This is a genomic window from Armatimonadota bacterium (genome assembly GCA_016125185.1).
Classification (GTDB): domain Bacteria; phylum Armatimonadota; class Fimbriimonadia; order Fimbriimonadales; family Fimbriimonadaceae; genus Fimbriimonas.
Genome location: WGMG01000002.1, coordinates 172,879 through 288,221, shown reverse-complemented (window position 1 = coordinate 288,221; position 115,343 = coordinate 172,879). Strand labels below are relative to the sequence as shown.

At 56.3% G+C, this 115,343-nt stretch carries 101 protein-coding genes and 1 tRNA gene (2 of these 102 only partly in view); 51 read left to right on the top strand and 51 right to left on the bottom strand.

Annotated elements, in window-relative coordinates:
• Positions 1-1,217 carry the 3' portion of a glycosyl hydrolase gene (locus tag GC165_04510; GenBank protein MBI1332125.1) on the top strand. 1,132 nt of this gene lie to the left of the window's left edge, so the window shows 1,217 of its 2,349 coding nt (coding positions 1,133-2,349); its start codon lies beyond the left edge, outside the window; the stop codon is at positions 1,215-1,217.
• Between the two features lie 39 nt (positions 1,218-1,256).
• On the opposite strand, the gene GC165_04505 is transcribed toward GC165_04510, so the two are convergent.
• Complete coding sequence (locus GC165_04505; protein MBI1332124.1) at positions 1,257-2,396, bottom strand: hypothetical protein; 1,140 nt, start codon at positions 2,394-2,396, stop codon at positions 1,257-1,259.
• Between the two features lie 150 nt (positions 2,397-2,546).
• Between GC165_04505 and GC165_04500 the strand changes: the two genes are divergently transcribed.
• Together GC165_04500 and GC165_04495 are read left to right on the top strand one after the other, a co-directional pair.
• Positions 2,547-3,017: an SRPBCC domain-containing protein gene (locus tag GC165_04500; protein MBI1332123.1), complete on the top strand. Its 471-nt coding sequence runs from the start codon at positions 2,547-2,549 to the stop codon at positions 3,015-3,017.
• Positions 3,018-3,051: 34 nt separating this feature from the next.
• Positions 3,052-4,128, top strand: coding sequence for a DUF4185 domain-containing protein (locus tag GC165_04495; GenBank protein MBI1332122.1), 1,077 nt, complete (start codon positions 3,052-3,054; stop codon positions 4,126-4,128).
• 49 nt (positions 4,129-4,177) lie between these two features.
• On the opposite strand, the gene GC165_04490 is transcribed toward GC165_04495, so the two are convergent.
• Positions 4,178-5,542 (bottom strand): redoxin domain-containing protein, encoded by a 1,365-nt coding sequence (locus GC165_04490; GenBank protein MBI1332121.1) that lies wholly within the window; start codon positions 5,540-5,542, stop codon positions 4,178-4,180.
• A gap of 99 nt (positions 5,543-5,641) precedes the next feature.
• Between GC165_04490 and GC165_04485 the strand changes: the two genes are divergently transcribed.
• From GC165_04485 to GC165_04465, 5 genes are read left to right on the top strand one after another with little or no spacing between them, the layout of a single operon-like run.
• On the top strand, positions 5,642-5,956 hold the full coding sequence (locus tag GC165_04485) for a metalloregulator ArsR/SmtB family transcription factor (GenBank protein MBI1332120.1): 315 nt from the start codon (positions 5,642-5,644) through the stop codon (positions 5,954-5,956).
• Positions 5,953-6,540, top strand: coding sequence for a hypothetical protein (locus GC165_04480; protein MBI1332119.1), 588 nt, complete (start codon positions 5,953-5,955; stop codon positions 6,538-6,540). Before GC165_04485 ends, GC165_04480 begins: the two co-directional genes overlap by 4 nt.
• Positions 6,541-6,589: 49 nt before the next feature.
• On the top strand, positions 6,590-7,144 hold the full coding sequence (locus GC165_04475) for a polyketide cyclase (GenBank protein ID MBI1332118.1): 555 nt from the start codon (positions 6,590-6,592) through the stop codon (positions 7,142-7,144).
• A gap of 4 nt (positions 7,145-7,148) precedes the next feature.
• On the top strand, positions 7,149-7,559 hold the full coding sequence (locus tag GC165_04470; GenBank protein MBI1332117.1) for a hypothetical protein: 411 nt from the start codon (positions 7,149-7,151) through the stop codon (positions 7,557-7,559).
• A 36-nt stretch (positions 7,560-7,595) separates the two neighbouring features.
• The gene (locus tag GC165_04465) at positions 7,596-8,561 is read left to right on the top strand and encodes a hypothetical protein (protein MBI1332116.1); all 966 of its coding nucleotides are present in this window, start codon (positions 7,596-7,598) and stop codon (positions 8,559-8,561) included.
• A 7-nt stretch (positions 8,562-8,568) separates the two neighbouring features.
• Here GC165_04465 and GC165_04460 read toward each other — a convergent pair whose 3' ends face one another.
• On the bottom strand, positions 8,569-9,321 hold the full coding sequence (locus tag GC165_04460; GenBank protein MBI1332115.1) for a hypothetical protein: 753 nt from the start codon (positions 9,319-9,321) through the stop codon (positions 8,569-8,571).
• Positions 9,322-9,409: 88 nt separating this feature from the next.
• Positions 9,410-11,074, bottom strand: a complete 1,665-nt coding sequence (locus GC165_04455) for a hypothetical protein (GenBank protein ID MBI1332114.1) — start codon at positions 11,072-11,074, stop codon at positions 9,410-9,412.
• 172 nt (positions 11,075-11,246) lie between these two features.
• On the opposite strand from GC165_04455, the gene GC165_04450 reads away from it, so the two are divergent.
• From GC165_04450 to GC165_04440, 3 genes are read left to right on the top strand one after another with little or no spacing between them, the layout of a single operon-like run.
• Positions 11,247-11,600, top strand: a complete 354-nt coding sequence (locus tag GC165_04450; GenBank protein ID MBI1332113.1) for a hypothetical protein — start codon at positions 11,247-11,249, stop codon at positions 11,598-11,600.
• Between the two features lie 29 nt (positions 11,601-11,629).
• On the top strand, positions 11,630-12,067 hold the full coding sequence (locus GC165_04445) for a VOC family protein (GenBank protein ID MBI1332112.1): 438 nt from the start codon (positions 11,630-11,632) through the stop codon (positions 12,065-12,067).
• A 30-nt stretch (positions 12,068-12,097) separates the two neighbouring features.
• Complete coding sequence (locus tag GC165_04440; GenBank protein ID MBI1332111.1) at positions 12,098-12,817, top strand: SDR family NAD(P)-dependent oxidoreductase; 720 nt, start codon at positions 12,098-12,100, stop codon at positions 12,815-12,817.
• Between the two features lie 1,211 nt (positions 12,818-14,028).
• Here GC165_04440 and GC165_04435 read toward each other — a convergent pair.
• From GC165_04435 to GC165_04385, 11 genes are all read right to left on the bottom strand, one after another.
• Positions 14,029-14,229: a hypothetical protein gene (locus tag GC165_04435; GenBank protein MBI1332110.1), complete on the bottom strand. Its 201-nt coding sequence runs from the start codon at positions 14,227-14,229 to the stop codon at positions 14,029-14,031.
• Positions 14,230-16,270: 2,041 nt separating this feature from the next.
• A complete protein-coding gene (locus tag GC165_04430; protein MBI1332109.1) occupies positions 16,271-17,245 on the bottom strand; it encodes a Cj0069 family protein in 975 nt (324 codons plus the stop codon).
• 527 nt (positions 17,246-17,772) lie between these two features.
• Positions 17,773-18,918 carry a hypothetical protein gene (locus GC165_04425; protein ID MBI1332108.1) on the bottom strand — a complete coding sequence of 382 codons (1,146 nt, stop codon included), beginning with the start codon at positions 18,916-18,918 and terminating at the stop codon, positions 17,773-17,775.
• A gap of 9 nt (positions 18,919-18,927) precedes the next feature.
• Positions 18,928-20,061 carry a hypothetical protein gene (locus GC165_04420; GenBank protein ID MBI1332107.1) on the bottom strand — a complete coding sequence of 378 codons (1,134 nt, stop codon included), beginning with the start codon at positions 20,059-20,061 and terminating at the stop codon, positions 18,928-18,930.
• A gap of 102 nt (positions 20,062-20,163) precedes the next feature.
• Entirely contained in the window at positions 20,164-21,423 is a 1,260-nt protein-coding gene (locus GC165_04415; GenBank protein MBI1332106.1) for a multicopper oxidase domain-containing protein, read from the bottom strand.
• 6 nt (positions 21,424-21,429) lie between these two features.
• The gene (locus tag GC165_04410; protein MBI1332105.1) at positions 21,430-21,981 is read right to left on the bottom strand and encodes a hypothetical protein; all 552 of its coding nucleotides are present in this window, start codon (positions 21,979-21,981) and stop codon (positions 21,430-21,432) included.
• Positions 21,978-22,592, bottom strand: a complete 615-nt coding sequence (locus tag GC165_04405) for a hypothetical protein (protein MBI1332104.1) — start codon at positions 22,590-22,592, stop codon at positions 21,978-21,980. Before GC165_04405 ends, GC165_04410 begins: the two co-directional genes overlap by 4 nt.
• A gap of 1,087 nt (positions 22,593-23,679) precedes the next feature.
• On the bottom strand, positions 23,680-26,121 hold the full coding sequence (locus tag GC165_04400; protein ID MBI1332103.1) for a Bacterial alpha-L-rhamnosidase: 2,442 nt from the start codon (positions 26,119-26,121) through the stop codon (positions 23,680-23,682).
• Positions 26,108-28,486: a glycoside hydrolase family 95 protein gene (locus GC165_04395; protein ID MBI1332102.1), complete on the bottom strand. Its 2,379-nt coding sequence runs from the start codon at positions 28,484-28,486 to the stop codon at positions 26,108-26,110. The genes GC165_04400 and GC165_04395 overlap by 14 nt, the downstream gene beginning before the upstream one ends.
• Before the next feature lie 191 nt (positions 28,487-28,677).
• Positions 28,678-29,619: a sialidase gene (locus GC165_04390; protein ID MBI1332101.1), complete on the bottom strand. Its 942-nt coding sequence runs from the start codon at positions 29,617-29,619 to the stop codon at positions 28,678-28,680.
• Positions 29,620-29,669: 50 nt separating this feature from the next.
• A complete protein-coding gene (locus GC165_04385; GenBank protein ID MBI1332100.1) occupies positions 29,670-30,452 on the bottom strand; it encodes a DUF1559 domain-containing protein in 783 nt (260 codons plus the stop codon).
• A 349-nt stretch (positions 30,453-30,801) separates the two neighbouring features.
• On the opposite strand from GC165_04385, the gene GC165_04380 reads away from it, so the two are divergent.
• Positions 30,802-31,608, top strand: a complete 807-nt coding sequence (locus GC165_04380; protein ID MBI1332099.1) for a helix-turn-helix domain-containing protein — start codon at positions 30,802-30,804, stop codon at positions 31,606-31,608.
• 223 nt (positions 31,609-31,831) lie between these two features.
• On the opposite strand, the gene GC165_04375 is transcribed toward GC165_04380, so the two are convergent.
• Together GC165_04375 and GC165_04370 are read right to left on the bottom strand one after the other, a co-directional pair.
• The gene (locus GC165_04375; protein MBI1332098.1) at positions 31,832-32,200 is read right to left on the bottom strand and encodes a hypothetical protein; all 369 of its coding nucleotides are present in this window, start codon (positions 32,198-32,200) and stop codon (positions 31,832-31,834) included.
• Between the two features lie 35 nt (positions 32,201-32,235).
• A tRNA-Val gene (locus GC165_04370) sits at positions 32,236-32,310 on the bottom strand.
• Between the two features lie 44 nt (positions 32,311-32,354).
• Between GC165_04370 and GC165_04365 the strand changes: the two genes are divergently transcribed.
• Entirely contained in the window at positions 32,355-33,401 is a 1,047-nt protein-coding gene (locus GC165_04365) for a hypothetical protein (GenBank protein MBI1332097.1), read from the top strand.
• A 70-nt stretch (positions 33,402-33,471) separates the two neighbouring features.
• Here the strand turns inward: GC165_04365 and GC165_04360 are convergent, their stop codons facing one another.
• Positions 33,472-34,230 (bottom strand): esterase family protein, encoded by a 759-nt coding sequence (locus GC165_04360; GenBank protein MBI1332096.1) that lies wholly within the window; start codon positions 34,228-34,230, stop codon positions 33,472-33,474.
• A gap of 45 nt (positions 34,231-34,275) precedes the next feature.
• Between GC165_04360 and GC165_04355 the strand changes: the two genes are divergently transcribed.
• Complete coding sequence (locus GC165_04355; GenBank protein MBI1332095.1) at positions 34,276-34,689, top strand: hypothetical protein; 414 nt, start codon at positions 34,276-34,278, stop codon at positions 34,687-34,689.
• 28 nt (positions 34,690-34,717) lie between these two features.
• On the opposite strand, the gene GC165_04350 is transcribed toward GC165_04355, so the two are convergent.
• Positions 34,718-35,050, bottom strand: coding sequence for a hypothetical protein (locus GC165_04350; protein MBI1332094.1), 333 nt, complete (start codon positions 35,048-35,050; stop codon positions 34,718-34,720).
• Between the two features lie 64 nt (positions 35,051-35,114).
• Positions 35,115-35,393 carry a metal-sensing transcriptional repressor gene (locus tag GC165_04345; protein MBI1332093.1) on the bottom strand — a complete coding sequence of 93 codons (279 nt, stop codon included), beginning with the start codon at positions 35,391-35,393 and terminating at the stop codon, positions 35,115-35,117.
• A gap of 138 nt (positions 35,394-35,531) precedes the next feature.
• Between GC165_04345 and GC165_04340 the strand changes: the two genes are divergently transcribed.
• A complete protein-coding gene (locus GC165_04340) occupies positions 35,532-37,019 on the top strand; it encodes a cysteine--tRNA ligase (GenBank protein MBI1332092.1) in 1,488 nt (495 codons plus the stop codon).
• A 2-nt stretch (positions 37,020-37,021) separates the two neighbouring features.
• On the opposite strand, the gene GC165_04335 is transcribed toward GC165_04340, so the two are convergent.
• Positions 37,022-37,414: a DUF559 domain-containing protein gene (locus GC165_04335; GenBank protein MBI1332091.1), complete on the bottom strand. Its 393-nt coding sequence runs from the start codon at positions 37,412-37,414 to the stop codon at positions 37,022-37,024.
• A 233-nt stretch (positions 37,415-37,647) separates the two neighbouring features.
• Entirely contained in the window at positions 37,648-38,016 is a 369-nt protein-coding gene (locus tag GC165_04330; GenBank protein MBI1332090.1) for a hypothetical protein, read from the bottom strand.
• A gap of 84 nt (positions 38,017-38,100) precedes the next feature.
• Here GC165_04330 and GC165_04325 point away from each other — a divergent pair, with 84 nt between their 5' ends.
• On the top strand, positions 38,101-38,649 hold the full coding sequence (locus GC165_04325; GenBank protein MBI1332089.1) for a redoxin domain-containing protein: 549 nt from the start codon (positions 38,101-38,103) through the stop codon (positions 38,647-38,649).
• A gap of 41 nt (positions 38,650-38,690) precedes the next feature.
• Here GC165_04325 and lexA read toward each other — a convergent pair whose 3' ends face one another.
• A complete protein-coding gene (gene lexA / locus GC165_04320) occupies positions 38,691-39,323 on the bottom strand; it encodes a transcriptional repressor LexA (protein MBI1332088.1) in 633 nt (210 codons plus the stop codon).
• 118 nt (positions 39,324-39,441) lie between these two features.
• On the opposite strand from lexA, the gene GC165_04315 reads away from it, so the two are divergent.
• The 6 genes from GC165_04315 (at position 39,442) to GC165_04290 (ending at position 46,981) form a co-directional block, all read left to right on the top strand.
• A complete protein-coding gene (locus GC165_04315) occupies positions 39,442-41,181 on the top strand; it encodes a hypothetical protein (GenBank protein ID MBI1332087.1) in 1,740 nt (579 codons plus the stop codon).
• Positions 41,028-41,882: a 16S rRNA (cytidine(1402)-2'-O)-methyltransferase gene (gene rsmI, locus GC165_04310; protein MBI1332086.1), complete on the top strand. Its 855-nt coding sequence runs from the start codon at positions 41,028-41,030 to the stop codon at positions 41,880-41,882. Before GC165_04315 ends, rsmI begins: the two co-directional genes overlap by 154 nt.
• Positions 41,791-42,846 (top strand): hypothetical protein, encoded by a 1,056-nt coding sequence (locus tag GC165_04305; protein MBI1332085.1) that lies wholly within the window; start codon positions 41,791-41,793, stop codon positions 42,844-42,846. Before rsmI ends, GC165_04305 begins: the two co-directional genes overlap by 92 nt.
• Positions 42,847-43,043: 197 nt before the next feature.
• Positions 43,044-44,246: an AAA family ATPase gene (locus GC165_04300; GenBank protein ID MBI1332084.1), complete on the top strand. Its 1,203-nt coding sequence runs from the start codon at positions 43,044-43,046 to the stop codon at positions 44,244-44,246.
• Positions 44,247-44,372: 126 nt separating this feature from the next.
• Positions 44,373-46,169, top strand: coding sequence for an elongation factor 4 (gene lepA / locus GC165_04295; protein MBI1332083.1), 1,797 nt, complete (start codon positions 44,373-44,375; stop codon positions 46,167-46,169).
• A gap of 200 nt (positions 46,170-46,369) precedes the next feature.
• A complete protein-coding gene (locus GC165_04290; GenBank protein MBI1332082.1) occupies positions 46,370-46,981 on the top strand; it encodes an anthranilate/aminodeoxychorismate synthase component II in 612 nt (203 codons plus the stop codon).
• Here GC165_04290 and GC165_04285 read toward each other — a convergent pair.
• The 3 genes from GC165_04285 to GC165_04275 are packed head-to-tail and all read right to left on the bottom strand — an operon-like array spanning position 46,950 to position 49,705.
• The gene (locus GC165_04285; protein MBI1332081.1) at positions 46,950-47,429 is read right to left on the bottom strand and encodes a hypothetical protein; all 480 of its coding nucleotides are present in this window, start codon (positions 47,427-47,429) and stop codon (positions 46,950-46,952) included. The two genes, GC165_04290 and GC165_04285, sit on opposite strands and share 32 nt — an antisense overlap.
• 40 nt (positions 47,430-47,469) lie before the next feature.
• The gene (locus GC165_04280; GenBank protein MBI1332080.1) at positions 47,470-47,985 is read right to left on the bottom strand and encodes a hypothetical protein; all 516 of its coding nucleotides are present in this window, start codon (positions 47,983-47,985) and stop codon (positions 47,470-47,472) included.
• A gap of 22 nt (positions 47,986-48,007) precedes the next feature.
• Positions 48,008-49,705 carry a GAF domain-containing protein gene (locus GC165_04275; protein MBI1332079.1) on the bottom strand — a complete coding sequence of 566 codons (1,698 nt, stop codon included), beginning with the start codon at positions 49,703-49,705 and terminating at the stop codon, positions 48,008-48,010.
• Between the two features lie 94 nt (positions 49,706-49,799).
• On the opposite strand from GC165_04275, the gene GC165_04270 reads away from it, so the two are divergent.
• Both GC165_04270 and GC165_04265 read left to right on the top strand, forming a co-directional pair.
• On the top strand, positions 49,800-50,465 hold the full coding sequence (locus tag GC165_04270) for a hypothetical protein (protein MBI1332078.1): 666 nt from the start codon (positions 49,800-49,802) through the stop codon (positions 50,463-50,465).
• Positions 50,466-50,876: 411 nt separating this feature from the next.
• A complete protein-coding gene (locus GC165_04265) occupies positions 50,877-52,070 on the top strand; it encodes an aminotransferase class I/II-fold pyridoxal phosphate-dependent enzyme (GenBank protein ID MBI1332077.1) in 1,194 nt (397 codons plus the stop codon).
• A gap of 344 nt (positions 52,071-52,414) precedes the next feature.
• On the opposite strand, the gene GC165_04260 is transcribed toward GC165_04265, so the two are convergent.
• Positions 52,415-53,260 (bottom strand): hypothetical protein, encoded by an 846-nt coding sequence (locus GC165_04260; protein ID MBI1332076.1) that lies wholly within the window; start codon positions 53,258-53,260, stop codon positions 52,415-52,417.
• A 50-nt stretch (positions 53,261-53,310) separates the two neighbouring features.
• Positions 53,311-54,180, bottom strand: coding sequence for a deoxyribonuclease IV (locus GC165_04255; GenBank protein MBI1332075.1), 870 nt, complete (start codon positions 54,178-54,180; stop codon positions 53,311-53,313).
• Positions 54,181-54,226: 46 nt separating this feature from the next.
• Here GC165_04255 and GC165_04250 point away from each other — a divergent pair, with 46 nt between their 5' ends.
• The 5 genes from GC165_04250 to GC165_04230 all read left to right on the top strand — a co-directional run bounded on the left by GC165_04250 (position 54,227) and on the right by GC165_04230 (position 61,529).
• A complete protein-coding gene (locus GC165_04250; GenBank protein MBI1332074.1) occupies positions 54,227-55,573 on the top strand; it encodes a phosphomannomutase in 1,347 nt (448 codons plus the stop codon).
• 166 nt (positions 55,574-55,739) lie between these two features.
• Complete coding sequence (locus GC165_04245) at positions 55,740-56,552, top strand: PEP-CTERM sorting domain-containing protein (GenBank protein ID MBI1332073.1); 813 nt, start codon at positions 55,740-55,742, stop codon at positions 56,550-56,552.
• A gap of 210 nt (positions 56,553-56,762) precedes the next feature.
• Positions 56,763-57,506, top strand: coding sequence for a PEP-CTERM sorting domain-containing protein (locus tag GC165_04240; protein ID MBI1332072.1), 744 nt, complete (start codon positions 56,763-56,765; stop codon positions 57,504-57,506).
• Between the two features lie 110 nt (positions 57,507-57,616).
• Entirely contained in the window at positions 57,617-58,774 is a 1,158-nt protein-coding gene (locus tag GC165_04235) for a DnaJ domain-containing protein (GenBank protein MBI1332071.1), read from the top strand.
• 91 nt (positions 58,775-58,865) lie between these two features.
• Positions 58,866-61,529, top strand: a complete 2,664-nt coding sequence (locus GC165_04230; protein MBI1332070.1) for a hypothetical protein — start codon at positions 58,866-58,868, stop codon at positions 61,527-61,529.
• Between the two features lie 46 nt (positions 61,530-61,575).
• On the opposite strand, the gene GC165_04225 is transcribed toward GC165_04230, so the two are convergent.
• A complete protein-coding gene (locus GC165_04225) occupies positions 61,576-62,085 on the bottom strand; it encodes a hypothetical protein (GenBank protein MBI1332069.1) in 510 nt (169 codons plus the stop codon).
• A gap of 165 nt (positions 62,086-62,250) precedes the next feature.
• Here GC165_04225 and GC165_04220 point away from each other — a divergent pair, with 165 nt between their 5' ends.
• A complete protein-coding gene (locus tag GC165_04220) occupies positions 62,251-63,426 on the top strand; it encodes a DUF3472 domain-containing protein (GenBank protein ID MBI1332068.1) in 1,176 nt (391 codons plus the stop codon).
• Between the two features lie 207 nt (positions 63,427-63,633).
• Here GC165_04220 and GC165_04215 read toward each other — a convergent pair whose 3' ends face one another.
• From GC165_04215 to GC165_04195, 5 genes are all read right to left on the bottom strand, one after another.
• The gene (locus GC165_04215; protein ID MBI1332067.1) at positions 63,634-65,001 is read right to left on the bottom strand and encodes a hypothetical protein; all 1,368 of its coding nucleotides are present in this window, start codon (positions 64,999-65,001) and stop codon (positions 63,634-63,636) included.
• A gap of 1 nt (position 65,002) precedes the next feature.
• The gene (locus tag GC165_04210) at positions 65,003-65,836 is read right to left on the bottom strand and encodes an ABC transporter permease subunit (protein MBI1332066.1); all 834 of its coding nucleotides are present in this window, start codon (positions 65,834-65,836) and stop codon (positions 65,003-65,005) included.
• Positions 65,833-66,633 carry an ABC transporter permease subunit gene (locus GC165_04205; protein MBI1332065.1) on the bottom strand — a complete coding sequence of 267 codons (801 nt, stop codon included), beginning with the start codon at positions 66,631-66,633 and terminating at the stop codon, positions 65,833-65,835. The genes GC165_04210 and GC165_04205 overlap by 4 nt, the downstream gene beginning before the upstream one ends.
• Positions 66,634-66,731: 98 nt before the next feature.
• The gene (locus GC165_04200) at positions 66,732-68,024 is read right to left on the bottom strand and encodes an extracellular solute-binding protein (GenBank protein MBI1332064.1); all 1,293 of its coding nucleotides are present in this window, start codon (positions 68,022-68,024) and stop codon (positions 66,732-66,734) included.
• 50 nt (positions 68,025-68,074) lie between these two features.
• Positions 68,075-69,316, bottom strand: coding sequence for a gfo/Idh/MocA family oxidoreductase (locus GC165_04195; GenBank protein MBI1332063.1), 1,242 nt, complete (start codon positions 69,314-69,316; stop codon positions 68,075-68,077).
• Between the two features lie 109 nt (positions 69,317-69,425).
• On the opposite strand from GC165_04195, the gene GC165_04190 reads away from it, so the two are divergent.
• Together GC165_04190 and GC165_04185 are read left to right on the top strand one after the other, a co-directional pair.
• Positions 69,426-70,310 carry a hypothetical protein gene (locus GC165_04190; GenBank protein MBI1332062.1) on the top strand — a complete coding sequence of 295 codons (885 nt, stop codon included), beginning with the start codon at positions 69,426-69,428 and terminating at the stop codon, positions 70,308-70,310.
• Between the two features lie 280 nt (positions 70,311-70,590).
• Positions 70,591-71,028, top strand: a complete 438-nt coding sequence (locus GC165_04185) for a hypothetical protein (protein MBI1332061.1) — start codon at positions 70,591-70,593, stop codon at positions 71,026-71,028.
• Here GC165_04185 and GC165_04180 read toward each other — a convergent pair.
• Both GC165_04180 and GC165_04175 read right to left on the bottom strand, forming a co-directional pair.
• Positions 71,025-71,621, bottom strand: coding sequence for an isopentenyl-diphosphate Delta-isomerase (locus tag GC165_04180; GenBank protein MBI1332060.1), 597 nt, complete (start codon positions 71,619-71,621; stop codon positions 71,025-71,027). The two genes, GC165_04185 and GC165_04180, sit on opposite strands and share 4 nt — an antisense overlap.
• Before the next feature lie 30 nt (positions 71,622-71,651).
• A complete protein-coding gene (locus GC165_04175; protein MBI1332059.1) occupies positions 71,652-72,650 on the bottom strand; it encodes a substrate-binding domain-containing protein in 999 nt (332 codons plus the stop codon).
• 197 nt (positions 72,651-72,847) lie between these two features.
• Here GC165_04175 and GC165_04170 point away from each other — a divergent pair, with 197 nt between their 5' ends.
• Together GC165_04170 and GC165_04165 are read left to right on the top strand one after the other, a co-directional pair.
• Complete coding sequence (locus GC165_04170) at positions 72,848-73,195, top strand: hypothetical protein (GenBank protein MBI1332058.1); 348 nt, start codon at positions 72,848-72,850, stop codon at positions 73,193-73,195.
• Positions 73,196-73,337: 142 nt separating this feature from the next.
• Positions 73,338-74,102, top strand: a complete 765-nt coding sequence (locus tag GC165_04165; GenBank protein ID MBI1332057.1) for a hypothetical protein — start codon at positions 73,338-73,340, stop codon at positions 74,100-74,102.
• A gap of 349 nt (positions 74,103-74,451) precedes the next feature.
• Here GC165_04165 and GC165_04160 read toward each other — a convergent pair whose 3' ends face one another.
• The 4 genes from GC165_04160 to GC165_04145 all read right to left on the bottom strand — a co-directional run bounded on the left by GC165_04160 (position 74,452) and on the right by GC165_04145 (position 78,237).
• Positions 74,452-75,309 carry an ABC transporter permease subunit gene (locus GC165_04160; protein ID MBI1332056.1) on the bottom strand — a complete coding sequence of 286 codons (858 nt, stop codon included), beginning with the start codon at positions 75,307-75,309 and terminating at the stop codon, positions 74,452-74,454.
• Positions 75,310-75,312: 3 nt separating this feature from the next.
• Entirely contained in the window at positions 75,313-76,191 is an 879-nt protein-coding gene (locus GC165_04155) for an ABC transporter permease subunit (GenBank protein ID MBI1332055.1), read from the bottom strand.
• Complete coding sequence (locus GC165_04150) at positions 76,188-77,507, bottom strand: extracellular solute-binding protein (GenBank protein ID MBI1332054.1); 1,320 nt, start codon at positions 77,505-77,507, stop codon at positions 76,188-76,190. The genes GC165_04155 and GC165_04150 overlap by 4 nt, the downstream gene beginning before the upstream one ends.
• A gap of 127 nt (positions 77,508-77,634) precedes the next feature.
• Positions 77,635-78,237, bottom strand: a complete 603-nt coding sequence (locus GC165_04145; protein ID MBI1332053.1) for a hypothetical protein — start codon at positions 78,235-78,237, stop codon at positions 77,635-77,637.
• A gap of 1,044 nt (positions 78,238-79,281) precedes the next feature.
• On the opposite strand from GC165_04145, the gene GC165_04140 reads away from it, so the two are divergent.
• From GC165_04140 to GC165_04130, 3 genes are all read left to right on the top strand, one after another.
• Positions 79,282-80,748 (top strand): hypothetical protein, encoded by a 1,467-nt coding sequence (locus GC165_04140; protein MBI1332052.1) that lies wholly within the window; start codon positions 79,282-79,284, stop codon positions 80,746-80,748.
• A 126-nt stretch (positions 80,749-80,874) separates the two neighbouring features.
• Positions 80,875-81,801: a L,D-transpeptidase family protein gene (locus GC165_04135; protein ID MBI1332051.1), complete on the top strand. Its 927-nt coding sequence runs from the start codon at positions 80,875-80,877 to the stop codon at positions 81,799-81,801.
• Positions 81,802-81,831: 30 nt separating this feature from the next.
• Entirely contained in the window at positions 81,832-83,082 is a 1,251-nt protein-coding gene (locus GC165_04130) for a hypothetical protein (protein MBI1332050.1), read from the top strand.
• Between the two features lie 56 nt (positions 83,083-83,138).
• Here the strand turns inward: GC165_04130 and GC165_04125 are convergent, their stop codons facing one another.
• A complete protein-coding gene (locus GC165_04125) occupies positions 83,139-85,040 on the bottom strand; it encodes a hypothetical protein (protein MBI1332049.1) in 1,902 nt (633 codons plus the stop codon).
• A gap of 379 nt (positions 85,041-85,419) precedes the next feature.
• Here GC165_04125 and GC165_04120 point away from each other — a divergent pair, with 379 nt between their 5' ends.
• The 3 genes from GC165_04120 to GC165_04110 all read left to right on the top strand — a co-directional run bounded on the left by GC165_04120 (position 85,420) and on the right by GC165_04110 (position 89,534).
• A complete protein-coding gene (locus GC165_04120) occupies positions 85,420-86,634 on the top strand; it encodes a glucose sorbosone dehydrogenase (GenBank protein ID MBI1332048.1) in 1,215 nt (404 codons plus the stop codon).
• Positions 86,635-87,102: 468 nt separating this feature from the next.
• Positions 87,103-88,557, top strand: coding sequence for an ATP-binding cassette domain-containing protein (locus tag GC165_04115; GenBank protein ID MBI1332047.1), 1,455 nt, complete (start codon positions 87,103-87,105; stop codon positions 88,555-88,557).
• A complete protein-coding gene (locus GC165_04110) occupies positions 88,554-89,534 on the top strand; it encodes an ABC transporter permease (GenBank protein MBI1332046.1) in 981 nt (326 codons plus the stop codon). Before GC165_04115 ends, GC165_04110 begins: the two co-directional genes overlap by 4 nt.
• 737 nt (positions 89,535-90,271) lie before the next feature.
• On the opposite strand, the gene GC165_04105 is transcribed toward GC165_04110, so the two are convergent.
• Positions 90,272-92,056 carry an ATP-binding cassette domain-containing protein gene (locus tag GC165_04105; GenBank protein MBI1332045.1) on the bottom strand — a complete coding sequence of 595 codons (1,785 nt, stop codon included), beginning with the start codon at positions 92,054-92,056 and terminating at the stop codon, positions 90,272-90,274.
• Between the two features lie 29 nt (positions 92,057-92,085).
• Between GC165_04105 and GC165_04100 the strand changes: the two genes are divergently transcribed.
• Positions 92,086-92,793, top strand: a complete 708-nt coding sequence (locus GC165_04100) for a methyltransferase domain-containing protein (GenBank protein ID MBI1332044.1) — start codon at positions 92,086-92,088, stop codon at positions 92,791-92,793.
• Positions 92,794-93,297: 504 nt separating this feature from the next.
• Here the strand turns inward: GC165_04100 and GC165_04095 are convergent.
• From GC165_04095 to GC165_04085, 3 genes are read right to left on the bottom strand one after another with little or no spacing between them, the layout of a single operon-like run.
• Complete coding sequence (locus GC165_04095) at positions 93,298-93,948, bottom strand: nitroreductase family protein (GenBank protein MBI1332043.1); 651 nt, start codon at positions 93,946-93,948, stop codon at positions 93,298-93,300.
• 21 nt (positions 93,949-93,969) lie between these two features.
• A complete protein-coding gene (locus tag GC165_04090) occupies positions 93,970-94,962 on the bottom strand; it encodes a hypothetical protein (GenBank protein ID MBI1332042.1) in 993 nt (330 codons plus the stop codon).
• 43 nt (positions 94,963-95,005) lie between these two features.
• The gene (locus GC165_04085) at positions 95,006-95,968 is read right to left on the bottom strand and encodes a hypothetical protein (protein MBI1332041.1); all 963 of its coding nucleotides are present in this window, start codon (positions 95,966-95,968) and stop codon (positions 95,006-95,008) included.
• Positions 95,969-96,063: 95 nt separating this feature from the next.
• Here GC165_04085 and GC165_04080 point away from each other — a divergent pair, with 95 nt between their 5' ends.
• Positions 96,064-97,767 carry a DUF1957 domain-containing protein gene (locus tag GC165_04080; GenBank protein MBI1332040.1) on the top strand — a complete coding sequence of 568 codons (1,704 nt, stop codon included), beginning with the start codon at positions 96,064-96,066 and terminating at the stop codon, positions 97,765-97,767.
• 5 nt (positions 97,768-97,772) lie between these two features.
• Positions 97,773-98,873: a hypothetical protein gene (locus GC165_04075; protein ID MBI1332039.1), complete on the top strand. Its 1,101-nt coding sequence runs from the start codon at positions 97,773-97,775 to the stop codon at positions 98,871-98,873.
• On the opposite strand, the gene GC165_04070 is transcribed toward GC165_04075, so the two are convergent.
• From GC165_04070 to GC165_04055, 4 genes are all read right to left on the bottom strand, one after another.
• The gene (locus GC165_04070; protein MBI1332038.1) at positions 98,870-100,837 is read right to left on the bottom strand and encodes a hypothetical protein; all 1,968 of its coding nucleotides are present in this window, start codon (positions 100,835-100,837) and stop codon (positions 98,870-98,872) included. The two genes, GC165_04075 and GC165_04070, sit on opposite strands and share 4 nt — an antisense overlap.
• Positions 100,838-100,878: 41 nt before the next feature.
• Positions 100,879-101,148, bottom strand: a complete 270-nt coding sequence (locus tag GC165_04065) for a hypothetical protein (protein ID MBI1332037.1) — start codon at positions 101,146-101,148, stop codon at positions 100,879-100,881.
• 274 nt (positions 101,149-101,422) lie between these two features.
• Positions 101,423-101,821: a hypothetical protein gene (locus GC165_04060; protein MBI1332036.1), complete on the bottom strand. Its 399-nt coding sequence runs from the start codon at positions 101,819-101,821 to the stop codon at positions 101,423-101,425.
• A 173-nt stretch (positions 101,822-101,994) separates the two neighbouring features.
• Complete coding sequence (locus tag GC165_04055; protein MBI1332035.1) at positions 101,995-102,879, bottom strand: uridine kinase; 885 nt, start codon at positions 102,877-102,879, stop codon at positions 101,995-101,997.
• Positions 102,880-102,963: 84 nt separating this feature from the next.
• Between GC165_04055 and GC165_04050 the strand changes: the two genes are divergently transcribed.
• The 6 genes from GC165_04050 to GC165_04025 are packed head-to-tail and all read left to right on the top strand — an operon-like array spanning position 102,964 to position 111,874.
• Positions 102,964-103,956, top strand: coding sequence for a hypothetical protein (locus GC165_04050; GenBank protein ID MBI1332034.1), 993 nt, complete (start codon positions 102,964-102,966; stop codon positions 103,954-103,956).
• Between the two features lie 28 nt (positions 103,957-103,984).
• Positions 103,985-105,262, top strand: a complete 1,278-nt coding sequence (locus GC165_04045; GenBank protein ID MBI1332033.1) for an alpha-L-fucosidase — start codon at positions 103,985-103,987, stop codon at positions 105,260-105,262.
• A 51-nt stretch (positions 105,263-105,313) separates the two neighbouring features.
• Positions 105,314-105,949 carry a hypothetical protein gene (locus GC165_04040; protein MBI1332032.1) on the top strand — a complete coding sequence of 212 codons (636 nt, stop codon included), beginning with the start codon at positions 105,314-105,316 and terminating at the stop codon, positions 105,947-105,949.
• Positions 105,950-106,000: 51 nt separating this feature from the next.
• Complete coding sequence (locus tag GC165_04035) at positions 106,001-107,701, top strand: hypothetical protein (GenBank protein ID MBI1332031.1); 1,701 nt, start codon at positions 106,001-106,003, stop codon at positions 107,699-107,701.
• 57 nt (positions 107,702-107,758) lie between these two features.
• Positions 107,759-108,928, top strand: coding sequence for a cystathionine beta-lyase (locus tag GC165_04030; GenBank protein ID MBI1332030.1), 1,170 nt, complete (start codon positions 107,759-107,761; stop codon positions 108,926-108,928).
• Positions 108,929-108,979: 51 nt separating this feature from the next.
• Positions 108,980-111,874, top strand: coding sequence for a glycosyl hydrolase (locus GC165_04025; GenBank protein MBI1332029.1), 2,895 nt, complete (start codon positions 108,980-108,982; stop codon positions 111,872-111,874).
• 13 nt (positions 111,875-111,887) lie between these two features.
• On the opposite strand, the gene GC165_04020 is transcribed toward GC165_04025, so the two are convergent.
• A complete protein-coding gene (locus tag GC165_04020; protein ID MBI1332028.1) occupies positions 111,888-112,373 on the bottom strand; it encodes a hypothetical protein in 486 nt (161 codons plus the stop codon).
• Positions 112,370-112,828 carry a hypothetical protein gene (locus GC165_04015; protein ID MBI1332027.1) on the bottom strand — a complete coding sequence of 153 codons (459 nt, stop codon included), beginning with the start codon at positions 112,826-112,828 and terminating at the stop codon, positions 112,370-112,372. Before GC165_04015 ends, GC165_04020 begins: the two co-directional genes overlap by 4 nt.
• A gap of 115 nt (positions 112,829-112,943) precedes the next feature.
• Between GC165_04015 and GC165_04010 the strand changes: the two genes are divergently transcribed.
• Together GC165_04010 and GC165_04005 are read left to right on the top strand one after the other, a co-directional pair.
• On the top strand, positions 112,944-114,845 hold the full coding sequence (locus GC165_04010; protein MBI1332026.1) for a hypothetical protein: 1,902 nt from the start codon (positions 112,944-112,946) through the stop codon (positions 114,843-114,845).
• A gap of 112 nt (positions 114,846-114,957) precedes the next feature.
• On the top strand, positions 114,958-115,343 hold the 5' portion of the coding sequence (locus GC165_04005) for a hypothetical protein (GenBank protein ID MBI1332025.1). It continues 2,347 nt past the right edge of the window; the window shows 386 of its 2,733 coding nt (coding positions 1-386); its start codon is at positions 114,958-114,960; the stop codon falls past the right edge of the window.

Sequence of the window (115,343 nt, the reverse complement as noted above, 5' to 3'; positions counted from 1 at the left end):
CGGAGCACTACCGCGTGTATTCGACGCCGGGTGAGTCGTTCTGGTGTTGCGTTGGGACCGGAATGGAGAACCCGGGCCGGTATGGGCAGTTCATCTATGCAAAAGCGAAAGACGGCCTCTACGTGAACCTCTTCATTCCATCGGAACTGAAAGTGCCCGGTACTGATTTGGTGGTGCGCCAGGAGACGAAGTTCCCGGATGAAGAGCGTACGACGCTAACCCTGCACATGAAAAAGCCAATGGAGTACTCGCTGATTCTGCGACATCCTGGCTGGGTTTCGGACGAGGGGTTTGTCATCAAGGTTAACGGCAAGAAGGTGGACGCGCCGTCGAAATCTTCGTCCTACATTGGGGTGCGTCGGCAGTGGCACGATGGCGACAAGGTCGAACTGAGCCTGCCGATGCGGACGACGGTCGAAGAACTGCCCGATCAGTCGGATTGGTACGCGATCCTGCACGGGCCAATCGTGTTGGTGCATCCATCGGGGACGGAAGACCAGACCGGTCTGCACGCTGGAGCGGGACGAGGTGACCATATTGCGCAGGGACCGGTAGTGCCGCTGGACAAAGCGCCGGTGCTGATCACATGGCAAAAGGCCTTGCCGACGCATGTTGTGCCCGATCCGAGCGGGGGTCCGCTCCATTTTCGGTTGACCGACGTCGTTGAGCCGACTTCGAAAGCGGGGCTATCGCTCGTGCCGTTTTTCCGCCTGCAGGAGAGCCGCTATCAAATGTATTGGGAAGTGATGACCTCGGAGGGATTCGCCGAGCGGCAGAAGCGGCTGGCGGAAGAGGAAAAGGCGAAGTTGGCGCGCGAGGCGGCGACCCTGGATTCGGTGGCCGTCGGCGAGCAGCAGCCAGAAGTCGACCACCAGATGAAGGGCGAGGGCCTGGAGACTGGGTTCTTCAACGGTCGGCGCTGGCGGCATGGCAAGGTCGTGCAGTACACCTTGAACCCGAAGGGGTTCGACAAGGTCGATCTGGCGGTGACCTACTCGGGTGGCGACAATGGTCGGACGTTCGACATCTTCGTCAACGACCATCTGATTTCGACGCAGGCGCTGGTGGGTGATAAGCCTGGGAAGTTTTTCGAGGTTCGCTATCCGATCCCGGCTGAGGCATTGGCGGCACGGAAGGACGGCCTGGTGACCGTCCGATTCGTGGCCAAAGTGTGGCTAGCGGGTGGGTTTTACGATGTGCGGCTGTTGAAGCGCTGAGGATAGAGCACAGTTCGCAGGGCGCAGTGAACAGGGAGACTATTCGCCCTGTTCGAACTGGATGTTGCCGAAGGTACGGACAAACATGTCGAGCGGCATCGAGAAGACCCCATCGTCAATCTTGTAGCCATTCGTCGGACCTTCGGGGCCTTTTGGCGTGAAGTCGTTTCCGTGCGGATTCCAAAGGGTGATCCGGTCAGTTTTTGCATCGTAGCCGAACACAGCGTATGCGTGGTTAGGTGAAATGCTCTTCGGCATATCCTTCTTCGGGGTGCCTGCCGTCATCAGCCTGTGCTCCGCGGCGGCTTTGGGAATGTCGGTTCTCAGTTCAGCCATTTTGGCGTCGAGCGTTTGGGTCGAAACCTCCTTTTGGAAGTCGCCAATCAGCTTGATTCCCTTGAATTTGTGCCCCGTAAACGCCTTTCCGGCGACACCGCTGTTGCCACCGTGCATGCTATCGGTGGCGACTTTGGTCTCGCCGTCGGCGATCTTGCGGGTGCCGTAGGCTTTCTCCATCACGCGAATCCAGAGCCCTTCCTTGATCGACGACCCGACCATCGCGAGTTCGGTATCGGTGAGCAGGCTAACCTGGACGGTCTGGCCGTCGGCGAACTTGACGGTGTAACCGTTGCTATTCGGGACGATCATGTTCTTGACGTCGCTGGGATTACGGTGGACGAGCGCGCCAAGAGGAGCGAGCATGTAGCAGTCGCTGAGGCCGCCCTGTCGAATGTCGGACAGCTCGGGGCTGTCAGCGAAAAGCGGGGTCTGGGTCATGCGCGACAGCTTTCGATAACCGGCGACGAAGGTGCCTTGGAGCGAGCCGGGATTAGAGGTGAATGCCTTGCGCTGCTCCTTCTTTTCCTGTGCAGTCGAGCCTTTGGTAGCGCGAAACACGACCGGCTTGTAGTTCTGGAACCAATCTTTCGTGAGCGTCGGTGCGGGCCCATCGACCGCGATCAGCCACCTATGTAGGGCGGCCAGGGCAGCGGCGTCTGCGCCGTGAAACTTGGGATCGAGAGCGGCTTTGTCAACCTCGGCTTGCGTCAACGTTCCGTCGTGGTCGGCATCCCAGGTTTGGAAGTCCTGAAGGACGGTTTGGGAGAATGAGGGAACCTGAACCGGAGTTTGGACTGGAGTTTGGGCCAGGGCGACGGCGGCGATCAACGAGCTGAGCACGAGAAGGTTTTACGTTCGTGTTCCGAATTGGTTCATTTTGGGTCCCAAGACACTTTTTTGAGAAAATGCAACAGAAAAGTTGCATAAAGATGGAATCTATCCTATAATGCAACTAATCGGTTGCTTATTCGGCAACCGCAGGGAAAGAAGATGAACACTTTGACAGACTCTAAACTCGACATTCAGGCCTCGATCGAAGCGCCGGTTTCGGCCAGCGAGGCCCAGGAGAAGATCGCGTGCGTTTCCGGCTGGTGGTGCTCCAGCACGGTGGGTAGCGCGGACAAGGTTGGCGACACCTTCCGCGTGATGTTCGATGCAACCTTCGCCGACTTCCGGGTCACCGAGATCGCTCCGTCGCGGCGCACGGTCTGGGAGGTTACGGACTGCAGTCTGCCGTTCCTTCAAAACCAGACCGAATGGACGGGTACGAAGGTCGTATTCGACCTCGAATCGACCGGCTCAGGAACGCGAGTGACGCTGACGCACGAGGGACTGACGCCTTCGTGCGAATGCTACGAGCGATGCGTGCAGGGATGGAGCTTCTTCGTGCAGGACAGCCTGGCGAAGTTCCTGACACATGGCGTGGGTGACCCGCAGGGCTCGTGCGCTTCGCATAACTAGGCGTTGATCGGCAGAGTGCGGATAGTATAGAGAAATGCTGTCCGCACTCTGCCTTTTTGGTTTTGGGACCGTCCAGCCGCCGACGGCGCTGTCGGCGAAACCCGCGCCCGAGCTAGACGCACTCTTTCGGCGGGAGGACGGCTGGGTCGGGGCAGATGGCGACTACTCGGTGACCATCGGCAAGGGCAAGGTGCTCTGGCTGTTCAGCGATACATGGGTCGGCAAAGTTCGTGACGGACACCGCGTCGAGGCGTCGATGGTGAACAACACGATCGGGGTGCAGGCATCGGCCAAGTCTCCGGCCGAATTCTATTTGCGGAAGACCGAGGAAGGGAAGGCGGCTTCGCAAATCGTGCCGAGTGAGGGGCACGGGTGGTTCTGGCTCCAGTCTGGCTGCTACGCCGGCGGGACGCTCTTTCAGTTCCTCAACGAGGTGGAGCACACCGACGACAAGGGCGTATTCAGTTTCCGCTCGACCGGCCTGTGGCTGGGCGTGACGCCCAATCCGAGTGATGATCCGAACACGTGGCAGACCAAGCAGATCCGACTCACGAACACGTTGTTTCAGCCGGACCGGACGTTGGTTTGGGGAGCCTCGTCGATGATCGACGGGAACTGGGCCTACATCTATGGCACCGACGAACACCGCAAAGACGGGCAGATCGCCCGCTCGATGACTCTTGCCCGGGTGCCAAAAACGATGGTCGACGACGTGAGTCGGTGGGAGTATTTCGACGGCAAAGGCTGGGCGAAGTCGTTTGCGGCGGCGGCTCCGCTGTCCGATCAGATTGCCACCGAGTACTCGGTTACGCGGTTCGGCCGTGGGTACTTGGAGGTCACGACGGAGAATGGGCTGTCGCCGAAGATCGTTGGGCGATACGCCGAGCACCCGTGGGGACCTTGGTCCACTGCGGCGACCTTGTACACCTGTCCAGAAATGGGAACGATGAAGAACGTTTTCACCTACGCGGCGAAGGCTCACCCGAGCCTGTCGGCGGGCGACGAGGTAGTAGTCACGTACGCCGTCAATTCGTTCGATTTTTGGGAAGTGGCGCGAAATGCCGATCTCTATTGGCCAAAGTTCGTCCGAATTCGGCTTGCGAAGCCATAAAAAAAGCTCGGCACCGAAAGATCGACGCCGAGCTTTTGAGCGATGAAGACTACTCCTTCAGGAGGTCTTCGATTTCCTTCTTGATGGCCGCTTCCTGGGCTGGGTCGTAGCCAACTTTGATGTCGCGGACGATGCCTTGCTTGTCGATGATGACGGTCTCAGGAATGCCCCAGACGCCGTACGCCTGGCTGTTGTCTTTCGGCCCGACGACGATCGGCCAGGTCATCTTCTTGTCAGTGATCAGGCCTTGGAGCTTCGTGAATTCGTCTTCTGGTGTGATGCCTCGGTCCTTGCCGAAGAAGCCGTAGTATTGAGTGACGCCGACGATCTCGAGTCCCTTGTCGTGGAGCTCACTGTACATGTCGACCATACTGGGCACGGAGGCCATGCACGGGCCGCACCAGTGGGCGAAGAAGTCGAGAACGACGACCTTACCTTTCAGCGCGCCGATACCGCTGAAGGAACCGATGGTCTTTTCCGCCTGGAGGTCGGTTGCGGGTGTCATGGTCAGGCCGATCTGCTTGGACGACATTTCGAGCTGGTTCTTGGCCGAAGGCGAAAGGCTGGGGTGGCCCTTGATGAAGTCGGAAATGCTGGCGACGGCCTGGTCTTTCTTTTTCATCTGCTGGAAGAGGCTAGCCTTCTTCATCACGAGTTCGGAGAGAACCGAGTCGTTCTGAGCTTGGGCCTGCTTCTCGTACTGAGCCAGCTTTTCGTCATCCGTGAGCGGCTTTTGGCCGTTCGTGCCGCCGATCCGAGTGGCGGGGATGCTGTTCCCGTTGCCTTTCGGCGGATTCTTTTCAGCTTCCAGTCGCTTCTTGGCGGTCTCCTTCGGGTCGGCCAGCTTAAGGTGGCTCTGAACCTGGTCCAGGACCTTCATGCCTTCGTCATTGCCCTTCTTGGAGGCGATCGTGTCGACGAAGTCGCCGACCTGGTAGGCCAGGCTCATGCTGTCGTTCGAGGAGGTTGGGGTGACTTCGGTGAGCGTGCTCTCCAGCATGTCGGCCTCGCCGAGGGCGTTGCAGCTTCGCATCATGAGAAGCTGATCTTGGAACTTCTGCTCGGGCGTCGGGTTTGTGGTGAGGAATTTGTGGGCCAGGTCGCATACCGTCTTGTGCTCGTCGATCATCGAGTAGAGCTCAGCCCAGTCGTACGAATCCTTCGCATCGACCTTGGCGGGGTCGACATCCTTGAGCGAGTCGCGGATCATCTGCTTCACCTGCACTTGAATCTTGTCGAATGCTTCTTGGGTGAATGGCTTCGGGGCGCTGTCGTACGCCTTGGTCTGGAATTCTCGGACCTGTTGGAGAATGGCCTTGGGGTCTTGGCCTTGGGACGCGAACCCGCTAAAGATGGCCGCAGCGAGCGCGAGAGCGAAGAGTTGCTTCATGGGGGATACCTTCCTATCGAACATTTTAACTGAATCGAAGTTGTTCGGGTTCCAATTGGGCACAGGTCCTGGATTTTCTTATATGTATTGACATGTATATACGTATAAACGTATAATAACGACATGCAATCGGTCTTTGAAGTAATCGTCGAGCCAAATCGCCGAGCGATTCTGAGCCTATTGGCGGCTTCGGAGCAGTCGGTTGGCGAGATCGAGAAGCAGTTGGGGATGTCTCAACCAAAGGTCTCGAAGCACTTGCGGGTGCTGCGCGACGCGGGGCTTGTGCAGGCCCAGATCGACGCCCAGCGACGGGTGTACCGGGTGCGGGCGGAGTCTTTGCGCGAAGTCGAGGATTGGCTGACGCCCTTCCGCCGATTCTGGACGGCGCATGTGGACGCCCTAGAACGTCATTTGGATCAGATGGAGGACCAAGAATGAGCGAGCCGAATCCGAAGGTGGATTGGTTTTTCAACCGTCCGGTGGAATGGAAGAGCGAGTATGCAAGGTTGCGAGAGATCGCCCTCGACAGCGGCCTCACGGAGGAGTTGAAATGGGGCTGCCCATGCTACACGCACGACAAGAAAAATATCGTCCTGATCCATGGATTTAACGAGTACTGCGCCCTGCTGTTCTTCAAGGGTGCGATCCTGAAGGACCCTCACAATGTGCTGATCCAGCAAACGGAAAACGTGCAGTCCAGCCGCCAAATTCGGGTTGCGAGCGTGGACGAGATCAACCGTCTGGAGCCGATCATTTTGGCTTACATCCGCGAGGCGATCGTGGTGGAGGACGCGGGATTAAGGGTGGCTCTGAAGCCGACGAGCGAATTTACGGTCGTCGAAGAGTTCCAGCAGCGACTGGACCAGGACGCCGAGTATCGAGCCGCTTTTGAGGCCTTGACGCCGGGCCGACAGCGAGGCTATCTGCTGTATTTTGCTGGAGCCAAGCAAGCCAAAACGCGAGAGGCGAGGATCGAGAAATCGAAACCTATGATCATGGAAGGCAAAGGCTTGCAGGACTAGCGAGCACAAAGATTTTTTCAAATGAACTTAAGTAGCTGAGAGAAGACAAATGAGTAATCGAGAACTATACAGTCCGGGCGCGGCGAACGTCGCACATGTAGAGAAAGACGGGGACCATTGGACCCTAGTGGTTGAGAAGAGCTTGCGGCATTCGCCCGAGAAGGTCTGGGCTGCCCTGACGGAGCCGGAGCAGTTGTCGCAGTGGTCGCCATTTGATGCCGATGGCAATCTGGGGAAGGTCGGCGTGACCGCCAAACTGACGACGGTCGGCGCTCCGCCCGAGTACGCCTCGGAGACGACCGTGACGCGAGCCGAGGCTCCGCACGTGCTGGAATACAAATGGGGCACATTCAACATGCTGTGGCAGTTGGAACCGACCGACGAGGGCACAAAGCTGACCCTTTGGACGAACATCGCCCGCGGTTACATCGGCATGGGCGCGGCTGGATGGCATGTCTGCTTCGACGTGCTGGACTTCCTGCTGGCGGGCGAGCCGATCGGTCGATTGGTCGCTCACGACGCCCTTCACCTGGAGGGTTGGCAGAGGCTGAACCGGGAGTATTCCGAGCAGTTCGGCATCGAGGTCAAGGTGCCAAATTGGTGAGGCGATGAGCGAAGGACTGAGTAAAGAAGAGAAAGCCGCCCTGCGCGATACGATGCGCGAACGGAAGCGGGCCAAAGACGTTGACGGCGGCCAGCTCCTGAAGGAAGCGTTGGAGGCGCTACCGGAGGCGGATCGAGCCCTGGGTGAGGTGGTGTGCGCCGTGATTCGAGAGGCGGCACCGGAGCTAACGCCGAGAACCTTCTACGGAATGCCGGCCTACGCTGGCGCGGGCGGCAAGGTCGTGGTGTTCTTCCAAGGCGGCACCAAGTTTAAAACGCGATACTCGACGGTCGGATTCTCGGACATGGCGAAGCTGGACGACGGGCCGATGTGGCCCACCGGCTTTGCCCTGAAGGAGTGGACGCCGGAGGTTGAGGCGAGGCTGAGAGAGTTGGTGAAGAGAGCGGCGGGATAACGCAACCGCACGGTACTTTGGTTACATACTCGATATATGATTGGCGTTTGGCTTCTTTTCGGCCTTGCGGCAGGCTCTCAGCAGAGCCCACCCTTGCACTTGGCTGAGGTGATCAATCTTCCGGGTCGGACGACGCGATTTGACTACCAGTCTTTCGACGAAAAGTCGCGTCGTCTCTTCCTTTCCCACATGGGTGACGGACACCTGGTGGTCATCGATGTCGACAAAAAAGCGGTTGTTGCCGATCTGCCGGGTTACGGAACCGTGACCGGAGTCTTGGCCGTCCCGAACGAGGAAAAGGTCTACGCGTCGGCAACGGAAACCCACGAGGTCGTCGTGACAGACATGAATACTCTGAAAGTCATCACCAGGCTGAAGGGTGTGCGTTTTCCCGACGGCATCGCGTATGTTCCGGGCGTGAGGCGGGTGTTTGTTTCCGATGAGTCGGGCGGAATCGATTTGGTCATCGATGCGGTGACGAATAAGGTCCTTTCTAGGATTGATCTGGGAGGGGAGGCGGGCAACACTCAATACGACGCGAAGAACAATCGCATCCTGGTTGCGGTTCAAAGCCGGAATGAGATGGCCGCGATCGATCCGAAAACGCTAACGGTCAAGAAATATCCGATATCCGGCGGCGATCAGCCCCACGGCTTCTACGTCGACGCTGCTCGCAACTTGGCCTACGTGTCGTGCGAAGGCAGCGATTCGTTGTTGGTTGTGGATTTGGCTACCATGAAGACCCTTCAGAAATTTCCGGTCACAAGTGGTCCCGATGTGCTGGCCTTCGATAAGGGTTTGAAGCGGCTCTATGTCGGGTGCGAGGGTGGCGCGGTCGATGTTTTCGAGGTCGTGGGGCGGGGGCTGAAGTCGCTAGGCTCGTACAACGCGGCAAACGCTCACACATTGTCTGTGGACCAGAAAACCCACCATGTGTTCGTGGCCCTGAAGGACGACGGGGGGAAACCGCGCCTACGTGTTCTTGAGCCCGTGCTCAAGTAATTTCGGCTCATCGGCGAAGACTCGTAAAGTAGGCGAGGGCCTCGCTCATCAGCCAAACGTGGCCCTTACCCGGGACGGATTGCGTTGAAATCTTGGTGAATCCGTGGCTTTTAGCGGCGGCTTCGGCGGCTTGCCATTGGGCGAAAAACGGTTTGCCCGGTGCGCAGAATGGGTCGTCGCTTCCGTGGATTTCGTGGATGGGAAGGTCAGCTTTGGCGCTCGACTTCGAAAAGCTTCCTTCGGTGATGCCTCGGCCCTGATAGTTGGGCGAATTCGGCGCGGATGCGTTCAGCCAATCCGGGTGGCGGAAGGTCAGCGCGAAGAGTGTGTGGCATCCGGCCTCAAACGCCGAAGCATACGCCTTCGGTTCGCCGGAATAGGTGGCTTTGACGTCGGCGAGGACGGCACTAATGCCGTCGAGGTCGAAATTGTATTCTCCGACCTGATCGACCCTTTTCCAATCTTCAGCGGAATACTTGTAGGTCGGCACGCTCCGATAGCTTGGCCCTCCGTTGGTGACGACCATCGGCACCACTACGATGAAGGGCTGGTGACCTCGGGCCTTGGCGAATCGTTCGGCGGCTCCGGCGAAGTCTCTCTCGGCATCTTCGATCGCCAAAACAACGGGCCATTTCTTGCCTGCGTTCCATCCTTCGGGCAACGAAAGGTAGTACTTCATAGGATGCCGCGTGGCCGTCTTGAACTCAACCGCGGGAAGCGGATAAGGGGCCATCGCGACGGCAAGAATGCTGGCGATCATTGGTCACTAATACTTTGCGCCAAAAGGTTTTGTTCCGCCAAATTGGACAGTGAGAGGCGGCCTGCTTCCGCCTCCTTCGTTCGTGCTCTTACAGCAGACTCGACGGAACGTGCCAGACGATCACTCGTCGGCCATAGGTTTCGCCTTCTTTGGACTTTGCCCACCCCACAACCTGGTACCCGCCAAGCTCCGGCGAAACGCTGAGCGCCTGGCTTCCGGTGATGTATGACGATCCCAACGCCGCGTTGAGGTCGACGAAGTGGCTAGAGGTGCCGTTCCAGATACAGGCTCGATAGATTTGGTCGTTGTTGGGCAACACGTACCACCCCACCGCGACATCGTTGGAAAGACCCAGTACTTGCGAGCCGCCCGCGAACGATGGGTTGAGGTCTACGACGCTGTCGGCGGAGCCGTGCCATAGGCAGGCGTGGATGCTCTTGCTGGCATCGTTTTGCGTAAAGGTTCCGCCCTCCGTATTGCCCGATACAGCATACGCCGCCGAGCCGCTGTAGCCGGTTGGGTCGAGGTAGGCCAGAGTGTGATCGGTACCCGTCCACATAACCGCCTTGCTTCCGGGAATTGTGGGGGTGCTCGTGACCCATCCGACGATATTTGAACCCGAAATCGCGGTTGCATAGGACTCGCGCCATTCGGAGGGGTGGAGATCGACGTAGCTAGCGGCAGAGCCCATCCAAAGGCAAGCTTTCCTTATTTTATGTCCGACCTCGGTGGAACCGCTGATGCCCAATGCCTCCGAGAAGTCGGTCGGGCAAAGGTTCACGTAGCCGCCGTGGGTGATGATGGCGGCCGAGAAGGAACTGCCATTCGGGCTTATGGTTCCCGCGCCGACGTCGCCATCCATCGCGTTGATGATGGAGCTATACATCCCGGTCGGGTGGCAGTCTTGCCTTTCGCCGTTGGACCAAATGGCGGCTCGGTCGTGTTCAGGGGCGAATTCGTAGGAGAAGTAGCCGCCGATCGTTCCTGAGCCGGGGGAAGCCGTACCCGCCGCGACGGCGGCGTCCGCGCTAGAAAGGTCTTCGAAGGTCACCTGTCCGATGCTTCCCTCGGTCGCCGTGATGGTCGTGTTTTGACTGGCGATGCCATCGACCGTCACCTTGACGGTTAGGGTTCCTGCCACCGTCGCTGTCAGTAGACCGTCCGGTGTCAGGGTTGCGCCGCTTCCAGAAACAAGCGTCCATTTGGCCGATCCAGGCGAGACCGCAACGACCGTGCTTTGGTCACCATCGGCTTCGAAAAGGAGCTGGGTCGCGGTCGAGCCGACGCTGACGGTGGTTGGTGGGATGACTTTGCAGGATTTGACGGTGTTGGTCAAGCTGAAATTGATCAGGTTGAAATTGTTGCCCGTCGCATTCACGTCGCCGGTCGCGACGCCGACGATGTCGCCGGTTTGGTTGGGGCCCGAGAAGAAGGTCGAGGTGATGCGAGCCGGTTCGTGGGTCCAGGGCTGGCCGATCGGGTACCTCCCGGTGTGCAGGCTGGTGTTGTCATCGCGCGTGATGTACACATCGCAGTTGGCGCCGGTATTCACGCCTTCGATATAAACATGAGCGGAGAGGGCCGAGCCGGGGGCAGGAATCGCCCCGTCGTCGCGGGTTCGCGCCGGCCAAGTGATGCTTACGGTCGGATTTTCGATCGTGGGTCCGACGGTTTCGCCTCCTCCGCCGCAGGCGAGCAGGGTCAATAATGCGGCGTATCCGAGCAGACGAGGAGGCAGTTTACGATTGATCATAGAGTGTTCCTATCAGGACACTCTTGCACTGGTCACCGTTACGAGAGCGTTACGGCGTTTGCCAAGCCAAACTCAAAGGGACTTTTCTTTTAGTAGGCTCGTCCCATTTCCGTTTGGTCGTTCGTTATGATGATGAAGGCAAGGTCGGGACCTTGTCCAACGGAAAAGTACGATGAAGTTTTTAGTTGCCGTTCACCATGCTGATGACCATGATGGTTCCGGCGAAGACAAAGCGAGGATTCAAGCCATCGACGACCTGAACGACGAAATGGTTGCGGCGGGCGTTCGGGTATTCGTTGGCGGCCTGCACCGGGCCGAAACCGCGAAGTCGCTCGTGGCTAAGCCGGGTGGCGAGGTGGTCGTTTCGGATGGGGCTTATTTACCCGGCGGTGAGCATGTTGCCGGACTTTGGGTTCTGGAAGTCGCCGACATGGAAGAGGCCTTGGAGTGGGGCCGAAAGGCGGCCCTTTCCTGCCGGGCGCCCGTTGAGGTTCGTCAGTTCCATGGAAGCCGGGACGAGACGTAGAACCGCCCGAGTCGAGCAATAATGACCTTATGGCCGCATTGCGAATGGACAACATCGGGATCGTCGTCGAGAACCTCGAGGTAGCGATCGAATTCTTTCTGGAGCTTGGGCTCGAACTCGAAGGTCGGGCGAAGGTCGAGGGAGAATGGGCGGGGCGGATCACAGGCTTGGGTGATCAAGAGGTTGAGATTGCGATGATGCGGATGCCGGACGGGCATGGGCGACTAGAGCTTTCGCGCTTTATTCGTCCTGCCGTGGTGGCGGACCATCGCAAGGCTCCTGTCAATGCGCTTGGGTATTTGCGCGTGATGTTTGCGGTGGAAAATCTCGACGAGGTGCTGGCGAAGTTATTGAAGATCGGGGCGACGCTCGAGGGGGAAGTTGTGCAGTACGAGGACATCTATCGGCTGTGCTACATCCGCGGGCCCGAAGGGATTTTGATTGGGCTCGCTGAAGAGCTAAAGTGACCGTCTCAGACTTCCGATGCCGGATGTACAATGGCGAAAATGAAGTTTGAGAACCAGGTTGCGCTCGTAACTGGCGGAGGGGCTGGACTTGGCTTGGCCTTTGCCCGTGGACTTGTGGCGGAAGGGGCGTCGGTGGTGCTTTGTGGTCGTCGGATGGACGTGCTGGAAAGCGCCGCCGCTCAGCTTGGGCCAGAACATCTCGCGCTTCGGTGCGACGTCACCCAAGAGACCGATATCGCGTCGGTCGTTGCGTCCACTATTGCGCATTACGGGAAGCTCGATATCTTGGTCAATAACGCGGGAATCGGAGACTGGATTCCCTTCGAGGAGACCTCTACCGAGTACTTCGACGCGGTCATCGCCACCAATCTTCGTGGGCCATTTCTGTGTTCGCGTCACGCGTGGCCGCACCTGAAGGAATCGAAGGGCCAGATTCTGAACATTAGCTCGATCGCCGGCGACAACGCCTACACCGACATGAGCGCTTACTGCTCCAGCAAGTGGGGTCTTAACGGACTTACGCAGGTTCTGGCGTTGGAGGGCGCACCCTTCGGAATCCGGGCGATGAGCGTTGGTCCGGGCGCGGCGGACACGGACATTTGGGGAGACCACGCGACGCCCGAACAGCGTGGACGAATGATGACGATCGACCAAGTCGCCGATCTGGGATTGTGGATGTTGGCCTCGCCTCGCAACGTTCACGTGAAGACGGTGATCATCGAGAACTTTGTGAGCGCTTTTGCCGAGTAGATGGCCGTGGGAATTTCATGCTCAAGAATTGAAGTCCGTGCCCTTTTTACCCACGGCTAAGCCCCATACCGCTGATGCGTTTTGGTTCTTAAGGGAAGAAAATGGTGGCGGTATCCCGATCGGGATGACCCCTATAGTGTCGTGGGAGTTCTCGTACATTGAATCTTCGGGCATGTCTAGAAATCTCCAGACGTCTCCTCCAATTGAGAGACATTTGAGAGACTAGAACATATCTCCAAGCAAATCAAAGGCACACCAATGTCGTCCGAGAAAACTTCACTTATTGAAGCTTTTCGAGGTCCTCGCTTCAATCTCCCGCACAAGCCTCTTATATCGCGGCAAAGATGCACTGAACATTATTGACTGATTTTCCTTACCATAAACGACGAAAGTACGAACGGACTTATTAAGGAAAGTCTCCAAGTCTTCAACATCGTCCCATAATATAGAATTCTTCTTTGTGCCAAATCTGAACTCAGCTAGGCCGTCTTTGAGTATGACTAAATCGGTTTTACAAACGACAAAGAAAAGGTAGCTAACTACAGATACAACTATGCTAGTAAGAACTATAGCGATGGATCCCAGCAACACTTGATCCAAACGGTTATTCAGAAGCATTCGGACACTCACAACGATGAACACCGCGTCCACGCCCGATGAGATCAAGAATCCAAGGATTAGAACAAATCTAGCATAATTGCCATATCCAAAACGACTATCGTCACTTGCACTTTTCACGCTTTCCACCAACCTTTATTCCAATGGATGGGGTAGCTGAGGTCCACTCGAATGTGAACGTTGGATCAACCCACCCAACCTCGCCTGGGGGTTCCTTACAGGTGCCGCATCCTTCAATTTTGGTCAGAAATGCCGACAGCCCAATGCAAACCTCAGCTTCTAGTACTACCTCGGGCGAGCCACTTTCATGGGCGGGACAAATGTCAGCTTCAGGAGCGGCCTGCATATCCGAAAATCTGTCGATGGATCCCGCCAAAGGGAAATGAGTGAAGCGAATCGGGACGATGTTGAGAGGATATGCTGGAATCCTGGTAGCGGATTGAAATTCACCAACCCTCATAAGCGCCATTGTAACACCAAGTGCGAGAAGGTGTTGGACACCGTCCGGTGCTTTCAATCCAACCCCAAAGCCGAGGACCATGAGTCTGGCCGCAAAAGACCCTGCGTATCCTTCGGGTACGCAGGCCACTCCATTAACCCAACTCACGCCGTGACTGGTCCAGTCCAACGAACCAGCGAGAGCTCGCGTTCATCGTAATCTGCTCGCACAAAGCCCGCTCGCTCCTGATGCTGTACAGAGCCATCAAAAGCCACGCCCGAAGAAGAACCGGAGTCGGAACGCTCGGATTGCCAACCTGGCCGTAGCTCGTCTCGAACGCAGACGCTAAACGCACATATCAGACATTGAAATCTGAGCGAATCTTGCGCAAAGGATGGTCCTCTGCCAGCAAAGACTCCTAAGGAGTCGAACCGAATAGCGACGATTGAGGCTTCTCGCGTCCTTGCATCAACGATATAGAAGATAGCCGGTAACAAACTGAAGAGGGTTCGTCAACACCTTTCCAGTGGCTTGCCAATAGTGAACAAAAACTATTTCATGCTAGGGCTAGCAATAAACAGGACTTTCACCGCAATACTTAGGAAACACAGTGAACCATATATTAAAGTGGCCACAAATGACGGAGGCGGAACTAAAACGCGGGATGAAAAGCACTTTTCTCGCCTAACCGCACAGATCGTAATAAAGACCGTTCTGCCGAGAACCAAAGTAATCAGTGCAGCAGCAATCATTGACCAAACCTGTGGGACCACATCACCTGTCAAATATTCGTGCATTGGATGGGCAAACATAACAAAAAGTGCAACAATTCCAAAAGATATTCGAGCGAAATACCAAGACATCTCCATTGACTGCCTGAGAATTGATCCGGAGTTGCCCCTATTTGAAAGATAATTCACCTTACTCATTTTGCACCTCTGGAGAGCCACTTTCGTGGGCGGGACAAATGTCAACTTCAGGTGTGGCCTGCATACCCGAAAATCTGTCGACGGATCCCGCCAAAGGAAAATGTCGAAGATTCCGAGAGGCTGAGCCGAATCGGAAAGCGATATGAATCCGGACGAAGCTGAGAGGATATGCAGGCACTCCGGTAGCCGAGCGAGTTTGAAATTCGCCGACCTTCATAAGTTTGATTGTAACACCAAGCGCGAGAAGGTGTTGGACATCGTTCGAACTCCAAATCCAACACGAAACCCGAGGACCATGAGTCTGGCCGCAAAAGACCCTACGTATCCTTCGGGTATGCGGGCCACTCGGTTAACCCATCTCACATAGTGACTGGTCAGTTCACGAAATGCTCGTCAACTCTAACCTGGTCAGGAAATGGGGACTGATCAGCCCTAACTCATACACTTGGTCATTTTAAGCGACAACGAGCGTCTGTCGGCTTTTCTACTAGGTTTGTCTTTCACTAATCTCTATGTTGTAGAAGGTAAATCTCAAACTTAATCTTGGTCCAAATTGTCTCATCCAAGGAACGAGCATACGTAACGGTACAATTTGGTAGTCGATTTATCGACGCCGTTTTAGGCTGGTTGGAAAATTCAATATAGCTTGAGTCTCCCATATTTGCATATATTGTTGACTTTTCGTCTTTTGAATATAATGCAAATCCTCGGGTATTTAATTCGTCTCTGCTCGATAACAAGAGTGCCGTACAATCGATGGGCACTACATATTCATCGAATTCCGATACAGTACCAGTCGGGTTTGTTGAGAATCGACCCATATCCACTCTCTTAAGATAGCCTGACCGCAGAAAGCTAAATGGTTCACGTCTCGTGCCCAAAAGTAATATTGCCACTGATGCAGCTATAGCGGTTACCAGCAGTGTGCGGGTAAATCGCCTGAATCTAATAACCCTTAGTCTCATGTCAAACTAGGCAACGGTCGCTATTGCCAGAACGGCGAGCCACTTTCGTGAGCGGGACAAATGTCGGCTTCAGGAGTGCTCTGCATACCCGAAAATCTGTCGATGGATCCCGCCAAAGGGAAATGAGCGAAGATTCCGAGAGGCTGAGCCGAATCGGAAAGCGAAGCGAATCGGGACGATGTTGAGAGGATATGTTGGAACCCTGGTAGCGGATTGAAATTCACCAACCCTCATAAGAGCGATTGTATCACCACGCAAAAAATGGAATAGGAAATAGTGGGCGGTATAGTTCCGATTCCATTCCCCCTCGCTTCGCCCCAAACCTGAACTCTGCGACTCAGAGGATGTCACAGGTCAAACCGATCGTCAGAAATGATTTTGGCCCCAAGCGGAGACCAAGGCCCAAATGGTCCTACGTGTCATCGATGTCTTCACCGAATCAGACGGGCAAAATAGACTCTTTGGGAAGTCTTAGACGGTCTCTGCCAGATGAAAGAGCAAACTAGCTCGAGATCCGATTTTTGAAGGCCCTTGCGAGGGGTTGCATCGCGCTTTCCGGGTAGGGATAGACCGAGCTCACGTTGATCTCGCAGAGCATATAGCCACGATCGGCAAACATCAAATCGATGTCCCAGAGCATCGGAAGTTCGTCGAACGTAACGCCGACCTTCTCCATCAGTTGGGGCAGCCACTCCGATTCGGCCTGCCGCCTAAGGTCTTGGAAGCGTTCATCGGTCGGCGGAGAATAGAGACGAGGGCCGGAATCGGTCCCCGGCACAAGCGCGTTCACTTCTTGGTGGCCAAATCCTTCGATTCGGTCTTGCACAAAATAGCACCGGATCGTGCCTTCCCCGATTCGGAGGTTGTATTCCTGATCGTACATGGGGCCGGTGGCGAAATAGGGGGCGCAGTTCTCGATCCACTGCTCGAGGGGAAGTTCTTCCTCCTGGCTGCCCCTCGGGGCGTGTCGTGCAAGGACTCGTTCCGGGTCGCTGGTGGGAGTCAGTTTCCAGATGCCCTGGCCGCTATGTCCGCGAAACTGCTTCAGCACTCGCGGTCCGGTAGAGAGCGAACCGACGAGCCCGTGACGCATTTCGTCCATCGTCGAGTAGCGGCGAACGTCCGAGCCCCAACTCATTTCGCGTGTCGTGAATAGCACTTCCTTCGTGCCCATCTTCTGGATGGTCGCAGGATGGGTTCGGACCAGCACTCCCGAATCGGCTATCTCGGCAAGCAAAGCGTCGAGCTTGGCGCGCGTCCGTCCTTCATCGGTGATCGGATTGACCCAAACCTGGACGGCGTCCACGTGCCTAAGCTGCGCCCGAACTTCATCGGCAAAGTTGTCATTGTAGACACATGGCTCGACTTCGAATCCTTCTGTCCGGAATGCGGCGGCGGTTGGGGCCAAGCGGTGCTCGTCCAGGTTGACGGCATCTCTGGTCTCCCGACTTCCGTGCCACATCAAAGCGATTTTCATGTTGATGAGTCTACGCCTAGTCTTGAATTTTTTTCCTCTCTGATAGGTGACGCTTCGTTCCACAGGACAAAAGAAGAAGACTTAACACGCCGCTGGTTGTCAGTAGAGAATCGGTCACTCTAAACTTCGCCATCGGCTATTCATTCTCGAAAAAGATCGCCACTCTTCCGCCGCCTGATTTCTCATTCTCGTTTCATCGGCTCATCGCGAGTCTCGAACGGCTCTGATGGGGCGATGCCGAGTAATGGCGAAAATCCAAGCGTTGGATTGAGTGATCTGTATGGCAGACGTAGAATCACCTTGGGGGATGTACGTGATTGGCACCTGACGAAGTTGGCGGGGTGTCCCGATGAATCGGGATGACCCCCTACAGTGTCATCCAAGTTTCTTGAGGTTCAAAGAGAAGGTTTCGAATCCACAGAGATGCCCAGAAGTCTCTCAATTTCTCCTCAAATTGAGAGACTGAATCACCTCGCAGCATGAGTCTCCTCTGGTTTGTTCTTCAAACGCGCTCCATTTCGATTCATCTACTTCGCCTGAAAATCAAAGGTATAAGTCAGTGGCTGCATTCCGGTTGCCGAAACGATGAGTGTAAGTCGCCAAGGTCCCCTCATGCTGAAGGTGGCCTTTACAGCGTACTTGCCTTTGCCGAGGTCCTTAACCGCCGGGTGAGTCGTGCCCATATCCATGTTCGTCATCGCGACGGCGGTCGTGATCTTCGCACCGGTCACGGCCTTACCATCCGGTGTGTTGATTGTGATGGAGACGTTATTGTCACCGATACCAGCCTTCTCAATCTTGGCCTCGACCTTCAAGGCTTTTGAGTTTGCCATGGGCATGTCTTTCATCGGGGAATCACCACCTTCGCTAAAGTTTTCGGCATTGAACACCATATCCATGGGGAGCATTTTCATCCCTTCCATGCCGGAACCGGACACCATCATGAGAATCATCATTTTGACCATCGGCTCAAGCTTGCCAAATCCAGTTCGAGTATCCCAGTCTTCGTTGCCTGTCCACTCATAGGAGGACTTTTCCTTCAGTTGGGGCATCGACACTGCAACGTGTCCCATGCTTGTCATGTCATAGCCTTGCTCCGGTTTTGTCGGCTCCTTTTTCGGGTCTTGGTTTACGGGCTCGGTGGTGGAAGGTTCAGTCTTCGCGGGGTCCTTTTTGGGAGAATCCGTCCCCTTCGGATCAGTTTTCGGCGGCTCAGTCTTATCCTTGGGCTGAACTGCGGGAGTTCCCGATTCGCCGATCTTTATCGTTTGTTTGGTTGGTTTCCACGGTCCCTTTGCCCCCGAAGTCATGTCAAAGTTGACGGTGAATTTGGGGTCTTTGCTGATGAGGGTTACCCGCCACGGACCGTCCATCAGAAACATGGGCTTCAAGGTGTAGTGTCCAGGTGCGGTTTCTCTTACCGCGGGATGGGCCGTCCCCATATCCATGTTTGTCATGCCCACGTTTGAGACAAGCTTCAAGCCGGCGACCGGCTTTGAGCCTTCCATGAAGGTGATCTCAAGGACGTTCTCGCCCGTTTTAGGTGCGGCAGGCTTAATGACGGCCGAAGCTTCAAGAGTTCTGCCGCCAGCGGGAGGGTTCTGTTGAAAAGCAGGCAGAGAAGCCGAGAATGTCGAAACGAAGAGAAGTGAGTACAGTTGTTTTCTTAACATGGTGACTCCTTAATTTGGAATGTATTGGTGGAGCAGGTTCGTCGGCGACCTGCGCGGTCCGATGCTCTGATTGAAGGTTGAGCCAAAGTTGAACGAAAGTCCAAACTGTAAGACCAGGGCGTCACTGTGACCGCCAAAAGCCATAGTCATCCCGCTGCTTCGACGCTCGTAGCCAAGCTGAGAAACAAAGTCGAAGCCTTGGCCCAAGTTCTTCCCGTAACTCAAGGCGACACCATAGGAGTTCGCATTGGGCACCTTTGAATAACGCTTCATTCCGGCGGTCATGGCGATTTGCGACGCCGGTTTTCCGAACGGGCTGTAGAGTTTGCGCAGCGATAGCGCAATCGACTCCTGATCGGCCCGGTACGTGTCATTGAGCGTGGTTAGCGTGTTGGTATCGTTGCCAAACGACACTTGGCCCAAAAGGCGTAAATCCAGCTTATCCACGAGGCCCGGCTGCAAATTGAGGACTCCACCGCCATAGAAGACATTCGATGTCCCGCCGAAGCTTTTGTTGATGGCTCGACTTTCGAGACCGAAGCCATAGGACGGAAAGCGATCGATGGTGCTTAGAGCTGGGTTGCCTTCATACTGGAAACTGATTCCCACCGAGTTAAGCCCGCTGTCGCTTTGTCCAACCCCGGCACTGTCGATCTGGTGCTGCGCATGAACATTGAGGAAGTGGTGAAGATCGCCGTTAAACACGATGCCCGCAACATTGCTATAGCGGTGTTCTTCGGGGTTAGCTCCGTTCGAGAAGGGATTCAGAACCGACGTATAGTCCACCAGGTCGTCCTCCCGGATCGTCGGAAACTCAACGATTTGAGCGGTCGGCGTATTGGTCCGTCCGATATATCCTTCGAAGCGCAATTCTTGGAAATCTGCGAACGCCTGATGCATGAAGACCTGCTTTCCGTGCCCGCTGTTTGCTTCGTCGATTGCAACGCCGCCAAGGGTAAAACTGCCGATGGCCCCTCGATACATTCGCTGGGCAACACCGAAGCTCAACGACGAGTCCGAAAAGTTGATCTGGCTTCGGCTTCCTATGCCTCTACCGCCAAACATGCCTTCGCGGCCGAAATCCAGCGTTGCAAGCCCCGAGCCGGCGATTTCAATTTGCGGTTGCAGACTAATTTGCTGCACAGGGGATTGTTGAGTCTGTGCTCCAGACGCAGCAGTAAGAGCGCTTGTGGCCAAGATTCCGATGTATTTAATTTGTGTTTTCATTTGCCTTTACTCCTGTTTCTATGAGCTGATCGCGATGACCTCTTCCCACTTGATGCCCGCCTCACGAGCATCTTCGTACATTAGCATGGTCATCATCCCGCCCGGATGTTGGCCGTTATTGGTCGTACACAGATCGCTATGGTCGTGGAAATGCCAGAATCCCGGGTTCGTACCTTGGATTACAATGTCGCTGGTTGTGCCAGGATAGATTGGAATTGTGTTCATCCGCACCGGCGCCGCCAGGGGCGATCCGTCTTGGCAGACGTGCCAGAAGTCATGCCCATGAAGGTGGATGAAGTGCGGCATGAAGCCTCCGGCAATGAGCCGGACCCGAATGTTCTCGTCGCGCCGAATCATGAGGGGATCGGTCATCGGATACGACTTTCCGTTGATCATGAAGTAGTTCGGCGTGATGGGCATTGCCGTTCCGGTTCTCGCCGCCAGATACGGCGGGATGTACCCGTTCTTGACCGCCTTCACGAACTCCTCTTTCGATTTGAACCAACCCATCATCTTGCCGTTCATTTCTCGCATCATCTTTGCGCTGTGGTTCATTCGCTCCATTTGGACGCCCATCTCAACCATCTCGGACATCATGTTGCGAACGAAATTGGTGTCAAGTTCGCTCAAGATCATGGTGTATTCGCGCTTGTACGGGAACGTCTTCTGCACGATATCGGGCTCCTTGGGCTCGACGATCAGAGATCCGACAAGACCCGCCTGTTGGTGGAGCGTTGTCATAACGTGGCAATGATAGAAGTGCGTGCCGGCCGGCTGCGCCTTCCACAGATATCGGAACTCCTGGTTAGGACCAACTGGCCACTGAGTTCCCAGGGGCACGCCGTCCATTTCCATGGGGACCATGATGCCGTGCCAATGAATGGTATGGAATTCGGGACTGCTGTTTTTAAGATTGATCTGCACCCAGTCGCCTTCCTTGACCCTAATTTCCGGGCCGGGATACGACTTGTTGAACATGAACATGTGGGTCTGGACGCCCGGCACGATTTCGTGAACCTCAATCGTTACCTCGATGTCGTGAACATGAATCTTTTCGCCCGGTTTCGGGCGGTCGCGCGGCGGGTACGGCGGATGGGTTTCTAGCGGATCGAAGGCCGAGGGCCACTGCGACACCTGTTGCTGCGCAGTAGCCCTGTGCCCTTGTTGCCCGAAAGCATTGCCCATGAGTCCGGTTCCGAGTCCGATACCTCCTAGCTTGAGGAGTTCTCGCCGACCGAGAGTTTCCTCGTTGTTTTCACTTGGTTTGTCTTTGCTCATGATGTCTCAGCGGACGGTAATGGTCCCGTACATACCTGCGGCGGCGTGTCCTGCAGTCGTACATATATAGCTATAAGAACCCTTCTTGACCGGCACCTTAATCGCAAATTCCTGCCCGAAGAAAGACTTGCCCGACATGGGTTTTAGTTCGGCTGAGCCAACCGAGCCTTTCGTTCCGATCTTGGCGTCAAACGGAGCGGCTTCCGAAGTGAATCGAAGGCTGTGGAGCATATCGTCGTCGGTGTTGACGAAGAGGATATGAAGCGTTGCGCCTGGCTTCACGACAAGGCAAGGATTGCGCAAACTCTGGATTCGATACGACATCATATCGTTCTTCGGTCCGGTCTCAACGACAAGCTGGGCAGAGGCCGAGCTGAACGTGATCGACTTCTTGTCCGAGCTTACACTTCCAGCCGTCGCTTTCCTTCTCGCTTTTGCCAGACTACTTGCGCTCACGGTCAGTTTCTTCGTTCCGCTGACGGCGAATCCGTCGGCGGAACTAATAGCGGCGGCGCTGATCGTAATGGCCAAAGCCGGAAATAGCGTGAAGGCTCTCATTGGTTGTCGCCTCCACCGCTCTTTTGTGCTGGCTTCTCAGCGGCAATTGGAGCAGGGGTCTTAACATGTCCCTTCGCGACTTCGGCAAACTTTGCCGGCTCTTTACCAAACGGTCCTTCACACCCTCCGCAGCAGAAGTAGTAACGGGTGCCGTTAAAGTCTCCGTATCCGCTTGCCTTGGTATAGGACGTGACGACTTCTTTGCTCACAGGGCAGTACAGAGCTTCCTTCTTTGGTAGGACCCCGAATTTTGCGGGTTCCTTGTCAAATGCCGCTTTGTCGGCTTCTGACTCGAAGTAGAAGCGGAGGCCTTTGTAATCGGTGAAGCCGCCTTTGGCCTTGTCCGCTTCGAGACGCTTCATGCTGACCGGATCGAAAAGGAATACGCCGATCGTCTTGCCGGTCTTCGCGGCTTTGTCGAGGGCAGCCTTGGGATCTTTTTCGAATTGCGTATCGCAACCCGCGCAGCAGTACGTGAAGCGAGCACCGTTATATTCGGTGACTTTCATGCCCTTAACGATCGGTTCGCCGGTGATGGGGCAAGAGATGGCCGGGGCTTGTTGGGTGACGAGTGACATCGCGGTTGTCGCGACAAGGGTAGTAAAGATCATTTTTGTATCCAGTTGAAATTGGTAGTCAAAGACGCCGAAAAACCCTGCTGCGCCACTTTTCAGCGCACAAGGTTGGGAGCTTTACACAACTGGAGGAGCCCGACCGTGATCAGGCGCATACTCACCAAGAACGGGTGGGCTAGAGTCGTTGCCAAAATATCCCGGCTCGGGAACACGAACGACGCTAAACTTCAAGTCACGGGTATCTGGCAAGGTGGCAGGCAGGTCGACATTGGGAGCCTGAACCCCGATATCCTGTTTCTGCACCGAAAACGCAGAGGCGCAGCTTGCAATTGACGGACATCCGCAAGAATCCTTGTGCTCAGAACCGATTTGAGCCAAACCACTGTGGTCGTGAACCGAGGGCTCGTCCTTTTCATGATCGCAGCAACTACCACCCCGATCTTCATCGTGGTCATGATGAAGGGTTGAGATTTGCTTTGAACTGCAGACACCGAGAAGGCAACCGATCGTGCAGGCGCTACATGCCGATGTTTGCAATATAAGAGCAAACAGCATGAATAGCGTAGCCAGTACCCGTGGTAGCCGTACCATCGACTTACTGAGTATGACGCATGAGAAGAAATCTTCGTTCCCGAAACTTCAAGAACCCCAAATCCGCGGGCATGGCAGAATGCAGAGGCGATTTGAAGACTTAGAACTTCGCTGCAAGAGTCCGAAAGGGCACGACCGCGTTGTACGCTTTAATATTTCAGAGACACGGCAGATTATTACTTGAAATTTAGTTTGGTTTCCAAACTAAAAGAGCGAAATTTGAATCTGAGGAGTGCAGTCCCGATTCGCTTCACTTTCCGATTCGGCTCAGCCTCTCGGAATCTTCGACATTTCCCTACGGCTGGAAAAACTTCTGGTCCTTCCCGAGGGAATCATTTTCTGGAGAGAAAGCTGGTGCGCGGGAAAGGACTCGAACCTTCACGCCTCGTGAACACGACCACCTCAAGGGAGTTTTCTTAGGTTCAAAGTATTGATTTTGATTCTACGGACGAGCCTGGAAGTCTCCGAAAATCTCCTCCTACTGAGAGACAATTGAGAGACCGCAGATTGGCGATTCGCCCGAATCAGATGATTATCGCCATGTTCCCTCCGATAGCCCTTCCTTCAGAGATATTTCCAGCCAGCGACCATGTTTCCTGAATCTGGCGCTGAGCTCGCCTGTTAGGGTTGCTTGACCTGCGGGGAGGCGAAGGATCGCTTTTGTGCCCCGAGGAATGGTCAGTTTGAATGATCCTCCAGACTTACCCAATTTCCACTCAACATCGACCGGGCCGAATTCCGTCGCCACCACTCCAGAGGCATGGGTCAGATCGGCGAGTCGGGGCTCAATCAACAACCCGTTACCCTCTCGCCGCACACCCAGAACGTACGAACTGAGGAAGTACGCAGGGAACATACCGTATCCGTGCGCTTGCGAACCCCACGAATGAAGGCCTTCGAAGGTGGCTTCGAAGGGGCTCTCCGCCATGTCCTTCCACTCCCTCCGCATCATATCCAGAACCTGAAGATCGGCGTCCGGTGTATCCAACCGGTAACACTGCTTCCAAAAGTAGTAGTACTGCATGATGTCGTTTTCGTGGGGCGGATGGGACGTGAGATAGGCGGTCGTCCTTGCAATCCGATCGGCAGGCACAACTCCTTGGTCGAGCATGAACAGGGCGGCATGGCGGGTTGGCTCGATCAACCCATTTGTGACTTGGAGCTTTAGCGGACGATAGTCCGGCGCGGCTTTGGCAATGTCGAGGTCGTAAAAACCAGCAAAGTACGTTCCCGCGTCCTCATCCCACAGAACCTTATTGATCGTATTGGATAGTTCCTTGGCTGCCGCCTCGAACCGAAGGGCCTCTTTATTCTCGCCGATCTTTCGACCCAAGGAAGCGGCATCGAACAAGGCTCGACAAACGAACGCGTTGAGTGTGGTGCCTTCACAGGTTTGGTAGCCGACGGGGTTGCCCCAGACGGTCCACTCACGACCCAATACGAGACCGCGCTTGGTTTTGTGCGATAGGAAATAGTCCATCTGACGCACCATCGCAGGCCAAATCTCCCGCACGACCTTCGTCTGGCCGGTTGACTCCACATACCTTCGAGCGCCTTCTACCCAGTCGCAGGCTCTGTCTTCCATCTTGGCGTGAATGTCAAACCGGTCCGAGCAAGTGTGGGCTTTGACCCATCCCTCGGGTTGGAGAGTCAGCGCGGTTCGGCGGAGCATTGACTCCAAAAGCCTTGGGTCGGAGTAGGTCGGCTTCCCGTTGATAGGCGGTCCGGCCATGGCTACCCGAGTGACATCGAAAGCGGGAGGATCGGTATCCATCCACTCCACCCGCTCCCGATCCGTGCAATCGACGTAGGCATCCTCGCTGGTGACTTCGAGCCCGCGAACACACGTCTTCCAAAGGCGATCGAGGAGCGGATCGCTACTCCGAAAACTGCCGACCATCGCAAACGGGTAGAGGCGTTCGGAAAACTCAATCTTCTTGAATGTGACTCGACCTCGAATGACTTCAATGGAACCTTCGAAGATAGCGTGGCTGTCCGTTGTGACGAAGGACTGAGTTCCGCCCTTGCAGATGTAGCTCGTCTGAGGAAGGTAGCTGAAGCGAATCTCGCATCCTTCTTCAGCGTCGGCCTCAAAACCCGTGGTTGCCAGCACCAAGTGTGCAAAGCGGAAGGTGGCTTTTTCGCCGGCGCGAAGCGTTACCGGGAGCAATGATGTCCAGGCTGGTTCGACTTTCGTCTCTCGCAGGAGCGGTGTCCGCCTCCTCGAGAGCGGTCCCCACCACGAGCCACCGATCGGTTTGACGTCGAGTCTGGCGTCCTCCTGCCAATCGACGCGCGTTGTCACTTTCAGGAGAGTCGGGTTTGGAGCGACTCGGACAGCCGGTTTCCAGCGAGAGTCGTCATACTCCGGGTTTGTCCAGTCGCCGTCTTCGGCTCTGGCATCGACAACATCATAGAGATTGGCCCAATCGACTAGGACTTTTCGATAGCGAGTGGCCTCGCTCCACCGCCAAGTCGAGTCGGTCTGAATCAGGCTCCGGTTTCCGACCATCAGGTTCGCGGTCATTCCGAGGGGACGCCAGCGAGTTTTGCCGTTGCTCACCCGACCGATCACCAGAATGGCAATCTGGTTCTTTCCTCCTTTCAGATATTGGGCGACCGGAATCGGATCGTACTCTGGACCCGAAGGCTCGAAGCGGGCTGGACCGCGCGAACAGTAGCGGCCATTGATCCAAAGCACGTAGCGTGCATCGGCAAAGAGATTGAAAGTGGCGCTTGTGGGCACGCTGGATAACTCAAAGGCTTTGCGAAAGGCGACGCATGCTCCCGAAGTTGTCTCTCGTGGTGACCCCTCGGTCGAGACAAACAATGAGTCCAGTTGCGCGCCAATCCTGTCGGGATTCATCGGCCTGGTTTCCATAGGCCTTGCCGCGCTGACACCTGTAATCCCAAGCAGCAAAATCGCAAGCCAGAAACGGCCGGCCAATGACCGGGCGTGTTCATAGAAAGTCATGGGCTTCCACTCGATAGGATCCGCCCGTCTTGACCTGCATTTCTTTTCGTTTGTCTCCGTAGCGAACCACACACTTGCCGCTGTGCGATGCCCTGATCAAAGCCCTCGACAGTTGGCCCTTCTTCCATTCCACATCCACCACGTAGCCGCCTCTCGCTCGAAGACCTCGGACGGACCCATTCGGCCAGGCGTCGGGCCGGGCAGGAAGGAGATGAATCTCTCCAAGATGGCTCTGCATCAGCATTTCGACGATACCGGCGGCAAAGCCGAAGTTCCCATCGATCTGAAACGGCGGATGAGAATCGAATAGATTCGGATAGACTCCCCCTCCCTCATCGTATCGAGTCGAAGTCGCGTCGGCTGGCTTGAGCGCTTCGGAGACCAACTTGAAAGCATGATTTCCGTCCAATAGTCGAGCCCAGAAAGCGATCTTCCAGGCCAAGCTCCATCCCACTCCTTCGTCTCCACGAATCTCGAGCGTTCGTTTGGCGGCGGCGAACAGGTCGGGGGTGCTTGGCGTGATCTGGTGGCTGGGATAGAGGCCGTACAGATGCGATACGTGCCGATGCTTTTGGTCAGGCGCATCAGCATCCCAGTCCTCCGCCCACTCTTGAAGCTGGCCCTGGGCACCGACTTGCATGGGAGCCAATCTGGCCTGGGCATCCTGGACTTCTCTGCGGAAGTCGGCGTCGGTCTCCAATATTTCGGACGCTTTAGCACAGGCACCGAAGAGGTCTCGGAGAATCTGCATGTCCATTGTCGGCCCGGCGCAGAGAGTCGCCCGTTCGTGATGCTCATGCTCGGGCGATAGCGAAGGGCACGTCACGAGCCACTTGTGCTTTGGTTCTTCGATGAGCGTATCCAAGAAGAACTGCGCCGCACCCTTCATCAACGGGTAGTGCTTGGCTAACGCCTGCTTGTCGAGTCCGTACAGGTAGTGCTCCCAGAGGTGCATGCAGAGCCACGCGCCGCCAAGAGGCCACATGCCCGAGCCGTACCAATCGACCGGAGCCGTACCTCGCCATACATCAGTATTGTGATGGCAAACCCATCCCCGAGCACCATACGAGTCTTGGGCGGTTTTGGCTCCGGTTTCTGCGATCTCGGAAATAAGTTGGAAAAGCGGTTCGTGGCACTCGCTGAGGGCGCAGGACTCAGCGGGCCAGTAGTTCATTTCGGCATTGATATTGACGGTGTACTTTGAATCCCAGGCCGGTTCCAGTGAGTTGTTCCAAATTCCCTGAAGAGTCGCTGGCTGTCCACCAGGTCTTGAGGATGAAATCAGGAGGTAGCGCGCATATTGAAAGTGCAGAGCGACAAGTTCGGGGTCCTGCCCCTTAGGAAAGGCCAGAATTCGTTGGTCGGTCGGCAGTTGGCTTGGCTTCGCGCCGAAATCGAGATGGACGCGGTCGAAAAGACTTCGGTAGTCGGCTTCGTGACTACTCTTCAGGTTTCCGAAGGTCCTGGATTTCGCCTGAGCCAGCCAACGGTTCGCCTTCTCGATCGGATCGTCGGTGATGTCTCGGTAGTTGTGATAGCTTGTCGCGAGGGAAACCAGAAGGGTGACCGCGTTCGCGCCCTTTACCGTCAATTGGGAATCGTTCGACTGAATTTGCACTCCGTCGGCGATCACGCGCAAAATTCCATAGCCTCGCACACCACCATCAAGACCTTTTGCCGCTCCGCCTTCGACTTCCAGAATGAGGTCGTTTCCGTTAGCGGATGTTTGCTTCTTCACGTGTGGCGTCTCGAACTCGGCAGTGAAGCCAATTTGTCCGAGATTATCGGCCGTAATCCGCATGATGAAGACTTGGTCCGGATAGCTTATGAATGCTTCTCTGCGGAATTTCGTGCCTTTTAGTTGGTAGGTGGTGGTTGTGATGGCAGAGTCAAGATCGAGTTCGCGTCGATAGTGGGTCGGTTCAGTGGCGGAGTGGTCGAACGCCAGCTTGAGGCTCCCGAAGGGTTGGTAGGGCATCTGGGCCCAAGGCCGCCCAATCCAATGTTTGCCCACGAGGTCCTGGGCAAGCTTGTAGTCCCCAGCAAGAATTGCTTCTCGAATAGGCTCTAAGAATGCCTTGGCCTCAGGATTGTTGTAGCAGTGTGGTTGTCCGGCCCAAAGCGTCAATTCGTTAAGCTGTACGGTCTCCGTTGCCAGACCACCGTAAACCATTGCCCCAATTCGGCCATTTCCGAGAGGCAAGGCTTCCAGCCAGTTGTTTGCTGGTCGGTCGTACCAGAGCTTTAGGTTTGAAGCAATCCCTTCCGTAAGCTCGTCTGGCGTGCCGTTGACTACGTCGATCGAACCGACTAACGGCGTAAATGCCGTGGCGGCAAATGCCTTCAAAATGTCTCTGCGGTTCATCGACCCAAGTCCTACGCCGCCGTTGATCGTAGAGATCGTGGCTTCAACTTCAGGATACTGCGGGGTCGATAGGCTGCCATTGATCCGGACTTTTCGTTCAGTTTTGGGACACTTATTCCGGAAATCTGCCAACTGTTGAAGTCTCTTAGTCCGAGCCTCGTTCCCAGCTCATGAGGGCTCGGACCAGATCACTATTTCACAGCGACGACGGCGTGCTTGATGCGCTTCCTCTGCCAGGTATAGACAATGTGAACCAATCCATCCTTTGTTTGAATCAGCGAAGGATAGGAGTATTCGCCTGGGTCGCTTTCCAGAGTCAGAACCGGGGTCCAGGTTTTGGCATCGCTCGAAATAGCGACACACAGCGGTGTACGTCCGCTTGGAGTGTTGTTGTAAACCATGAGATGGCGACCATCCTTGAGTGTGATAGCGTCACAACCGGAGTTGGGGTTTGGAACGTCGGTGAGCGACATCGGTCCCCACGTCTTGCCTTTGTCGTTGGAATCAATAGAGAAGACCCGCCCTTGTTGGGTTCGGCCGACGGCGCGGAGCTTTCCTCCCGGGAGTTTTAGCAAAGAGGGTTGAATGGCTCCTATTGACTTGCCGTCGTTGACGGGATCGGTCTTGGTCCATGTCTTGCCGAAGTCCTTGGTGAATTCAAAGTGAACTCGCCAGCCGCCCTCCTCTGTGCTCGACGGACAAATCAGCGTGTGGTCGGGCAGTTCCATCGGCTTATTCTTGATCGGACCGAGAATGCCGTCGGGAAGCCGAACCGGCTTGTCCCACGTTCGTCCATCGTCGGTGGACTTCGTCAGCATTCCCCACCAACCTTGAGGTCCCGTACCAACCTTGTAGAACAACAGAATCGGGCCGCCGGAGGGCTGAAACAGCACCGGATTGTAGCAGGGGCGTCGTTCGCCGTTTGGGGCGTATCCGACCGCTACCTCTTTGGGAACGGTCCAGTTATCGCCCTGGAGTTCGGAGACATAAACTCCCACGTCGGGATTGCTTTCGGCTTTGCCCCCAAACCAAGCGGCCAGAATTTTGCCCGTTCGCGTTTGAACAATCGTTGATGCATGACACGAAGGAAACGGAGCCGATACGTATATGAACTCGGAACGGACTAGGTTAATGCCATCGCTCTTCTCCGTCAGGAGAAGAGCGAAAGAAGTCAGCAAGGCTCCTACCACGGAGACCAGCTTGGCATGTTGCCATTCTGAGAGACCGTCCACTGAATGTTACACGACGTCGAGTTGTCTTCTGGGGCGAGCGGAATCTGCGACAGCTTGAGCCACTTTGCGTGAGTGTCAGCCATAAGATAAGCGCTCCCACCAGTATGTCGAACCGTTGGATAGTTGTATCGGATGCCGTTCGGTTTAGCTGGGCAATAGGTAGGAGGGGCGAAAAATGCATCGTCAGTGCCGCCGCCCAACGTCGTGCCTTCTTCGACGAGAAGGATGGTGCTCGCGACGTAGACGAACTGAGTGACGCTCATGCCGGGCCGAATCGTGTATCCGCTCGGAGCTCCCGGAATCTGAATGGCCTTGTTGTCGGGCCAAAGCATCGCGTTGACGGCGTAGCTGTTTTTCTGTTTCGACGTATCCGAAGGGCATACATAGACCTGGGCGTTCTTCACATACGGATACAGCGATCCCAGTTCAGGGCGAAACGCCGTGTTCTGTGTATTGGATGTTGCCGAAGCTCCATCCCAGGTCATCCATCCGCCGAGGCGTGTGTTGTCTCCCGACAAACCCTTCATGGCGCAAGGAAAGTAGTCGTCATAGTCGTTGGAGTAAATGGCGAAGGACAGTCCCAACTGTTTGTTGTTGCTGATGCAGGACGCCTTCTTAGCCGCCTCTTTAGCTTGGGCAAAGACGGGGAAGAGAATAGCCGCCAGGATGGCGATAATAGCAATAACGACAAGAAGCTCGATGAGCGTAAATGCCGATGTTCTTAGTTTTTTCATGATTTCAATGGAGGGGCGCCGTCTGTCTTCGGCGCAGAGATATGGCTCGCCTGGCAGGCTGAAGCATGCCGGGCGATGCCGAACGGCGAGGTTGGAGCCAAGGAAAATATGAATGTGAATCCCCTGTGCGGGGTCCTCGAAGACGGATGGATGGACGGCGACGTACTGTTGGCACGCCGAGGGCCATTCTCGTCGAACACCCAAAACATATTCCTGCGATTCATAGCGCTGAGCCCTTTCCTATCTTCAGCGGCGAAGGCAAGAATTTTAGGAATAGGATATAGTGAATGCAAATCTAAGCCAAGAGATTTCTTGAGTTGTCCAAATTTGGGATAGTAAGTTTGAAGATATGGCAAACATACACATTTCTAATGCATGCCGGATCACTCTGGATTGCCCCCCAGAGTTAGTCGTCTGTGGTGTCGGACGGCATGGAGGTATTCAGCTTGTCGATGAGTTTTTCCTGCCCGATCTCTGGTGCTTTCACATCTACAGCTACGAGGGATCATTAGAACTGGATGGGGTGCCCTATCCTATCCGTCCCGGAGCTGTCAGCATTATCCCGGCGAGTACACAGATCGTTTACCGTTATCTGGGACATAGCGAGCACGTCTACTTCCATTTTCGCCCCGACGCTCAAGGCACGGCGATGGCGGTGCCGTTTGTATATGACCTGCACGAACGGTACATGCCGATTTACGAAAGGGTTAGAAAGACGGCGATGAGTCCCCTCCAAAACCCGGCGTCCCAACTGGCCATTCTTTGGTCGCTGCTGTGGGAGTCCGCCGAGATGATGCGCGACGTTCCCGGGAGCGACTACCCACAGAATCATCCAGCGGTCGAACTGGCTCTTAGGCTCATTGAGGAACGGATGAGCGGCCCACTTAGCATCCAGGGAATATCGAATGAGGTCGGAGTCTCGGAGGGCTATCTTTCCCGACTCTTCCAGGTAGCTTGCGGCCGGAGCGTCGTGAGCCACATCCGCACCCGCCGGGCCGATCTCGCCGAACACCTCCTTGCCTCTACCACTATGCCCATCAAAACCATTGCGAGAACGGTTGGCGTCCCCGACCTTCATCAGTTCAACCGACTGTTGCATCAGATGAAAGGGCAATCGCCTCGTGAGGTTCGAAAAAGGTCTTTAAGGTTGCCCTGAACATGCGGCTTGCCTGAATTCAATTCGGTGGAGAGGTGCGTTCATGGCAAACCGCCGTACACGTGAAGGCTCCTTTATGGTCACTAAGGAAGCCCCAGTATCAAAAGGATTCGTAAGGGGGTGAACTTGAATCTGGAAAGAATGATCCTCCTTGGCTAGAAGTTGCTGCGATGGGCATTCCGCGTTGAGGAGTGGTGAGCGTTACGCGATGAATCGGGATGCTCTAAACTTCGCTATCCGCGATGAGCCTTCGAATCAGGGCCGCGCTCTTCCACTTCTTGATTTCGGCTTCCCGCTTCATCGCTTCGCTGCAAGTTTCGAATGGCTCTGAGTAGATGAGCTTCCATGGACCTCTTCTTGCCGTGTAATGCGATTGTCCCGTGTTGTGGAATTCCAGATGTTGGTCGAGATCGTCGGTATGACCGACGTAGAATCGTCCGCTTGATTCGCTTTGGAGGATGTACATGAAGTACACGAGAAGAAAATGGTGGGCGGTACAGTCCCGATTCGCTACGCTCATTTCCCCTTGGCGGGATATCGCTTCGCTCCAGACTTGAATTCTGTAACCCAAGGGCTCACAGTCAAGCCCCATATCGCTCGCGCGTTTAATTCTTATGGGAAAGAAAATGGTGGGCGGTACAGGACTTGAACCTGTGACCCCTACAGTGTCATTGTAGTGCTCTACCACTGAGCTAACCGCCCGAAGGGAACCTGTATTAAACCCCATCGTGCCTTGGCGATTCAAGATGCCGACTACAAAACCGTTGGGCACATTCTCATCTGCCGGGAAGGCAAAAGACCTCCTGTCGGTGGCAAGCGCACGATACAATGACGCTATGGTCACCGCCGCCCTCGCCCTCATGTTCGCCGCCAAGCCGCAGGTCACCGCGTGGGTGGTCGGCTACAATCCGGCTAGCGTTCAGCGTTTGGCTGAGCATGCCGACCAGCTAAGCACGATCTTCATGGAGTCGTACATGGTCAACGCCGACGGAATGCCCGCCCGCCGAGAAGCCAACCGCGATGCCACCAACCGGGCTCGGTCCATCGCCAAGGACCACCACATCGAGTACTACGCGATGATCAACAACTACCAAGAGGGCGCGGGTAGCGACGGATTCGACCCCATGCGGATGACCAAGGCGGTGGCGACCGAACAGACCCGATTCTCTTTGGCGATGAGCCTGATGCTCCTCGCCAAAGAGGACAAAGCCGATGGCGTGGACCTCGATATCGAGTCGATGAAGGCCGACGACCGCGACCGTTACAGCGCCTTCGTCAAAACCCTCGCCCGACTTCTGCATGGGCAAAAGATGAAACTATCCGTGACGGTCCACCCGAAGCAGGAAGCCAGGGGAACTTGGGACGGCAACCAGGCGCAGGACTACAAAGCCATTGGCGAGTGGGCGGATCGCGTCAACATCATGACTTACGATTTCAGTTGGAGCAGTTCACCCGAAGGTCCGATCGCTCCAAACGATTGGGTCGAGCGCGTGATCAGCTTTGCCAAGACGCAGATCGATCCCAAGAAGATTGGAATGGGGATCGCCTGCTACGGCTACGACTGGAGCACGAGCCCGGGCCGCTCGGTTGGTTGGGATGATCTGGCCACCAAGCCGACCGCCATCGACCCGAAGAGTGGGGAAGTCGTCGATGGCAAGCTGCACTTTGGTGGGGCCGAGTCGTTCCGGCAAAAGCTCGATTTGGCGACGAAGTTTGGAGTCGGTTCCGTGGCGTTCTGGTATTGCGGATCGGAAGATCCGGCCATTTGGAAGCTGATTCCGAATAGAGAGTAGAGGGTCCGACCCGGTAGTTCTTGCTCCTACCGGGTCGACCGGACTCCTTCACGGGTGAAGGAGAATTACCCTAGTTGTTCAGGTTACGCATGTTGAACTCGACCGCCTCGCGAATATGCTCGTCCCAGTAGGCCCAATTGTGGTCGCCGGGAAACTCCTCATATTCGTGGGCGATCCCAAGCTCGGTCAGGTCTGCGTGGAAGGACCGGTTGGCTGGCAAGAGGAAGTCTTCCGTCCCACAATCGAAACGGATCGCCGGGCGTGGCGAGGCTTTCTGCGCAAGAGCGACCAGGTCGTTCTTGCCGCCCGGTGTCACGGGTCCGAACACGGGCAGAAACTCGCGAATGAACGGTTCCTCGCGCTCGTGGCCCGAAGTCGGGACTTCGGTCGGATAGTGACGTCCGATGGTGACCGCGCCTGAGTGAGAGACGGCGGATCGAAACATGTCGGGGCGCTCCAGCGCCACACGAAGCGCGCCGTACCCACCCATCGACAATCCGGCTGTACACCATGACCCGTCAACGGTGTAGTGATGGCCGATCAGTTCAGGCAGTTCGTAAGCAATAGCTTGCAGATATTGGTACCCCTGGAGGGCGTCGACATAAAAGCCTCGGCCGCCGTCGGGCATCACGACAATGAGAGGCTTGTCGGCCACATATCGTTCGATCGACGTGCGCCTTTGCCAGATAGTGTAGTCATCGCTCAGACCATGCAAAAGGACCATACAATGGTACGGTCGTTGGACGTTTTGATCAGGGTGAATGACGAACGTACCAGTGGCTTTTTGCAATGCCTGAGAATAGTAACGGACCTCGCTCAGAGACATCATTTTCTTTTACCCGAACGGCTATTTCTTAGTCGTATAATGGGATTTGTGAACGTTCATTACAGCATCCGATCGCAGTGGGTTTCTGCGTTGCGGTTTTGCGTTTTTGCCATCATGCCGATGGGAGGATTGGTTCACTATCTCGCCCTTCGGGTTTGGCTCGCGTTCGCGTTTTCTCCGATCGTTCTTTTCTCGGCCAGCCTTTCACTTTCGCAGTTGGGGGCGTCGCTGACGGAGTATCAGTTTTCCGAGACCAAGATCAAGAAAATCGTGCTTGGCCGCACGGTTGGTGTGATCCGCTACGACGACATCGAGAAGGTCAAGCTTCGCACCGACAAGTGGTGCTACGTAAAGGGCAATCACCAGACGTTTTTCCTGCTGCCGAAGATGAACGGTTACGACGAGTGCATTCGCCTATTGGGCGAGAAGCTGGGCGTCGAAGATCAGACGAAGAACGCTTAAGTTACGCTGGTTCTTTCTGAAGCCTTACTTAGTGATGCCCGGCCGACTTGTGCGACTGCGGATCGTACCACTCGTTGATCAAATCTTCTTCAACCTGCTTCTTATAGCGGAACCAGATGTGATAGTTGATGGCGCCGGCGATTGCCAGGCCGATCAAAGCGCCAATACCACCCGGGACCAGGTCCGACGTCATGTAGTCGAAAAACCAGATTTTGCCGTCGACCGGATTGGTCTTCCCGAACACCGTGCCGTAATAGAATCCGAAGATCGGAACGATGACGAACAGGACCACGCCGAAGATCCGCGCAAGTTTTGCATCCTCTTCAATGACTGGCTTGGGTTCCTGTGGCATTTCTGACATATCGTCATTATGACGGCTCACAGGCTCTAACTGCATCCCTCCAACCGGGAAATGCACTGAGTTTCTACTTCAAAAAGCGGTTGAGTGTAGTGCGGAGTTCCTTCACCTTCTCTTCCTGAGACTCGTAGTGGTGGTGCTCTTCGCCATACACGCAGTCCTCGATGTGATGCGTGAGCAGGAGCAGCCCGAGTTGGTCCAGGGCCGCGCGAAGGGCTGAGACCTGAGTGAGAATATCCACACAGTAGCGTTCTTCGTCGAGCATCTTGTGGATGCCATTGACCTGCCCGGTGATGCGGTTCAGACGCCGCTTTGCGTCCTCGTAGGTCGTATTGGCTTTGCTCATCAAATATCCTTCCCTATTCTTTATATTAGAAAAACGATTCACTTTGCTTAAATACGATGGGTGGGTACTGTATGTGGCTGCGGTTGGCACGACAAGGTCGCAAGTTTGAAACTACCGTTGATGTCCACGAGTAGACTTATGGAGTCTATGAGTGAAAAGCAGTTCCGGCTTTACGATTCTTTGTCGCGAAAAGTCATGCCCCTCGAAACCATCGAGCCGGGGCACCTCCGCTTTTACACCTGTGGACCCACGGTCTACTCCTACGCGCACATCGGCAACTTTCGGTCCTTTCTGACCGCCGATCTGATCGTTCGCACCGCCCGTGCCATCGGTTGGAAGGTCACCTGGGTGTCCAACATCACCGATGTCGGGCACCTAACGGACGACGACATTGCCGACGCGACCGGCGAAGACAAGATGGAGAAGGCGCTTCGGTCAAAAGAAGGGGAACAGTTCCACAACATTTGGGAACTGGCCGAATACTACGAGAACGCCTATCGAGCTGACTGGAAACTGCTCAATTTGGTCGAGCCCGAAGTTCGACCGCGGGCGACCCAGCACGTGCGGGAGCAGATTTTGGCTGCCGAGGATCTCATCGAAAAGGGGATCGCCTACGAGACGCCGACGGGCGTGTACTTCAGTGTCGAGAAGTTTCCGCAGTACGGCAAGTTGAGCGGAAACACGCAAGAGAGTCTGCGAAAGGGCGTTCGCGATGTCGTGATGGACGAGAACAAGCGCGACCAGTCCGACTTTGCGGTTTGGAAGAAGGACAACAAGCACCTGATGCAGTGGTTTTCGCCTTACGGCTGGGGCTTTCCGGGCTGGCATATCGAGTGCTCGGTCATGGCCCGCGCCTACCTTGGCGACACCATCGACCTGCACAGCGGCGGCGAAGACAACAAATTTCCGCACCACGAATGCGAAATTGCGCAAAGCGAATCTCTCACTGGCAAGCCGTTCTGCAACCACTGGACGCATACTGCCTTCCTGCAGGTCAATGGCCAGAAGATGTCCAAGAGCCTGGGAAATTTCTATTACGTGCGGGGCTTGGTAGACAACGGAGCCGACCCGCTGGCAATCCGCTATGCGCTGATCTCGGGCAAGTATGGCAAGAATCTGAACTTTACCGACCAGGGCTTGGAAGATGCCAAGACGAACATCGACCGCTTCCGTCGAGCGGAAGCCTCGGCGCTGGAAGCCATTGAGGCAGGCACACCGGGGGACGACGCCATCGGCGGCGAGCTTTCATCACTGTATGGTCAGACGCTGGATGCGATGCTCGACGACGTGAATACGCCGGAGGCCTTGGCTGCGGCTCTGCAAGGCGCGCGTGCCATCAACCGTGAGCCGTTGACGGCGGCATCGGCGCGGTCAGCCATGGAGTTCCTGGACAAAATCAACGACCTACTCGGAATCGTGCGGCACATCGAGCCCTTGCACGCGGTCGCTGCCACAAAGGAGCCGGCGGTCGACGAATCTCTGATCTTGGAGAAGATCGAAGCTCGCAAGGCGGCGAAGACGGCCAAGGATTGGGGCCAAGCGGACGCGATTCGAAAGGAATTGGCGGAGCAAGGAATCCTCCTGACTGACAATCCGGACGGCTCGGTTACCTGGTCTTTGGCGTAGGGTCAGAGGAACATTGTGTCCAGCTCTTCAAGTTGGACTTCTCCTCGACAGACGCTCAAAACTAATTCTGCAGCTTTGTCGGGCGTACGGAGAACGAAACGGGCAGGGAGGCCAAGGAATTCAATGCCAATTGCCTCGACTTCTTGCTGTCGAAGAATGTCCTCCTCCGTCCTGTCATCGTGGAACGCATTTCCATCGACTTCGATGGCTAACTGCAAGTCTTCGTAGAAGAAGTCGAGGATGTATTTTCCAAGGACTGGGAACTGACGGCGAATCGGAATTTCATTTTGGGCCGACGTCTTTAGGCGCGCCCAAAGTAGCTTTTCGGGCAAGGAGAGATTGGCCCGATTTTTCCGAGCTAATTGAATGAGAAAGTCAGGTTGCTGATCCTTCAAATGCGAAGATTAGGCTACCGTATTGAGGGCTGTCCACTCCCCTCCGGTTCGCAAGCTCACCGACTTCCCGCTGGGGCGTAGCCTAGTCGCAACTATACAATCGTCTTAAGGTTTCGAATGCTCTGTAAGGATGTTAGAGCTTCTGACCTGTAACAGAATGGCTACGCCCCAGCGGGGAGTCGGTGAACGAGGTACGAGTGAACCGGAGGGGAGTGGGTGCCCTAAAACCGCGCCTATTGCGTCCGGTTGAATTTCAGATTCTGTCCGCCCAGCTCTAGTTCGATCGTCTTGTCGTCAATCCAGTTGATCGACATCTCCGTCTGGCGGTCCTTGTCGCTCGGCTTGCCATTCGCGCCGATCGTGCCTGCGGGGGTGATCCAGACCAGCGTATCGCCGTCGATGGTGTACTTGCCCTTGTCGTCAACGTAGTTGGCTCCGCCGTCGGAGACCGTGTGATAGGTGCCATCGGGGTTGAAGGTCACGGTGGTCTTCGGGTTGTCCCGCTCGGCAGTCCAAGTACCGACGAGGTCCTTAGCGCCGTGCTGCTGGCATCCCGCCAAGGTCAGGGCGGTGAGCAAAACGAGGAGGTTTGTTGCTTTCAAAGGCTTAAAGGTCATTGCATCACAAAGTGGGCCACTTTGAGGATACTCGCCCAAAAACGGCGAGTCTCCAACTACAATAAAACCATGAGACGTATGCTCTTGGTTCCACTTCTGGCTGTACCGGCCCTAATTGCGTGGAAGGCACCAGCCGATTTTCCTCCGTACGTGAAGGACAAGACGCTCTACGCCGACAACGATCTTCGCGGCAAGGTTTTCAAGAATCTGGTGTTTGGCAAGGCGGTCCACGGCAAGGTTCCGACTGCAGCAGACCTCAAGGGTAAGGTCCTGTTGATCGACTTTTGGGCGACTTGGTGCGGCCCATGCCGTGCGGTCATCCCCGAACTGAACGAGTGGAAGAAGAAATTCGCGAAGGATTTGGTAGTGGTCGGCGTGAGCGACGAAACGACTGGCACCGTGAAGGAATTTATGGAGAGTACGCCAATGGAATATAACGTCACCATCGACCCCGACAAGACCATGTCCAAGAGGGTTGGAGTGAAGGGCATTCCACACGTCCTCGTTATCTCCAAGGACGGAATTGTCCGCTATCAGGGTTTCCCTTCGCAACCGGAAGACCCGCTTACGACCGAAAAACTCAGCCAAATCATCCAGGCAAACCGTAAGCTCAAATAAAAAAAGGGATGGCCCCCAAAGGCCATCCCTTCAAAGCTGAGCTAGAAGCTCATGCCTTCGTAGTCGCGGAACAGGCCCACGACCTTGCCGATTACTTCCGTTTCGGTCGGATCAACCTCGATCGGCGCATAATCGGGATTGCTAGACAGCAACTGGACGCCCTTCGGCGTCTTATGGATACGTTTGACGGTCGCCTCTTCGCCAACGCGAACGGCCATCACGTCATTTCCGTGGAAGGTCTTCTGCGGGCGGATCACGACGAGGTCGCGTGGCATGATGCCGTCGCCAATCATCGAATCGCCTTTGACGCGGAGCAGGAACGCGCCATCGACGTTGCGGACCATTTCCGAAGGAACCGGAATCATTCCTTCGATTTCTTCTTGAGCGAGAACTGGGGTGCCGGCGGCAATCGTACCGACGAGCGGAAGCATCGTCACACGGGAATTGCCGGGGGTGAATTTGGGGTGCGTTAGCTTAATCGAACGCGGCGTGTTGGACCGGGAAATGTAGCTTTTCCGCTCCAAGGCGTCGAGGTGAACGGTCACCCCTCGCAGGGAGCCGATCTCAAATTTCTGACCGATTTCTCGAATCGAGGGAGGATATCCCTCCGATTCAACGTACTGTAGGATGAAATCCAGAATTTCCTCTTGTCGCTTTGTGAGTCCTTTCGCCATTTTGCACGTCTACCTGTAACGGTAGACGCATTATACGCTTCTTTTGTCTACCTGTCAAGAGTGCCTGGAAAAAAATCCGTCATAATACACGGAGCAGAAACAACGTAGGTGATTTTGGTTGTCGATTAACAAATTTCAAGAAAAGTTCATCAAGGGCGGCTGTGGCCAAGCTTTGGTGCTCGTATTTGGTGCAGTTCTAGTTTTCGGTATGGTGTTTTCGAACTGCGGTCGCGCGCAGTCGCTGAAAGCGCATGACCTCCAAGGCAACGAGGTGGCAAATTTTGCCCAGGTTGGCGATGTCTACCTTCCGAACGATATGGTCGACAAGGCAGTTGACGATCAACTATCGAAGCTGCCGCCGGGAATCCTCGATGCAATGCCGGACTACCGGCTCCAAATCGTGGCCGGAGCCATTACTCAGGCAATATCCTCGGCCGATCTTTACATGATCGCCCAGCGAGAAGGCTACAGCGGCGACGAACAGACGATCAAGAAGGCGCTCCATATCGAAAGCGAAAAGGCCTTCCGGGACTACGTCACCAAATCGCTGAGAGAGGCCGGACAGCTAAAGCCGGATTCCACCGACAAGGACCTTGACGACCTCATCGCCAAACAGGCTCCAGGAAAGAGCATCTCCAGCTTCTACAAGGATCAAACCGATCAGATCGACAAGTTGCTGAAGGACGGCCAAAAGAAAATTCTCTTGGCGCTGCAGGCTTCGGGCGCATACCTTCAGGATAAATGGAAGGCGAGCATCAACCCCACCGACGACCAGATTAAGTCGACCTTCGAGACCTCCTACGTGAAGGAAGTCCTGGTTCGCATGGACGCCAAGGTAACCGACGCTCAGGCGAAGGAAAAGATCGACAAAGCGTACGCCGACCTAAAGGCGGGTAAGAGCTTCGAAGACGTGATGGAAACGTATTCGGAGGCCACGCCGGACCCGGGCAAGAAGAAGAAGAGCGAGAACCTTCTTCAACTCAAGCAAACCGACATCGATAGCATGCCCGACTACAAAGTCATCCCCACCCTCACGACCGGCACCTATACGGAGCCGACGAAGGTTGTGGGCGGATACGCCATCTTCAAGCTGATCGATAAGAAGATTGCGCTCCCGGCCGACTTCGACAAGAAGAAAGACGAAATCAAGCAGCAGTACATCGCCGCGCAGGTCCAGAAGATGTACAAGGAAAAGCTGGACGCGATTCAGAAAGAGCTGAAGCCGAAGTTTGAGATCAAAGCCTACGAAGCGGCCTATCGCTATTCGAAGGCTATGGGCTCGCCGTCGGGGCCAGACCAAGAGAAGGAATTCCGCGATATTTACGACCTCGCCAAGCAGATCGGCCAGTCCGATCCGAAGGCCGATATTGGCGCTCTCGTCGAAGTGGCGGTCGTTCAGCACCTCTACGACTTGCCGTCCACGGACAAAACCAAGATGAAGGACGAGCGCATTCAATCCTATGAGCGCTATCTGGGCTTCTACGACAACTGGGCCTACCGCAAGGACGTCATTGAATACTACAAGGACAACAAGAACGGCGCTAAGGCTTTCGATCAACTGACGACGGCGATGGACCGCAATACCAAGTACGACGAAACCGGACAGCGAACCTTCTCGGATTGCTCCGCTGAATATCTCGTGTTGAAAGCTGCCAAGCTCCTCACCCCCGATCAAGAATCGGAATTTGAATCCAAGCAGAAGCAATGGAAGGACGAAAAGAAGAAGTTCGACGACGACATGGCCGAGCAGAAAAAGCAGGAAGAGGCAGCCAAAAAGGCGGAGGACGCAGCCAAGAAGAAGGAAGGCTCCACCAGCAAGAAGGACGACTCGAAGAGCTCGCTAGCTCCGAAGCCCTGACGCCACGGCTGACCCTTGTCGCCACGCCCATCGGAAATCTCGGGGACATCTCCCCGAGATGCTCCGAGGCGCTTTCGGAAGCTGATTTCTGGATCGTCGAAGACACGCGCATCAGCGCCAAGCTCGCCTTTCACCTTGGCGTGAAAAAGCCGATGAAGGTCGCCCACGACCACTCGCAGGATGCCCAACTAGACCGCCTGCTGGACGAAGTCGAAGCCGGTAAACGGGCCGTTGTACTCACCGATGGGGGCGCACCCGGCATCAGCGATCCCGGCGCCCGGCTGGTTGATTTAGCCCACGACCGCGGCATCGAAGTCGACGCCATTCCGGGCCCCAGCGCGGTGATCGATGCCCTCATGCTCTCCGGCTTCTTTGCCCAGCGGTTTGCCTTCCTCGGGTTCTTAGGAAGGACGCCGGGCGATATTCGCAAGGAATTGATGCCGTTTACGGAATCTCCTTATACATTAGTGTTATTCGAGTCGCCGCATCGGTTCCGTAAACTCCTCGAAGTTGCGGCTGAGGTGTTGGGGGACCGACGCTACGCTATTTGCCGCGAGGTCACGAAAAGAAACCAGCAAGTTTTCCGGGAAAACTTACCGACAATCCCTAATGAGGGACAAGTTCCTGCCAAAGGCGAGTTTACGATTGTTATCGAAGGTCGAAGGAAAACACTTGGTAAGCAGAAATATGTTAAAATCTAACTTCAGGGGCAAAGTGAGTATTCAAGGATTTGGAAAGCTCTTTTCAGGGATAGCGATACTGAGCGCACTGGTGTGTTCGATTCAGGCTCAGAGCGCCTTTGATGAGAAAGCCTACAAGCTGAAGCCGGAAGACGTCATCCGCATTCAAGTCTTCAATCAGCAGCAGATCGGCGCCGACATTCCCGTTGGTATCGATGGTTACGTAGGTGCGCCTTTTGTTGGCAACATCAAGGTCGAAGGAAAGACCGTTTCCGAGGTGGAAGCCGAGCTGTACAAGCTTTATGTTTCCAAGCTCAAGCTCCGCGATCCGATTGTTTCCGTTTCGATCATTTCCTACCGAAAGCTGAAAGCGAACGTGACCGGTTCGGTTCAGCGCTCCACCGAATTTTATTTCCGACCGGGCGACACCATCATGACGCTTTACAGCGCCAGCGGCGGTGAAGTCGTCGATCAGTCCGACCTTCGGAAGGCGACCCTGCGCCGACAAGGTTCGAAGGAACTGATTCCGATCGATCTTTATGCGATGACCGTCCTTGGCGACAACTCGCAAAACTTCGAACTGGAAGACGGCGACATCCTCGATATTCCTCGTGAACAGAAGAACCGAATCCTGGTTCTCGGCGCGATCCGCAACCCGGGTCTGTATCCGTACCGCGAATCCATGCGACTGCAGGATGCGATCGGTATCGCCGGTGGCGAAATCCGCTACCTGTCGCGATTCTCCAAGACGTTCATTCTTCGCGAACTGCCGGGCCGACCGGGCGAATACATGCGCATCAACGCCGACTTCGTCAAGTACGTGAAGGGCGGCCAGTACTCACAGAACGTGAAGCTCATGCCGGGAGATATGATCTATATCCCCGAAACCAATACCCCGGATGCGAACCAGCTCCAGTCGATCGTCAACTCGGCGTTCGTCATCAATACCTTCGGTTCGTTCTTCGGAATCAAACTCTTCAAGTAAGCCTGTTGGGATGGGATGAAGGGGCGGTAGGGAAACCTGCCGCCCTTCTTGTTTTTGCCCGCCGTAGTTTTCGGCGAATTCTTTGTGCCATACTCTTTCTCGCAATGCTTGTACTGCTGCGTCGACAATCCCATTCGTAAGGCCTCCCTGAGCGCCTCGGATTCGTCGTAGCAACCCATTTCAAAACAAGCAGATTTATGAAGATCCCTTCAACCCTTTTTTCGGCGTCATTGTGCCTGCCGGACAACGCGATGGCCTTCGAGCTTTCGAAGGAGATTCGCGCGGCGGCGCCCGACCAGGCTGTCCTCGAGACTGAGGACTATTCATTCGATCCCATCGGCTTTGCCGATGCTGGAGGCTGTGAACTCGTCGTTCGCGACGAGGCGTACGGTCACTGGAAGGCCGAATGGACCGATAATCAAATAGAGACCAGCCCACGGAACGCGGTCTTCGACGTCCTTTGGCAGGGTCGGCGCTTGACGCTGATCGTGGCTCAGAACCAGGAATGCGGTCGGAACTGGATCATCGTCGGTCCTCGCATCGTCGACTGCGAAAAGTTCTTTGCCGCCGTCTGTCGGTGGAACACCTGCGGCGACGCGGCGATCACCGTGTTCGACGAAGGCTATTTCGAGCGCGATGAGGAGCTTCTCGAGGAGATTCGGCAGAGCTCGCTCTCCGACCTTGCTCTGGAGCCTGACATTCGGCGTGCGTTGAAGGAGGATGTCTTAGCGTTCTTCGACCAGCGGGAAATGTACGCATCGAGCGGCCTTTCTTGGAAGCGCGGAGTGATCTTCTACGGTCCGCCCGGCAACGGAAAGACGCAGACGATCCGTGCGATCGTGAGTCAGGCTCGGGCGTCGTGCATCTACGTTCGGTCGCTGTGGGGCTATCGCCTGCCGCCGGAGGGCGCCATCAAGCGCATCTACCAGCGAGCCCGCGAGACCGCGCCGTGCATCGTCGTGTTGGAAGATATCGACACGCTCGTTCGCGAGAATTCGCGTTCGTACTTCCTCAACGAGCTCGACGGGGTTCGGAGCCTCGATGGCGTCATGACCATCGCGACCACGAACCACTTGGACAAGCTGGACATCGCTTTGAAGGAACGGCCGAGCCGGTTCGACCTCAAAATTGAGTTTCCGAACCCGGACGCTGAGATGCGGGCCGCGTACTTGGGCGAGCCGCTTTGCCTCACAAAGCTGTCGTCCGAGCTGGCAACCGACGTCGTGCGACGGACCGACGGAATGTCGTTCGCGGGACTGCAAGAGTTCGTGCGAGCGACCACGGCGAAGCACCTTCGCGTATTCGACCTCGGGCGAGCGCTCGAGGAAACTCTGACGGCGATGGGCCGCCCCAAAGCGAAGAAACCCAAAAAGAAAAAGAAGAAGTCAGGCTCGAAATGAGCCTGACTTCTGATGGCGAAATGTCTCCCCTCTCAATACGAGGACGAAGGGAACAATTTGACTCTAAACCGGCCATTTCGCCGTATCGGGCCACCCCCCTCCAAACGGTACAATAGAGCGTTCTCAATGGATCAGTCGCGCATTCGCAACTTCTGCATCATCGCGCATATCGACCACGGCAAAAGCACGCTCGCCGACCGCCTCATCGAGCGGTGCGGAGCCATTCGCGGCACCGCCCAGGAGCAGATGCTCGACTCGATGGACATCGAGCGTGAGCGCGGCATCACCATCAAGATGGCCGCGGTCCGACTTCAATACAAAGCCAAAGACGGAATCGAATACGAACTGAACTTGATCGACACGCCCGGCCACGTCGATTTCACCTACGAAGTTTCGCGTGCTCTGGCTGCCTGCGAGGGCGCCTTGCTCGTCGTCGATGCCAGCCAGGGCGTCGAGGCGCAAACCATCGCCAACGCCAGCATGGCGATGAACCAGAACCTCGAAATCGTTCCCGTCATCAACAAGATCGACTTGCCGCACGCCGACATTGAGCACGCCAAGCAAGAGATTGAGAACGCGGTCGCCATCGACGCCAGCGATGCGATCCCTGCCTCGGCCAAGGCCGGCATCGGTATCGACGAAATCCTCGAAGCGATCGTCCAACGGATTCCCCCTCCCAACGGAGACCCCAGCAAGCCGCTCCGAGCCCTCATCTACGACAGCCACTTCGATGCCTATCAGGGCGCGGTGGCGTATATTCGCGTCATGGATGGCTCGGTCAAGAAGGACGACCGGATCATGATGATGGCCTCTGGTCGCGACTACGTCATCGACGCGACTGGTCACTTTGGCCCGGGCCTGACCGTCAACAATGGACTCGAATGCGGCGAAGTCGGCTTCATCGCCGCCGCCATGAAGTCTATCGGCGACGCGCAAGTCGGCGATACCGTCACCACCAAGGCGAACCCCGCCACCGCCGCCCTGCCCGGCTACCGAAAGGCCCTCAGCATGGTGTTCTGCGGCCTGTACCCGACCGATGGCGACCAGTATGAAGACCTTCGCGACGCCATCGAAAAGTTGAAGCTGAACGACGCTTCGCTCCAGTTCGAGCCGGAGACATCCGCCGCGCTCGGCTTTGGGTTTCGGTGCGGCTTCCTTGGCCTTTTGCACATGGAGATCGCCCGCGAGCGGTTGGAGCGCGAGTTCAATCTCGACCTCATCCTCACCGCCCCGAGCGTGGACTACATCGTCCATAAGAAGAACGGCGACGCCATGCACATCTCCAACCCGAGCGAGTTTCCCGACGCCAACGACATTCTTCGGGTGGATGAGCCGACGGTGAAGGCGACGATCATGGTGCCGGTCGAATATGTCGGCGCCGTGATGACGCTTTGCCAGGAGCGACGCGGCTTGTACCTCAAGACCGAGTACCCGACCCAGCAACGCGTGATTCTGTATTACCAGCTTCCGCTCGGCGAAATCCTGATGGACTTCTTCGACAAACTGAAATCCGGCACGCGTGGCTACGCGTCGTTCGACTACGACCTCGACGAGTACCAACCATCCGACCTTGTCAAGCTCGACATCCTCCTTAATGGCGACATCGTCGACGCTCTTAGCTTCATCGTCCACCGCTCGTTCTCGTACAATCGGGGCCGCGCGGTCGTCGAACAGCTTCGAAAAGTCGTCCCTCGTCAGCAATACGAGGTCCGCGTTCAGGCGGCCATCGGCGCGAAAGTCATCGCGGCGGATACCATCAAGCCGTTCCGTAAGAATGTCATCGCCAAGTGCTACGGTGGTGACATCACGCGAAAACGCAAACTGCTCGAAAAGCAGAAAGAAGGTAAGAAGCGCATGAAGCAGATCGGCTCGGTCGAACTGCCGCAAGAAGCCTTCCTCAGCGTGCTCAAGGTCGCCGAATAGGATCCGTGATCCGAGAACCCAGAGTGGCGACCCGGCAGGGTCGAAGATGGTAGCCAGGGTGTCGAAGCGCAGCGAAGACCCCTGGAAGCACGGTCGCCTGCACTTGCCACGGAGCGAAGCGACCCCAGACTTGCAGTTAGTCAGACCAGCTTTCTTGCCGCAGTCCTTCTCGGATTGCAAAAATCAGTCACACTAATACAGTGATTCTCGTCATCGACAACTACGACTCGTTCACCTATAACCTGGTTCAGTACCTCGGCCAGTGTGGGGCCGAGGTCGTGGTCAAGCGAAACGACGAGATCGATCTGGACGGCATCGCCGCCCTAAGGCCCGACGGCATCATGCTCTCGCCGGGGCCCTGCACGCCGAAAGAATCCGGCGTCTGCCTCACGATTCTCAGCGCCGCCCTCGCCCAGCGTCCCGGGTTCGATGTTCCGCTTTTCGGAGTCTGCCTTGGCCACCAGGCCATCGGTGAGGTCACCGGCTCCCAGGTCGTGGTCGCCAACAAGATCATGCACGGCAAGGCGTCGTTGGTCGAGCACGACGGCAAAGGTGTCTTCGCGAACATGCCAAACCCTTTCAGCGCCATCCGCTACCACTCCCTGGTCATCGCAAAGAAGCAACCACCGGCAGGCTTTATCGTCACCGCACGGTCGCTCGATGACGACGAGATCATGGGCGTCCGACACGAGACTTTGCCCATCGAGGGAGTCCAGTTCCACCCCGAGTCGGTCCTTACCGAACAGGGCTTCACCATCGTCGAGAATTTTTACAAGATGACTAAGGCAAGTGCGACCGCAGGCGCCTCTTAAAGTCATCGTGGGGAAGAACCCCGTCCGCGGATTCCAGCCAGATCACCTGCTGGTTGAGGTCGTCGTTCTTCACTCTGAAAATGAACGTTACATAACCCTTCTCGAACTGGGCAGGTAGGTTGTAGCTCAACTCGGCTCCGTTGCTGAATAGGTCGGCAAAACTCGGAATCGTGTCCGGTGTGCCGACGGATACGAACTTGCCCATCTTCTTCTCCACCTCGGAAAAAACGTTGTGGACCTGGTTCCGCGAGTTATCGAGAATCTGATCGTCGATCGACTTATGGGCATAATTGTCTGCCACCATGTTGTCGATCAGGGTCTTGTTACGCCCTACCCGGGCCCGCATGTCGTTCACGGCACCCTTGCCAACAAAGGCGAGTGGGATCGACAGGAACAGAAAGATGCCCAGAATCCAAAGCAGAATGTGTTTTCTTTTTCGAGACTTCACGCGCCTAGTACAACATACCCGGCAGGAAAATTGGTTCCAATTACTGGGCGGGCACGTTGTTGCCAGCTTCGATTGAGTCTGCCGTCGCCGCATCGGGATTTAGCGCGATCGAATAGATCACGTGCTTGTCCTTGTTGTTCTTCACGGTCACGTCGAATACACCATCTCGTTTTTCGAACGTCGCCGAAGCGCGGAACGTGATGTAGAAACCTCGGTCGGTGCCCGAGTCGTTGGTGCGGAAGCCGCCACGCCTAAGCACAGTGATGTCGCCTAAGGTCTTGATCGAACCCAGCTTGTCCTTGAGCTCGGTGAACAGCTTCTGGGTCTTCTCTTTGTTCTCCGGCTTATTGAACGAGTCGTCCGCGTACAGGGCAAAGTCCTTTTCGTCCCAGTTCTTGGCAGTGGCGGTCAAGGCCGTCTTCACGAACTCCTTGTCCGTCTTCACCGTCTCTTGGATCTGGTTGAACATCGACCGGATCATGAACGCGCCACCGGCACAACAAAGGATGAGGATTCCCGCCACGATGGCAAGGACAACGCCGGTTTTCTTGTTCATTCGCAGTCCAGTTTACGACAAATTAGTCGTTCGCCTTCTTCGCTTCTTCGATGTTGATGTTCGTCGGAATTCGGAAAATGAAGTCCGATCCCTTACCGAGTTCAGATTCGACCCAAATCTTGCCGAAGTGAACCTGATCCACGAGGTGCTTGACCAAGAAGAGGCCGAGACCCGTACCGTAAATCTTTCGGTTGTCTTCGTTGTTAACGCGGTGGAACCGCTCGAAGACCTTCGTCAGGTGATCCTTCGGAATTCCAAGACCCTGGTCCTTGACGCCAATCTCCAGCGTGTCGCCGTCAGCCTTGGCATGGATCGTGACATCGCCGCCGTTCGGCGCGTACTTGATCGCGTTATTCAGAAGGTTGGTCAGAATCTGGTCCAGCTTGTCCTCGTCGCCGACGATGAGGTCGGGCAACGGAGTCTGGATATCGAGCTTGATCGCGTGCTTGGTTGTCGCTTGCTGCTGAACCTTCTGCACCTTGTCGAGCAGGGTTTTGATATCGACGTGCGTGTAGTTCGGCTTCAGCGATTCGCCGGCCTCGATTCGGCTGGTGTTGAGCAGGTCATCGATCAGACGGCGCAGTCGGTCGCATTCGCCAACCACGATGCCGAGGAATTCTCGCTGGTCTTCCTTGCCGTAAAGCTCGTCGTCCAAGCCCTCAAGCAGGGTGCTGGAGAAGCCCTTGATCGCCGTCAGCGGGGTTCGAAGCTCGTGTGAAGCCATCGCGACAAAGCTCGACTTCATGCGGTCGATGTTTCGAATTTCGGTCACGTCGGCGAGGATTGCAACCACGCCGATGCCCTTGCCGTCTTGACCAAGAACCGAAGCAAATTGTGATTCGTAGATTCGCTCGGTACCACCGATCGTAATGTGCGTTTCAACCTTGCCGGCTTCCGCTCCGCCGATAGCCTTGTCGATGGCGGCTACAAACGCGGCGTCGTGGACGATCTCGTCGATAGCTTTGCCGAGGCTGTCCTGCGGCGCCTGGAAGATGGCGCGAGCCGTGGCGTTGATTTGGAGCAGTCGTCGGTCGGTAGAGACCAGCATGAGACCAGCGGTCAAGGATTCGAAGGTCTGAGCGAGTTCTTCCTTCTCTTCGACGATCTCGCGGTACATCTGGAGGTTGGCGATGATGGAGCCGACGTTGCGGGCCATTCGCTCCAGAAGTCGGACGTCTTCTTCGTTGAACGTCTCGCCGTGCTTCTTGTTGAAGGCATGCAGAACGCCGATGGTGTTCTTCTCCACCACGCGGTTTTCATCGTCGCGCTTCTCGATAACGAGCGGAACGCAAACGCCGTTGGTGACGTGCATGAGGCCGAACGGTTCTTCGCGAGCTTCCACAACCGTCTCGATGTCGTCGTAAATCATCGCGTCGCCGTCTCGGAAGACTTTGCCGGAAATGCCGTGGGTGGCGCGAACCTTAAAGGAGTTGAGATGTGCTTCGTCGACGCCAAAGGCGGGTGGGATACCCTTCAGGTCGCCCATTTCTCGATCGTGGAACATAATCACGATCTTTTCGGCCTGAAGAATCATAGCAATTCGCTGAACGAGCCGTCGGAGGGTAACGTCCGCTTGGTCGATTGGCGTAATTTCTACTGGTTGTTCGATCTTTGCCGCTGATGGAAGGTTCTTGTCCGTTTCGAGTTCGCGGATCCTGGATTTGAGCCGCTCGACCTCTTCCAGGAGTTCTTTGTTGTCTCGTTGAAAATCTTCCGACATTTCGACTTTTCCTCTAAACACAGATCAATGAACGTGGTTCAATGAATAACCCTATAAGTATGACCTTTTCTTGCGCTGAAATGCGTGACCCGCAATGACGACTGGACGCGAACTTTTACCGTTATTCCCGCTGAACAGTGTTCTGTTCCCCTTTTCGCGCATGCAGTTGCACGTATTCGAGCAACGATACCGCCAAATGATCGCCCATTGCCTCGCCCACAGCATCCCGTTTGGCGTGGTACTCATCCGGGCGGGCGAGGAGGTCGGGGACACCGCCGAGCCGTACCTGATCGGCACCAAAGTGCGCATTCTCGACACGTTCCATTACGAAGATGGACGCTACGACCTGACCGTCGAAGGCGTCGAACGGTTCCGAATCCGTGACCTCGATTTGCAGGAGCCATACCTTCGCGGCCACATCGAGCCGCTTGATGAACTCGCCGAAATCGACGAGGGCTACCTTGGTCAACTTTGCGAGGAGGCCCGCTCACTCGGCGAAACGTTGGTGAAGGAGCATATCGACAATCGTGAGTTCGCCATCCGGGTGCTCTTCCCCGAGGAACCGGTGCAACTATCGTTCGCGCTGGCTAACATGCTCGACTTCCCGCCTCTGCGGAAACAGTATCTGCTGGAGTTGGTCGAGACCTCGATCCGCCTGGAATCGCTCATCGAAGTGCTACGGGAATTGGTTGCGAGTATCGACAAGCCGATGAAGAAGCTCACCTCGCAGGACCTGCGCGACTGGGTAACGCCGAATTAGCCCTTATGAGCCTAAAGCCACAAGCCCCTAGCCGCGAGCAAGGGACATGGTGCGGTGTGGAGTGCGAAAACCTGTTTTCGCTTTATCCTGCGAAGCCTGCTTCGCTGAACTTACTGACTAGGAAGGTGGCGTTACGAAGATTCCGCCAATGAGAAATGAGCGACGCGAATAGGAATCGCTCACAACTGAAGTTAGGGTGGCACGGGTAACGACGTCTGAGTAGCTGGGAGTTACCCGTGTTGAACCAATTGAACGCTCCAAACCCGCTCAAACGTAGGAAAGAAGCGGACTGGCAAATATTCATCGGCCATTAACTAAGAAAATTAGTCAATACAGCAATTCTGCATTCCTGAAATTTCAAAGAATTGGAAGAATGACTAATAACTGCGATAATAAATCGTCGGAGAGACTATGAATCGTAACTTTCAAGATTTCGGACTGGGCCACGTCAACCCCCCGATCTCAGATTCGGCCATGTACGAGTTTGAGACCGGTGCCGAGATGACGGAAATGTTCGAAACCGGCATTCCCGGACGGTTCCTTTACGGCCGCCATCTCAGCCCATCAAACCAACTTCTCGCCGAGGCCCTCGCCGAAATGGAGGGCACCGAAGCTGCCTGCGTCACTGCCACCGGCATGAGCGCCATTGCTTGCATCCTCATGCACCTTTGCGAAGCGGGCGACGAGGTCGTCGCCAGTCGAACCGTTTACGGTGGAACCTATGCCCTGATGGGCAATCTTCTGCCCAAGTTCGGAGTCAAAACCCATTTCGTCAACATGAACGACCTGAACGAAGTGGCGCGAACGGTATCGGCCGCCACCAAGGTTTTGTATTGCGAGACGCTCAGCAATCCCTTGCTGGCAGCTCCCGATATTCGCGGGCTGGCCAAGATCGCCAACCTACACGGTATCACGCTCATCGTGGACAATACGTTTGCCCCGATGATCGTCCGTCCCGGCGCCCTGGGGGCGCATGTGGTGGTTCATAGTCTCACGAAATATGTGAATGGTATGGGGGACCACCTGGGTGGAGCGGTCTGCGCTTCGAATGAGATCATCGCCGGGATGCTCGATGTCAATAACGGAACCTCGATGCTTCTGGGACCGACGATGGATGCCCAAGTATCGGCGTCGATTCGCAAGAATATGCAGACCTTGCCGATCCGGATGATTCAGCACTCGGCCAACGCGCTGGCCGTCACAACGGCTCTGCAGGATCGAGGCTACGCAGCCGTCTATCCCGGTCTGGAATCCCATCCCGACCATCGACGCTTTGCCTCGATGGCCGAAAGCAAATACGGATTCGGGGGTGTATTCACCCTCGATTGCGGCTCGCGTGAAGCCGCCGACCGGTTCATGCAGGAGATGAAGCGGCAGGACATCGGCCATCTCGCCGTGTCGCTCGGCTTCGTTCAAACGCTCTTCTCGATGCCCGCTTGTAGCACTTCCTCAGAAATACCCGAAGAGGAGCGCGACCGTATGGGCCTCAGCACCGGCTTCGTCCGATTCTCGATCGGCGTCGAGCCGGATAGCGTCGCGCTGGCCAACAAGATTGTGGAGATAGCGGAGCGGATCATCCCACAAGCTCAGCGAAAAGCGGGCTAAATCGGAAACATCTGGTTGTACGACTGGAAGTGGTGATCCAACCAGAATTCACTTGCCGCGCTCTCAATCTCGGCGATGTATGATGGGAAAAGATGCACGTGGTGGGCGTGAGTCCGGGCATAATTCTTGGCGCGATAGGAATTGTCGCTTGCCTTGCGATGGGTGCCGAGCTACTGACGCACCCGAACAAGCGGACTACGAAAAGCTTGACCATTCTCTGCGTGATGTTCCTCAGCTCCCTGGTTCTCATCGTAGCCGACCGGACCACATCTCAAACATCTGGTCGACCCCCGACCTTCATAAATCTTAATTCGGTTGGCGTCGAAAGAGCATGAGCCATAGGTCTATGCAATCTCGATCGAATCGCGGACCTTCCTACACAAATCTCGAAACACGCCGTCTTTGTACTCCAGAACATAAGGCAAGATGTAGATTCCCGGCGAATCCTGGCTCATCTTGGTTACCATCCGCAAGAGGCTCAAAAGACTCTCGCGACTAGGGTTGGTTGGCTTTAACAGCAGAAGCGAGTCGCGATTGGGTGCAGCCACCCAATATGTTTCGCCTGCTTCGGTGTAGCGATCCAGTAAGACGATCTGCGCGGCTCCAAAGAACTGAGCCAGGATGAGAGTCGATGGTCCGAGCGGCGAATTCTGCCGTTCGATCATCGGGCTCGTTTGCTTCCACAGATTTTCCTTCGCGATGTCAAAGTAGTCTTGGGCGGGCCGCGAAGCCTTCTCCAAAAGGGATTTTGATACCGACTTCAGAGACTGGTCGCTATTGATGACGAGGGCGGCGACGAGGTTCTGTCCGACGGAAATGCACTGCATGCCGCCGACATTTGGCATGGCCTCTCGATCGTAAAGGCGAAGCATCAGTTGGTCTAGTTGCTCGTCGATGGGCTTGCTGAGGTCCTGAAGCTGCTTAAAGATATTGCCGAGAAAGCCTTGCAAAACCGCCTTCCGATCCTTCGGCGGAGCCTCTCGCCAGAAGCGGATGAGATTATGGAAACCGTACTGATAGCCGGTGGCCGGGTCTGTCGCCCCTCCCTGATCCCACTCGAAGCGAACGCGAATTCTGTGCGCCGCAAAGTACTCGTGAACTTGGCCCTGGAACTCCTGGTAGAGGGCCATACTGATCGGCTGAGCCCAATCAGGGGCCTTTTCGCCGAGCAGCTTTTGCAAGAATCCCATGCCTTAACCCTACCAGCCTCGGAAGGGAAATGGCGACACCTGGCAGCCGACTAAAAACTCTTCAGTTTCGCCAAATCCCGCTCGTGCCCATGATCCTCGATTGGTGTCTCCAGCAGGATCGGAATATTCTCGAACCGCGGATCGTTGACCAACAGCCGGAACCCTTCCTCGCCAATCTCCCCCTCGCCGATGTGAGCATGGCGGTCCTTCTTGCTCCCTAGCGCGCCGACCGAATCATTGCAGTGCACCGCCTTCAGTCGGTCGAACCCGACGACATCCTCAAACTTGGCGAACGTCGCCTCGAACGTCTCTCGCGTGCGAATGTCGTAACCCGCGGCAAAGATGTGGCACGTATCGACGCAGACCGCTACTCTCTTGTCGCCATGCAGTCCGTCCAGTACCGCACGCAACTGCTCGAATGTCGCACCGAGCGACGAGCCAGTTGCCGCTGTCGTCTCCATGAGGAGCATCACCGACGGATCCGAGTCGGCCAAAGCCTGCTTGGCCCCCTCGATCAACAGCCGAATCCCTTCCTCCACGCCCTGCCCCACGTGCGCGCCCATGTGCGAATTCAAATAGCGAATCCCGTACTGCGCGCACCGGTTCATCTCGTCCGTCAGCCCCTGCACCGACTTCGCCCGCAGTTCCTCGCCCGCCGCCGCCATGTTGATCAGGTACGAATCGTGGCACACCACCTCGTTAATTCCCGTTTCCTCGCACGCAGCTCGGTAATCGGCCACCATGTCGTCCTCGATCGGCTTCGCCTTCCAAAGCTGAGGGCTCTTCGTGAAAACCTGGATGGCTGTACAGCCGATAGCCTTGCCTTCGCGAACAGCGTTCCCGAGGCCTTTCTTGATTGGCATGTGCGCGCCGACGAGTTTTGCGATCATTCCCCCATTATGAAGGTTCGGCAGACCCATTCCGAGGGAATCCGGCCCCGGCGATGCGGTAAAACGTTAGGCAATTATGGGCAAGTATTTTCCCGCATTCAAGGCGTACGATGTTCGAGGCATCGTCCCCTCCGAGTTAAACCCGGATTTGGCCTACAAAGTCGGCCGAGCCTATGCGGATGAGCTTGACTCCAAAAAAGTCTGCATCGGATACGATATTCGGCTTTCTGGCCCTGACCTTTACGACGCCTTCGCTCGTGGCCTCAACGATGCCGGTGTGGACGTCGTCCACCTTGGTATGGTCGGAACCGAAATGGTCTACTTTGCAACCGCGTTCTATGGCTACGATGGCGGATGTATGATCACTGCCAGCCACAATCCGCCCGAGTACAACGGCCTCAAGATGGTGCGGCAGGAGAGCCGACCGGTCTCCTCCGACACGGGTCTGAACGACATCGAGCGCCGCGCCCACGAAGAAAAATGGGAGCGCACCGGCACCGGCACGCGGGAGGACAAGGACGTTTACGATGACTTCGTCCAGCACTTGCTGAACATCGTCCCGGGCTCCGCGCTGAAGCCGTTGAAGGTTCTGTGCGACGTGGGCAACGGCGCCGCTGGCGTCGCCCTCGAAAAGCTATTGCCCCACCTTCCCCTCGACGTCACGCGGCGGCTGTTCGAGCCTGATGGCAACTTCCCGAACGGCGTTCCGAACCCGATCCTCGAAGAGTCTCGCGCCGATACCGAGAAAGAGCTGAAGAAGGGCGGATTCGATTTCGGCGTTGCCTGGGATGGTGACTACGACCGGTGCTTCTTCTTCGATGAGAAGGGCAATTTCATCGAGGGTTACTACATCGTTGGCCTCCTTGCCCAGTCGATCCTACAGAGCGACCCCAACCACACGATCGTGTACGATCCGCGCCTCATGTGGAACACGCTCGACATCGTCGAAAAGCTGGGTGGCCGCGCCGTCATCTGCAAGAGCGGTCACGCCTTCATTAAAGAGAAGATGCGTGCCGAGGACGCCACTTACGGCGGTGAGATGAGCGCCCACCACTATTTCAAGCAGCACTGGTACTGCGACAGCGGCATGATCCCGTTCTTGCACATCGCCAAGCTCGTGTCCGAAACCGGACGCTCGCTGGGTGACCTTGTGGGCGAGATGGTTCGTAACTATCCTTGCTCCGGCGAAGTGAACTCCAAGGTCGCTGACGTACCCGCAGTTCTCAAGAAGGTCGAGGAACTTTACGCCGAGGGCGGAGAGATCGACCGCATCGACGGCCTGTCGATTTCCTATCCCGAATGGCGCTTCAATCTGCGCGGCTCGAATACCGAACCAGTGATCCGGCTCAATGTAGAAACCCGTGGCGACGAAGCCCTCATGAAGGCAAAAACTGCCGAGTTGTTGGCCATTATTCGCGGCTAAGTAACGGTTTTGGAAGGCGAAATATATCGAAAAGTAACCCAGTAAAATTGCCTGAAGATCAGTTTCTTATAATATTTTAATATTAAGGTGTTAAGAAACATCGTACAGTACCTCTATCTTCGGCTCACCTAGGGCCGTTGGATTTCTGTTTGAAGGGCAATTCAAAATGAAGAAAACACTTGCATTATTGGCGCTTAGCGCCGCATCGGCAGGGGCGTTCGCGCAGTTCGGCACTGCCACCAGCATCTGGGCGGGTCAGGTTGGGCAAAAGGCAACCGTCCCCAACTCCAACCCCACCGAGTCGGTTACGGCCTACTCGAACGTCACTAACTTCACGGGATACGGTCTCGCTTGGGGCGCCGCTGACATTGGAACGGCCGGTATTCCCTCCACATGGATGGATGCAGACGATCTTACGGTTCTCGGCTCCGAAGCCGGACGAGATGTCATGGGCTTCACGTTCAGTTCGGTGAACTTCAATTCGACGGATTCAACGGCGTCGCCGACGGTCGCATTCTGGGATGGTAGCTCTGGCGCACCCGGTACTCTTCTTGGCGCCGTTCGTTTTGTACCACTGACACTGAGTGCAGGGTTTGTAAATCTGTGGAGCTACGACAGTGCCACGCCGCTGTTCACAATTCCTACCTCTGGCAAAGTGTACATGGGCGTGAGTTGGGACGACTTTTCCGATGTTGCCGCTACTGGTATCAGTACGGCTGATCTCGGCAATCTTGGTCAAGGCCTTTTTGACCCTCCTACGGTCGGCTCCAGCCCAGACAGCTTCTTCAGCTCCGATAACTTTGGAAGCAACTTGGTCGACAATCCTGCCGGCGCGACAGACTACAACTTCAATGGCACCCCGATTGCCAACTTTGGCGACGAACTGCGAACCGCTGATCCGGTTCCGGAACCCGCTTCGTTGGCCGTGATCGGCCTTGGCCTCGCGGGCCTCGCGGCTCGAAAGCGACGTAAGGCTTAGTCCGCTCGCAAAGACGATGAAAATGGGTAACCGGTCGGTTACCCATTTTTGCGTTAGGTTGTCCCCTAATGTAGTGGAAATACGGCAAGCAAAATTGCTAGAAACAACATTCAAATAAGCAAACTTAAAGAAGTTTGTTATACTTACCATTGTCTTTTTAGTCTGGGGGTTCATGGGCTATCCCCTAAAGCTAATTGGAGGGCTAAACAATTGAAAAAACTGATTATTTCGCTGACTGCGTTGGCGGTCACTGCGGCATTTGCGAACGCGACGGTCATCTATGACTGTATGTCGGGAGTCGCAAGCTACACAACGAGCACTTCTAACCCCGGGTATCTGATGGGTGATGGCGCTACCGCCATCGCTCCAACGGCAAACCCCACCGATCACTTCGAAATCACGAGCATCGACTTCGGCCTGTTTGTCCTCGGCGCTCAGTCGTTCGCCAGCGGCCAACTGGTCGCCAAGATCGACGTCTTTTCGAGCTACAATCCGAGCGCAGTCGCTCCGACCAGTGTCAATGGTACGCTGGCTGGCACGGCTTTTTACGCGTTTGGTGCCATCACCACCACCGGTAATGCGGCCTATGCGATCACCGGTGGCGCTCTGGGCACACCGATCGCACTTCCGGCTGGCGCATCCACGATGGGCTGGACGATGGGCTTCTACGATGGCTTCACCGGCGCTCGCATCAGCACTGTCCGCGCTGCCTTCACGACCACGGTTCTGCCGACGGTCGGTACGAGCCCGGCTGGCTTCTACCGCGACAACGACGACAACGGCATCATCGATTCGACTGACGCTCGGTTCTTCAGCTCGAGTAACCCATCCGACAACATGGTCATCCGCTTCAACGGCAACGACGTCTCGGCTCCGGTTCCGGAACCGGCATCGCTCGCCGTCCTCGGACTTGGCGCGCTCGGAATGCTCCGACGCCGCCGATCCAGCAAGTAAAAGTACTGGATTTCGACCCAAGTGCAGAGCCCGGGCCATAGGCCCGGGCTTTCTTTTTGGACTCAATTTTTGCCATAATCGAGCCTTAGATCTGAATTGATCGGTTTACTTTGACCACCAGTGCGCCAACCCATTACGAAGTTCTAGGTGTTGGGTCCTCTGCCGATTCGGAAACGATTCGCAAGGCCTATCGTCGGCTTGCCCAAAAGCACCACCCCGATGTGAGCGATTCCCCCGACGCTCATGAAGACATGGCGCGCATCAATGAGGCGTTCGAAACCCTCATCGACCAAGCTCGGAGGGAAGAGTACGACGCCATCCTCGCCGGCGCGGTCCGCGAAACCGTCCAAAAGCACTCGCCAAAGAATCCGGTTCGCATCAAACTGATGCGCCGCCTGTATGGCCACAAGACGCCGGTCTACGCCGTATCCTTCGCGCCGGACTCCGGCGCACTCATCTCGGTTGGTTTCGATAACGAGGTCATTTGGTGGAACGACGGCGGCCAGCGATCCCGCCAGACCAAGCTCGAATCGGGCAACATTTCCACCCTCAAAGCCTTCGCCGAAGACCGCGTGGTCGCTGCCGGAAGCAGCGACAGTCAGGTCAACGTTTGGTGCCTCGAAAACGATCAAGTAACGACTTGGAAAGGCGTCCACGAGGAGTGGGTGAGCTGTCTGGCCATCTCTGGCGACGGGAACGCCGTCGCTTCTGGCTCCATTCACCACCATCTTCGCGTGTGCGATTCCACCACTGGCTCCGCGCGATTCTCGCTCCGCACCGAGGACGCCAGCGTGACTGCGGTTGCCTTCAGCCCCGATGGCCGATTTCTCGCTTCCGGCACCGCCAACGCCAAAGTCGCCATCCGCGAAGCCCGTAGCGGCAAGTGGCTTAGAAGCATCGATAAGATTCGCTCGGTGGTCACCGCTATCGCCTTCAGCACCGACAATCGATACCTCGCGGTTGCCGGTGTCGACCTCAGCATCCGCGTGTTCAACCTTGACACTGGCGAATTGGTCAAGATGCTATATGGCCACGGCCGCCCCATCGAATCCATCGCCTTCCACCCCAATGGCTGGCTTTTCGCTTCCGCCTCCCGCGACGGCACCATTGGTCTGTGGAATGCGGCGAAAGGTATCGGAAACGTCCGATTGGAAGTGTCCAGCCGACCGATTAGTTGCGTCGCGTTCAGCGCCGATGGAACGAAGCTCGCGGTCAGCGGCCAAGATCGCATCGTCCGCCTTTTCGAAGTCACCGCCAAAGCTAGTTAGGGAAGTAGCGCTGTAAACGGCTTGCGGTTCTCGGTTCACTGTTACCGGTTCACGAAACTCCCCAAGTACCAAATTCCGTAAACTAGGAGATATGTCCTTACTGGCCACTGCCGCCTTGTATTCGATCCTCGCCACCGGAGGGGATACGGCCATCAAAGTCCCGTACGAAAAGTACGTCCTTCCCAACGGCATGAAGGTCATCCTCACCGTCGACAAGACTCTCCCGGTCGCGACGATCAACACCTGGTTTTATGTCGGATCGAAGGACGAGCCAGATCGCCGAAGCGGCTTCGCCCACCTGTTCGAGCACCTGATGTTCATGGGCACGAACCGGGTTCCCACCGGCCAATTCGACCAAATCATGGAGCAGGCGGGAGGACAGAACAACGCCTCCACCGCCGAGGATCGCACCAACTACTATTCGTTCGGCCCGTCGAACCTTCTTCCCACCCTCATCTGGCTCGACGCCGACCGTCTAGAGGACCTCGGTAAGGCGATGACCCAAAAGAAGCTCGACCTCCAGCGCGATGTCGTCAAGAATGAGCGCCGCCAAAACACCGAAAACACGCCGTACGGCAAGGCGTACGAGGCCATCAATGGCCTCATGTTCCCCAAAGGCCATCCGTATTCGACGTCAGTCATCGGCTCCCACGAGGACCTGTCTGCCGCGTCGGTGCAGGATGTCCAGAACTTCTTCTCCACCTTCTACGTACCCAACAATGCCTCGCTGGTGGTAGCTGGTGACTTCGATCCCGCGAAGATCAAGCCGCTCATCAATCAGCTTTTCGGCACCCTCCCTCGCGCCAACGACGTCCCCCGCAAGTTGGTCCAGCCGTTCACCTTCCCCAGCGAAAAGCTGACGATGGTCGACCAGGTTTCCGCTGCGAAGTCGATCCTCGTGTGGCACACTCCTCCCGAGACCAAACCGGGTGACGTGGAAATGAATATCGCCGCCAGTGTGCTCGGCGATGGCCTCGCCAGCCGCCTTCAGGATGAGCTTGTGAACAAGCTCGGCCTCGCCAGCGACGTCTCGGCCTTTGTCGAGGACCGGTACCTCGGCTCGCTCTTCTACATCGACGCCACCCTCGCCAACGGCAAGAGCCAGGACGACCTGGAAAAAGCCATCGAAAAGGTTATCGACGACCTGGCCAAAACTGGACCAACCGCCAATGAACTGAAGCGAATCGTGGCCAAAGAGGAGTCGTCCGTCGCCAACACGCTCCAAAGCATCGACCAAAAGGCGGACAAGATGAACGAGTACGAGTTCTACTATGGCGACCCGGACTCCTTCCAGCGCGAGATCGACGCCTTCCGCGCCGCAACGCCCGCCTCAGTGAAAGCCGCCGTTCAGAAATACCTGAAGGCCAACCGCCTTACCCTTCGCGTCGTGCCCGAAACGGCCGAGCAGGCAAAGAACCCTCGAGATGAGCGACCGACTATCGACGCCCCCGAAGCCTTCTCTACGCCGAAGCCGCACAACCTCAAGATTGGCTCGCAGGCCGTGGCTTATTGGAGCCGCCCAGGTGTACCGATGTTCTCGGTTCGCGCTCACTACGATCTCGGAACGATCGGCGAACCCAAGCTCGGCCTGATCGCAATGACGACCGAACTGATGAGTCGCGGCGCGATGAAGATGCAGAGCGCGGCTTTCGCGGCCCAACTCGACCTCCTCGGAGCATCGATCAACGCCAGCACTGGTTACCGAGACACCACCTTCAGCCTCCAATCGCCGACATCCAATGCGGGCAAGGCCCTCGAATTGTTCGGCGGCGTGCTCACCGCTCCGACCATCTCCAAGGACGACTTCGAGCAATACAAGGACGAACTGACTGCCCAACTGGAGCAGGAAAACGATAATCCCCGCGTCGTCATGGACAAGGTTGGCCGCCGGGAATTCCTCGGCAAGGACCACCCCTACGCGAAGCCGATCGATGGCACCCTTGAAAGCGTCAAGTCGATTACGTACGAAGACGTCCTTGCCATGGCGAAAAAGGTGGAAGGAATCAAGCCAACTCTCTTCGCCGCTGCTGGCTGGGACGACCAAGCCGCCGTCTCGGCTCTAGCGCCGCTCGGTCAATTGAAGCTGGGAACATCGACCGGTGAAACCTCCTTCACCATCCCGCCAATCCCGACCCAAAAGAGCCGCCTGATCATCGTTGACCGCCCCAACGCCGTTCAGACCGTCATCAACTTCCTATTCCCAGCCGTCACCGACAAGGACCCGGACTTCCTCGATCTCGATGCCGTCCGCGTGGTCAGCGGCGGAAGCTTCACCAGCCGCCTGAACCAGAATCTGCGCGAGGATAAGGGCTATACGTACGGCGCAGGCTCCCGCCTCGGCGTCGATCCGTACCTCAGTTGGTTCACGATGGTGTCTTCGGTTCGTGCCGATGTCACCGGCGCGTCGCTCAAGGAATTTCTGAAGGAAATCGGCCGGTTGGAGAAGGGCGACATCGACGCCGTCGAAGCCAAAAAAGCGGGCGAGATCATGCGCACCGATGTCATCACCGACTTCTCGACCCTTGGAAGCATCACGGGTGTGGGAACGTCGGGCCTCAGCACCGGAATCACGCTTCAGGATATCGACGGAAAGATCGCCAAGCTTTCGAACCTGTCCGACAGCCGCTTGAATGAAATTGCGCGCAAGTACATTCAACGCTCGAAGGCGATGATTGTCTTGGTAGGAGACAAAGCAGAAATTCTTAAGCAGATCGAAGGTTTGGGCTTTCCCGAACCGGAAATCGTCACGCCATAAGCTCAAGACTTGGACTCCGAGTAGCAGCCTCGGAGTCCAAGCTAGGCTATCTTCGAGCCTGAATTCGTTTGCGTGTCCTGGCCGCTTTCCTCGCCGATTCCGACCGTTCTTCAGGCGTGCGGCTGGCTGCAGCTCGCTTGGCGATCTCGGACCGTTCCTTAGCTGTGCGTTTCTTTGCTACTGACTTTGCGTGGCGAGAGAGCGCGCGATGTGAGACGGACTGCTGTCCCTCATTTTTCAGAGCTTCCGTGACAGCGCGACTGCGGGTCGAAGATGGTTTCGCGTCTGGATCTTTCTTGCCTTTAGCAAGATCTCTTTGGGCTTTTTCGCGGACATCTTCCGAATACTTGCCTTTCTTGGGTGCCGGTAGCTCAACTCCCGCGCGTCGAGCTCTCGACAGGCCGATCGCGATTGCTTGCTTGGCCGATCGCGTACCATGCTTGCCGTTTCGAATCCTTTCGATCTCTTCTTTCACAAATTCGCTGGCTTGAGTGGATGGCGATTTACCTTCCCGTTTGAGTTGACGGGCTTTCTTGATGGTCTTTTTTTCGGGCATCTGAAACTCCTTACAAACCTGGGAGACGCCTGCACAAGCGACGACCATTCGGTCCTGGGTCACGTGGCCCAGGACCGCGCCTAAGGGTTTCCGACCAAGAGATGACTCGGTCACAGCGAATCCGAACTAGCAAAATTATCGAAGGAGTCAAAGTAAACTTAAGTCATGGTCTTATTTGCGTTGGCTTTGGCTGCCCCGCTCGTCGTACCCGCTTACACCGCATATTCCTCTCCCAACGACGAAGGCATTCCGATCAGCCAAAACGGCGCCGGGCCCTGGAAGGATTCCAAGCAAAGCCTCGTTTGGATCGGCGACCTCAAACCAGGCACGCTCGATATCAAGATCGATGGCAACTCCGTCGATGCCCAGTTCGTTCTGCAAATCGACGGCGTCACCAAACCCATCAATCTCGATCGCCACGCAACGTTCCAAATCAAGGACGCTGGTTATCGTACCATCACGCTCAAGCCTGCGCTCGCCCTTGGCACGGAGGACTACGGCACCATCACCGGTCTCACTCTCACCGGAACCGCCACCGAGGGCGCGCGATTCAACCTTAAGGAGCGCCGAAACTGCGCCAGCGTCCACCTCAAATATCCCACCGAGAAAGACCAGCCGGTGGAGTGGTTCTACAATGAGGTTCGACCCAAGACCGACCCGAAATACACCTATTACGAGGCCTGCGGCTGGCACCGCGGCTACTTCGGCATGCAGGTCAACTCTCCGACCGAACGCCGTATCATCTTCTCGGTTTGGGACTCGGGTAATGAAGCCGTCGATCGCAACAAGGTCGGCTCCGATGACCGCGTCCGACTCCTCGCCAAGGGTGACGGCGTCGTGGCCGGCGACTTTGGCAACGAAGGCACGGGCGGGCACAGCCACCTCGTCTACAACTGGAAGACCAACGAGGTCCACCGCTTCCTCGTCCACGCCGAACCCCAGGGCGACGCCACTATCTACACCGGTTATTACTACTTCAACGACAAAAAGAAGTGGGGCCTCATCGCCAAGTTCCGCGCCCCGAAAGACGGCTCCTACATGCACGGCCTTTACTCGTTCAACGAGAACTTCGGTGGTTCCAATGGAAACCTCCAACGCAAAGCCGAGTTCGGCCCGGTCTTCCTCGCCGGACCCGACAAGAAATGGCATGAACAGCTTCAGGCTCAGTTCTCTTGCGACGGCACTGGCAAAAATGACCGATTCGACTACGCTTCGGGAGCCGTGGGCGACCACTGGTTCCTCAGCAATGGTGGCGCGGTTTCAAATGGCGTCAAGTTCGGCGACCTATTCACCCGCAAACCCTCGCGAACCAAGCCGCCCCGCGACTTCCCGAAAGGCTGACGCCTGAGAACAGGAATGGAGAACACGAGTCACACGATCCATTCGATTGTGCCCTGTGTTATCCATCGAATCCGTTACACCTTAACCCTTTGCTAACCGACCAGATCAAGCTACCCCTTTGATTTCAGAGGGGGTGGTGCGGTCGAAAGACCGAACATGGGAACTCCTGACCGGCAACAAACAGGTCTAGCGAACTCTTCTTGTGGCTCAGACCAATCTCCGATGGACAAATTCAAACCCATCGCCCTTCGGCAGGATCGACACAAACTCGTCCTGCGTCACAAAGCTGAAGACGGAATCCGGCACGATCGCCGCTCCGACAAAGCCCGGAGCCGAGATGCGCGAGGCGCTTAGCGCCATGTCCACGTCCAGCGCCCGCTCAACTTTCCGGGCAAATCCGCCGTCGAACAGCCGCACCACGACCTTCGTCGATGGATTCAGGCCCTTTGCCATCAGGCATGTCGAAAGGTTGATGGCATCGTCGTGCGTCGCCGAGATCACCGACGTGGCCGTCTCGATTCCCGCCCGTCGAAGCGTCTCGTCGTCGCGCCCGTCGCCCGCTACAAACACGATGCTGGGAGGAAGCAAAGTCCGATACTTCGCATTGGCATTGTTATCGATCGCCACCACCGAATAGCCCATCTTGTCCAGCGCTTCCGCAATGCGAAAGCCGACGTTGCCAAGCCCGACGACGATGATGTGCTCGCTTTCCGAGACCTGCTGGCGGCCGAAAATCTCATCGAACCGTGCCGACACCAGGTAGTCGGTGATGATCGAATAAAGCGTGGCCACTGCTGCCGAGCCCAACAACATCATCGCGCAGGCATATAACTTCAGCCAAACCGCGTGGTCCTTCACCGAGATGTCGCCGTACCCGGTCGTGGTCAACGTCGTGATCACAAAGTACAGCGCATCGATCACTGAAAGGTGCATCGCCGCCGCGAAAACCGTCGTGCTGATCACGATTAGGACGAAGATCGCCAACAGCAAGCGCGTTAGCAGAGGTGGGATGTTCTGCACAAGCGAACGCATACGAAATCGCTTACGGGGTTTGGTGCTTTGCCGAACCCGAACGTCGAGCGACGGTCGAACGTCGACCTTCCCGTCATCGCTCAAATGCACGGAATAGGTTCGGCCACCATGGTCGAACGCTCCAATCACGTCCGACCCGATGCCTGTCGCCGCAAAGCTCGGCGCGGCCAGCACCGACATGGCTAGCGCTCGGTGGATACCCACCGATTCCTCCAGCCTCCGCGCCAATGTTTGGTCGAAGAGCCGGGCGATGACGCGTAGGTTAGGATTCGAACCCTGAGCGTCGAGCGAAATCTCGATATTTGTCAAGTCCGAGTCCGTACAGGCAATCAGCGACTCTGCGGACCCGATGTCGCACTCCTCCAACACCACGCGGTCGCGAGCATCGCCCACCACCACGCGAGCCCCAAGCTCGGCCACCTCGCGCTCAAATTCGGACCGCGCCGCCAGCGCGACCACCGTCACCGGTTTGCCCATCCGAAGCAGGAGCGTTGTCACTCGGTATCCGACCTGCCCAAGACCGCATACGATGACGTGACCCAAGCTACTTTCCTCCCATACCGCTGAGCGTAATGCCCTTCAAGAAGTATCGCTGACAAAGGAAGAAGAGCAGAATAGTGGGCAAAATATGCACCAGCGAGGCGGCCATGACCTGCTCAAAATTCGTTCCGAACGTGTCCTGAAACATGCGTAATCCGATACTCACGGTGTACTTCTCCGGCGAGTTCAGATAGATCAGCGGACTCTCGAACGAGTCCCATTGACCGAGGAACGAGAACAGCGCCACCGACGCGATGGCCGGACCTGACAGCGGGAGCAGAATCCTCCACCAGATGCGAACGAACCCCGCGCCGTCGATCATCGCCGCCTCATCAAGTTCCCTCGGCACGGTCAAAAAGAACTGCCGCAAAAGGAAGATGTTGAACGCGCCGCCACCAAAGAACGCGGGTACGATCAGCGGCCAAAACGTGTCGATAGCGTGAAGCTTTCGCCACACCAGGAACACCGGAATCTGCGTCACCTGACCCGGCAACATCATCGTCGCGAGCATGGTGAGAAAGAGGAAGTTGCGAAGCGGAAACTTGAACCGGGAAAAGCCGTAGGCCACCAGCGACCCGGTCAAAACTTGCGCGACGGTACAGATGACAGTGATCAGGATTGTGTTCCACACAAAGGTCGGAAAGGGAAGCGCCGTCCACGCCTTGGCAAAGTTCGAAAAGTCGGGATGGGCGGGAATGAACCGCGCCGGGTCCTTGGCGTACTCCTCGCTCGACTTCAGCGCCGTCGAAATCGTCCACAGGAAAGGAATCGAGAAGATCGACGCCCCCGTGATGAGCATGAAATAGACGAAGAAGCGCTTGCCGTAAAGCTGGATCATCGCTGTTCTCCTTCGTAGTGGACCCACCGTTTCGATAGCGCCATCTGAATCAACGTAAAGGTCAGCAGGATCACGAATAGCACCCACGCCATCGCGCTCGCCTTGCCCATCTTGAAGTACTCAAACGCGTTGCGAAAGATGTATAGCGAATAGAACAGCGACGCGTTATTTGGCCCGCCGCTTGTCATGATGTACGCACTCGTAAAGACCTGAAACGCTCCCACCAAGCCTAAGACCAGGTTGAAGAACATCACCGGCGAAAGCGACGGCAGGGTGATGTGCCGAAACTGCTTGAACGTCCCCGCCCCGTCGAGCTTCGCCGCCTCGTAATAGCTCTCCGGGATGCCCTGCAAACCCGCCAAAAAGATGATCATGCGTTGCCCGCCGATGCCCCACAGCGACATCAGCACGAACGCCCACAGCGTGAACTTTTCGTTCTGGAGCCACTCGATGTTCGGCAGTCCGAACCAACCCAAAACCTGGTTCAAAATCCCATTGTCGGCGTTAAACACCCACTGCCATAGCAACGCCGATGCCACCGCCGGAACCATCGACGGCAGGTAAAAAAGGGTCCGAAAAATCCGTAGCCCCTTCACCTGCTGGTTCAACAGCAGGGCGATCAATAGCGACCCCAATACCCCGAGCGGAACCGTGAAGAACGTGTACAGGAACGTGTTCTTCAGCGCCTTCCAAAACAGCGGATCTTGCACAAACAGCCGCCGATAATTCTCAAACCCAACATACTTCGCATCGGCCAAATCGTACTTGTACAGCGATAGCGCGAGCGACGACAGCATCGGCCCGGCCGTGAAGATCAAAAAACCGATCAGCCACGGCGAAATGAACAGGAACCCCCAAAACTCCTGGCGGTCCACCAACCGCTTCTTGGGTCGTTTCACCAACCCGGCTCCTCCGAAAGCACCTTGTTCACTGCATCCGCCGCCCGCTTGCCTGCAACCTTGGCGTCGCGCTCGGTACCGTTCCACAGACGATCTAACTGATCGTTCATTGCCTGTGTCCACTCGGCCCACCGGTCATCGATCGGCAGTTGTCGGCCATCTTCCACCGCGTCGATGAAGATGTGAATTTGGCTCGGCGGCAACGATCCGTCCGAAAACTCTTTGCTATAGGCCACCGCCTTGCGAGTCGGGAAGCACCGGCGATTCTTCACATACAGCAGATTCTCGACCTCAGGACCAGTCAAAAAACGCATGAACCGCCAGGCAATCTCGGGGTGGGCGCAGTTGGCAGGAACCACGATCTGGTTGCCCTTCACCGTGGTCTGGTGCGACTTCGGCCCGGAGGGAATCGGAACCACGTCCCATTCAAACGATTTCACCACGTTTCGAAATCGGGGCGTCATGCCCATCCAGTCGAAGTACATGCCCATCTTGCCGCTCTCGAAAGAAAATGCCGAGTTGGCCGCTTGCGCCGGGGTTGGGGCGCACATGTACTTGTATCGCAGGTCGGCCACGAACTGCAGTCCCGCCTCCGCCTCCGGTTGATCGAGCAAGCTATGCTTGTGTGCATCGTCGATCATCCGACCTCCGAAGCCCCACACCATCGGCACCCATTGCGGGAACGGCGGCATCGTCGTCCCAAACTGCACGTATCGTCCGCTCGCGTCCTTTTTGGTCAGTGCCTGGGCGTACTGTACAAAGGCGTCATACGTCCACCGGTGCTCCTGCCACAGCTTGTACGGGTCCTCCAAACCCGCCTCGCGCATCAGCGTCTTGTTGTAGTAAACGACATTCCCGCCGAAGAGCACATTCAGGCCATACAGTCGCCCGTTGACCGTGCATTCGTCGATAGTCTGCGGAAAGAAGTCCTTTCGGTTGAAGGTTGGGTCCTTGTCGGCAAACGGCGTCAGGTCGAGAAAAAATCGCTTATTCTGCAGGTTCGCAAAGTTGTAATGATCGACCCGAAGCACGTCCGGCGCGGTGTCGCTGGCCAGCATCACCACCGACTTGTTCCCGTATGCCGATCCTGGCACTTTTAGAAAGTCGACGTGGACGTCCGGGTTTTCCTCGTTGAACTTATCGCAGAGCTTCTGCTCCAGAGCCAACTGCTCGGGGTTACCCCAAGCCATGTACCGAATTTTGATCTTGCCCGCGTACGGGTCCGGCCCGCAACTGAGGAGGGGAAGGGCGGCGACGAAGGGAAGGAGCAGAGAGGTAAGTCGCGTCATGGGTTGCTTCCGCCGATAGCATTCTAGCCGACTTCCGCCGACCGGGCAAGCTAATCCAGTTCGCTGAGGTTAACCACGCGCCCTTCGCGCCGCGCACGCTCGGCCGCAAACACGATCTTATGGCTCTTAAGCGAGTTCTCCGTATTCGTCGTCACCAACGAAGGATCACCGCTCTCGATGGCCCGAATCAGCGTGCCGATCACCAACGGGTCGGCCCCACCGTGGCCGCCTTCCCGAACCGGAATCTCGATCTCCTCGCTCACCTTCTCGCCCCAAAATTCCTGAACGGAAATCTTCCGCGTTTCCGTTGCTGCCTCCAGGTACCCCTTGGTGCCGTGGATGCGCAATCGACGCCCGCCAAAGTGCGTAAACGCTGTCATCGTGAAGGTCACCGTCTGGCCCTTGGCAAACTCCATCGTCACCACCTGGTGGTCCACCACGTCGTTATCCGTCTGGAACACGCACTTACCGTACGGCCCTTCCATCAGAATTGGCCGCAAAAGCTCGGGCTCGCGCGGCAGACCGATGTATCGACCCCAGCCCTTCTCGGCCCCATAGACCTTCATCGCATGGTATGGACACTCGTCCTCGGCCGGACAGCCGTCCAAACACCGGAGAGGAGCCCCCTCGGGTGCATACGCCTTGGTGAAGAACTTCAGCGACCCGAACGATCCCACCCTCACGCAGTCGTCGTGAACCAGGTCGAAAAGGATGTCGATGTCGTGGCAACTCTTGGCCAACAACATGAACGCACTGCGCGACTCGTTGCCCCAATTCCCTCGCACAAACGAATGCGACTGGTGGATATGCTCGACCGCCTCCAACTGGTCCACCGACACAATATCGCCGATCCGTCCGCTGGCAAGAATGTCCCGCACCGCCGAATACACATCGTTGTAGCGCAGGCTGTGGCAGATACTCACGATCCGCCCCGACTTTCGCGCCGCGTCGGCGATCGCTACGCAGTCAGCGAGCGTGCTCGCCATCGGCTTCTCCAAAAGCATGTGGTAGCCGAGCCCCAGCGCAAGCAGGGAAGACTCGACGTGGTGTCGGTCCATGGTCGTATTGATCGCCACATCCGCCAGTTTTGGCTCCGCCAAAAGCGCTTCCCACGTCTCGTATTGCCGCTCGGCAGGAATGCCGTGCATCTCGGCGATCTTGGCCCGTCGCTCGGGATTGGGTTCAGCCACGGCCACCAAGGTCCCTGGGGCGTAGTCGTTGGCAAGGATTTCGGCGAACATGGTTCCTCTGGCTCCGGCGCCGAGAAGAACGAAAGTCAACTTCGTCTGCATGGACGGTTTATCGTAGCATATGGACTTCCGTACTCATTCATCTGTAAACTGGTGGGACCCTGTAAACATATGGGGATCACACACGTCAGAAACTCAAGGTTGAACCGACATGAAATCCATTCTTCTTACTTCCCTTGCCGCATTGCTGGGGGTTGCGCTTGTACCGCAGGCCGACGCTCCTTCTGCAGTGAAAGATAGCGTCGCCACTCTCCACGATGCAAAGACCCTCAAGGCCGAACTCACCGTCCGAAAAATTGCCGGTGGCAGTGTCGAAAAGGAGACTCTGGAGTATGGCAAGGACGGCATGTTCAAGATCGAAACACCGTCTTCCCTCGCCGTCTCCGATGGCAAAACCGTTTGGGTTCTCGACAAAGCCAAGAACACCTACACCGAAGGACCGGCCAACCTCGATCGAACTAAGAACGTCGACGTATGGGCCTACGCGTCCTTCTTCAATGCCGAAGCCCTGAAGGGCGTGAAAGGTTACGTCGACAAGAGTGTGAAAACCATTCGCGGCGTCAGCGTTCACGAATTCCAACTGACTCTCGAAAACGACAAACAGGCCACGATTTACCTCGACACCAAGACCAACCTGCCGCGCGGATACGTGAACGACGAGTACCTGATCCTCGCACCGACGGTCACGTCGAGCAAGGACGCCGCCGATACGAAGGACTTCGCCTTCACCGCACCCGAGGGTGCAAAGAAAGAAGCGGCTCCTGCCGCCGGTAGCGCCAGCTTCGCCGACGTTAAGAAAATTCTTGTCGATGCCTGCGTTTCTTGCCACAGCGACCGGGGTGCAAAGGCCGGTCTTTCGGTCGAGTCGTACGACAGCATCATGAAGAAGGTCACCCCTGGCAACGCCGAGGGAAGCTCGCTCTACCGCTCGGTCTCGGGTGCCCGACCCAAGATGCCCCGAGGCGGCGACCCGCTGACCAAGGACCAACTCGCCACCATCGCCGCGTGGATCAACGCCGGCGCAAAGAACGAGTAGGATCAACCAATCGGCTTCCCTTTAATACGAAGGGAAGCCGACTTGCCGAAGCCTCAAGCCTAATCAAGCTATCCCTTGGCGAAGGAGGGTCCACAACATTTCTGCTACAAAGGCAGAAATGTTGTGGAGAGTGAGAGAGGCACGAATGAATAGGCGGATAGAAGCCAAGACTCAAATAGAATTCCTCAAACCACAAGTCTCCGCCGAGCTAGGTACGAACGAACCGAGGGATTGACGACCCAACCCACCTGAACCCTAAATCCTGAAGCCTAAAATCCCCATGCGCCCCCTCCTAACCATCGCTCTCCTCACAAGCCTCCTCGTCGGTTGCGGAAAACCCACCCCGCCCGAGCCGAAGGTCGGCGATACTCGAGTGCCCGAATCAACCAAACCCTTGCCTCCTTCGAAAACGGCCGAAGCCGCCAAGAGTCTGCCCGGTCTGATGAAGGCGGGCAAGCTGGAGACCAAGGTGCAGCCCCGAGGCGAAACCGAGGTCATCGCGACCTTGGAGGAAAAGGACCTCGATAAGGCCCTCCACTACCTGGAAACCCGAGGCATCAAAGCCACGACCAAGAAGGAAGGCTCCTACGTTGACATCATTGTTGACCAAAAGGACGCCGACAAGGCCGGACAGCTTCTGCTAACCGACGCCGAGGAGAGCGGCTACAACATCCACGCCAACGCCTCGTCGCCGATCAAGCCAGACTTCCATCCCTAAGCCCAAAAGCGGACTAAAGGGTTGTCACCGCCCTTGACCAGCACGTCGTGCAGAATGATGGACAGCCACGGAGCAAACCGTCCCGGATGCTTTTCCAAATCGTCCCGTAGGTCGCTCGCTGTGACCCAGCGAATCCCATTGACCTCCAATGGATTCGGCTTAACCCGCCCGCTCCATTGTCCGGCGAAGATATGGTCGTACTCTTGCTCCGTTAGGTCAGACATCGGGTCGTGAGCAGAATAGATCACAGTCCCGATTTCCGATAGCGATGGTTCGATCCGTAGCTCGTTTCGGGTCGCCCGCCTGGCCGCCGCCATCGGGGTTTCGTTGACGAGCGGGTGGGAACAGCAACTATTAGCCCACATTTCGGCGAAGTGGTATTTGGTGGCCGCTCGGCGTTGCAGGAGTAACTTGTCCGCCTCGTCAAACACGAAAACCGACACCGCACGATGAAGGATTCCGCCGGATTGGTGGGCAGCAGTTTTGCCGATCGTTCCGACCGTCTGACCTGCTTCGTTAACGACTTGTAGACTTTCCACCGGCTCCCTTCCTGCCGATTGTAACACAGCAAAACAAAAAGCCCCCCAGCAAATAAGCTGGAGGGCAGAAAGAAAAAGCGCAGTCTACTGGCTCTTCGGCAGAATCTTTTTGACGTCGTCGCTGTCGATGTTCGTCTTGTCGACCATCGTTGCGCCCGTGTCGATGCGAGCTTCAGGGGTTCCACCCTTGAGCTTCTTAACCATGTTCTCGATGGCCAACTTGCCCATCAGCGCCGGGTTCTGCAGAACCAAACCGTCGAGCTGTCCGACCCGAATCGCGTCCAGCAGTTCCTTCGACGAGTCGAAGCCGACGAACTTCACCTTACCGGCAAGCTTGGCGTTCTGAAGCGCGCGGAGCATGCCAAAGGTGGTCGATTCGTTCGGGCAGAAGATGCCTTGAATATTCAGGCCGTCGCCCTTCTTAAACTGAGCAAGCAGGTTCTCGCTAGCCGACTGCGCCGACTCTCGCGTCGCGCCGCCGTACTGGTTCTCGCTGACGACGTTCAGACCGCCAGCTTTCGCCGCGTCCAAAAAGCCCTTTTCGCGGGCCATCGTGCTGGCCGAGCCAACCGCGTAACGAAGCATAATGACGTCGCCCTTACCGCCCAGTTCCTTGGCGAGCTGTTGGCCGCCCATGTAGCCAGCCTTCTCGTTGTCGGTGGCGATGAAGCTCTCCGTCTTCACGTCCTTCAGGCCGCTATCCACGATGATGACTGGGATGCCCGCGTCGATCGCGTCCTGCGTCGGACTTCGAAGCGCCTCGTCGTCCAGTGGTGCGAGGATCATTCCGTCCACCTTTTCCGCCGTGAAGTTCTCGACGACTTTCACCTGCTCGGCCTTATCGTCTTCCTTCAGAGGAGCCTTCCACAGCAGTTCGACGTTGTTAGCCGCGGCCGCTTCTTCGGCGCCCGCCTGCATCGTCTTCCAGAACTCGTGGGTCGATCCCTTGGGAATAAACGCGATCTTGTACTTCTTGCCGGAGTCGGTCGAACCGTTGGAAGAAGTCGCTGTCGAAGATGACGAAGTCGAGTCCGTCGACCCGCCGTTGTTACAGCCGATGAGCGACAGTGCGAGGACCGCTATAAGAAGTAAGCTACGTTGCACTCTCTGGTTTTACCACTCTGAGCCGAAAGCGGGATACTTTAGTCCACGAAATTGGACCTAGCCGTAAAGATCGAACCAGAATCGCCGTCAATGGAAGGTAGGAGATTGTCGGTGCCCGAATGAATTCCCCCATCCATACGGAACCATCCGAAAGGGAGCGAGTCAAAAGAAAGCGAATGTTAAGAAGAGAGGTCTTCGCGGTCTGGATTCTCCTTTCCACGCCTATCGTTGGGTTCGTGGCCTACCTCCTGATCGCACTCGGACTCCATCTCGGCCCCGGCCAGACGCCGCTCTTCGGCGCGATGGCGGTGGCCGTCGTCAGCCTCTTCTTCCTCTCCTGGACCTTCCTTTCCCACTCGGATTGGGACTGGCGCGCCAGCGCACGCTTCATGGCCGTTGCGTTCATTTTTGAGGGTATCGTCCTCGCGCTAACCCGTAATTCCGGCGGGACCGGCTCGCTCTACTTTGGCGTGGGAACGATGATAGCCGGAATCATTATGCTCCTCGGTTCCCGCAAGCACTGAACCCAGCTAACAAGCATCCTTTAGAAGCTAGAAGCTAGAAGCTAGAAGCTAGAAGCTGGTGGCTTGCGGCTGTTAGCTAACCCAATCCCCGTACACTTGCCAACTCCGCGCGACTTGGCAGCCCGGAATACCGTAGCTATAGATGAGAATGGCCCTGCTGGACACAATAACCGGAACCATCGCGCGGAGAATCCTGCTCAATTACAGGATCGATCCGATCGTGGCCCAGGAGATATTGCCCAAAGGATTTCGCCCCCTCCTCTATCACCGGTACGCCATCGGAGGTGTCTGCCTCATCCGTTTCGAGGGGCTCAGACCAAACTTCTTGCCGTTTTGGCTGGGCGCGACATCCGAGAACGCCGCCTTCCGGTACGCGGTCGAATGGGAGCATGACGGCGAGCCAAAGACCGGCGTCTACATCCCTCGCCGCGAAAGCAACTCGGCCCTGAACCGAGCCCTTGGTGGGCGTGTTTTTCCCGGCCTCTTCCACCGAAGTCGCTTCGATGTCGAAGAATCCGACACCGCAATTCGCATCCAAGTGGAAAGCCAAGACGACGAACACGAAATCGACCTCACTGTTGCTTACGACACTGACTTTTGCTCGACCAGCGTCTTTCCCGACCTCCAGTCGGCGTCAGAATTCTTCCTTCAGGGGGCGGTTGGCTACTCGGCCACTAATGACGACCAACGCTTCCAGGGCATCGAACTCGAATCTCACGAATGGGTGGTCGAGCCGCTTCGCATCGAACACGCACATTCGACCTACTTCGACGACCCGGTCCGGTTTCCCCCTGGCTCCATCGAACTCGATTGTGCCCTCCTCATGCGCAACATCCGCCACTCGTGGCACACCCTCCCCGACCTCTGCGCAACCCAAAGCGAATCCGGCTCCATCCAACTGATGTAGCCAAAACTGAGCCCTGGATATTCTCCGTGCGAACACACGACCCGTGAGGGTCGAAGCTGGTAGCCAGGGTGTCGAAGCGAAGCGAAGACCCTGGAAAGCTTGTCAATCAATAAAAATCCGAGGAGCGAAGCGACCCCAAAATGACTGTCGAAGATGTGCAAACTGAATCCCGCAGAATGCGGGACCCCTCGGCTGTGCCAAAGCGGGTGATTCCGACTTGCTCTCTGCAACCGGCGAGGCTGATTCGCGTTCCGCAAGACTAGCGAAAGAGCCTATTAGCCACGCTACCTCCAATGAGGGGGACGGTGAGCAAAGCGAACCGGAGTGGGGAACAGAAAAGCGGCTCCCCCTACTTAATCCCGCTCGTCGCAATCCCCTGAATAAACACTTTCTGCGCAAAGAAGAACACGATCACCAACGGCAGAATCACCAACAACGTCGCCGCCATCAGCAGGTTCCACGGCGTCCCGCCGTGCTGAGTCTGATACGCCTGCAAACCAAGCGACAGCGTAAACGTCTTCTGGTCCACCAGATAGATAAGCGGACCAAGAAAATCGTTCCATGTCCCCATGAACGTGAAGATCGCCACGACCGTCAGGGCGGGCCGCGCCAAAGGCACGACCACGCTCGTAAACGTCCGTATTTCGCTCGCCCCGTCGATCTTCGCTGCCTCGCTCAACTCCGACGGAATCGTCTTAAAGAATTGCCGCAATAGGAAAATGTTGAAAGCCCCTCCGAAGAACGCCGGAACCCACAACGGGCGGAAGGTTCCTACCCAGCCCAAGGCCTTGAAGAGCGAAAACGTCGGCACCATCAAAACCGGAAAAGGAATCATCATCGTCGCCAGCGTGATCGCAAAGAACGTGTCCCGCCCTCGCCACTTCAGCCGCGCAAACGAGTACGCCACGATCGCGTTCGATGCCACCGCCCCGCACACGCACAGAATCGTGACCACGATTGTATTTCGTGCATACACCAAAAGCGGAATATAGCCCAGCTCCTTGCTGTTGTAAGTGATCGCATCCGGAAAGTTCGACAGCTTGATCTCCGACGGAATCCACTTCGGCGGGCTCGTCATTGTCTCCCCGATCGGCTTGACCGCCGTCGAGATCACCCACAGGAACGGCGCGGCGAAGATCAGCCCCAACACGATCAAAACGAAGTGCGTTAGGATCGTCTGCAAGGTGCGGCGTTGCGTATTCGTCATCGGTTAGCTCCTCTCATAATGCACGTGGCGGTCGGAAACCTTCAGCGAGATCAGGGTCAAAGTCAAGGTAATGACGAACATCACCCAGCCGATGGCGCTGGCGTAGCCCATACGCTGATACTGAAAGGCGTTGTCGTAAAGATAGCTGGTGAAGAAGTAGGTCGAGCGCGCCGGAGCTCCGCCGGGGAACATCACGTACGGCACCGCAAAAACCTGCAAAGCCCCAATCATTCCCATCAGAACATTGAACAAAATGACCGGCGAAATCATCGGCAGAGTCACGTTCCGCGTCTTTTGCCAAAGCCGCGCGCCGTCCAATTCCGCGGCTTCATACAATGAAACCGGCACGTCCTGAAGCGCCGCTAGGTAAATCACCATTGCCTGACCGCACCCCCAGGTCGAAATCATGATCAGCGTCCACTTCGCCCACGAAGGATCGCCCATCCAGTTCGGCGGACTGATGTGCATCTCGCGCAAAACGCTGTTCAGCAAACCGTAGTCGCCGTTGAACACCCACATGAACAGCGTCCCGAGCGCCACCATCGGCACCAGCGAAGGCAAATAGAACAGTGTGCGGTAGAAAGCGATGCCCTTTACCTTCGTGTTCAAAAGCATGGCGAGGCCAATCGCCCCTACCGAGCCCAGCGGCACCGCCCCGATTAGGTAGTACAGCGTGTTCCCCATGCTTTGAATGAAGACCTTGTCCCCGACTAACTCCTGATAATTCGAGACACCAATCCATTTCGGAGCCCGCAAAATCGAGTAGTTGGTGAACGAGTAGTACAGCGAAGCCAGAATCGGATAGAGCAGGAAGATCCCAAACCCGAGGATCCACGGTAGGGCGAAGAGGATGCCGACCCGCGCCTCGCGCCGACGGTTCATTTGTTCAGCACCTGCTCTTGGTAGGTCTTCCAAAGCGCATTCAAACGCGTCTCCGCATCATCCAGAGCCTGCTTTGGTGTCTTATCGCCGTTATTGACTTCCTGGAATGCCACTGTCATTTCGTTGGAAATCTGCTGGTTGATGCCGATCTTCGGTGGGCTAAACGACTTCGGCGAGCGAGCGAGCGCGTCGAAAAGTCGAATGTATTTGTTCTTGTGGTTTTGGAAAAAGTGCTCGCTCACCTGCGCCAGCGGCGAGTTCTTGCCGTGGCCGTTGCACAGCCCCTCCATGATGTCCTGCCGCTGCACGAACCGCATAAACTCGAATGCTTCCTTGGGGTGCTTCGCCCCGCGCGGAATTGTCAGCACGTCCTGCGAGAGGTTGGAGTGGCCCGCTAAATCGGGCCGATCCGATGGATACGGAAAGGGAACCGCAAACCACTTTGTGTCCGGCTTGTACACATTGATGTAACCACCCTTCCAAACGCCATTCAACTCGGTTGCAACTTTGCCCGACATAAAGGGGTCCTGCGGTGACGAGAAGTTTCCAAAACCGCTCTGGAAGCTCTGCATCTCTTTCGGGCCAAACATTTTTGCGTACTTCGCCACCCATTCAAACGCTCGAATATTCTCCGGCGAGTTCACCGTAATCTTATCGCCATCGATCAACTGTCCGCCGAAATATGGTCCCCAGGCCCAGTTCCACCAGCCGGGATTGCTCGGTAGAAAGCCCGCCAATTCGATTGTGCCGTCCTTACTGATTTTCGAGACCTCCTTGTTCATTTCGTCCAATCCCTCGATGGTCTTGGGAAAAGTCTCAGGCGAGGCATACTTCGCTGGCACTAGGTCGGTGCGTACGTGCAGAGCGATCGACGCGGGAGTGCTTGGCAACGCCCAAAGCCCGCCGCGATAATTGAGTGGGTCCCAATAGCCCTTGATGTAGTAGTCCGGTCCCAAACCGCTTTCTTTCGCCATTTGGGTCAAGTCGGTCAAGGCTCCGGCGTCCGAAAATTGATAAATCTGGTCGAGCCAAATACCCGCCACGTCTGGAGGGTTGCCACCGGCGGTAGCCAGCATCGTCTTCTGGTCCACACCCGAAATGCTGAGGTACTGCACAAAGATGCGATCCTGCGACCGGTTAAAGGCATCGACCACCTTGCGCATCTCTTCGCCCTCTGCGCCGGTCCACTTCTCCCAGTACACAACCGTGACACGGTCCTGCCGGGCACTGCGCGAAACCGACGTTTCGCCAATGTACAAGGCCCCCGCCATTGCAGCGAAGGTTAAGGTGAGTCCGGCGATGGTCTTCGGCGACACGTCCTCTTAGCATAGTGCATGAGTGCCGACTTCGCTAGTGATTGCATTTGATTGTCTGCGAAATATGTTCAAGAACATAAAACAAAACCCCACTTTCCGACGCAAACCGGAAAGTGGGGAGGCGAAATCAGAGGTTCTTGACGATCTGAATTTCCGAGATGGAACCGTTATTCTTTAGGTCCTTTCCGTACGAAAGGACCGCTTTCAATTTGATCTCCGGATGGCCAGCAATGGTCACCGTCGGAACCGAATTGTAGCCGGACCCGCCTTTGTCGATCTTGATCGACGTCAAAGCCCCTTTCTGCAGGATGGCCACGGCGGTAGCTTCTGCCGTCGGCCACATTTCGCCTTGCTCACGGCGGTAACGGTAGTAATTGGAAACCGTATCCAACTGCTCGTTCGTGATGCCGTACGGCTGTAGCGCAGAGAGCAAGGCCTGCTTGTTCATGTGGACGCGCTGCTCGTCGGGGCGCTGCCCCGCCGGGGCTGGGCGAACATGGCTGAATGCTTCCCGAAACACCTCTGGCTTGACGCCCAGACCACCGGCCACCAAATTCACTGGTCGCCCTCGATCGACCCCTTCGGTTTCGTGTCCACCGCTGATCGAAATCGTCCAGTCGGGCGATGCGCCGTGGGCGCTTTCCTGCGATCCGCGTACCTGTCCGGCCACGGCAAACGCGGCGATGGCGGCTAACGACGAAATGGCGAGTGTTGCGTGTGATTTCTTCATCCCATCCTCACTTTCGGCTAAGTCTAGGGAAGAGTTGTTTGGATTCTGTTTGGGAGCTATTGAACGCGAAAGTTTGGCGATTTATCAGGGCCTCCGGTAAGGATCACGCAACGATTCTCCAATAGTTTTAGTAATGAACCTCGTACTTTTGTGGGGTGTTTTATGAGATCAAAGCTCACTCTGATCGCATTAATCGCCGCCGTTCCACTTGTCTTTTTCGGACTGCTAGCCAAGTACAACGACGACATCGAGATCGCTAAACGCGAGTATGTGGACGACCAAGCGCACGCGGCCCGCGTCAAGGCCGACAAACTCGAAGGCGATTTCGCCCAGTTCTATCAGGGTCTACGAACTATCGCCCGCCTTCCCGGGGTTCGCGACATCGACCGCTACGCCAAGAATTTCAACACGGACGCAAAGGGCGCGGTCCAGGAAATCTACAACAACCTTGCCAGCAACGTCGCTCTCTCTGAAGTCTATATCGTTCCCCTCGATCTCGACCCCGACAAGATCGACCCCGTAACCAAGCAGGGGCAGATTCCGATCACGACATTTGACGAACTGATCCTTGGTCAAACCAAGAATACGGAAGAGGGAGAAGCCGTACCCGAAGGCGAGAAGGTAGAGGAGATCGAAATCTACGAGTACCGACTGATGAAGAAGCAGTTGGCGTACCTCAAACAGCATTATCCTAACCAGACGTACATCAAGGACCTGAACTTTCCCGCCATCTGTGGCCCCGAAGTCATCACGTGCGACAACTCGCGATATGACGTCAAACATCCAAACGATAAGGATCGCTCGGGCATCGTTTACTCCGTTCCGTTTTTCGGACCGGACGGCAAGCTTAAGGGGTGTATCAGCGGAGTCATGCTCACTCACGCGATCGAGGACTCTCTCGGTTCAGGTGACTATGGCATTGTCAACACCGCCGAAAACTATTACACGGCTGGAAACGGCAAGGGGATCGCGACCGACAACGCTAGCGCAAAAGCAGGACGCGCCGACTCGAAGCTCCTCTTCAGCCAAACCATCGACTTCGACATGAAGGATGTAAACGGCAAGTGGCTCCTTTGGGCCGGAAAGTCGAACAGCGCATTCTGGTCGGGGCATGCAGTCCGTGCGGCTCGCCAACTCTTCATCTTTGGCATGATCATCTCGGCGATGGTTATTGCGTTCCTTTTCTATGTCCGACGCTCAGCCGAAAAGCACGCGAAATCAATCAAGAAGCTTTGGGATGCCGTTCCCGCCTTCGCCAAGGGAGACATTGAGGCCGCTTCGCTCCATGCCGGAGACCCGAACGAGTGTGAAGTCGCCGCCGCCATCCAAGAGATCGTCGACTACCAGCGCGAACTTGCTCAGGCTGCTGAGCGACTTTCCGGTGGTGATCTCGGTGCCCGATTTATCGTCCGCTGCGGCGAGGACAAGCTTGGCCACGCCTTCAACGACATGGCCGAGAACCTCAAGTCGATCATTGCATCGATGATCACCGAAGCCGAATCGGTCCACAAAAGTACCAATGCCCTCGTGGCCGCTATCCAAGCTTCCGTCGAATCGATTCAAGACATTAGTGATACGAGTTCGATGGTCGCCGAAGCCGCCAAACAGTCGTCGAACGCCTCAACCTGCGTGGCCGAAGGCAGCCAAAGGCTCGCCAAAGCCGCAACGGAAGCGTCGGGCTCAATGGTTCAGTTCTCCGGAGCGATCGAAGTCGTCCAAGACAGCGCCGGCCAACAGTCAACCGCCGTTGGGCAGGCTGTAGGTGTTGTAAGCGAGGGCAAAGAGTCCGTCCTTCGTGCCATCTCGAGCATGAAGCGGGTCCGAGACCAAGTCGAAGATTCGAGCCAAAAGGTCGAAGACCTTGGCGTCCGAAGCGACGAAATTGGCAGCATTGTGTCGGCCATCACCGACATTGCCGCCCAAACTAACCTTCTCGCCCTCAACGCGGCCATCGAGGTCGCCCGAGCCGGTGAGCACGGTGCCGGATTTGCCGTCGTCGCCAGCGAGGTTCGTAACCTCGCCGAAAAAGCCGCGGGCTCCACGCAGAGCATTTCGGATTTGATCACTCTCATCCAAACCGACGTCGCCGAAATCATGGCCGCAATGCACCGCAGCAAAGAAGAGGTCGCCGTTGCCACGTCCGCTGGCGAAGGTGCCGAAGGGTCTCTCAGCAAGATTCTCGAGTCGTTCAAAATTGTTGGCGATACGGCCAAGGCAAACGATGCCGCAGTCAGCCGACTCGTCGAAGTGACCGGCACACTGTCGGAAAGCGTTTCAACCGTCGAATCCAGTAGCGAAGAGTCTGCTTCCGCTGCCGAAGAACTGACCGCCACCTCCCAGGAGGTCGCGAGCCACGTCGACCAAATTTCGAGCGCGCTCAAATCGCAGAACGAAAGCCTGAGAGAAATGGACCTCGTCGTCAAGTTGCTGAACCAGTCCGCAAAGAACTTGGAGCAAATTACGAGCAAGTTCTTGGGCTCGCTCAATATCTCCATCGATAAGGTCGCCTAACCGCAAACCAACCGACGCCCTCCGCAGAGAGTGGAGGGCGTCGGATTTACTGACCACAATTTGTAACTTTCTCAATTCAAATTGGGACATTGGTGCTTGACTTCGCTTCTCAGATGCGATAAATTCATGCTTTCCCGTTGGAGATTTCTGCTCCGTTCGGATGGGTTTATGGGTGATGTAGCTCTATCGAGTTCGAACTCCGCTTGGTGTCGGAGCATTCCGTGGTGCGTCGGGTTCACCATGTTCGTTGGTACCGGCGCTTTTACCCTCGCCTACGCGGGTGGCGATATCAAATTCCAATCCGGCGCCCCTGCCCAACAAGGCATTCCCGCCACTACTGTCCCTGCCACACCGCCCGCTCCAACTCGAAAGTTGCTCGACCCTCTCACGGCGATCACCTTTGCCGATGAATCCGGCACGACATACGTAATAGCCCGCAAGGCTGCCGACTACCTCGGACTCAACATCGCCGTCTCGGATGATGGCAAAACGCTGACCATCGGCGATCAATTGCTCACCCAGTTTCGCCGCACCTACAACGGTCAAACTCTGCTCGCCGTCCGCGACCTCGCCAAACTCGGCGGAACCCTCTACCCCAACCCTGAAACCCATGAACTCACCGTCGTGACCGACGAATCCGAATTCAAAGTGGTGGTCGGCAAAAAGCGCGTCGAAGTCGACCAAGGCGAGCAGGAGTTGGTTGGCTATCAAGGCGATATTGTCGTCATCCGCACCAACGTCAGCACCGGCCGTCCGGGGCATCATACGCCGAACGGCGAATTCGTGACCGGACCCAAAGAGCGGATGCACTACTCGCACAAGTACGAAAACGCCCCCATGCCCTACGCCATTCAGGTCAACGGCGACGTCTTCTTCCACGGCTACTCGTCGGTACCTCCTTATCCTGCCTCGCACGGCTGCGTTCGCATTCCTCTGAGCCACAAAAACCCGGCTCGCTACCTCTACCATTGGCTTGAGAGCGGTGTCGATGCCAAGATATCGGGCACCTACTCTTGGGAAAACCGCAGCCGAAAACGAAAGGGCGGCGATTAGGCTGACAGGGAAAGCCGACCCTAGTACAATATCCGGGTGTCTACCCTTACAAGAAACCTAGCTTTGGCCGCACTTATCGGCGTTTGCTTGGCATGTGGCGGCTCCTCGACGACTGCCGAATTTGATCCGGCGAAAGCAAACCTCGAAGCCAAGGTGATTGCCACTGGGCTAACCCAGCCTCTGTACTATATTGCCGATCCGGTCCATCCGTCTCGCGCCTATGTACTCGAAAAAGGCGGAAAGGTAAAGCTTTTGGTGAATGATGTCCTTCAGTCAAGTCCCGTTCTGGACGTATCCGCCGACATCATCACCGCAAACGAAAGCGGACTGCTTGGCATGGCCTTTGACCCCAATTTCTCGTCGAACAACTACGTTTACCTACACTACGACGTCAATACGACGCCCGAGCAAACCCGGGTCTACCGCTACACAATGAGCGCCGACGGCACGGTCCTCACCGATCCCTACGAGATCATCGGCATCGACCAGCCGACCGCCAGCCACAAAGGCGGCTCAATCAACTTCGGCAAAGACGGCATGCTCTACATGGCTCTCGGCGATGGCTCTACCCCCGAGGATGACGCCAATAATGGCCAGAGTGGTACGAGCCTCCTCGGAAAAGTCCTTCGGATCGACGTCGCTCACGACGGCTTCCCCTCGGACCCGGAAAAGAACTACGCGATCCCTTCCGACAATCCATTCGCCAACTCCAGCACCATCCTCCCCGAAATCTGGGCCGTTGGCTTCCGCAATCCCTACCGTTGGTCGGTGGACCCAAACTCTGGAGCATTGCTCCTCGTCGATGTTGGGCAAGACAAGTGGGAAGAGATTGACTATATTCCGGCTGGCAAAGGTGGTCTGAACTTCGGATGGCGCTGGATGGAAGGTAATGAGAGTTTCTTCCAGGACCAGCCAGCGTTCTCGCAGGACTTCACGCCTCCCGTGGTCGCCCTTTCGCACCCGTCTTATCGCGCAACCGTAGGAGGCTTCATTTATCGAGGCAAGGGGCTCGACCCGCAATTCCGAGGCCGATACATCTTCGCCGACGCCTTCGCTCCGACCATCGACTCAATCGCATTCAATGTCTCCGGCGACCAGCCGCCCGCGATGCTGGAAAGCGATGTCTACAACCACACATCCACGATCAATGCGAGCCTGTCTGGGCAGGGAAGCGTCATCAACGCCCCGGTCTGTGTAGCGCCCGATGCAAACGGCGAACCTATTCTCGTCCAACTCTATCGAGGCGAAATTCTCCGCATCGTTCAGAATCCCCAATCCTAGTCGCCGAACAAAAAAAGCCCCGGAGAAATTCTCCGGGGCTTTTTTATGGATGAGGTCTAGCTGGAAACCAGCGAAACCTTGTCGACTCGCAGCTTGATGACGGGAGCGATACGGTTCGATCGAGTTGGGCTGATCGCACGAAGCAGGATCTTCACCTTGCCTTGGCTGCTCACGTAGTTCCCGTTCGTGTTCTGGATCGTGAACTCGGTCGTCGAATCCGTCGCGGTCTGCGGCGCATTACCGAACGAATCATAAGTACCGGTGCTCCAGTTGTACACGAAGTAGATGAGCTGTACCGGGGTCGTTACGCTCGTCTCGAAGTCGAACGTCAACGCGGACGGTGTGCCTGTGACCGGGAACTGAGACCAAGCCGAAGCGACCTGACCAAGACCTCGCAGAGATGTCGAAGCCACCACAAAGTACGAGTCATCCGAGTTGATGACGCTGGTGACCGTACCGGAGCTGGCCGCGCCTTCGTACATACCGACGGCTTCCGGCTTAATCGCATCCTTCGAAACCGTGATATCGACCTTGTCCGAAGCGATACCGTTCGTCACGACCTCAAGCGTCGCGTTACCCAACGTCGCCGTAAGCGGCACGTCGAACTGAGTCGAAACGACCGTGCTGCCCGTGGCGACCGCCATCGTGCTGTGGTCGTGCGTCTTCAGGTACACCACCTTTCCGTTGCTCTTGTACGTCAATCGCACAAGCGGATAGTTGGTAGCGTTCGAGCTGTCGTCGCCGTAGTTGCTGCACTGGCTGAGGCCGTTAAGCTGTTTGCCTTTCAGGGTCAGCGTTTTGCCGATCGTCAAAACGGTCGGGTAAGACGTGATGACCGGCTTCCAAGCCGTTTGGGCCGTGCCCGTCGGCGTGAAGATTTCCACATCCGAACTGAAGTCCGTGTACATCACCTGGCCGCTCGGCAGCATCAACATGTTGCCCTGGTAGCAGGAGTTGAACTGCGAATTCGGCGTCGCCGCAATCTGCGTAAAGCTCGTTCCGTCGTAGTCGAAGAAGAAGGTGCTGCTGGCGAAAACGCCCGGGCTGGCACCAAAGATCACGTGACCGTTCGGGAGCAAACAGGCCGGAGCGTCGGCGAGGCCGAGCTGACCGCCACCCAGAACCGGAAGGTCAGGAGCGGAAGTCCACGTACCGAGGTCGCCAATGTTCGTTCCTGGAGTGTAAACCGCGTTGTGTCCGGTTGCACCGAGGGCGATGACTTTGCCGTTCGGCATCAGGATCTGCGGACCCATTTCTTCGGAACCAGCGTCCACCAAAGTCTGCGGGGTCTGACCCGCGCTGACCCACTTGCCTTGGCTCGGAATGTATTGTTGCGTTTCTGGTGCGGCCACACAGTCGACCGACAGAAGCGTGCCATTGGGCATCAGCGTCCATCCCTCTTCATTGAAAACGCCCAGTTTGCCGGTCGTCGGAAGAGTTGTCCAAGACATAGTCGAGGGATCCAGCGAAGCCATTCGGGTGTCGAGCGAAGCCAAGAAGAATCGGCCGTCCGGCATGACCGCGCATTGCACGTCGCCGATGTTGTTCCAGCCCGACGGAGCCGAAAGCGCCGTCCACTTGTCTTTAGCCGGGTCGTACCAAGCGCCTAAGTTCGTCCAGGCGCTGGCGCCAAAGTTGTATTCGCCACCGATAACCACCACCCGGCCGTCCTTCAGAACTGCCGACGCGAAGTAGAGCGGAGCGTAGTTCGACGGCATGCTGGCGATTTGCTTCCAGGTGCCATTGATATAGCTGCCGGTGCTGTCCGGAGTCAGGGTCCACCATTGGTTGGAGCTAATGCTGTGGACCATGACGCGTCCGTCGGTCAGGAGGAGCGGACAACCGGCGTTAGGGGGGCCGTTCGATCCTACTCGCGTCCAACTCTGGGCGGACGCCATAGCCGACAGCCCAACGCCAAGCATGGTTGCAAGCGCAAAGCCAAAAAGTCTTTTTCTCATTCGATATCTGCCTTATCAGTACTTTGCCATGACTTGGGCCACGCGCGATTACCCCAACCCTATACTCGATGGCAAACCCACCATACCTAATGGTATCAAAGCACAGCAATACATGCAAGCAGTGATTTTATAAGAGTTATCTTGACTTTTTAGTCGATATTAAAGATTAGAATCTTGACCTAATTGTATACATTAGTCATCAGTATTGCTACCGGGGCCAACAGAACCAGCCGTGGCAGGCTCGGCCGAGGTTACGAGTCGGAGCATGTTTCGGGCAGAGGCTTCTAGCCATCGCAAAGACTAGGAGACCGCGAGCGTCCCGCTCACGAATCAGGCGCAAATCGCAAGGAATACCGAGGTCCCCCAGTATAATTGCCGAATGCTCGCAAGGGTTCGTTGGGTATTCGCCGCTCTCTTTTTCGCCGTGCTTCTCGCCTGCGGAGGATCGTCCACCAGCGCCCCCGTCCCCGCCATCCACGGTCAACTCGTCGCCTCTGGCTTCAACCAGCCGATGCTGTACCTGGTCAACCCCGCTAGCCCCACTCTCGCCTACGTTATCGAGCGCCCTGGCCACGTACGCCTCCTCACCAACGACGTCCTTCAATCCGCCGATGTCCTCGATATCAGCGGGACCGTCGTTACCGACGGCGAATGTGGTCTTCTCGGCATGGCCTTCGACCCCAATTTCTCCTCAAACCACTACGTCTATCTGCACTACAATGCCGGTTCGCCTATTGAAACCCGGATCGTCCGCTACACCATGAGCGGCGATGGGCTCACCATGAGCAATCCCTTCCCGATCTTCTCCTTCCAGCAACCGGTCACCGCCAACCACAAAGGCGGCTCCATCAACTTCGGCTCCGACGGAATGCTCTATCTAATGACTGGCGACGGTGGCAGTGGCAACGACCCCAACAATTACGCCCAAACTCCCACATCCTTCCTAGGCAAAATCCTCCGCATCGACGTAACGTCCGACGATTTTGCTGGCGACCCCGAACAGAACTACCACGTCCCGACCGACAATCCTTGGTTCAATACGGCCGGTGTCAACCCCGAAATCTGGGCGTTCGGGCTCCGAAATCCGTTCCGATGGACTTTCGATTCCACTTCCAACGGATTCCTCATCGCCGATGTCGGTCAGGACGCTTACGAAGAGGTCGATTATGTGCCAATCTCGGGTGGAGGACGCAACTTTGGTTGGAGCCTCCGCGAAGGTCTCCACGGCACCGGAAACCCTGGCCCTGCGTTCTCAACTCCGTTTAGCGACCCGTTCTTCGAGTACGGCCATGGCTTCGGTGAATCGATCATCGGCGGATTCGTTTACCATGGCACCGCCCTCGATGCCAGCCTTCAAGGTCGGTACTTCTTCGGTGACTACATCACCTCGAAGATCGTCTCGATCCCGTTCGCTCGTTCTGGTGGTGAAGCCGTCTCGACTTCGCTCGGGGCATCCATGGATCACACCAGCGACATCAATTCATCCCTCAACGGAACGGATATTTCCGGCCCAGTCTCTTTCAACCCCGATCGTAACGGCGAAATCATGGTCGTGAACCTCAACAACGGCACCCTTGTCCGCCTCGTTCCTTAGAACGAGGTCGGAGTCTCACTTTTTGAACTTGAATGCGGAGGTTCTGAGGGTTCAAGAGAGCCAAAACTGCGCGCACATTAACTCTATATTTCGACCGCCACAATTTGAAAGGGAACAGCGATGCTACTGGGAGGGTGGGCATCTTGCCCACCAAAAGTGAATTGCCCCTTGGGGGCAAAGACGCCCGTCCTGTGGTAAGCCGCAGAGTCTCGGAGTAGAAATCCGATTCTTCCTTGCCAGAACATGGAGATCGACCGGGAAGGTGGGCATCACGAGGTTCCCGCCGAGCCTCACGAGGTGAATGAGCGAATCGAATCGGGACTGCCACTCCACATATTGACCAAGACTCAAGACCAGAGAGCCTGACACCCCTCCCTAACTATCCTTATCGCCAACCGTGAATCAAGTATTCACGGCACATTCAGCCGCGCCTCAAACAGGTACAACATATAGCCGGAAACGTTTGCGATGCTGGAAGCCAAAGGAATTCATAAGAGCTATGGCCAGACCCGGGCGCTCATCAACGTTTCCCTCCAGGTGCGTCCCGGCGAAGTGCTCGCCCTCGCTGGCGAAAACGGAAGCGGCAAAAGCACGATGATGCGCATCATCTCCGGCGAGGAACGGCCAGATACCGGTGAACTTACGCTCAGCGAAAAGCCGTACGTCCCGCGAAGCCCCCAAGATGCCCTTGCCCACGGAGTCTCGCTCGTCCACCAGGAACTCGCGCTCTGCCCCCATATGACCGTCGCCGAGAACATCTTCCTCGGTCAAATGGGCCTCGGCGGTTTTTCGCCCAAAGACGCCGAAGCCAAAGCCAAACCTATCCTCGAGATGTTGGGCTACCCCAACCTCGACCCCCGCACCGAAATTCGAAGCCTCTCGATTTCGCTCCAGCAGGTCGTCGAGATCGCTCGCACCCAGGCCATCAACGCCGAATACGTCCTCCTCGACGAGCCCACCAGCAGCCTTACCAAAGCCGACATCCATAAGCTGTTCGACCTCGTCCTGAGGCTGAAGGATCAAGGCAAGGGCATCGTGTACATTTCCCACTTCCTGGATGAACTCCGCGAAATCGCCGACCGCATCGCCATCCTCCGCGATGGCTCGATGGTCTACGGTTCGCACATGAAGGACATCACCGAGCCGGAAATCATCCGCCACATGGTTGGCCGCGAGATGAATGAACTGTTCCCCCGATCCACACGTGTCCCTGGCGAACCGCTTCTCACCGTCGAAAACCTCACCGGCGCGGGCCAAAAACCAAACGACGCAAGCTTCACCCTCCATCGCGGCGAGGTCTGCGGCATCGCCGGACTAAACGGTGCTGGGCGAACCGAACTCCTTCGCGCCATCTTCCACCTCGACTCCGTCAAGGTCGGTCAAATCACCATCGGCTCAAACCACCCCAAGTCGATCCAGTCGTCGTGGCTTGCCGGGGCCGGCTTCCTCAGCGAGGACCGAAAGGAAGAAGGGCTGGCTCTCACCATGTCGATCGCCGAAAACCTGACCTTTCCGGGCCGCAAGGGCTGGACGTTCTCTGCCAAAGAAAATGACAAGGTCGCCGATGAATTTGCCAAAAAGCTGCGGGTCAAAACGCGAACGGTGACCCAAAACATCGGCGAGCTCTCCGGCGGAAACCAGCAGAAGGTCGCCATCGCCCGTCTGCTTCACTCAGGTTGCGACGTGCTCATCCTCGATGAACCCACCCGCGGCATCGACATCGGCAGTAAAGCCGAAATCTACGAACTAATCGACGGACTGGCGAAGGAGGGCAAAGCGGTGCTGATCGTAAGCTCATACCTGCCGGAACTATTGGGAATTTGCGACCGGGTCGCGGTGATGAGCCGTGGTCGCCTCTCCGACTTCGTGCCGGTGAGCGAGACCAATCAAGAAAAGCTGATGGAGTTGTGCGTAGTTTCATGAAAGCCAAAGGTGTGCTTGGCGTGTTCTTGGCCTGGGTGGTCATCTGCATTATCTTCGGGGTCCTGCTCCACGTCTACAGCGATCATTCGTTCCTGACGCCAGGCAATTTCGAACTCATGATGCGCCAGGCCGTCATCGTCGGTCTCGGTGCCATCGGCATGGCCTACGTCATCATGACTGGCGGCATCGACCTCAGCCCCGGCTCCACCATCGCGCTCACGACCGTCGTCGTGGCCATCGCTCTCAAAGCGACGAATAACCCGTTCATCGGTATTGGAGTCAGTATCCTATGCGGCCTCATCGCGGGATTCATCAACGGACTTTTGGTCGCCAAACTCAAGGTCGGACCCTTCATCGTCACGCTTGCCACCATGCTCATTTTCCGCGGCGTTGCCAAAGGCTTCTCCCACGAGCAAACCGTCAGTAGCGTCCCCGACACCTGGATTCACATGTTCACTGCCGCCCTCGGCAAGACCGAGAAGTGGCAGGTCATCCCCAAGGGTGGTTGGGTTTGGATTGCTCTGCTCATCGTCATGACGTGGGTCCTGCACCGCACTGTCTTCGGCCGAAACGTCGTTGCGGTGGGTTCAAACGAAAAGACCGCGCGCCTCTGCGGCATCAATATTTCCCGCGTCAAGATTGGTGTCTACACCATCGGCGGCCTCTTTGCTGGCATCGCTGGCCTCATGCAGGTTTCCCGTGTCGGCATCGGTGACCCCACCATCGCCGTGGGTGAAGAACTCAAGATGATCGCCGCCGTTGTCATCGGTGGCGGAAGCCTTCTGGGTGGCGAAGGAAACATGCTCGGCGCCGCGATTGGAACCCTGATCATGACGACGATCAATATGGGTTGTTCTCAGCTCGGCATCGACAACTGGATTCAGGAAATCATCACCGGAACCATCATCGTTGTCGCCGTCGCCCTGGACCGCTACCGCATGTCCCGCCCCGCCAAAGTCGCCCCCGAACCCGCCTAGAATGGGAGGGGGGGGGGCGGGCGGCCTCGCCTGCGGAAGATCGACGAAGTAGGTCAGCCCATATGGAGTGCTCGAGCCTGCTTGAGCTTTCAATCAGCGAAGCCTGCTTCGCTAAACCAGCAGGGTGGACGTCTCGCCTGCCAATAATGTGGCTTCGCATGAAACTGGGAGTCCAACCTTCGGCGAGTAGTGGTCATCCGGCAGGGCGTTGCGGAAAGGCCCGGTAAGCGCTTCCTCAGTGCCGAGGCTTTCGACGACTCTTGAATCTCCAAGCCGAGGTTCTGAGGTTCAAAGTCGCCAAAAGACGAGACCTCTTGACCAGCGCTTCGAAAAGCGACGGCCAAACCAAATTCCCCTTCCAGAAGAAGGGTGGGTGATCTTTGTTCATCCACGAAAACTCTCCAGCCAAGTCGATACACCACGCTCCGCCCCAGCGGGGAGGTGGATTCCGCTGAAAGCGGAAGACGGAGGGGAGACCAAATTGGTCAACCATTCGTGAACTCTTTACGGACTTGTGTTTGGGGGCGGAGGCATCTTGCCCTCGCTAGAAAGTCGGAACTGCCCACCAATATCGCATTGCGAAGCCATTGGGAGGGTGGGCATCCTGCCCACCATGAAGACGTCGGAGGGTGGGCGTCTCGCCCGCCATATGAATTACCAACACGTCGCAGCCCTGCCGAGTCGGTGAACGAAGTGAACCGGAGGGGGGCTGAAAGCTTTGCTGGGCCGCAGATAAACTAAACCCCCGCCGCCACAAGCTCACCCGTCTGAACCCGCCACAGCGCCGCATACAAGCCATTGTTCCGGATCAGCTCGTCGTGTGTCCCCGACTCCGTAACCTGACCCGCTTCCAATACCCAAATCCGATCCGCATCGCGTACCGTCGACAACCGGTGCGCGATCACGACCGAAGTCCGACCTTTCGTCACATGCGCGAGCGACCGCTGAATCGCCGCTTCGGTTTCGTTGTCCACCGCCGAGGTCGCCTCATCCAAAATCAGAATCGCCGGATCGCGCAGGATCGCCCTCGCAAGCGAAAGCCGCTGCCGCTGGCCGCCCGAGAGCTTTTGTCCGCGCTCACCAACCACTGTTGCGTACCCGTTCGGCAAAGCAAGAATAAACTCGTGCGCCTCCGCCAACTTCGCCGCATTCTCGATCTCCTCGTCCGAGGCATCTTGGCGGCCGTACGCGATGTTATCTCGCACGGTGCCGTGAAACAAAAAGACGTCCTGACTGACGTACCCCGAGGCGCTTCGCAAGCTGGTATACGAAAGCGTCTTCAGGTCCTGCCCGTCGATCAAAACCCGACCCGCAACCGGGTCGTGGAACCGGAGCAACAACCGAATAACCGTCGACTTGCCCGCGCCAGTCGCCCCAACGATCGCGTGAGTCTCGCCACTCGGCACATGCAGGTCGATCCCTTTCAGAATATCTGTGCCTTCTTCGTAACCGAATCGAACGCCCTCAAACCGAATCTCGCCTCGCACGGGAGCCTCAAGCGCTTGGACCCCTTCCGGCATCTTCGGCTCGACTCCCAGCAGATCGAAGATGCGCTTAACCGACGCCATCGCCCTCTGATACAGATCCAACGTATCGCCCAGGCTCGTCATCGGCCACAGTAGGCGCTGCGTCATGAACACCAGCACCGAATAAATGCCGACCTGCATCTTGCCGTTCAGCACCAGCCATCCTCCGAAAACGAGCGTGCACGTAAAGCCCGCCAGAATCACCATCCGAATCAGCGGCACAAACGCCGCCGAATACTTGATCGCTTCTTCGTTCGCCAGACGATAGTCGTCCGAAACCTTCGCGATCCGCTTCGCCTCCCGATCCTCGGCCGTAAACGCCTTGATCGTCGTAATTCCGCCCAAATTGGTATTGATGGTCGAACTGAGTTCTGCCACCGCCTCGCGCACCTTCGCATACCGCGGCTTCAGGCTCTTCTGATACTTGATCGAACCCAAAACAATGATCGGAATCGGCAGGAACGCCAGAAGCGTCAAGAGTGGGGAACTGGCGTAGAACACCGCGCCCACCAAAATCACGTTCCAAAACACCGTGATGATCGACGCCGCGCCGCCGTCCAAAAATCGCTCCAACTGGTTGATGTCGTCGTTCAAAACGCTGAGCAAGCCGCCGCTCGTCGTGTCTTCAAACCAGGCAACCTCCAGCTTCTGCACGTGCGAATACAACTCGGTCCGAATGTCGTGCTCGATACTCTGAGAGAGATTTCGCCAGTTCAACGCGCTGAGGTAGCCAAAGAGCGACTCGAACACCCAGCACAAGCCGTTCGCGATCGTCAGAAGAATAAGCTGTTTCCACCGGTCGGTGATGCCAAATTCGACAGCGAAGAACGAGTTTTGACCCCGAACGATCACGTCGATCACTGCGCCGATAAGAATCTCCGGCACGACATCCATCACCTTGCCTAAAGTCGTGTAGATCGTCGCCGCGACCACGCGGCTTCGGTGCGGGCGGGCATATTGCCACAGGCGCTTCAGTCCAGGAGTTTCGTCGGGCATTGGTTTCATCGTGGCATAAAGGGTCGGGTTTGCGTCAGCATGGTAGGGTGCAGAAATTCGATTCGTCGCGGGCAGCAGAGTATGAGGAACAGAGTCGTATTGCCCTAGCTGGGTATGACGCGTGTCACGAACTTACTGCTTGCCTACTACGAGTCGCCCTCGGCGCGGGTTCCCAGCGCCGCTTGCTCATCGCTGGTGCGGGTGGACCGGCCAAAGAGATCACTTTGTTGGGAGAACGAGAAGCCGGTTGGACTTTCACCGCCGTTGACCCTTCCTCTCCAATGATGGAAATCGCCCGATCGCGAATCAGACAAGCCGACATGAACGATCGCGTCGAATTTTGCGAGGGGTATGTTCACGACCTGCCAGAAAACAACATGTTTGACGGAGCGACATTGATTGGCGTGCTTCACCATCTTCCTGGAGAGTCGGCCAAAATCGACCTTCTTGCTTCCATCGCGAAGCGTTTGCGAACCGGAGCTCCGTTCGTGCTTGCGGGCAACTGTCTCGCCTACGCCGACCATCCTCTCTTTCTGGGCGCTTGGGCGGAGAGGTGGAGGTCCCAAGGCGTCGCTGAGGCCGAAGTTCACGCCAAGCTGGGCCGAATACTGGAAGGGGCCGACCCTCCCAAGTCGGAAAACAAAATTTTAGAGCTCCTGGATCAAACCGGCTTCGAACGCCCTCAACGATTCTTTTCAAGCCTCTTTTGGGGAGCCTGGATCGCGTTCAAGAAGTAAAAAAAGAGGCGGCATGAAGTTCGATGAGAGCCGCCCCAATGCTATGTCGTGAATACCGTCGTCCCAGGGCACTGTTAGACGTATTCTAAAGTCATTGACGACGCTTGCGAAAAGGTGTTCCCGGTGTAAGAAAAATCTTATAGGTAAAAGAGGAAGTGCCAATCAAAATGAAAAATTAGGCAAAGGCAACAATCCTGTCAAAACCCCACCCTTGCCCGAAAAATAACAACAGATCATCATGCTATGCGATTAGGAATGATGGCTAGTGAGAGAGACGATGATCCAAATCCTAGGTTCCGTTTAGGACCAAGGTCCCGCCGATTTTGAACGAATATTAGGCAAATATTCCGAAATATTCAATGTTATTAGTGCTCAGCTATTGCGCCACAGCCAACGCTCACTTCTTCGCTATCTGATAAATCATTCAATGATAAAGTAACGAGAAAGTGGATACGATCGGAAACAGCGGTGTCGACCTGCCTCGTGCCAAAACGTGCCATTTTGCTACCGGAATTCGGAGATTTCGTCCAGTCCCTTGCGCTGCAGATCGGGCACCACACAACCCTCGGCCGGGTATCCGACTGGCATCAGAACAAATGGCTTCTCATTGATGGGCCGGCCGCAAATCTCCCGCAGAAAGGTCATCGGCGCCGGCGTGTGAGTGAGCGTTGCCAATCCCGCTCGATGCAAAGCCTGAATAAGAAAGCCAACCGCAATCCCGACCGATTCAGTCATGTAGTAGTTCTTCAGTCGTCCCCCGTCAGGGAGCAAATCGTAGTCACGCCGAAACACCACGATCAGCCACGGCGCGTCTGTGATATGGGTCTTCACGAAGTCTGTTCCCAGCGGCGCAAGCGCATCTAACCACTCCTGGGGCGCGCGCCGCTCATAGAAATCCCGCTCCTCCTCTTCCACCTTCTCTCGAATCGCCGCCTTCAATTCAGGGTCCGAAATCGCGACGAAGTGCCATGGCTGTCGATGAGCCCCACTGGGTGCCGTGCCCGCAATCGAAATCGCAAGCTCAATCGCCTCACGCGGCACCGGTTCGGACGAAAACATCCGAACCGTCCGCCTTGCTTGAGCGGTGGTTAGATCATCTCGCAGGGAAGAAATCAAGTCGCCGTCATTTCGCCGAGAAAGCGAATAGGGAATCATGCCCCAATATTACGCGAACACTTAGGTCGGATAATCGACAGAGCCGATGGTGCCATCGGGCAATGCAAAGAAAGCCTTGATCCTAAAGGTTCCTTCCAGCCTCGCTGAAGGGAGATAGGTGTTCACTTCGTCTGGCGCATGAAGCCCCAAGAGCAGGTAGTCCTTCTGAAGGATTTGGTAGAGGTGGTTAGCCTCCTCCGGCGAGGCCGCCTGAAGCTGGGCAAAGGTTTGACAGGAACACACCTTGACAATGTCGGAGAAGCCGTTCATCTTGGTGGCCGCATTCCACATTCGAGCGTCATCTTTGGCCGCCTGTCCAAACCGCCATTCATCGAATCTTTTCATGGATGCCATGAATAGACTCGAAATGAGTCTTCCGTGGTGGGGCCCCTCAATGAAGAATTTTGTCTCGGGAATCGATTGGAGAGTCTGATCGCGAAGCCGATTGGAAATAGCCCGGTCGGTTCCCTCTTTGTACAACGGCGAATCGGCCAGGGCCGCCCGAGTTTGGGGCTCTGGAGCAGTCGATAGCAAATCCACCGTCACATCCCCCTCGCGAAAGATCGCTTCAATCTGGGGAATGATGGTGAACGAAACGACAAAGTCTTTAGGCAATCCGTAGGAAGGATATTTGCGGACGATCTCGTCGTGAAGGCCGTCGTAAAGCAGCGTGGAAAACTTGGAGAAAGCATGGACCCCGCGGATGCCGTCGCCCTCGAAAAGGGAAAGGAATGACTCTTTGGCGCGGAGGATAGCGAGTGGCACGTAGGTGTGGTCTACGTAGAGGTTCACTTCACTCTGGTTCATGAAGAAGAGACCGCCTCCACTGCTCACATACGGGTTGGAATGTCGGTCGGCTCCGGCGGCATTCATCTCGGACAGCAGGCCTTTTCGAAAGACGTCCCAGTTTGCAATGCCCATTGGGCGACCAGCTAACACCGCAATTGGCTTGGAAAAATCTTCGCTCTGGGAATTCTGCGACGGCTGTAGCAAATAGAGTGAAACAATCGTCATCCAGGGCATATTCACTCGACTTCAGAGGTCGAAGACATGTTCCTCAATCATTCAGCCCGGGGAGATCAATTTGGTCGGTAGCCCCATCGATCAAGTAATTAATGGTCAGTTGCGAGGAGTGTTGAAGTTGGACATGGAGAAAGGTACGTCGGACGTCGTCGGCGGTCTGCGGATCGTCGGAGTTGGAAGCATGAATTCCTTGCAGGAGCTCTTCGAAGGTCTTGGGATCCGCGCGGGATAGCTCGTTAACGTCGCGACTATGAAAGATTTTGCCGTATTCGCCCGTTGTCTGTTGAGCTTCGAAATACTGGAACAGGCGGTTGTTCAAGTCGTTAAGTTCTTTCTTGGCCCATTGATCCCCCATTTTGAGCAGACTAGGAATGAGCGCCGCATGTCGGGCATAGGCCTCGGGATGCTCGACATAGACTTTGACGGTGGGCCGGATGCCACTGGTGCCTCCGCTAAACCTTCCTCCCATGTTGTCCATGGCCTGAGCAATACTTTCGTCGCTGGGTGTCGAGAACTTTGTCACTGGTTCGCCATAAAACCTCATGGTCGAACCGGTATCTTCCGGGAGCTTTGTCTGAAATCTGATTATGAAGCTTAAGGTCAGGCCATCGGGAACTAGGGCCTTTGGGTGTTTACCAATAATTCCATCCCGGATTTCATTTTGCAAAAGTTGCGGAAGCTCGTATAGATGGTACTGATGTTCTCCATTCCGCATAAAAAGCTCGGCCAATTGCCGACGAGCCATCACGATGGCAATTGGGCGGTATGTGACATCAAAGACGGCGGTTGCGTTGACCCCGTCGGTCATCGCCACCGATTGGCCGCTTAGCTCCTGCCCTTGGCCAGGGGCCCACTCCTGGATTTTTTCGACCTGTTGCCGTAGCAATTTGAACTCATAAGCCTCGCCATCATATCCAGCAAAGCGGATGATCGGTAGGTTGAGGACACTTTGCCGAGACAATAAGTGCGCCGCCATCAACAGGGTTGAAACGATCATGACTGTAGTCACTTGATATCACAAATTTCTTCGAACCTGGCAAATTTTTAGTAAAGCAGGCCCCACTCAAATTCCCAGGCGCATAATGTACTCATATGCCCGTTGGCCGGTTCCTGCTCTGTCTTCACTCACACATGCCTTACGTGTTGAGTCACGGAAAGAGCCCTCACGGAACAGACTGGATTCACGAAAGCGCGATCGAGTGCTATCTGCCGCTACTCCACGCTCTTGACCGCTTGCTGCAGGAAGGAATCCGACCGCGATGGACGGTCAATGTCACGCCCATCCTCGCCGAACAGCTCGAGGACCCGTCTTTCAAGGCCGGCTTGGTCGAATACGTGCAGGAGAAGGTCGACGCCGCCAAGTTCGACGCTCGGAACTTTCGCCGCGAGGGCCCAATGTGGATGGAGGGTCTGGCCCATTTTTGGGTCGGACAGTACGAAAAGCAACTCGACCAATTCGTCAATCGCTGGGACAAATCAATCGTCGGCGGCTTCCGCTATTTCCAGGAAGAAGGCTCCATCGAAGTCATCACCAGCGGTGCCACGCATGGCTACCAACCGCTTCTCGGGACCGACGAAAGCTGTAAGGCCCAGGTTCGTCTGGGAGTCGAAACCTACAAAAAGCATTTCGGTCGTCAACCGCGTGGAATCTGGCTCCCCGAGTGCGCTTACCGCCCCCGCTACGATTGGAAAGCGCCGGTCGGCGATGGAGAGATTCCGTGGCAGCGTATGGGTACCGAAGAGATTCTCAAGGACGAGGGAATCGAATACTTCTTTGTCGACTCGCACATGATCCGCGGTGGTCACCCCATCGGCACGTACGGAGCGAAGTTCCCCCAACTCGCCGAGATGTTTGCCCGGAGCAGCAAGTACTTCACCCCACCTGCCGAATACCGAAGCGAGTACGAGCACTACATGCTCCCCAACGGCGTGGTTTGCTTCGCCCGCGATCCCGAAACCACCGTCAAAGTCTGGTCCGGCGACGTCGGTTACCCCGGCGATCCCAGCTATTTAGAGTTCCACAAGCAGCTTTATCCCGGTCGCCACAAGTACTGGCGCATCAGCGAACACAAGTCCGACCTTGGCCAAAAGCAGCCTTACGATCCTTACCGTGCCTTCGAGAAGATTCAAGACCACGCCGCCGACATGGTGAACGTGCTCAAGGGCACGCTGGCTCATTACAAAGGCCTCGCCGACCGAACCGGAACGGTAGTCGCCATGTACGATACCGAGCTCTTTGGCCACTGGTGGTGGGAAGGTCCAGAGTTCCTTTATGAACTTGGCCGCCTTCTGCATCATGATGGCGAAGTTGAAATGGTCAGCGGCGGCGACGTGCTGGACGAGGAGCCTGCCAAGCACCTGATCACCCTCCCCGAAGGCTCTTGGGGTGAAGGCGGCTACCACTACATTTGGCTGAACGAGGATAACCATTGGACTTGGGCAAAGCTTTATGACTGCGAAAGGAAGCTTCGTCAAATGTGCCGCGACTGGGCCGATGGCCCGGCAAAGGAGATCATCACCCAAGCCGCTAGGGAGTTGCTACTCGCCGAAGCAAGCGACTGGCAGTTCCTGATTTCGACTTTTGCCGCTCGGGACTACGCCGAAATTCGCTTCTCGGATCACATCGATCGGTTCTTGGCCCTGTACGGCATGGCCCAACAGGTGAACGGAGGTGGGAAACTTTCCACCAAGGAAGAAGCGTTCCTCAAAGAGTGCCAAGAAAAGGATGCGCCCTTCGCTGAACTCGATCTCAGCATGTGGGCGAACAACCCGGAGGCAACTTCTGCGATACAATGAAGAAAATGAGATTGAAGTTTGGCTTGCTTGGAGGGTTAGTTGCCGCCCTCGCGATCGTTGGAATCTCTGGTTGTAATGGCGGAGGAAGCTCAGCCGCGAATTCGTCATCCACGACGGCGAACTCTAGTGACACCAACTCGACCAACACGGCTGAGGGGAATAGCGCTAATAATCCAGCTTCGAACGAAGCCTCCAACAACGGTCCGGCGGTAGCGGAAAGCGGTACCAAGAAGGATGGAACGAAAACGCCGGCACCTCCCCCCCATACGGCCGACGTTAAGAGCCATAAGCCGCCCGAGAAGCCGGTGGTCGATGTTCAGAAGATGAGCGGCGACCAGGGTGCGGCCGGAAAGATGGACGCAATGAATGTGGCGACCCAGCTTGATTCCACGATGAAGTCTCTTCGAGACAGCAAGATGGAGTTTCAATTGGGCGCGAAGCTTCCGTCGGGTACTGGTTTTGTCAACAAGTTGGCGACGGTCGTGGCCGACGAGAATAACTATTTGGTGCGCTACGCCAATTTTCCCAAGAATCAAGGGTACTTCGAGACTTATATCGTCACGAAGATGAAGGACGGCAAGTACGGGACCCTCATCAAGGACAAGTATGTCGAGGGGCGGCCCCAGCCTAATCCCGATGTCCTCAAGGGATGGGTAACCGACTCAATTCAGTACATCACGATGGCAATTGGTACGAAAGACCGACCCTTCACAGACCTCATCAGTGCCGCAAGCAAAGCCAATTGGAAGGTTAACGTCGAAGATCGAGCATCCGACCAAGGAAAGTTTAAGCGGATTGTGATGGAGTCGCCAAACGAGCCGAAGCGTCGGTATGAGGTCATTTACGAGCCTCATATGATGCTTCCCGCCGGGTTCAATGCCGACATTTACGATCCCAAAAAGAAGACCCAGGTTTCCTTGCAGATTACGACCCTGAAGAGTGACCGACCGTTGACGAAGGCCGACCTCGATCCAAAGGTGCCAACCGCAAAGATCAATGTCTTAACCCCTGACGAAGCCAAGAAGATGGGCATCCAGGTTCCCGAATCGAAGGGAGGCAAGGACAAGAACATGCCTCCAACCCTCGGACCGAAGACTTCAAGTTAATCTGGTCGTTTTGCGGCGAAGACCTTGATGCCTTTCAGCGTCGCTGGCTTATCCGTAAGATTCTGAATGCGGATATAGCGTGCCGAGTTTGGTGATGGGCGATAAGTTAGGTCGCCCTCGACTTCGTACTCGGTTCGGAACCGCTCTGAATTCACTTCATCGATCCACCAGTCTGCGTCGTCCGGCTTGTCCGTCGTCCCAAAGACGAGGACACGAAACTGCTTCGGCACTTCACCTTGAAACACGATTTCGCCGACCGTTCGGTCACGCCCGAGGTCTACCTGCACCCATCCATTTGCAGGAAGGGTGTAGGTCGTATCCGGGTTGTCATCGACCAGCGCCACCAATTGAGCGGGGAAGGAGTTTGCACTGTCCGAAACAGGTTTGCTCGCCACCAGGTTCGTGTCATCGGCGATCGGCCACAGCGGGAGGTTGAACGGCATATCCATCGTTCCCGCCGATTTGGTTCCCCGTGCAAAGATGTCCGAAAAGGTCGTGGCGGGAGTTGTGAGTGTAGAGGTTCGACCGTTGGTTGTGACAGTGAATTTGATGTCCCCGACCGCACCAAGTGGTAGCTTGCTGATGAGGATCGTGCCATTCTTGTCGGATTTCAAGTCGGTGGTTTCGCTTCCCGATGTCGTCATCTTCACGCTAGCATCGACCAGCGGCCTACCATCATAGTTGGTCAGCTTGGCGAGAATGACTTTTGGATACTGAGGAGTCCCATTGACCAAGAAATCGACTTGCCCCATCGAAAGCGGACCGCTCTCCACATTCACCATTTGACGGTTTAGCGGGTTACGGGTCGTCCGCAAAGGCATCGGCAGGCCAGGTAGGAACATTGTGTCCATGCGGTGAGAGTCGTTGGCAAAGGCTTCGACGCCCGGAACCGGCGGCCAGGCACCGTCCTGCTCACCTTGACCGTTTACGTACTTCTGTGCACCGTACCGGGCGAAGCTGTAATAGCTCTGATCGATGGTCCATCGATTCCAGATTCGCTGCTTGTGCGGCGTCAGATTGACCCACGGCGCAGTCGGGTCGATGGTCACTACTTCCTGCGGGATCGACGGGTCGTCGAACGACGCAACCAACTTGGTCAGGCGTCCACGAGGATCTTTCGAAGGGTTGTCCGTGGCGATCTGGACAGTCGTCGCCTTGTCGGAAGACACCTTCTCGACTCCTCGATAGACTTCCAAACTGTTGATCGGCTCGGTGGAGTGGAGAGAAACCGAATTGCCCTCGTGTGAGACCCAGAAATGCGGGTCCTTCACCTCGGCGCTTGCCAGCTTGATCTCAAGCGAGGGGCGCATTTCGGGGGCAAACGAACTGTAAAGGCCGGTCTCGTCGGAAAACTCCAAGAGGAAACCGAAATTGTCACCCTCGTGCGTCTTCCAGTATTGAAGCGTTGGGCCAAGATTTGAGACTCGAATCGTGTCGCCGACGATATCGATCTTGGCGTCGACGGCCTCAGCATCGCTCGTCGCCGAAGCTCCGGGAGACTGCCAATTTGCCGTGTCGCCTCCAGCTTTGGTCCAGTTCACGCCCGGTGCAAACGGCGTGATGATCTTGCCGTCCTTCGTCTTTTGCGGTTCGGGCTGGCGAATCTGAGAGACCAGCACGTTCACTCCTGGGGTCATCCACGGCCGCTTCACCACTTTGACGGCTTTCAGGTGTGCATGGTCCTTGTCGACGATGCCAAGCACCAGCGTGCCATCCACAATCTTGCTGTTGCGAATCGTCGCCAAGTCGAGGCTTCCGAAACGCAACAGCACCTTCCGTTGGGCGCTTCCCGTGAGTGCGAATAGATTCGGAATCGAGCTTTCTGGCGCGCTGCCGTCGATTTCGGCCTCTGACACATCCCAATAGCGCTGCTGAACCCCTGCGAATGGTCCCGTCAGTTCCGCTCCACGGGAAAGGGTCAGGTCGGGGCTCTGAAGAGCGGCGGCGAACAAGAAAGCGAACACCCTAATAGGTTATCCGCTTTTTTGCCCGGATTGGCGGGTTCTTAGACGGCCAGCGACGAAGGATGGGGTTCCGAACTGCCGGGTTCCACGATTCGCAATCGCCAAGAGATATGAGCACCGATATTGGGCGCGTGGGCGTCCGCTGGTAACTCGACGGTCAGCAGGTTGTTTTTAGCCCAGTTAAACAGATTTGGGAAGTCCTCGAAGTCTTCTGCGCTCGAAACGTAGACGACTAACGTCGTATGATCTGCCGCGGCGCGCACTTCGCGCACCTCTCCGCTCACGATGGCCCAATTGTCGATGACTTGCACGTGTCAACCCCCGCCTATAAGTACGGAGCCAACCCCATAGGCCGTTCATGTCCATCTTAAACCTGAACAAAAAAAGTGTCAATGATGACCAAGCGCGACAAAAGCGTTGAAATTTTGGCGAAGCTCAACTTGCCTATGGGCGTCGGAACCGTAGGGGCGGGGCAGGATGCCCGTACGTCGGTGGCCCGCCGGATTAGGAGTCGGTGGTCCAGGGTTGAATTTTCGATCCGTTCGAGCCGACGCGCCCCGCAGGAATCATTTCAAAGGAATGATGTTAGTGTGCGTGGGTGTGGCTGTCCAAAACCGATCTGGTTACGGAAACCGCACCCTCGGACATCGAGAACGCGGCCATCCCGATGAACATCGGGAACATCGGCGAATCCTTCGTCAACCATAGCAACGTCGCAAAGACGACGCCGACGAGCAGAAGACCGATCCGCTGGTAAGTCATCACTCGCCGCAACGCCAATTGCTCTCGGTCCGAGAGCTCGCGGCCCTGGAGCAGATCGCTCAGCGAAGGACGGTCGCGATCCAGCCAAGAAACGGACAGTCCGCCGAGAACGCCAACTGCCACTGCCATCCGAATTTGGATGCTGGTGAAGCCCGAAATGGCGACGACCACGACCAAAATCGCGAGCCTTATCCATCGCCGGTTTCCGTCCAAGCGCATCACAACCCCATTATACGAAAGGAAAACAAATCTGTTCGCCTACCCACAAATTCGCCAGAAAAAAGTCGAATTAGGTTCAAATTCATGTTCAACGAGGCGAGCGAAGTTCAAGATTCGAGGTCCAAACATGAAAAAAGGGTCCACAGCGCCGTGGACCCAATTTAACCCCCCGAGGATCAAACTGCGACAGCAGAATTGGGTTCTGTCGCGGTCGTGGGAATGCCTCGATACTCCGTGAACGCGGGCGAAGAGAGGTGATTCCGACTTGTTTCGACCGGCCAGACCTTCTCGGGGTAAGCCTTGGAGAGAACCTCGATATTGGTCGTCAGCGGCATATAGGGTTCTTCCTTGCCAATTCCGAGCAGGGCTCGGTCGCCGCGCAGCGTGTAGATCAGGTCTTCTGCCGTGATCGCCTTGCTGAGGTAGTCGCTCAGCATGTGCGATAGCATCGAAGCGAACATGTTGCGTCGGAAGGTGAAGTCTACGACCATGTCGGCGTTCTGCTTGGTGGGGTTGACGAAGATCTCGTAGCTGGGTCGAACGTATCGCTGATAGCGGTCGATGACCTGTTCGGTGGTCACGCTACGCTCTCGAGTATCTCGAAGGATGCGGCCAAGCAAACGCTCATCGGAGGCGACGTCGAGGAAGACGGCGAGGTCGCACATCGAGACGACTGGTTGGGCGAGGACGAAAAGACCTTCGACGATGATGATCGGCTTCGGCTTGGTTGGCTCCGTGGCCCAGATGCGGGTCATGTTGCGGAAGTCGTAGCCCGGTGCGAAGATGTTCTTACCTTCCTGCAAGAGGCGGATGTGCTTGATGAGAAGCTGGAAGTCAAGGTGCTGCGGGTGGTCGAAGTTGATCAGCGACGCGTCGGCGGTCGGGTCGTCGGTGCTCCAGAAGTATTGGTCCATGCTCAGCACGAGGACGTTTTCTTCTCCGACTCGCTCCATGATTTCGTAGGCCAGATGCGTCTTGCCGGATCCCGATCCACCAGCAATCCCGATCACTAACGGGCGGTTCGTGTGTTCGTTCGAGTGGTTGTTGTCAAGATGTCTCATTTTCCTTTTCTGGCTCTCTGGCCTTGATCAAATTTTTGTCGGAATTGGGTGGTCTAGCAAGTCGGACTTTAGCCTGTCATACCTTTGACCGACACGTTCAGCGAACCTTGCCGAGAAATCGTCGTTGATGCCGCTATGCTCGTTGCCTTGTCTTTGGGGTTCGTTGTCGTCGCTAAACCAATTGGCCTTTTTCTGAGTGCACCTGACCCGACTGCGATCGCCAATTCGACTGCGCGGGGGACCCTAATTCGGGTTCGATGGGACGAAATTGAATCTGAAAAGGGTCAATACTCGTTTGCCGCCGTCCGCCGTCAACTGGATCGCGTCAAGTCTGCCGACAAGGACTGGTCACTCGGAATCGTGGCCGGACAGCACGCACCGTCGTGGCTTTCAGACGACGCTTCGATCCCCGTTATCAAATTCGATTTCCGACGAACCACCACGGTCAAAGTCCCGGTTCAGTGGAATGCCGAGGTGCAAAAACGGCTAAAACTACTGGCCCAAGCGGCGGCAAAGGAATTTGGTGACGACGCAAAGCTGAAGCTCGTGTACGTGCCTCAAATGACGGCTAACGGAATTGAAGGACACTTCAATGGTTGTCCCAATCAGACGTTAGACGAAGCTGGATATACGGAGGACAAATGGGTGAGTGGGGTCGAGCAGACGGCGGCTGATTTTGCGGCTGCGTTCCCGACCAAGGCGCTAGCCGTCGAGGTTCACGAAGTCGAGCGGTCGGCAAAACCGGCTACGCGAATCATGAACGACCTGTGGAACGACAAGGCACTGGGGCATCGGGTTGGGGTCGCGATGTGGTGGTTGTCGGGTCGAACGTCGTATCAGGGCGATCTAGTCAAGGCGATCAAGGACTTTCCTGGCGATAAGTACGCTCAGGTCATTGCGCGGTCTAGCGACTCGTCACAGTTCGAGGACGGGAATTTTAAGTCGGTCTTTCGGCAAGCCCGCGAATTGGGGATTCGCTATATCGAGCCGTGGGAAGTTGAGTTTAAAGGATCGTCTTTCGACGACACCTTTAAGGATTTCAATTCGTGGGCGGATAAGACCTTTGGGAAGTCTTAGGGCCCAGGAAATCCGCTAAACTCAGCCAATCATGATGCAATCCTGGTTCCCGGATGCGAAGCTTGGCATTTTCATTCACTACGGCATCTATGCCGTCGAAGGCATCCCTGAATCGTGGTCGCTTTTCAGCGGTCAGGTGACCTCGGAGGTGTATTGGGGCCAGTTGAGCGGCTTCACAGCCAGCAAGTACGACCCGGAGCAGTGGGCCGATCTTTTTGCTAAAGCCGGGGCGAAGTATGCCGTTCTGACGACTAAGCATCACGACGGCGTGGCCCTGTGGGATACCAAGCAGGACGGGCGTAGCGTGGTGAAGGATACGCCCGCCGGTCGGGACCTCATCACGCCATACGCAGAGGCCTTACGCCGCCACGATCTCAAGGTCGGTTTCTATTTCAGCCACCTCGACTGGGCGCATCCCGACTACGCGTCGGTCCGCCAAAAGGGCTCGCATTATTCCGACTTCTCAAACAGGTTTGCTTTTCCCGAAGAGGGGAAGGAGGACCCGGCCAAATGGGAGCGGTTCCTGAAGTTCCATCGCGCCCAGATGGATGAACTCTGCACTGAATTCGGTCCGGTGGACCTCTTTTGGTTCGACGGTGATTGGGAGCGCGACCCGGAGCAATGGGACTTCGCCGAGCTCCGCGACCGAATCCACGCCAAGCAACCAACCGCGATTCTGAACTCCCGCCTGTTAGGCCTTGGCGACTACGCGACGCCCGAGCAAGGACAGCCGGTTACTGCGCCGGACGGCGTGTGGGAGTTCTGCATGACGGTCAACGACTCGTGGGGCTACCAGAAGCAGGATCACAACGACAAGTCAGTTAAACGTTTGGTGCGCATCTTTGCCGAGACGATCGGCTTGGGCGGAAATCTGTTGCTGGACGTCGGGCCGACGGAAGATGGCCAGATCACACCTGTCCAGACCGAGCGGTTGCTTGGACTCGGACGTTGGGTCCACAAGCATGCTGAGGCAATCTACGGCACGGTCGCGGGCTTGCCGGGTGGGCTCTTCTACGGAACCTCGACGCTTTCCAAAGATGGCAAAACCCTCTGTCTAATGCAGTTTGATGTTCCTCGCGAATTTGTGAATGTCCGCGGTGTGGCCAGCAATGTCAAATCGGTTTCCGTCGTCGGGACTGGTCAGAAACTCGAATTCAAGAAGGTGAAAATGGCGGATTGGATGGGCGTTCCATCCGATCTCGAAATTCAGATTCCCGACGACTTTGTTCCCGACGAGGACTGCACGGTGTACAAGGTCGAGCTTGAGGAGCCGATTAAGCTAAACCTGGGGAAGGGAAGGAGCTAGACGCCGGGTTCGATGGTCGAGATTCAGTCCAATTACCCCCGAGATTCCGACGTGGTCGTTACGATCGCCGACCTCGATAAGCTGGACCGGATCGCCCGAAACGGAATGGTCTTCGCTGGGGCGTTGGCGACGACCGACGTGATTCTCCACGTCAAACCGATGGTCAGCGGACCATGGGACATCCATTCTCAGCCGTATTTGTTCGTTGCCGGTGCGATGTTTGCGTCTGCCATCTACTTGCCCTTTTCGATCTACCGGTGGGTCCTGCATGCGCATCGTTACGTTTGCGTGTTGCGCAAAGTCGAGTCGCGATTCTCATCGGAGTTGGTGGCGGTCATGAGCGCCATCCCCATCGTCTTTTGCTTTATGCCGCTGAGCTACACCCTCGACTTCCTGGCGGTCCGGTCTAAGTCGGCCGAGACCAAAACGATGACCTGGAAGTCTCTGTTTTCGAAGTCTTTCCTCGCCAACGTATTTGCACTTTCGGTGATCGTGGGGTGCGTGCCCTTGGTGTACAGCTTCGTCATGCACGTCAATGACACCTCGGACCCGGCCATTAGTCTCCAGTTCGATCGGATCAGTACGGTTGGATTCGTCATTGCTCTTGTCGTAGGAATCGAGCTCGTTCGTCAGATTAATCGCAACTTGCGGGCTCTTGCGCGAAGTCAGAGCCTATCTGTGGTGTGAGACCGGAACAGGTTAAACTGGACTTCAGCCTAACGAGATTCAGAAACTCCCATGACCGCCTCTCTCTTTTGCTTCGCCGCACTCATGTCGTTCCAAACGCAATCTCCTAAGCTCGGTGACGCCGATTTTCCCAAGCCGACACCGAACCCGAGGCACGACACAAAGGTTGCAGCTGTTCGGAGCCACAACTACGACCTGATGATGATCGGCGACAGCATCACCCAGACGATGGGTGATGAGGGCGGCGAATGGGAGCCCTTGAAGCAGGTCTGGGCGACCCACTTTGCGCCTAGAAATGCAATCAATCTGGGCTATAGCGGCTACCGCACCGAGAATGTGCTGTGGAATCTCCAGAACGGTGAACTCGACTGTGACAAGTCGCCGAAGGTCGCGGTCCTGCTCATTGGAACCAATAACACGGACGACACCAACTATCCGACGGTCCACACCGCTGCTCAAATCTTTGCTGGAACCAAGGCCATTGTCGAGACCATTCGGACGAAGCATCCGACCACGAAAGTTCTCATCCTCCGCATCTTCCCCCGAGGTGGAGCCAATGAGGTCACCAACTACCACCGACGGTACAAGAACTCGGAGCAATGCGTGAAGACCTGCGACGAGGCGGGGCTGATGACCAAGAAGCTAGCCGACGGTAAGCACGTGTTTTGGCTCGACGTCAATTCGGTTTTCTTCCGCAAGGACGGGGCGATGAACACCGATCTGATTCCCGACTTGGTTCATCCCAATGCTGAGGGCGCGGAAGCCTGGGCAAACGCTTTGGAGCCGACTTTGTCCAAGCTGATGGATGACAAGCCGATCAAGTCGCAGCACCAGTTGGCGTTCGAAAGCGCGCCAAAGCCGATCCAAATGCTGGCGGAAAAGAGGGTGATGATCCTCGGCGACAGCATCACACAAGATGGTCGCTACGTTGGGTTCTTGGAGTACATGTTGGAGAAGCAGTACCCGTGGCTGAATTTCAACCTTTTTAGCGTTGGGCTTGCGAGTGAGACGGCTTCCGGTTTGGCCGAAGCTAGCCATCCGTTTCCTCGTCCTGATATTCACGAGCGACTCGCGCGGGCACTCAAGGCCGTTCGGCCCGACGTGGTGTTTGCGTGTTACGGCATGAACGACGGCATTTACCAGCCATTCGACAAGGGGCGTTTTGAAGCCTTTCAGCATGGAATCACCTCGATGATCCAGGAATGTCAAAAGGCGGGCGCAAAGGTGATCTTGGTCACGCCGCCGTCGTTCGATATCGCTCAATTCGGTGAGAACGTTTCTCGCGATGGGGTGGACGCAGGTTCGTCTAAGCCATACGTCAAATACAACGACGTTCTGGCTCAGTTCGCCGCATGGGAAGTCAAGTCTCGACCCGCGGGCGCTGAGGTCATCGACCTATTTACACCGATGAACCGGCGGGCGACGTCCGCGAATCCGCTTGGTTACGACCTCCACAACTCTGGGGACGGCATTCATCCGACATCGGTGGGGCATCTGCTGATGGCCCGGTTCATTCTTCAAGGCTTGGGCATTGAGGTATCGACCGATTATCCGCCCGATGAATTGAGCGAGGTCGAAGCGGACCCACTTTACAAGCTCGTCGATCAGCACCGACACACTCGCTCGGACGGTTGGTTGCCCTTCATCGGTTATACGCGTGGAGAGTCTTTCAAGACCAACGACATTGTGTCGGTCGAGGACAAAGCCAGGGACCTGCAGTCGCAGGTGGACGCTTTGCGGCGAAAGGGATAGCGAAGCAGGGCCGCTGGCCGGAATCTGAGCCGCTAAATCTTCCATAATGAAGGAGATATGTCCACCCCGGACGAGTACGGATTCTCGACTGATTTAGCCCACTTCGCCGAAGATGAGAAGCACCACGGAGCGGTGATTCCTCCCATCTACCAGAACTCTCTTTTCGTGTTCGACACGATGGAGGAACTCCACACGGCCATCCAGAATCACCCGGGAAGCGCCCCGCACCACTACAGCCGGGTCAGCAATCCGACGATCGATATCCTCGAGCAGAAGCTCGCGCATTTTGAGGGTGGCGAGGCGTGTAAGGTCTTTGCCGCAGGCATGACGGGCGTATCCATGGCTATCCTATCCTGCGTCAAGCAAGGCTCGCACGTGGTGGCCGTCGACGGAATTTACGGTCCGACGAAGGCATTTCTGACGGACTATCTGCTTCAGTTCGGCGTGGAGTGTTCGATCGTCGATGGACGAGACACTCAGGCGATCATCGATGCGTGCAAGGACAACACAACGCTGATCTACCTGGAGACTCCGACCTCGAATACGTTCCGACTTCAGGATGTGCCCGCCATTTGCGCGTTCGCTCGGTCGAAGGGCATCACGACCATCGTCGATAGCACGTACAACACGCCCATCCACATGAAGCCGTTGGAGATGGGTGCCGATATCGTCGTCCACTCGCTCACCAAGTACTATGGCGGCCACAGCAACGCGATGGGCGGCGCGGTGATCGGAAGCAAGGCATACATTCAAAAGCTGATTAGGCGCGAAATCCTGATGATCGGGGCGCTATTGCCCCCGTTCCCGGCGTGGCTGTTCATTCAGGGCACGCGAACGCTGAAGCTCCGCATCAAACAGCATGAGGCGACGGCTAACCAGGTTGCGGCATGGCTGGAGCAACAACCGGAGGTCAAGGTGGTTCACCACATTTCTTTGCCATCGAACCCTCAATACGATTTGTATAAAGCCACGATGACGGGCTCGTCGGGCCTATTCTCTTTCGAGGCCAAGACGCGCGACAAGGCGAAGATCATGGACTTCTGCAATCGCCTGAAGCAGTTCGGACGCGGCATTTCGTGGGGCGCGTTTGAGAGCTTGGTTGTGGCGTCGCACGTGAAGCCGATCGATTACGCCGAGTCGGAGTGGTTCGTGCGGTTGTTCTGCGGATTGGAAGATCCTGAAGACCTCATCGCCGACATCGCCCAGGCCCTGCCAGCGTTGCGATAGAAATCTTATATTTGCTAGGCAATTTCTGCCCGCATATGAGAAACTAGCCGCGTGAAGCAATTATTTTTGGTCGGGCTTGCCCTTGGGGTGGCTGCGACCGCGTTCTCACAAGAAATCCAGCCTTGGGACAAGAAGGCCGAAAAAGCGAAGTTTCACTCCAAAAAGGTCGTCGGAATGCCTGCCAGTCAAACAGCGGCTTCCTACGCCAAGCGCCTCCAGATGGAAGTCGACTCGCCCTTCAGCGCGTTGCTTTGGCGCAATGTTGGGCCGGAGGTTCAGGGTGGACGCGTAGTGATGATCAACGCGCCGGAGAACAAGCCGAACCAAATCTATGTGGCGTTCGCCACCGGTGGCCTCTATCGAACTGAGGACGACGGTCAGTCTTGGACATCGGTTTGGGAAAACATGCCGTGCTTCGGCATTGGCGACTTCGCCGTGAGCAAAGACGGTCAGACGATCTATGTTGGCGGCGGCGAGGCAAATAACCAGCGCACCAGCTACGCGGGAACGGGCATGTATAAGTCCACCGACGCAGGCAAGACTTGGCAGTTTGTCGGTCTGCCGGAGAGTCACCACGTCGCGCGAATCATTATCGACCCGAAGGACGAGAACACGGTTTGGGCGGCGACGATGGGCCACCTCTATTCCGAAAATCCCGAGCGCGGACTGTACAAGACAACCGACGGCGGAAAGACGTGGACCCAGGTTCTGAAGAAGGACGATTGGACGGGTTGTACCGATATTCAGCTTGACCCCAAGAACAGCAAGATCGCCATCGCGGCGATGTACGAGCGCGACCGCCGGGCCTGGAACTTTTTGGAGTCGGGAGAGGGAAGCGGGATGTACCGCACCGAAGATGGCGGCAAGACCTGGACGCCCATCACGACTTTGCCGAGCGGCGAAAGGTGCGGGCGAACCGGCCTTGCTTGGTCGCGGTCGAACGCCAAGGTGGTTTATGCCTTCGTCGAGAACCCAGGCAAGGATGAGGAGTGGGAAGACGAGGACGAGCGTGCACCGGGCGATCGATTAACGCTCCGCCGTTTCGCCAAACTCGATGCCGATGTGTTTATGGACATCGACAAGGATGTCCTGAAGTCGTTTTGGAACACTTACGGACCGCGCGATTCCAAGCTGGAGGACGTGCTGAAGGGCCTGAAGGACAAGAAAATGACCATGGTGGACGTCCACATGCTCATCGAGAAACGAAACCCGAAGGCGTTTGATCCGGGCCAGAACAACGACGAAATCTACCGCTCCACCGATGGCGGAAAGACCTTCCAACGCATGCGAAAAGTTGGCGAGTTGGGCGGCTATTACTATGATCGAGTGTTCGTGAATCCGACCGACGAAAACGACCTGTGGCTAACAGGCGTGCCGCTCATCCGCTCGCGAGACGGCGGCAAAACGTGGACCCAGGGCACGAACGGACGAGTGCACGTGGACTACCACACGGTCTATTTCGATCCGCGATCAAAGGGCACGATCTGGGTTGGGAACGACGGTGGTGCGTACTTTACGCGTAATGACGGCGAAAGCTGGGACCACATCGAAAACCTGAGCGTTGGGCAATCGACGACATTGGCTGTCGATGATGCCTCACCGTACAACATCTACACCGGTTTGCAGGACAACGGTACGGAGATGGGTCCGAGCACCTACACACCGGGACGGTCGCGACCTGACCAGTGGCAGGCTATTGGCGGCGGCGACGGATCGGCGGTTGCGGTCGATCCACGCGGCGACCTCGTGTTCGTGGCGTCGCAGTTCGGCGCTCACCAAGCCCACAGTTTGAAGGGTGGTCAAAACTACTCGGCTCGCCCGCGAACCCCGCGAGGCGAAGAGGCCCGCGCGAACTGGGTTTCGCCGATCATCATCTCATCGTTCCATCCCGATATCGTGTACGTTGGCTTCAACAAGCTCTATCGGTCGTTCGACAGCGGACGGAATTACACGGCGATCTCGCCCGATCTGACGCGCGAAAAACCGGACGGCGACGTGCCGTACTCGACCCTGAAGGACATCAGCGAGAGCCCGATTCGGTTCGGACTGATTTACTGCGGAGCCGATGACGGTCGCGTGACAATGACGCCAGACGGCGGCTTTACGTGGAAGGATATTCCGACGCCAGAGCCGGACAAGTGGGTCTCACGCATCGTGGCGAGCCGATGGGACGAGGGCACGGTTTATTGCTCGCAGAGCGGCTATCGCGAAGACGACTGGTCGGCCTACCTTTGGAAATCGACGGACTTTGGCAAGACATGGACGTCGATCGTCGGCAACCTGCCGGCGGAGACGATCAACGTCGTCCGCGAGGACCCGAAGAACAAGGACATCCTGTACGTCGGCACCGACATGGGCGTGTTCATCACGTTCGATGGCGGCAAGACGTGGGAAGCCCTGCAGGGCGGCCTCAGCCACCTGCCGGTCCACGACATGGTGATCCAGGAGCGAGAAGACGACCTTGTGATTGCAACTCACGCTCGCGGATGCTACGTGCTGAACCTAAAGACGGTCCGGTCGATCACGCCCGACCTGCGCAAGGAAGACCTGAAGATTCTGTCGCTGAGCGACGGCATCCGAAGTTCCTCGTGGGGCTATGAGCGGCGACCCGAGTACAGCTCGGAAATGCCAAAGAGCCCGACGGCCAAGGTGAGCTTCTTTGCGGGTCAGGCGGGCAAGGCGAAGCTTGAAATCGTCGATAAGGACGGCAAGAGCGTGCTCTCGACGGACATGACGTGCGTTAAGGGCTTCAACTTTGGCGAGATTCCGCTTCGGCTTTCGGACGAGAAGTTTGACGACATCAAGCCGACCAAACCGAAGACCGGTGTGGACGCGGTGAAGGACCCCTTCGAGGCGAATCGTGCCAAGTATCTGGCGGCGGGCACCTATAAGGTCGTGATCACGCTGAACGGTAAGAAGGTCGAGAAGGAGTGGAAGCTAGAGTAGCAGTTCCCTCGGTCTAGGCCAAAGAAGGCGAAGGGCTTTGTCCTTCGCCTTCTTCTTTTGCGGCAAGGTAGCCGCGCAGCTTGGCGATGAGTTCGTCGCACTTGCCAAGGTACGCGTAGAACGAGATCGTTTTACCAGTCGAGAACTTGGCGATGTATTGTCGGGCTTTGCCCTTGCGGTCGAGTACTGAGTCGAGGGAAACGATATCTCGCATGTCTTGGTGCTCGATGACGTCGGTCCCGCGATAGCAGGTCAGGTAGGTGAACCGGACCTCAAACCGGCGACGCCCCGGATTCATCATTAATCCTACGATAGCGGTGAGGGTCACCACTACGATGGTCCCCAGCAGGTTGCAGACGTCGTTGTTGGGAAAAAAGATTTGGCGTACGACAAGGAATGCCGTATTGGCTCCCCAGAAAAACAGAAAGAATCGTGTGTTTGGTGTGTAATCGTATCGATCGGCGGGCTCCGACCACCAATGCGGATTGGGAGCCATCATGACGACGCCTCGAACTTCTTGCCTGTGCGTTCTTCGAGGAGGGCGACTAGGCGCCGACGGTTCTGAACATCTGTATCGAACTCGATTCGCTCGAGGTTGCGAAAGGAAATCTGCCATGTCCGGGTAAGTCGGCCAAAGTAGCTCTTGATCGAAAGGTCGGTGACTTCAGATAGAAGCTGGTCGATGGCTTTTCGATGCTTTCCTTCGCAATGAATGCGCTCGTCATCGATAGAGATAATGCCCCTCTTTCGCCGAAAATTAGTCGAAAATATAACGACAATGCAGACCGAGGTGCTTACGCCATTCGCGAAGAAGTTAAGAAGCGGAACTCGGTGCGAGGCTAACCCTCCCAGTCCTAGAATGATGAGGGCAGATACGAATATCGCGACGGTCGCAAAATAGGCGACGATGGACCTTTTTGATACACAGGCAAACCGTTCCATCGACAGACTCATTGTAAGCGATTTTGGCCTTGGTTTCTAGTCCAGTAACGCCATCGACGGCGAAGGATAGACCGATGTATCAATCTGGTGTAAGATGAACCTACCCGTGCACCGAGGCACCTGAATCATGATGACCCTGTTTGTGATGGCGCAACTCGCATCGACGATGCCGTTTCTCAGCCCCGTTTTTGGCGACCACATGGTCCTGCAGAGGGACAAAGTGAATGAACTCTGGGGGTGGACTCAGCCGAACGCCAGCGTGTCGCTGACCATCAATCCCGACAAGGGTGGCGTACGGACCGTGACCGCGATGGGAAAAGCGGATGCGAATGGCAAATGGACGCTCCGGTTCCGACCGCCCGTGACCGGCGGACCATACACGGTCAAGATTCAGGGCGGTCAGACCGTAGAACTGCACGACGTGCTCGTCGGCGACGTGTGGATTTGTTCGGGGCAGTCCAACATGGAGTTCGGAATCACTATGGCAAACAACGCCAAGGAGGAGATTCAGAACGCCAACCGACCCACGATTCGTCTTTACGCGGTGCCGAAGAGCCCTTCCAACACCCTTCGACCGTTCGTCGAGAGTCAGTGGCTAGCCTGCACGCCCGAGAACATCGTGAAGGGCGGATGGGGTGGCTTCACCGCCGTCGGATACTTCTTCGGCCGCAAGCTGAATGACGATCTGAAGGTTCCGATCGGGCTGATCCACACCAGTTGGGGCGGAACGCCAGCCGAGTCTTGGACGAGCGCGAAGGGGATTATCAAGGACTTCCAGAAGCAGGTGGACGCGGTGGAGGCGATGAACGAGCCGGGCGCACCGCACACTGCCGACCTCGTGGAGCAATGGGCCAAAGCAAGCGGGCCTGAGTACTCTGGCGCGGATGTGGACGACTCGGCATGGGATAGCGTCGATCTGCCCGCGCGGTTCGGACGCATCGGCCTAGCGAACTTCCGCGGTGCGGTTTGGTTCCGCAAGACGGTCGATTTGCCCGACCCTTTGCCAGATGGCGACGCGCAACTGACGACCGGTTCCAACGATGGCATCGACCTGAACTTTGTGAACGGAGTTCGCACCGACTTCGGCAGTTCGGTGCTCAACTGGCGCAACCACGCGGTTCCGCGTAGCGCTCTGCACCCGGGCAAGAATGTCATTTCGATCTGCTTTACGGGCATGAGCGGCGGGGCCGGATTTACGACCGGAGCCGACGCCTTCAACCTGAGGATCGGCGGTAAGTGGTTCCCGCTGGGCGGTCCCTGGAAGATGAAGAAAGCCTTCGAACTGAAGGACGTGGCTCCCGTGCCGCCGCTGGTGGAGAACAATCCCTACTGGCCGACGACGCTTTACAACGGAATGCTGTATCCGCTAATGCCGATGGCGATCAAGGGCGCGATTTGGTATCAGGGCGAGAGTAATGTCGGGCGAGCGGAGCAGTATTCGCGCCTGCTTCCAGCGATGATTACGGATTGGCGAAAGGGATTTGGCCAGGGCGATTTCCCGTTCTTCGTGGTTCAGTTGGCGAACTTTGGCGGTCGGAGCGCACAACCGCACGACGCCGGTTGGCCCGAGCTTCGCGAGGCTCAGACCAAGGCGGTCAACTCGGTGAAGAACGCGGGGCTGGCTGTGACGGTGGACATTGGCGAAGCCCGCGATATTCACCCCAAGAACAAGCAAGAGGTCGGGCGACGTCTCGCCCTTTCGGCCCTCAAAATCGCTTACGGCAAGAAGCTGGAGGACTCGGGACCGACCTTCGCCGAGGCAAATTCCAAGGGAGACGGGAAGCTGGTGGTGTGGTTCCACCATGCGAAGGGATTGGTGTTGCGACCAGGGGCGACCTCCGGTTTTGCCATTTGTGGCAAGGATGGCAAGTTCGTTTGGGCCGATGCGAAGGTGGTTGGTGAATCAGTGGTGCTGACTTCGCCTGAGGTTGCTAACCCGGTCGACGTTCGATATGCCTGGGACGACGACCCGGTCGCGACCCTGTACAACGGCGACGGCCTACCCGCCGTTCCGTTCCGAACGCGATAACTAAGATCGATCCTCCTTGTGTGTTGCGAGGAGGATCGATCACACCATCTAGGAATAGTTATTCCCAAAATCGTTCAATGTTCAAACATTTTGTGATAACCTGCCAAGAACCATGATGCGAACGATTGTGGGCACTGTCGCCACACTGATGATGGTCTCGATTTCGATGGCCCAACGCCCCAACCAAAAGCCCAGCGCCGACGACGTCGGTTTCGCGCACGGGACATTTCGCATCGAGACTCCGAGCCTGAGCCTCGAGTTCATCAAGGATTCGCAGACTCTGCTGTCGCTTCATCCAAAGAGCACGTCCGGCTTCGATTTTCTGCCCACCGACCGCCAGCAGTTCCGCAACGCCAACGGCTATTACCAATTTGGCGACCTCAATCTCCGTTTGCGCAAGGCAGGCGAAAGCGACTGGAAGAGCTATTCGACGGCGACCCATCGGGCTCCGGTGACGTTACTCAAAAGCACACCCCAGGCATCAACGGCGGACCTTAG

What these genes read in the sequence shown, in the direction of transcription:
- GC165_04500 (MBI1332123.1), top strand. Translation starts at nt 2,547, where the DNA reads ATGAACACTTTGACAGACTCTAAACTCGACATTCAGGCCTCGATCGAA.
- GC165_04495 (MBI1332122.1), top strand. Translation starts at nt 3,052, where the DNA reads ATGCTGTCCGCACTCTGCCTTTTTGGTTTTGGGACCGTCCAGCCGCCG.
- GC165_04490 (MBI1332121.1), bottom strand. Translation starts at nt 5,542, where the DNA reads ATGTTCGATAGGAAGGTATCCCCCATGAAGCAACTCTTCGCTCTCGCG.
- GC165_04485 (MBI1332120.1), top strand. Translation starts at nt 5,642, where the DNA reads ATGCAATCGGTCTTTGAAGTAATCGTCGAGCCAAATCGCCGAGCGATT.
- GC165_04480 (MBI1332119.1), top strand. Translation starts at nt 5,953, where the DNA reads ATGAGCGAGCCGAATCCGAAGGTGGATTGGTTTTTCAACCGTCCGGTG.
- GC165_04475 (MBI1332118.1), top strand. Translation starts at nt 6,590, where the DNA reads ATGAGTAATCGAGAACTATACAGTCCGGGCGCGGCGAACGTCGCACAT.
- GC165_04470 (MBI1332117.1), top strand. Translation starts at nt 7,149, where the DNA reads ATGAGCGAAGGACTGAGTAAAGAAGAGAAAGCCGCCCTGCGCGATACG.
- GC165_04465 (MBI1332116.1), top strand. Translation starts at nt 7,596, where the DNA reads ATGATTGGCGTTTGGCTTCTTTTCGGCCTTGCGGCAGGCTCTCAGCAG.
- GC165_04460 (MBI1332115.1), bottom strand. Translation starts at nt 9,321, where the DNA reads ATGATCGCCAGCATTCTTGCCGTCGCGATGGCCCCTTATCCGCTTCCC.
- GC165_04455 (MBI1332114.1), bottom strand. Translation starts at nt 11,074, where the DNA reads ATGATCAATCGTAAACTGCCTCCTCGTCTGCTCGGATACGCCGCATTA.
- GC165_04450 (MBI1332113.1), top strand. Translation starts at nt 11,247, where the DNA reads ATGAAGTTTTTAGTTGCCGTTCACCATGCTGATGACCATGATGGTTCC.
- GC165_04445 (MBI1332112.1), top strand. Translation starts at nt 11,630, where the DNA reads ATGGCCGCATTGCGAATGGACAACATCGGGATCGTCGTCGAGAACCTC.
- GC165_04440 (MBI1332111.1), top strand. Translation starts at nt 12,098, where the DNA reads ATGGCGAAAATGAAGTTTGAGAACCAGGTTGCGCTCGTAACTGGCGGA.
- GC165_04430 (MBI1332109.1), bottom strand. Translation starts at nt 17,245, where the DNA reads ATGAAAATCGCTTTGATGTGGCACGGAAGTCGGGAGACCAGAGATGCC.
- GC165_04425 (MBI1332108.1), bottom strand. Translation starts at nt 18,918, where the DNA reads ATGTTAAGAAAACAACTGTACTCACTTCTCTTCGTTTCGACATTCTCG.
- GC165_04415 (MBI1332106.1), bottom strand. Translation starts at nt 21,423, where the DNA reads ATGAGCAAAGACAAACCAAGTGAAAACAACGAGGAAACTCTCGGTCGG.
- GC165_04410 (MBI1332105.1), bottom strand. Translation starts at nt 21,981, where the DNA reads ATGAGAGCCTTCACGCTATTTCCGGCTTTGGCCATTACGATCAGCGCC.
- GC165_04405 (MBI1332104.1), bottom strand. Translation starts at nt 22,592, where the DNA reads ATGATCTTTACTACCCTTGTCGCGACAACCGCGATGTCACTCGTCACC.
- GC165_04400 (MBI1332103.1), bottom strand. Translation starts at nt 26,121, where the DNA reads ATGACTTTCTATGAACACGCCCGGTCATTGGCCGGCCGTTTCTGGCTT.
- GC165_04395 (MBI1332102.1), bottom strand. Translation starts at nt 28,486, where the DNA reads ATGAACCGCAGAGACATTTTGAAGGCATTTGCCGCCACGGCATTTACG.
- GC165_04385 (MBI1332100.1), bottom strand. Translation starts at nt 30,452, where the DNA reads ATGAAAAAACTAAGAACATCGGCATTTACGCTCATCGAGCTTCTTGTC.
- GC165_04380 (MBI1332099.1), top strand. Translation starts at nt 30,802, where the DNA reads ATGGCAAACATACACATTTCTAATGCATGCCGGATCACTCTGGATTGC.
- GC165_04375 (MBI1332098.1), bottom strand. Translation starts at nt 32,200, where the DNA reads ATGGGGCTTGACTGTGAGCCCTTGGGTTACAGAATTCAAGTCTGGAGC.
- GC165_04365 (MBI1332097.1), top strand. Translation starts at nt 32,355, where the DNA reads ATGCCGACTACAAAACCGTTGGGCACATTCTCATCTGCCGGGAAGGCA.
- GC165_04360 (MBI1332096.1), bottom strand. Translation starts at nt 34,230, where the DNA reads ATGATGTCTCTGAGCGAGGTCCGTTACTATTCTCAGGCATTGCAAAAA.
- GC165_04350 (MBI1332094.1), bottom strand. Translation starts at nt 35,050, where the DNA reads ATGTCAGAAATGCCACAGGAACCCAAGCCAGTCATTGAAGAGGATGCA.
- GC165_04345 (MBI1332093.1), bottom strand. Translation starts at nt 35,393, where the DNA reads ATGAGCAAAGCCAATACGACCTACGAGGACGCAAAGCGGCGTCTGAAC.
- GC165_04340 (MBI1332092.1), top strand. Translation starts at nt 35,532, where the DNA reads ATGGAGTCTATGAGTGAAAAGCAGTTCCGGCTTTACGATTCTTTGTCG.
- GC165_04325 (MBI1332089.1), top strand. Translation starts at nt 38,101, where the DNA reads ATGAGACGTATGCTCTTGGTTCCACTTCTGGCTGTACCGGCCCTAATT.
- lexA (MBI1332088.1), bottom strand. Translation starts at nt 39,323, where the DNA reads ATGGCGAAAGGACTCACAAAGCGACAAGAGGAAATTCTGGATTTCATC.
- rsmI (MBI1332086.1), top strand. Translation starts at nt 41,028, where the DNA reads ATGGAAGGACGAAAAGAAGAAGTTCGACGACGACATGGCCGAGCAGAA.
- GC165_04305 (MBI1332085.1), top strand. Translation starts at nt 41,791, where the DNA reads ATGAGGGACAAGTTCCTGCCAAAGGCGAGTTTACGATTGTTATCGAAG.
- GC165_04300 (MBI1332084.1), top strand. Translation starts at nt 43,044, where the DNA reads ATGAAGATCCCTTCAACCCTTTTTTCGGCGTCATTGTGCCTGCCGGAC.
- lepA (MBI1332083.1), top strand. Translation starts at nt 44,373, where the DNA reads ATGGATCAGTCGCGCATTCGCAACTTCTGCATCATCGCGCATATCGAC.
- GC165_04280 (MBI1332080.1), bottom strand. Translation starts at nt 47,985, where the DNA reads ATGAACAAGAAAACCGGCGTTGTCCTTGCCATCGTGGCGGGAATCCTC.
- GC165_04275 (MBI1332079.1), bottom strand. Translation starts at nt 49,705, where the DNA reads ATGTCGGAAGATTTTCAACGAGACAACAAAGAACTCCTGGAAGAGGTC.
- GC165_04270 (MBI1332078.1), top strand. Translation starts at nt 49,800, where the DNA reads ATGACGACTGGACGCGAACTTTTACCGTTATTCCCGCTGAACAGTGTT.
- GC165_04265 (MBI1332077.1), top strand. Translation starts at nt 50,877, where the DNA reads ATGAATCGTAACTTTCAAGATTTCGGACTGGGCCACGTCAACCCCCCG.
- GC165_04260 (MBI1332076.1), bottom strand. Translation starts at nt 53,260, where the DNA reads ATGGGATTCTTGCAAAAGCTGCTCGGCGAAAAGGCCCCTGATTGGGCT.
- GC165_04255 (MBI1332075.1), bottom strand. Translation starts at nt 54,180, where the DNA reads ATGGGTCTGCCGAACCTTCATAATGGGGGAATGATCGCAAAACTCGTC.
- GC165_04250 (MBI1332074.1), top strand. Translation starts at nt 54,227, where the DNA reads ATGGGCAAGTATTTTCCCGCATTCAAGGCGTACGATGTTCGAGGCATC.
- GC165_04245 (MBI1332073.1), top strand. Translation starts at nt 55,740, where the DNA reads ATGAAGAAAACACTTGCATTATTGGCGCTTAGCGCCGCATCGGCAGGG.
- GC165_04230 (MBI1332070.1), top strand. Translation starts at nt 58,866, where the DNA reads ATGTCCTTACTGGCCACTGCCGCCTTGTATTCGATCCTCGCCACCGGA.
- GC165_04225 (MBI1332069.1), bottom strand. Translation starts at nt 62,085, where the DNA reads ATGCCCGAAAAAAAGACCATCAAGAAAGCCCGTCAACTCAAACGGGAA.
- GC165_04220 (MBI1332068.1), top strand. Translation starts at nt 62,251, where the DNA reads ATGGTCTTATTTGCGTTGGCTTTGGCTGCCCCGCTCGTCGTACCCGCT.
- GC165_04210 (MBI1332066.1), bottom strand. Translation starts at nt 65,836, where the DNA reads ATGATCCAGCTTTACGGCAAGCGCTTCTTCGTCTATTTCATGCTCATC.
- GC165_04205 (MBI1332065.1), bottom strand. Translation starts at nt 66,633, where the DNA reads ATGCTGTCGTCGCTCGCGCTATCGCTGTACAAGTACGATTTGGCCGAT.
- GC165_04200 (MBI1332064.1), bottom strand. Translation starts at nt 68,024, where the DNA reads ATGACGCGACTTACCTCTCTGCTCCTTCCCTTCGTCGCCGCCCTTCCC.
- GC165_04195 (MBI1332063.1), bottom strand. Translation starts at nt 69,316, where the DNA reads ATGCAGACGAAGTTGACTTTCGTTCTTCTCGGCGCCGGAGCCAGAGGA.
- GC165_04190 (MBI1332062.1), top strand. Translation starts at nt 69,426, where the DNA reads ATGAAATCCATTCTTCTTACTTCCCTTGCCGCATTGCTGGGGGTTGCG.
- GC165_04185 (MBI1332061.1), top strand. Translation starts at nt 70,591, where the DNA reads ATGCGCCCCCTCCTAACCATCGCTCTCCTCACAAGCCTCCTCGTCGGT.
- GC165_04170 (MBI1332058.1), top strand. Translation starts at nt 72,848, where the DNA reads ATGTTAAGAAGAGAGGTCTTCGCGGTCTGGATTCTCCTTTCCACGCCT.
- GC165_04165 (MBI1332057.1), top strand. Translation starts at nt 73,338, where the DNA reads ATGAGAATGGCCCTGCTGGACACAATAACCGGAACCATCGCGCGGAGA.
- GC165_04160 (MBI1332056.1), bottom strand. Translation starts at nt 75,309, where the DNA reads ATGACGAATACGCAACGCCGCACCTTGCAGACGATCCTAACGCACTTC.
- GC165_04155 (MBI1332055.1), bottom strand. Translation starts at nt 76,191, where the DNA reads ATGAACCGTCGGCGCGAGGCGCGGGTCGGCATCCTCTTCGCCCTACCG.
- GC165_04145 (MBI1332053.1), bottom strand. Translation starts at nt 78,237, where the DNA reads ATGAAGAAATCACACGCAACACTCGCCATTTCGTCGTTAGCCGCCATC.
- GC165_04140 (MBI1332052.1), top strand. Translation starts at nt 79,282, where the DNA reads ATGAAGGATGTAAACGGCAAGTGGCTCCTTTGGGCCGGAAAGTCGAAC.
- GC165_04135 (MBI1332051.1), top strand. Translation starts at nt 80,875, where the DNA reads ATGCTTTCCCGTTGGAGATTTCTGCTCCGTTCGGATGGGTTTATGGGT.
- GC165_04125 (MBI1332049.1), bottom strand. Translation starts at nt 85,040, where the DNA reads ATGAGAAAAAGACTTTTTGGCTTTGCGCTTGCAACCATGCTTGGCGTT.
- GC165_04120 (MBI1332048.1), top strand. Translation starts at nt 85,420, where the DNA reads ATGCTCGCAAGGGTTCGTTGGGTATTCGCCGCTCTCTTTTTCGCCGTG.
- GC165_04115 (MBI1332047.1), top strand. Translation starts at nt 87,103, where the DNA reads ATGCTGGAAGCCAAAGGAATTCATAAGAGCTATGGCCAGACCCGGGCG.
- GC165_04110 (MBI1332046.1), top strand. Translation starts at nt 88,554, where the DNA reads ATGAAAGCCAAAGGTGTGCTTGGCGTGTTCTTGGCCTGGGTGGTCATC.
- GC165_04105 (MBI1332045.1), bottom strand. Translation starts at nt 92,056, where the DNA reads ATGCCCGACGAAACTCCTGGACTGAAGCGCCTGTGGCAATATGCCCGC.
- GC165_04095 (MBI1332043.1), bottom strand. Translation starts at nt 93,948, where the DNA reads ATGATTCCCTATTCGCTTTCTCGGCGAAATGACGGCGACTTGATTTCT.
- GC165_04090 (MBI1332042.1), bottom strand. Translation starts at nt 94,962, where the DNA reads ATGACGATTGTTTCACTCTATTTGCTACAGCCGTCGCAGAATTCCCAG.
- GC165_04085 (MBI1332041.1), bottom strand. Translation starts at nt 95,968, where the DNA reads ATGATCGTTTCAACCCTGTTGATGGCGGCGCACTTATTGTCTCGGCAA.
- GC165_04080 (MBI1332040.1), top strand. Translation starts at nt 96,064, where the DNA reads ATGCCCGTTGGCCGGTTCCTGCTCTGTCTTCACTCACACATGCCTTAC.
- GC165_04075 (MBI1332039.1), top strand. Translation starts at nt 97,773, where the DNA reads ATGAGATTGAAGTTTGGCTTGCTTGGAGGGTTAGTTGCCGCCCTCGCG.
- GC165_04055 (MBI1332035.1), bottom strand. Translation starts at nt 102,879, where the DNA reads ATGAGACATCTTGACAACAACCACTCGAACGAACACACGAACCGCCCG.
- GC165_04035 (MBI1332031.1), top strand. Translation starts at nt 106,001, where the DNA reads ATGACCGCCTCTCTCTTTTGCTTCGCCGCACTCATGTCGTTCCAAACG.
- GC165_04030 (MBI1332030.1), top strand. Translation starts at nt 107,759, where the DNA reads ATGTCCACCCCGGACGAGTACGGATTCTCGACTGATTTAGCCCACTTC.
- GC165_04020 (MBI1332028.1), bottom strand. Translation starts at nt 112,373, where the DNA reads ATGATGGCTCCCAATCCGCATTGGTGGTCGGAGCCCGCCGATCGATAC.
- GC165_04015 (MBI1332027.1), bottom strand. Translation starts at nt 112,828, where the DNA reads ATGAGTCTGTCGATGGAACGGTTTGCCTGTGTATCAAAAAGGTCCATC.
- GC165_04010 (MBI1332026.1), top strand. Translation starts at nt 112,944, where the DNA reads ATGATGACCCTGTTTGTGATGGCGCAACTCGCATCGACGATGCCGTTT.